Origin of the sequence: Pseudomonas oryzagri, from assembly GCF_020831405.1 — a bacterium.
Lineage (GTDB): Bacteria > Pseudomonadota > Gammaproteobacteria > Pseudomonadales > Pseudomonadaceae > Geopseudomonas > Geopseudomonas oryzagri.
This window is the reverse complement of record NZ_JAJHPU010000025.1, coordinates 55,120-154,088: the sequence shown is the minus strand read 5'-3', so window position 1 is coordinate 154,088 and position 98,969 is coordinate 55,120. Positions and strand designations below refer to the sequence as shown.

The window sequence follows — 98,969 nt, the reverse complement described above, 5'->3', positions numbered from 1 at the left end:
CAGTCTTGCCTCACAAGCACCCACACGAATTGCTTGATTCAACTTGTTAAAGAGCGTTTCGATCAGACCCAGCGGAAGCTTTCGTCTCAACCGAGGCCGCGCATTCTACAGCAGCCTTTCAACCTGTCAAGCGTGTTTCGAAAATTTTCTTTTCGATTCAACCGCTTGCGCTCTCGTCAACCCTGAGGCCGCCGCAGCGAGGAGGCGAATAATACAGCCTTTAAAAACGCTGTCAACACTCTCTTCGCAATCCGTTTGAAAACTATCCCTGCCCTTCGAACCACGCCAACTTCTCACGCAAGCTGACTACCTCTCCGACGATCACCAAGGTAGGTGCATGCACCTCATGCTCGGCCACCAACTGCGGAAGATTGGCGAGCGTCCCTGTGAACACCCGCTGCTGACGGGTCGTTCCCTGCTGTATCAGGGCCGCAGGGGTTTCGGCGGCGCGGCCATGACCGATCAGCTCCTTGCAGATCAGTGGCAATCCGACCAGCCCCATATAGAAGACCAAGGTCTGTCCCGGCGCTACCAAGTCGGCCCATGGTAGATTGCAGCTGTTATCCTTGAGGTGGCCAGTGACGAAACGCACCGACTGGGCGTAGTCGCGATGAGTCAGCGGAATTCCGGCGTACGCGGCACAACCTGCCGCAGCGGTAATCCCGGGCACCACTTGGAAAGGAATACCCTCGGCGGCCAGCTCTTCGATCTCCTCGCCGCCACGCCCGAAGATGAATGGGTCCCCGCCCTTCAGACGCAGCACACGCTTGCCCTGCTTCGCCAGCTCGACCAAACGGTTGTTGATCTGCTCCTGAGGCAGTGCATGCTCGCTGCGCCGCTTGCCGACATAGATACGCTCGGCGTCGCGGCGGCACATATCGATGATCGCTGGGGCGACCAGCCGATCGTAGAGCACCACGTCGGCCTGCTGCATCAGACGCAGGGCACGGAAAGTCAGCAGATCCGGATCACCCGGGCCGGCGCCGACCAGGTAGACCTCGCCCAGTTCGCGCTCAAGGCTACCGGCCAGCTTGTCGGCCAGCAGCCGCTCCGCCTCAACCTCGCGCCCGGCCAGCACCTCGTCGGCGATCGCTCCCTGGAATACCTCTTCCCAGAACACCCGACGCTGCTGCACATCGGCAAAGCGCTGCTTGACCGCGCCACGAAACTTCTGGGCAAGGCCGGCCAGCCGACCATAGGCCGCCGGAATCAGGGTTTCCAGGCGGGCGCGCATCAACCGGGTCAACACTGGGGCATCGCCGCCACTGGATACCGCCACCATCAGCGGCGAACGATCGACGATGGCAGGGAAGACCACGCTGCACAGCCCCGGAGCATCCACTACGTTGACCGGCAGGTTTTGCTCGCCAGCCTCGCGCGACACCCGCGCATTGAGCGGCTCGTCGTCGGTGGCGGCAATCACCAGCACGCAGCCGGCAAGATCGGCGGCTTCATAGCCGCGCGCCCGCAGCTCTCCCCCGCCTTGCTCCACAAGGGTACGCAGCCCCTCTTCGACCAGAGGCGCCACTACCCGCAGCCGGGCCCCGGCCTCGTCAAGCAGTCGCGCCTTGCGCAGGGCGACCTCGCCTCCGCCGACCACCAGCACCAGACGACCGCGCAGATTGTGAAACAGAGGAAGAAAGTCCATGGACAGCCTCACAGCAAATGCCGAGCGAATGAAAAGGGCCGGAGATGAATATCGCCGGCCCGTCACACGCCTTTCAAGCGGGAAAGGCGCATCGGGAGCCTTGAGCTCCCAGAGTTACGACTGCGCTCAGCCGATCACCTCGAGGCCAGCCATGTATGGCTTGAGCACCTCCGGCACGCGAATGCTGCCGTCGGCCTGCTGATAGTTCTCCAGCACGGCGACCAAGGTGCGCCCCACTGCCAGGCCCGAACCGTTGAGGGTGTGCACCAGTTCCGGTTTGCCGGTCGCCGGATTGCGCCAGCGCGCCTGCATGCGGCGGGCCTGGAAATCGCCACAGTTGGAGCAGGAGGAAATCTCGCGGTACTTGTCCTGACTTGGCACCCAGACCTCCAGATCATAGGTCTTGGTGGCGCCGAAGCCCATGTCGCCGGTGCATAGCGCCAGCTTGCGGTACGGCAGCTTGAGCAGCTGAAGGACCCTCTCGGCGTGAGAGGTCAGTTCCTCCAGTGCCGCGAAGGACTTCTCCGGCTCCACCACATGCACCAGCTCGACCTTGTCGAACTGGTGCTGGCGGATCATGCCGCGAGTGTCGCGACCGGAGGCCCCAGCTTCGCTGCGGAAACATGGGGTGTGGGCGACGAACTTCAGCGGCAGCTGCTTGGCGTCGAGGATCTCGCCGGAAACGATATTGGTCAGCGACACTTCGGCGGTGGGAATCAGGTAGAAGTCGGCCTCACCTTCGCGGCTGATCTTGAACAGATCCTCCTCGAACTTGGGCAGCTGACCGGTACCCTGCAGCGCCGGGGCCTGCACCAGGTAAGGGGTATAGGCCTCCTCGTAGCCATGTTCGCCGGTGTGCAGATTGAGCATGAACTGGGCGAGCGCGCGATGCAGGCGAGCGATCGGGCCGCGCATCAGGGCGAAGCGCGCGCCAGACAGCTTGGCGGCGGTTTCGAAATCGAGCCAGCCATGCTGCTCGCCGAGGGCGACGTGATCCTTGACCTCGAAATCGAAGGCACGGGGCGTTCCCCAGCGACTCACCTCGACGTTCTCCTCCTCCCCACCACCGACCGGCACCGATTCGTGCGGCAGGTTGGGGATGGTCAGCAGCAGCGCGTCCAGCTCGGCCTGGATCGCGTCCAGCTCCTGCTTGCCGGCAGCCAGCTCGGCGCCCATGCGTTCGACGTCGGCCATCAACGGGGCGATATCCTCACCGCGCTGCTTGGCCTGGCCGATGCTCTTGGAGCGGCTATTGCGTTCGGCCTGCAGCTGTTCGGTGCGGGTCTGGGTTTCCTTACGGCGGCTTTCCAGCCCCTCGAGGCGCGCCACATCCAGTTGGAAGCCGCGGGTCGCCAGACGCTGGGCCACTTCCTGGGGTTGGCCACGAACCAGTTTGGAGTCGAGCATGCAGAGTTCTCTTCAGTCGAAGCAGTCGAAAAGGGTTTCGCTCGGCGCCCCATACGGGGCGCCGTCATCGGCACTCACCGCGCTGCCTGTCGCGGCGGGAGGCGCATGAACAGGGCAGAGAGTTTAACCGCTGAAGGCGCAATGCGGGCAGCTCGGCGGCGTTTTTGTCAGTGCTCGTCTACAACACCCGCGCCAGCGCCAGTCCGCCCCAGGTAGCGATCAAGCCGCCGAACACACTGAGGCCGGCGTACCCCATGGCGGTTGCCAGTTGTCCGCTCTCCAGCAGGCGCAGGGTATCAAGGGAAAACGAGGAGAAGGTGGTCAGGCCACCGAGAAACCCCACCACCAGACCGGCACGCAGCGCCAGCGGAATCTCCGGGCGGAGCAGGAACAGGCCATACAGATAGCCGATCAGCAGGCAACCAAAGAGGTTCACTGCGATGGTCGCCCAATAGAAGTGCTGTGGCCAATGCGCGCCCACCCAGTTGGCCGTGGCGAAACGCAGCAGGCAACCCGCCGTGCCGCCCAGGGTCACGGCCAGAACGGCAGCGATCATGATTTTCTCCGCCGCCGCGGGCTGTTGCGATCCAGCTCGGCGAGATGCGCCAGCTTCTCGCGGATCTTCAGCTCGAGGCCACGCGGCACCGGCTGGTAGTAGGCTTGCGGCTCCAGCGCCTCGGGAAAATAGTCCTCACCGGCGGCATAAGCCTCGGGCTCGTCGTGGGCATAGCGGTACTCGTCGCCGTAGCCGAGGTTCTTCATCAGCTTGGTCGGCGCATTGCGCAGGTGCAGCGGCACCTCCAGCGAGCCGTGGGCGGCGGCGTCGCGCATCGCCGCCTTGAAGCCCATATACACCGCGTTGCTCTTCGGCGCACAGGCGAGATACACGATGGCCTGGGCGATGGCGAGCTCCCCTTCGGGGCTCCCCAGGCGCTCCTGGACCTCCCAGGCGGCCAGGCACAGGCTCAGCGCGCGCGGGTCGGCGTTGCCGATATCCTCGCTGGCCATGCGCACCACGCGCCGCGCCAGATAAAGCGGATCGCAGCCGCCGTCGAGCATGCGCGCGAACCAGTACAGCGCGGCATCCGGATTGGAGCCACGCACCGACTTGTGCAAGGCACTGATCTGGTCGTAGAAGGCTTCGCCGCCCTTGTCGAAACGGCGGCGGCTGTCGCCGAGCAGGTTCTCCAGCAAGCCGGCGCCGATTTCCTCGCCGTCCTCGACCAGGTCGGCGGCATTTTCCAGCAGATTGAGCAGCCGTCTGCCGTCACCGTCGGCAGCAGCCAGCAGCAGCCCGGTCGCCTCTTCGCTGACTTGCAGCCGGCGCTTGCCCAGCCCGCGCTCCTCGCTGAGCGCGCGCGCCAGCAACTGACGCAAGGCCGTCTCGTCGAGGCTTTTCAACACGTAGACCCGGGCCCGGGAGAGCAGCGCGTTGTTCAGCTCGAACGATGGATTCTCGGTGGTCGCGCCGATGAAGATCAGCGTGCCATCCTCGACGTAGGGCAGAAAGGCATCCTGTTGCGCCTTGTTGAAACGGTGCACCTCGTCGACGAACAGAATGGTGCGTCGCCCGTACTGGGCTGCCTGCTGCTTGGCCACCTCGACGGCCTGGCGGATCTCCTTGACCCCGGCGAGCACCGCGGAAATGGTCTCGAAGTGGGCGTCACCGATCTCTGCCAGCAGACGCGCCAGGGTGGTCTTGCCCACGCCCGGCGGCCCCCAGAAGATCATCGAGTGCAGCGCGCCTTGCTCCAAGGCTTCGCGCAGCGGCTTGCCGTGGCCAAGGATGTGCTCCTGACCCACATAGTCATCTAGGCTGGTCGGGCGCATGCGCGCGGCCAGCGGCTGAGCGACGGAGGGGCGATCGAAAAGGTCCATGGACGGAGCCCTAGCGCTCCTCGACCACATCGGCGCCTTCCGGGACCTGGAAGGTGAACTGGTTGTCCGCCAGCGGCTGGTTCAGCTTCACGCCGAGGAACAGGATGTTGGTGCGCTGGCCGATGCTGTCGATCAGTTGCATATCGTTGATCACGCCATTGCGGAACGACAGGCGCAGGGTATCGAACAGGGTGTCCTTGGCCTTCGGCTTGAGGATGAAGTCGACCACGCTGCCGCCTTCCTTATGGCTGATGGTGAAGTTCTCGCGAATCTTCGATACATCGCCGGAGAGCAGCAGCGCCGGGGTGTGGGTCATGCGCTGATCCAGATCCTGGATGGTGACCTGCTGCAGATCCGGGTCGTACAGCCAGACCTTCTCGCCGTTGGAAACCAGCAACTGCTCCATCGGCGCATCGGTGTGCCAGCGCAGCAGCCCGGGGCGCTTGAGCGCCATCTCGCCGCTGGCCTCCTGCAATTGGGTGCCCGAACCATCCAGGGTCAACTGGGAGAAACGTCCGCTCAGGGTCTGCGCCTGCCCAAGCAGCTCGGTCAATCGCTTGACGGACTGATCGTCCTCCGCCGCCTGGGCACTCAGACCGACCACCGCCAGCGCCGCCAGCAACAACACACGAATCAGATGCATAGAACCTCGCTCAGTCTCGTACCGGCGCCGGCGCGATCACGTCGCGGGAGCCGTTGGTATTCATGGGGGTGACCACGCCAGCCATCTCCATCGCCTCGATCATCCGGGCGGCGCGGTTGTAGCCGATCTTCAGCTTGCGTTGCACGGCCGAGATGGACGCCCGGCGGCTTTCGGTGACGAAGCGCACCGCCTCATCGTACAGCGGATCCTCCTCGCTGCCTTCACCGCCCTCGCCACCGGTCGAGTCGTAGGAGCCACCGCCCCCCTCCTCGACACCGGCAAGGATGTCTTCGATGTAGTCCGGCGCGCCGCGCTGCTTCCAGGCATCGACGGTACGGTGCACCTCGTCGTCGGAGACGAAGGCACCGTGCACGCGGATCGGCAATCCGGTACCGGGCGGCATGTAGAGCATGTCGCCGTGGCCGAGCAGTTGCTCGGCACCACCCTGGTCGAGGATGGTGCGCGAATCGATCTTGCTCGAAACCTGGAAAGCGATCCGGGTGGGGATGTTGGCCTTGATCAGGCCGGTGATCACGTCCACCGACGGACGCTGGGTGGCGAGGATCAGGTGGATGCCGGCCGCGCGGGCCTTTTGCGCGATGCGCGCGATCAGCTCCTCGACCTTCTTGCCAACGATCATCATCATGTCGGCGAACTCGTCGACCACCACGACGATGGTCGGCAATGCCTGCAGCAGCGGCGGCATATCGTCCGGGCTTTCGCGGCGGAACAGCGGATCGGTGAGCGGCGTGCCCGCCTCCTCGGCGTCCTTGATCTTGCGGTTGAAGCCGGCCAGGTTGCGCACGCCCATCGCGGCCATCAGCTTGTAGCGACGGTCCATCTCGGCCACGCTCCAGCGCAGGGCGTTGGCCGCCTCCTTCATGTCGGTGACCACCGGGCAGAGCAGATGCGGAATGCCCTCGTAGATCGACAACTCGAGCATCTTCGGATCGATCATGATCAGGCGCACTTGCTCGGGCGTCGACTTGTAGAGCAGCGACAGCAGCATGGCGTTGACCCCGACCGACTTGCCCGAACCGGTGGTGCCCGCCACCAGCAGGTGCGGCATCTTCGCCAGGTCCGCAGTCACCGGCCGGCCGCCGATGTCGTGGCCGAGGGCGATGGTCACCGGCGACTTGGCCTCCTCGTATTCAGGTGTCGACAGCACCTCGGAGAAGCGCACGATCTGGCGGTTCTCGTTGGGAATTTCGATACCGACGGTGGTCTTGCCGGGAATCACTTCGACTACCCGCACGCTGATCACCGCCAGCGAGCGCGCCAGATCCTTGGCCAGGTTGGTGATGCGACTGACCTTGATACCGGGTGCCGGCTGGATCTCGAAGCGGGTGATCACCGGACCGGGATAGGCCGCCACCACCTGCACCTCGACGCCAAACTCCTTGAGCTTGATCTCCAGCAGGCGCGACGTCGCTTCCAGCGCCTCGGGCGAGAAGCTGTTGGGCTTGGCCTGCGGCGGATCGAGCAAGGACAATGGCGGCAGGGTGCCCGCCAGGGCTTCATCCACCGGCAAGGCATGGGGCTTGGGCGGTTCGGGCGGCCGGCGGATCTCGGCACGGGGCGCCTCTGGCGGCCTCACCTGGAGCCTGGGGGGCTCGTCAAAAGACGCATCATCGTCAGACACTTCCTCCACCTCAGGGCTGCGCGCCGGCTTGACCGCCCCCAGGACACCATTCACCGCAGAGGCGATGGAGGTCATGACCGGCACGATCGGCTTGGGCTCGGCGGGGATGACGCTCTCTTCCAGATCGAATTCATCGTCGTCATCCAGCGCCGTGAGGCCGACGACCGGCTCAATGCGCTCGCTGACTGGGGGCTGGCGCTCGACCAGCGCCGGCGCGACAGGCGCCGGCTCGGGCACGGCAACCGGCACACTCGCCGCCTGCGCCAGCGGAGCCACCGGAGCCGCAGGTGCCGGACGCGGACGTGGGGGAGCCGCGTCGGCAGCATTCGCTTTGGCATCCAGTTCGCGCAACTGCAGCTTGACCTGGCGATGCGCCTGCTGGGTGCTCCACCAGCGACTGGCCGCGCTCTGCAGCAGCTCGAGCAGGTCGAGCGTGATCTTGCCGGTCAGGTCCATCACCCGGAACCACGACAGGTCGGTGAATACCGTCAGACCGAAAAGAAACAGCGCGAGAAATACCAGAGTACTGCCCTGCACATTGAGGGCATCCTCTGCCCAGGCGCCGAGGCTCTGGCCAATGATGCCGCCGGCCGGGATCTGCGGATTCATTTCCAGTGTCTGGAACTGGATGGACGCCAGGGCGGCCCCGGAGGCCAGCAAGAAGAACAGGCCGATGGTCCGCCATGACAGCAGCCAGCCGTTCCAGCGCAGCATCTGGTGACGACTGGCGAACAGCTCGATGACCTTCGCCGCCAGCAGGGCTGGCAACAAATAGGCGGCGTAGCCGAGAACCTCCAGGCTCAGACTAGCTACCCAAGCGCCAACCCGACCGGCGGCGTTCTGTACCTGCCCGGCGCCGGTCGCCATATTGATACCCGGATCGAACGGCGAGTAGCTCAGCAGCGCCATGCATAGATAAGCGCCCAAGGCACAGAGCGCCAGCATGGCGGCTTCCTTGAGCCGGTAATGGAGCTGCTGGCGCCAGGGGCTGACGATCTCGGTGCGCGAGCTGCGCCCTCCCCCGGCACGGGGCCTCGCCTTGGCGGAATTAGCGGAAATCTTCAAAACGTGGCGTTCCTGCGCGCATCTCGCGCCTGAATAATCAGTGAACTGCGAATATTACCCATTGTAAGGCTTTGCCCGATCGTTGCCATGCGCGGACACACCTGGAGTTTTGCCGGCACCCGCAGGGCGGTGTAGCATGAGCCTCAAGATTTCAAGGGCGGCTCAATTGGAGCACGCATTCCCTTTTGTGACAAAGACTTATAGGGTGTTTTATGAGTGAATCGAAGCATTCGCGGCTGGTCATTCTCGGCTCCGGGCCGGCCGGCTACACCGCCGCGGTGTACGCTGCCCGCGCCAATCTCAAGCCGACCCTGATCACCGGCCTGCAGGCCGGCGGCCAACTGACCACGACTACCGAAGTCGACAACTGGCCAGGCGACGTCGAAGGCCTGACCGGTCCGGCCCTGATGGAACGCATGCGCGAACACGCCGCTCGCTTTGCCACCGACATCGTCTATGACCATATCCACACCGCCGAGTTGCAGCAGCGCCCCTTCGTCCTCAAGGGCGACAGCGGCACCTATACCTGCGACGCCCTGATCATCGCTACCGGCGCCTCCGCCCAGTACCTCGGCATGCCTTCCGAAGAAGCCTTCATGGGCAGAGGGGTATCCGCCTGCGCCACCTGTGACGGCTTCTTCTATCGCAACCAAGTGGTCTGCGTGGTCGGCGGTGGCAATACCGCCGTCGAGGAAGCGCTGTATCTGTCCAACATCGCCAAGGAAGTCCACCTGATCCACCGTCGCGACAAACTGCGCGCCGAGAAGATCCTGCAGGACAAGCTGCTGGAGAAGGCCCGCAACGGCAACATCCGCCTGCACTGGAACCACGCGCTGGATGAAGTGCTGGGCGATGCCTCCGGCGTGACCGGTGCCCGCATCAAGGACGTGCACAATGGCGCCACCACCGACCTGCCGCTGACCGGCGTGTTCATCGCCATCGGTCACAAGCCCAACACCGAGCTGTTTGCCGGCCAACTGGAAATGCGCGACGGCTACCTCAAGGTCAAGGGCGGCAGCGAAGGCAATGCCACCGCCACCAGCATCGAAGGCGTGTTCGCGGCCGGTGACGTCGCCGACCACGTTTACCGCCAGGCCATCACCTCGGCCGGCGCCGGCTGCATGGCAGCACTCGACGCCGAACGCTACCTCGACAACTAAGTGGAGGGGGCCTCCGGGCCCTCCCTTCCTCTCGCCATGCTCAGTTGGCTGTCGCGTCGCAACTTCGACTTCCCCCCTCTCGACCAGGCCCTGCGCGAGCCCAACGGTCTGCTCGCGCTTGGCGGCGACCTCAGCCCCGAACGCCTGGTCAGCGCCTACCGACATGGCTGCTTCCCGTGGTTCCAGGAGGGCCAACCGATTCTCTGGTGGTCCCCCGACCCGCGTATGGTGTTGTTTCCCGCCGAGCTGCATGTGTCGCGCAGCCTGCGCAAGACCCAGCGCCAGCACCGCTTCGAGATCAGCTTCGATCGCGACTTCCCCGCCGTGATCGAGGCCTGCGCGGGCCCGCGCCCCTATGCCGACGGCACCTGGATCACTCCAGCCATGCTGGATGCCTACAGAATGCTGCATCGTCGCGGCATCGCCCATTCGGTCGAGGTCTGGCAGGATGGCCAACTGGTCGGTGGGCTATACGGACTGGCCATCGGTCGCCTGTTTTTCGGCGAGTCCATGTTCAGCCGGGTCACCGATGCCTCGAAGATCGGCTTCATCACTCTGGTGGAGCGGTTGCGCGACAGCGGCTTCGTCCTCATCGATTGCCAGATGCACACCAGCCACTTGGCCAGCTTCGGCGCAAGACCAATACCCCGCACCCAGTTCGCCCACTACCTTGCGCACTATCTCGACCGGCCCGGCGCCATCCTCTGGGCGGGGGACGAGGCGTGACGTACACTTATTATGCACCTCTCGCCAAGCCAGCAGTTGCGGGGATCGCGCCATGACCGATTTCGCCGAACTGAAGTTCTACGCCACCCAGGCGCATGACTGCAGCTATCTGCCAGATCGGAAAGCCACCACCCTGTTCCTCGATCCGCGCCAGGCGATCGACCCCCAGATGTACGCCGAACTGTCGGGCATGGGCTTCCGCCGTAGCGGCGAGCACCTCTACCGGCCGCACTGCCAGCACTGCCAGGCCTGCATTCCGGCGCGCATCCCGACCGCCAGCTTCCGCGCGAACCGCGAGCAGAAGCGCATCCTCAAGCGCAATCTCGACCTGCAGGTGCGCGCCGTGCGCCCGTCCTTCAATGAAGAGCACTATCAGCTCTACGCCCGCTACATCGAACAGCGTCACGCCGATGGCGACATGTACCCCCCGAGCCGGGAACAGTTCATCGGCTTCCTGGTGAGCGAGCTGCCCTTCTGCGTGTTCTTCGAATTCCGCCTCGGCCAGCGCCTGATGGCAGTCGCCGTCACCGACGTGCTGCCCAATGGCCTCTCGGCGGTCTATACCTTCTTCGACCCCGACGAAGAAAAGCGCAGTCTCGGTCGCTTGGCTATCCTCTGGCAGGTCGCCGAGGCAGTGCGGCGCGGGTTGCCGGCCGTCTATCTGGGCTACTGGATCCGCAACTGCCGCAAGATGAGCTACAAGAGCGAATACCGCCCGCTGGAACTGTACGTCAACCAGCATTGGGTAATGCTCACCTGAGGCCACTTGGCGTCGGAGTGGAATTTCGGGCACAATGCCCGCCGCTTTCGCTCGCCCCATCGTCCAAATCGGCGAGCCAATCTATAAGTAATCGAGGGCTTTACTGCATGTCGAAAGAAGACAGCTTCGAAATGGAAGGCACTGTCGTCGACACCCTGCCCAACACCATGTTCCGCGTGGAGTTGGAAAACGGGCACGTCGTCACTGCGCACATCTCCGGCAAGATGCGCAAGAACTACATCCGCATCCTGACCGGCGACAAGGTGCGCGTCGAGCTGACGCCCTACGACCTGAGCAAGGGTCGCATCACCTACCGCGCCCGCTGAGCAGCGCAAGGTCATGAACGACAACGCCCGGCCTAGGCCGGGCGTTGTCGTTGGGACGCCAGCAACTCAGGCCGGCAAGGCCAGGGTTTCGTAGTCGAACACCAGCTCGCCGTCACGCACATCGATGTGCACGGTGCCACCATGGTCGGCCAGCTCGCCGAACAGGATCTGCTCGGCCAGCGGACGCTTGACCTTCTCCTGGATCAGCCGCGCCATCGGTCGCGCCCCCATCTGCGCATCGTACCCATGCTCGGCCAGCCAGCCGCGCGCCTCCTCGCTGACATCCAGAAGCACACGCTTGTCCTCGAGCTGGGCCTGCAGCTCGGTGAGGAACTTGTCGACCACACTCTTGATGATCGAGTGATTCAGGCGACCGAATTGGATGATGGCATCCAGGCGGTTGCGGAACTCCGGCGTGAAGCTCTTCTTGATAACTTCCACCGCATCGCTGGCGTGATCCTGATGAGTGAAGCCGATCGACGCCCGCGCGGCGGTCTCCGCCCCCGCGTTGGTGGTCATGATCAGGATTACGCTGCGGAAGTCAGCCTTGCGTCCGTTGTTGTCGGTCAGGGTGCCATGATCCATCACCTGCAGCAGCAGGTTGAACACTTCCGGGTGTGCCTTCTCGATCTCATCCAGCAACAGCACGCAGTGCGGCGTCTTGGTGATCGCCTCGGTCAACAGCCCGCCCTGATCGAAGCCCACGTAGCCGGGCGGTGCGCCGATCAGCCGTGACACGGTGTGCCGCTCCATGTATTCGGACATGTCGAAACGCAGCAGCTCGACCCCCATCGCCTTGGCCAGCTGGCGCGCCACCTCGGTCTTGCCGACCCCGGTGGGGCCGGCGAACAGGAAGGAACCGACCGGCTTGTCAGGTGCCTTCAGGCCGGCACGCGACAGCTTGATGGCGGTGGACAGCGCATCGATGGCCGCATCCTGACCGAACACCGTCAGCTTGAGGTCACGCTCGAGGTTGCGCAGCAGCTCCTTGTCGGAGGTGGTGACATGCTTTGGCGGAATCCGCGCGATCTTGGCGACCACGTCCTCGACCTGGGCGACGTCGATGCAGGCCGCGCGGCGCTCTTCCGGCAACAGGCGCTGGTAGGCACCCGCCTCGTCGATCACGTCGATGGCCTTGTCCGGCATGTGGCGGTCGTTGATGTAACGGGCCGCCAGCTCCGCCGCGGCGCGCAGCGCCTCGTCGGTGTAGCTGATCTTGTGGTGCTGCTCGAAGCGGCTCTTCAGCCCCTTGAGGATACCGAAGGTATCTTCCACCGACGGCTCCAGCACATCGACCTTCTGGAAGCGGCGCGCCAGCGCGCGATCCTTTTCGAAGATGCCGCGGAACTCCTGGAAGGTGGTCGAACCGATGCAGCGCATCTCGCCGGAGGACAGCAGCGGCTTGAGCAGGTTGGAGGCATCCATCACCCCGCCGGACGCCGCGCCGGCGCCGATGATGGTATGGATCTCGTCGATGAACAGGATGGCGTGCGGACGCCGGCGCAGCTCGTTGAGCAGCGCCTTGAAGCGCTTCTCGAAGTCGCCGCGGTACTTGGTGCCGGCCAGCAGGGCGCCAAGGTCCAGCGAGTAGACCACGCTGTTGGCCAGCAGGTCTGGCACCTGACCGTCGACGATGCGCTTGGCCAGACCCTCGGCGATCGCCGTCTTGCCGACGCCGGCCTCGCCGACCAGCAGCGGGTTGTTCTTGCGTCGACGGGCAAGGATCTGCGCCACCCGCTCGACCTCGTCCTCGCGGCCGACCAGCGGATCGATACGCCCCATGCGCGCCAATTCGTTGAGGTTGCCGGCATAGGCATCCAGCGGATTGCCGGAGACCGAGCTTTCGCCGCCCTCCTCCTCCTGGGACTCCTGCTCCTGGTCGTGGCTCTCGCTTTCCCCCGGCACCTTGGAAATGCCGTGGGCGATGTAGTTGACCACGTCGATGCGGGCGACATTCTGCTGCTTGAGGAGGAACACCGCCTGGCTTTCCTGCTCGCTGAAAATCGCCACCAGCACGTTGGCGCCGGTCACTTCGCGCTTGCCGGAGCTTTGCACGTGGAACACCGCCCGCTGCAGCACACGCTGGAAGCCGAGGGTCGGCTGGGTTTCGCGCTCCGCCTCATGGATGGGGATCAACGGCGTGGTCGAGTCGATGAACTCGCGCAGATCCTGGCGCAGCTTGTCCATGTTGGCCCCACAGGCCCGCAACACGGTAGCGGCAGCACCATTGTCAAGAAGGGCCAGCAAGAGGTGCTCGACCGTCATGAATTCATGACGCTTGGCTCGAGCATCCTTGAAGGCGAGATTGAGGGTGACTTCAAGTTCTCGGTTCAACATACGGCACCTCACTTCACCTCATTCTCTGGGGCCCACTTCAATCGTCTTTCTCGATCTCGCAGAGCAGCGGGTGCTGACACTCCCGCGCGTACTGGTTGACCTGCATCGCCTTGGTTTCTGCGATATCCCGGGTATAGACCCCACACACTGCCTTGCCTTGGGTATGCACTGCCAGCATTACCTGGGTGGCCTTTTCGCGATCCATGGCGAAGAAACCTTCCAATATCTCCACCACGAAGTCCATCGGCGTGTAATCGTCGTTGAGCAGGATCACCTTGTACATCGACGGCGCCTTGAGCGCCGGCTTGGCTTCCTGGACCGCGAGCCCCGAACTCTCGTCCGCGTACGGGTCCGGAGAGTCCTGATTGAATGTTAGTCGAATCTGGCGGCTTGCATGCATGCTGGGATGGACAACACTGGCTGTATGGATGGGAGCGGCAAGGTCGAGTTTGAACCATTAGACAACCGATTGTGCCTCGCCTTGACTATCGGCAAAACGGTGTTACAACCACAAAGGCATACCCACACAGGGTACGAGGGCTTGTCTTGAGGGGAGCGAAGCCCCCGGCAAGGCGGCCTGAATGGATGATACTCCAGCATTGGAGTCCTTTGCAGAGGGAAGTCAGCATGCTCAGCGGCAAGGTCAAATGGTTCAACAATGCCAAAGGCTATGGATTCATTCTGGCCGACGGCCGGGATGAAGACCTGTTCGCCCACTACTCCGCCATCCAGGGCGATGGCTACAAGACGCTCAAGGCCGGCCAGCCGGTCAGCTTTGAAATCCTCCAGGGACCGAAGGGACTGCACGCCGTCAACATCCAGCCGCTTGGCAATCCGGCTCGGGTACATACCAGCGAAACCTGATCGCCCGCCGCTCGACAAACGCAAAGGGCCGGTCATCGTGACCGGCCCTTTGGCATGAGCACAGCTTACATATGGGCGATCATGGCATCGCCGAACTGCGAGCAGGACAACAGCTTAGCGTCGTCCATCAACCGCTCGAAGTCGTAGGTCACGGTCTTGGCATCGATCGCCCCATCCATGCCCTTGATGATCAGATCGGCCGCCTCGGTCCATCCCATGTGGCGCAGCATCATCTCGGCAGAAAGGATCACCGACCCCGGGTTGACCTTGTCCTGCCCGGCATACTTGGGCGCCGTGCCGTGGGTGGCCTCGAACATCGCCACGCTGTCGGACAGGTTGGCGCCGGGCGCGATGCCGATGCCGCCGACCTCGGCCGCCAGGGCGTCGGACAGGTAGTCGCCGTTCAAGTTGAGGGTGGCGATCACGTCATACTCGGCCGGACGCAGCAGGATCTGCTGCAGCATGGCGTCGGCGATGGCGTCCTTCACCACGACGTTCCTGCCTGTGCGCGGATTCTTGAACTGCATCCACGGCCCGCCATCCAGCAGCTCGGCACCGAACTCGTCACGCGCCACCTCGTAGCCCCACTCCTTGAAGGCCCCCTCGGTGAACTTCATGATGTTGCCCTTGTGCACGATGGTCAGCGACTCGCGGTCGTTGTCCACCACGTACTGCAGGGCCTTGCGCACCAGGCGCTTGGTGCCCTCCTCGGAGACCGGCTTGATGCCGATACCGCAGTTCTCGATGAAGCGGATCTTGGTGACCCCCATTTCCTCGGTGAGGAACTTGATCACCTTCTCGGCCTCCGGGCTGCCGGCCTTCCACTCGACGCCGGCATAGATGTCTTCCGAGTTCTCGCGGAAGATCACCATGTCCACATCGCTGGGCTTCTTCACCGGGCTCGGCACCCCCTCGAACCAGCGCACCGGCCTCAGGCACACGTAAAGATCCAGTTGCTGGCGCAAGGCAACGTTCAGCGAACGGATCCCACCGCCGACCGGGGTGGTCAATGGCCCCTTGATGGAAACCACGTAGTCGCGCACCGCTTCGAGGGTTTCCTGCGGCAACCAGGTGTCGGGATCATAGACCTTGGTCGCCTTTTCGCCGGCGTAGACTTCCATCCAGGCAATCTTGCGTTCGCCGCCGTAGGCTTTCTGAACAGCAGCATCAACCACCTTGATCATCACCGGGCTGATATCGACGCCGATGCCGTCGCCCTCGATGAACGGAATGATCGGGTTGTTCGGAACATTCAGGGACATGTCGGCATTGACGGTGATCTTGGCACCGTTTGCTGGCACTTGGATCTTTTGGTATCCCATGCTGGACTCCGTTGTTGTCGTGGATTGACTTCTTTCTGCTTGCTGCGCCTGAGCTTAGCCAATTGGATTGCCCCCGCAAAGGGTGGGATTTTTTGGTCAACCGGAAGGCCTCCTCCGGGCCCGATCGCCACGAGCCATGCCGGGTGCACGCGGCCGCCACGCCATGATCCCGCCCGACATCCATGTTATCCTGCGCGCGCGACTGCGGTGGCACAGGGAACCGAGCCCGGCTGGAATGGGGGTTCTGTGCCCGGAATCCGGCACATACCGGTCAGCGCCACATAATAAAAGCCGTCCATGGCCAAAAGCCGATGCGCTCAGAAACCGCCTCAAGAAACATCCTCTTGAGCGCATCTCGACTTTGTATAACCACAGCAAAACTGAGGGTTAGATTAGAAGATGTCCACACGCTCAAAGATCATCTACACCTTTACTGACGAAGCACCCGCCCTGGCGACCTACTCTCTGCTTCCGATCATCAAAGCCTTCACTGCCTCTTCCGGCATCGCCGTCGAAACGCGCGACATCTCTCTCGCAGGCCGCATCCTCGCAAGCTTCCCCGAGTACCTGAGCGAAGATCAAAAGATCGGCGACCACCTCGCCGAACTGGGCCAGTTGGCCACCACTCCCGAAGCCAACATCATCAAGCTCCCCAACATCAGCGCCTCGGTTCCCCAGCTCAAGGCGGCGATCAAGGAACTCCAACAGCAGGGCTACAAACTGCCGGACTACCCCGAAGCCCCGGCCAGCGATACCGAGAAAGACGTCAAGGCCCGCTACGACAAGATCAAGGGCAGCGCTGTAAACCCCGTCCTCCGCGAAGGCAACTCCGACCGTCGCGCTCCGCTCTCCGTCAAGAACTACGCCCGCAAGCACCCCCACAAGATGGGTGCCTGGGCCGCCGACTCCAAGTCGCACATCGCCCACATGAGTGCCGGTGACTTCTACGGCAGCGAGCAGGCCATCACCGTCGAGAACGCCGGCAGCGTGAAGATCGAGCTGTTCGGTGCCGACGGCAGCGTGAAGGCCCTCAAGGAAAAGACCAACCTGCTGGCCGGCGAAATCATCGATTGCTCGGTGATGAGCAAGAAGGCCCTGCGCAGCTTCATCGCCGAGCAGATCGAAGAAACCAAGCAACAAGGCGTGCTGCTCTCCGCCCACCTGAAGGCCACCATGATGAAGGTCTCCGACCCGATCATGTTCGGCCACATCGTCGCCGAGTACTACAAGGACGTCCTCGAGAAGCACGCCGACGTGCTCAAGGAAGTCGGCTTCAACGCCAACAACGGCATCGGCGACCTGTACGCGCGCATCAAGGATCTGCCGGCCGAGCTCCAGGCCACCATCCAGGCCGACATCCAGGCCCTGTATGCCCAGCGCCCGCCGCTGGCCATGGTGAACTCCGACAAGGGCATCACCAACCTGCACGTGCCGAGCGACGTCATCGTCGATGCCTCCATGCCGGCCATGATCCGCGACTCCGGCAAGATGTGGGGCGCCGACGGCCAGCTGCACGACACCAAGGCCCTGATCCCGGATCGCTGCTACGCCGGCGTGTACCAGGTGGTGATCGAGGACTGCAAGCGCAACGGCGCCTTCGACCCGGTCACCATGGGCAGCGTGCCGAACGTCGGCCTGATGGCCCAGCAGGCCGAGGAATACGGCTCGCACGACAAGACCTTCGAAATCCCGGCAGCCGGCGTGGTCCGCGTGACCGACGCGAGTGGCCAGGTGCTGATGGAGCAGAACGTCGAGGCCGGCGACATCTGGCGCATGTGCCAGGTGAAAGACCTGCCGATCCAGGACTGGGTCAAGCTGGCCGTCAACCGCGCCCGCGCCAGCAACACCCCGGCGGTGTTCTGGCTGGACGCCAAGCGCGCCCACGACGCCCAGGTGATCGCCAAGGTCCAGCGCTACCTGAAGGACCACGACACCAGCGGTCTGGAAATCCACATCATGTCGCCGGAAGAAGCCACCCGCTTCTCCCTGGAGCGCATCCGCGCCGGCCTGGACACCATCTCGGTGACCGGCAACGTACTGCGTGACTACCTGACCGACCTGTTCCCGATCATGGAGCTGGGCACCAGCGCCAAGATGCTGTCGATCGTCCCGCTGATGAACGGCGGCGGCCTGTTCGAGACCGGTGCCGGCGGTTCCGCGCCCAAGCACGTCCAGCAGTTCCAGGAAGAAAACCACCTGCGCTGGGATTCGCTCGGCGAGTTCCTGGCCCTGGCTGCTTCCCTGGAGCACCTGGGCGTCGCCAACGACAACGCCAAGGCCAAGGTGCTGGCCAAGACCCTGGACCAGGCCAACGGCCAGTTCCTCGACAGCAACAAGTCGCCGTCGCGCAAGGTCGGCCAGCTCGACAACCGCGGCAGCCACTTCTATCTGGCGCTGTTCTGGGCCCAGGCCCTGGCCGCGCAGACCGAGGACAAGGAACTGCAGGCCCAGTTCAGCGGCCTGGCCAAGGCGCTGACCGACAACGAGGAAAAGATCGTTGCCGAGCTGAACGAAGTGCAGGGCAAGGCGGTGGACATCGGCGGCTACTATCATGCCGATCCGGAACTGGCCAGCCAGGCCATGCGTCCGAGCGCCACCCTCAACGCGGCCATTGCCGCGCTGGTCTGAGCGCAACGGCATGACGGGCGACCCTGAGCGTCCGTAGTCAACAAGAGCCCCGGCCCCGCGCCGGGGTTCTTGCTTTTACCGATCGTGCAACACGCGGCCCCTCTCCTTGCCGCCTTATCCCCCTCACCTGCCCCCAACCGTGCGGGGCGCGCAGTGCTTTCCTTACAGATCGACGCGCCTACCGCCCAGGGCACGGAGTCGCGGCGCGGGTGCCCTTGCTCGCAGAGGCCTTTGCTCCAATGCGTTGTGATTGGACGGCGCCAGCATTGCCTTTATCATCGCGGCACTGCCTGCGGGTTGCCGAGGGCATGCCCGCAAGGGCAAGGAGTGGTTGCCTGCAAGGAAGTATTCCGGCTTTTCCGCTGTCGTTACGGCACGCAGCCTTGTAGCCACAGGGAACCCTGTGACCGACGAGGCGGATACCTTCCTTCCGGCACCGAATGAGTGGCAAGGGATTTGACCCCAGGGAGCAGTGTCGATGACGGAAGCAGTGTATGCAGTTGTGTTCAGCGGGGAGGTGCTGGACGGGTTCAGCAAGGCGCAGGTGCAGGCAAGCTTCGCCCGCCTGTTCGGACTGAACGCCGAGCGCCTGGAGCAGGTGTTCTGCCAGCCTCGTACTGTGCTGAAGAAGGGACTCAGCCATGACGAGGCCACGCGCTACAGCAACGCCCTGCAGCGTTTCGGCGCCGCGGTCAGGGTGGAAAGCACCGCACTTGCCCAGCCTGCGCAGCTCGTGCAGGCCGCCTCACAACCGGCCGTCTCTCCAAATCGTGGCCCGAGCAGCAAGACGGCCGCCGCGGCACCGCTGGCCTCGTCTGCCGCGGCCAGCGGCAGCGAAGCGCGCCCGCAAGGCATGGCGATCCCGCCTTCGCGCATCCAAGCCACCGAGAAGATCGCAAGCGAGGTGCCTGCCCGCGCGGCTGGCACACCGCCGCCGGCAACGCGTGTCCACGGCGAGCCCGCAACCGCGCGCCGGGAGCTGGGCTTCGAGTTTCACGGCGAAGGGTTCGAATTCTTCCGCATCTGGATCGTCAACATCCTGCTCTCCATCGTCACCCTCGGCATCTATTCGGCCTGGGCCAAGGTGCGGACGCAGCGCTACTTCTACGGCAACACCCAGCTCGACGGCAGCAGCTTCGATTACCTCGCCGACCCGCTGAAGATCCTCAAGGGGCGCGTGATCGCCTTCGCCTGCCTGATGATCTATTCCGCCGCCGGCGAAATCTCCGTGTTCCTAGGCATGTTGATGGGCCTGCTGTTCCTCGCCGCGCTGCCGTGGATCCTCGTGCGCGGATTGAGCTTCCGCAACAGCAACAGCGCCTGGCGCGGCGTGCGCTTCGGTTTCGATGCCAGCTACGGCGAGGCGGCGATGACCTTCCTGGTCTGGCCGCTGCTGGGCGTGCTGACGCTGGGCATCCTGATGCCGCTGGCGCTGCACAAGCAGCAGCGCTTCATCGCCGGCAACAGCCGCTATGGCACCTCGCGCTTCGCACTCGACGTCGGCGCACGGCCGTTCTACATGATCTTCCTGGTGATCCTGGCGATCAGCGTTGGCCTGGGTATCGTGGGGGCCGTGCTGCAGGGTCTGATCCCGAGCCTAGTGCCGGTCGTCGCGGCGGTGGGCTATCTGCTGATGTTCGCCTTCTTCAACGTCAGGTTCACCAACCTCGTCTACGGCAACCTGGTGCTGGGCGACAATCGTCTGGCCGCGCGCTACGAACTGGGCAGCTTCGCCGTGCTGATGCTGGTGAACATGCTCGGCCTCGTCCTGACCCTGGGCCTGTTCTATCCGTGGGCGAAGGTGCGTACCGCGCGCTACGCCGCCGAGCACATGGCGCTGCTGGCCTGCGACGATCTCGACGGCTTCATCGCGGCCCGTCGCGAAGAGGTTTCCTCCCTCGGCGGGGAACTCGGCGACCTGTTCGACGTGGAACTGGCCCTGTGAACGCAACGGTCGTGTACGAGCTTGCCGGCAGCTATTTCGGCGGCACGTCGTCACGGCCGGTGCCGGCCAAATTGGTCGTCGCCGACGATCGCCTGCGGGTGATCGCCGGCGACGACCTGCTGGCCGGACCGCTGCCGCTTGCCGAGATCGTCGTCAGCTCGCGGCTCGGCAATACGCCGCGCATGCTGCGCTTTGCCGACGGCGCCAGCTTCGAGACCGCCGGCAACGCCACCGTCGACCGCCTGCTCGCCGGCCAGGGCCGCCGCCATGGCCTGGTCCATCGCCTGGAGTCCAGCCTGCGCTACGTGCTGGTCGGCCTGCTGGTGACCATCGCCTTCGTCTGGGGCGGCGTGCGCTACGGCATTCCGGCACTGGCCGAAGCCACCGCCTTCGCCCTGCCGGAGGCGGCCAGCCGGCAGATCGGCGAGGGCGTGCTCGAGCTGCTCGACGACGATTTGCTGTTCCCTTCCGAGCTGACGGCCGAGGAGCAGGCGCGCTTGCGCCAGCGCTTCGTGCCGATGATCGCCGCCAGCGGCCTGCCGATTCGACTCGAGTTCCGCAAGGCGGCTCGCGAGCTCGGGGCGAACGCGTTTGCGCTGCCTTCGGGCACCGTGGTCTTCACCGACCAGTTGGTGAAGCTGGCCGAGCACGACGAGGAACTGCTGGGGGTGCTGGCCCACGAGATCGGTCACATCGATCGTCGGCACGGCCTGCGCCAGGTGCTGCAGAGTTCGGCGCTCGGCCTTCTGACGATGACGGTGACCGGGGATGTGTCGTCGGTATCCTCCCTCATCGCCGCCATCCCGGCGATCCTCACCCAGCTCGGCTACTCGCGCGACTTCGAGTACGAGGCCGACGACTTTGCCGCCGAGCTGATGGCGAACCACCGCATCGATGCCGCCCAGTTGGGAACGATGTTGATGCGCCTGGAGGATGCCTTGCGCAAGTGCCCCGAAGTCGAGCGCTGCGCGGATCCTGAGCGCGGCTGGACCACCTATCTTTCCACCCATCCGCCCACAACCGAGCGCCTGCAACGGCTCACCAAGCGCTGACGCGGGCGGGGTCGCCTGTTCGGAACCAGAGAAGCCCGCGGCAATACCGGTGACGCCCCGCCCCGCACAAGGGGCCCGGCGACCCGGGACCGGCCAAGCCCGGCCCGCGGGACAACCCCAAGCGTACCACCGCAACTGGAAACGCCCGGAAGACATTAGACTGTACGCACTCCGACCCTACGCCGGGTCCCTCGTCTCTACCGCCTCGCGATCCCTCGCAGCATTTCCGGAGCCCCGAATGAATCGCTTTATTCCCCACGTCACCGTCGCCACCGTGGTCGAGGACCAGGGCCGCTTCCTGCTGGTCGAGGAGCACGCCGAAGGCCGCGTGGTCCTCAACCAGCCCGCCGGCCATCTGGAGGCCGACGAAAGCCTGCTCGCGGCCGCCCTGCGCGAGACCCTCGAGGAAACCGGCTGGGACGTCGAGCTGACCGGCGTGGTCGGCATCTACCTGTACACCGCGCCGGCCAACGGCGTGACCTACCAGCGCGTGTGCTTCGCCGCACGACCGCTACGTCACCACCCGCAGCGGCCGCTGGACGACGACATCATCGGTCCGCGCTGGCTGACCCGCGAAGAGCTGGAAGGCCGCCGCGAGCAGTGGCGCAGCGCCCTGGTGCCGCGCTGCATCGACGACTACCTGGCCGGCGGCCGCTACCCGCTGGAGCTGATCCGCGAACCGGCCTGGCTGCCGAGCGCGGAGTGAGCCGGCGCCTCGCCGCCCGCGGCGCCCGACAGACCTGATAGAATCGCCGCTTTGCCTTTCTGCAACGGTTTTCCGGATGACTATGCGTGACCCAGCCCATACCCGCGTGATCGTCGGCATGTCCGGCGGCGTGGACTCCTCCGTCTCGGCCCTGCTCCTGCAACAGCAGGGCTACCAGGTCGAAGGCCTGTTCATGAAGAACTGGGAAGAGGACGACGGCACCGAGTACTGCACCGCCAAGGAAGACCTGGCCGACGCCCAGGCCGTGTGCGACAGGCTCGGCATCAAGCTGCACACCGCCAACTTCGCCGCCGAGTACTGGGACAACGTGTTCGAGCACTTCCTCGCCGAATACAAGGCCGGCCGCACGCCGAACCCGGACATCCTGTGCAACCGCGAGATCAAGTTCAAGGCGTTCCTCGACTACGCCCTGATGCTCGGCGCCGACCTGATCGCCACCGGCCACTACGTGCGCCGCCGCGATCTCGACGGGCGCAGCGAGCTGCTCAAGGGCCTCGACCCCAACAAGGACCAGAGCTACTTCCTGCACGCCGTCGGCGGCGAGCAGATCGGCAAGACCCTGTTCCCGGTCGGCGAACTGGAGAAGCCGGCGGTACGCGCCATCGCCGAGCAGTATGGTCTGGCCACCGCGAAGAAGAAGGACTCCACCGGCATCTGCTTCATCGGCGAGCGACGCTTCCGCGACTTCCTCAAGCAGTACCTGCCGGCCCAGCCGGGCGACATCCAGACCGTCGACGGTCAGGTGATCGGCCGCCATCACGGCCTGATGTACCACACCATCGGCCAGCGTCAGGGCCTGGGCATCGGCGGCATGAAGGACGCTGGCGATGACGCCTGGTACGTGCTGGCCAAGGACCTCGCGCGCAACGTGCTGGTCGTCGGCCAGGGCAATGAGCATCCCTGGCTGTTCTCGCGCACTCTTGAAGCGTCGCTGATCTACTGGGTCAACCCGGTCGACCTCGACCAGCCGCGCCAGCTCACCGCCAAGGTGCGCTATCGCCAGCAGGACCAGGCCTGCACCCTGGAGCGCACCGCCGCCGGCTACAAGGCGACCTTCGCCGAGCCGCAGCGCGCCGTCACCCCCGGTCAGTCGGTGGTGTTCTACGACGGCGAAGTGTGCCTCGGCGGCGGCGTGATCGAGACCGCCAGTCCATGGGACGCAGGAATCCAGCGCCCATGACCCGCCAACAGGAACGTCTGATCGCCCTCGCCGGGGTGTTCACCGCCGCAGCCCTGGTCGAGCGCCTGGCCAAGACCGGCCAGGTGCAGGAAGGACCGCTGGCCTGCCTGCTCGGCAGCCTGCTGGTGCGCGACCCGAAGGACACCCTCGAGGTCTACGGCGGCGACCACCTCAATCTGCGCGACGGCCTGCGCGCCATGGCCGGCGCCCTGGAGCGCAACCCGCAGAACCTGCCGCGCGACGCGCTGCGCTACGCCCTGGCCCTGCTCGCCCTGCAGCGCCAGCTGGACAGGCGTGGCGACATGCTGCAGGTGATCGGCAACCGCCTGCAGCAGATCGACAGCCAGAGCCAGATGTTCGGCATCACCCATGACAACGTCGTCTCGGCCTGTGCGGCGCTGTACCAGGACACGCTCAGCACCTTCCGCCAGCGCATCCAGGTGCATGGCGAGATGCAGCACCTGCAGAACAGCCGCAATGCCGAGAGGATCCGCGCCCTCCTGCTCGCCGGCATTCGCAGCGCCATGCTCTGGCGCCAGCTCGGCGGTCGCCGCTGGCAACTGCTGTTCAGCCGACGCAAGATGCTGGACGACATCTACCCGCTGCTGCGCGGCTGAACGATGCGCCCCGCCACCCCGCTCCCGGCCCGGCAACACCGCCCCGGCCGGGGCGCCGCCCTCTTGGCGCTGTCCGCGCTGTTCTTCGCCCTGATGGGCGTGTGCATCCGCGAGGCCACCACCCTGGGCGTCGGCAACGAGATGGTGGTGTTCTTCCGCAACGCCGTCGGCGTGCTGTTCTTCCTGCCACTGGCGCTGACCCGCGGCGTGGCGCCGCTGCGCACCAGCCGGCCGTGGGGGCATCTCAAGCGCACCTTCTGCGGCCTGGCGGCGATGTACTGCTACTTCTACGCCCTCGCCCACCTGCCGCTGACCGACGCCATGCTGTTCAGCTACGCCGCGCCGGTGTTCACCCCGCTGATCGCCTGGTGGTGGCTGAAGGAGCCGCTGACCCGACGCATGCTGCTGGCCACCGCCGTCGGCTTCAGTGGCGTGCTGCTGGTGGCCAAGCCCAGCGGCGCGCTGGTTTCCACCATCGCGATGGTCGGGGTCCTCTCCAGCGTGATGGCCGCCTGCGCCTTCGTCTCGATCCGCGAGATGAGCAACACCGAGCCGGCCTTTCGCATCGTCTTCTACTTCGCGCTGTTCAGCACCCTGGTTTCGGCCGTGCCGCTGCTGTGGGCCTGGCAAGCGCTCGATCGCCATCAGCTGCTCCTGCTGCTGGCGGCCGGTCTGGTGGCCAGTTGCGGCCAGCTGACCATGTCGCAGGCCTACTCCTGTGCGCCGCCCGGCCTGATCGGCCCGGTCGCCTACCTGGCCATCGTGTTCGCCGGGATCATCGCCTGGCTGCGCTGGAACGAGGTGCCCAGCGGCGCCTCGCTGCTCGGCGCCGGCCTGGTGTTCGCCGCCAGTCTGATCCCCCTGCTGTGCCGTTCGCCGCGAACTGCGGCCTGACGACCCGTTTCCGTGTATAATTTCGCCCCTTTCTGTAGCCCGACTGCCGAGAACGTCCCCATGCAGCTCTCCTCGCTCACTGCGGTGTCCCCCGTTGATGGCCGCTACGCCAGCAAAACCAGCGCCCTGCGCCCGATCTTCAGCGAATTCGGTCTGATCCGTTGCCGCGTGCAGGTGGAAGTGCGCTGGCTGCAGCGCCTGGCCGCCCATGCCGGCATCCCGGAGGTCGCGCCGTTCTCCGCCGAAGCCAACGCCCTGCTCGACCAGCTGGCGGAAAACTTCCAGCTCGAGCACGCCGAGCGCATCAAGGAAATCGAGCGCACCACCAACCACGACGTCAAGGCCGTGGAGTACCTGCTCAAGGAGCAGGCCGCCAAGCTGCCGGAACTGGCGGCGGTGAGCGAGTTCATCCACTTCGCCTGCACCAGCGAGGACATCAACAACCTGTCCCACGCCCTGATGCTGCGCGAAGGCCGCGACACCGTGCTGCTGCCGCTGATGCGTCAGCTGGCCGACGCCATCCGCGCCCTGGCCGTGCAGTTCGCCGACGTGCCGATGCTGTCGCGCACCCACGGCCAGCCGGCCTCGCCGACCACCATGGGCAAGGAACTGGCCAACGTGGTCTACCGCCTGGAGCGGCAGATCGCCCAGGTCGCCGGCGTGCCGCTGCTCGGCAAGATCAACGGCGCCGTGGGCAACTACAACGCCCACCTGTCCGCCTACCCGGACGTCGACTGGGAAGCCAACGCCCGCGAATTCATCGAGGGCGACCTCGGCCTGACCTGGAACCCCTACACCACCCAGATCGAGCCGCACGACTACATCGCCGAGCTGTACGACGCCATCGCCCGCTTCAACACCATCCTGATCGACTTCGACCGCGACGTGTGGGGCTACATCTCCCTCGGCTACTTCAAGCAGAAGACCGTGGCCGGCGAGATCGGCTCCTCGACCATGCCGCACAAGGTCAACCCGATCGACTTCGAGAACTCCGAGGGCAACCTCGGCATCGCCAACGCGATCATGCAGCACCTGGCCAGCAAGCTGCCGATCTCCCGCTGGCAGCGCGACCTGACCGACTCCACCGTGCTGCGCAACCTGGGCGTCGGCCTGGCCCACAGCCTGATCGCCTACGAGGCCACCCTCAAGGGCATCGGCAAGCTGGAGCTGAACGCCGCCCGCCTGGCCGAAGACCTCGACAACTGCTGGGAAGTACTGGCCGAGCCGGTGCAGACCGTGATGCGTCGCTACGCGGTCGAAAACGCCTACGAGAAGCTCAAGGAGCTGACCCGCGGCAAGGGCATCAGCCCCGAGGCGCTGCGCGAGTTCATCGATGGCCTGGCCATCCCCGAGCAGGCCAAGGCCGAGCTGCGCACCATGACCCCGGCCAGCTACATCGGCAACGCGGTGGCCCAGGCCAAACGCATCTGATCCCAGCCTGAACGGCCCTTCGCCCGACCGTCCAGACTGGCAAGCCACCGCCGGTCTCGAGGTCGGGCGTTTTCATATTTGAAGAGTTGGATATGGCACCCGATACCCCGTTGCAACTGCTGGGCGGCCTGACGCCCCGTGAATTCCTCCGCGACTACTGGCAGCAGAAACCGCTGCTGATCCGCCAGGCCATCCCCGGCTACCAGAGCCCGATCAGCCCGGACGAGCTGGCCGGCCTGTCCCTGGAGGAAGAGGTCGAGTCGCGCATCGTCCTCGAGCACGGCAACAGCCCGTGGGAGCTGCGCCGCGGCCCGTTCGCCGAAGACACCTACCAGCACCTGCCGGAGCGCGACTGGACCCTGCTGGTGCAGGCCGTCGACCAGTTCGTGCCGGACATGCGCGAGCTGCTGGACCAGTTCCTGTTCCTGCCCAGCTGGCGCATCGACGATCTGATGATCAGCTACGCCGCCCCGGGTGGCGGGGTCGGCCCGCACTACGACAACTACGACGTGTTCCTCCTCCAGGCCCACGGTCGCCGCCGCTGGAAGCTCGGGCAGATGTGCGACAGCGACAGCCCGCTGCTCGACCATCCGGACCTGCGCATCCTCGCCGATTTCGAGCAGGGCGACGAATGGGTGCTGGAGCCCGGCGACATGCTCTACCTGCCGCCGCGCCTGGCCCACTACGGCATCGCCGAAGACGAGTGCATGACCTACTCGGTGGGCTTCCGCGCGCCCAGCGCCAGCGAAGTGCTGACCCACTTCACCGACTTCCTCGGCCAGTTCCTCCCCGACGAGGAGCGCTACAGCGACGCCGGCTGCCAGCCCGCCGAGGACCCCAACCAGATCCAGCGCGACGCCCTCGAGCGCCTGCGCGGCCTGATCGACCGCCACATGAACGACGAGAAGCTGCTGCTGACCTGGTTCGGCCAGTTCATGACCGAGCCGCGTTATCCCGAGCTGGTCGCCGGCGAGGAAATCAGTGCCGAGGAGTTCTTCGCCGCCTTGGGCGATGGCGCCCTGCTGGTGCGCAATCCCAGCGCCCGGCTGGCCTGGAGCGAGGTCGACGACTATCTGGTGCTGTTCGCCAGCGGCAACAGCCGCCGCCTGGACAGCTCGCTGCGCGACCTGCTCAAGCTGATCTGCAGCGCCGACGCCCTGCACCTGGAAAACCTGGTGGCCTGGCTGGAGAACGACGAAGCCCTCACCCTGCTCCACGAGCTGGCCAAGCAGGGCAGCCTGGAGTTCGCCGCCGATGAATAAGCTCAGCGTTCGTGTCGCCGACTGGCACGCCGACAATGCCGACCTGCGACGCATCCGCGAGGCGGTGTTCATCGTCGAGCAGGGCGTGCCCCCCGAGCTGGAGTGGGACGCCGAAGACGTCGACGCCGTGCACTTCCTGGCCTTCGAGGACGATTTCGCGGTCGGCGCCAGCCGCCTGCTGCTGGATGGCCAAATCGGTCGCGTTTCGGTGCTCAAGGACTGGCGCGGTCTGCACATCGGCGAGATGCTGATGCAGGCGACCATCGCCGAGGCCGAGCGCCGCGGCCTGCAGCGCCAGATGCTCACCGCCCAGGCCCACGCCATTCGCTTCTATGAACGGCTAGGCTTCCGGGTAGCCAGCGAGGAGTTCCTCGAGGCCGGCATCCCCCACGTCGACATGGTGCGCGACAGCGCCTGAGAGGCCCTCCGATGAGCAACGCCCCGGAAAGCGATAACGACCACGGCAACGAACTGCCCGCCCTCGACTTCCGCTCCCCGGGGCGTTTTGCCATCCACAATCCGGCCCCCGAGGGCGGCGAGAGCGGCCCGCGCCTGGAGCCGGCACCCTTCGTCCTCGGCCAGCACGAGCACATCGAGGAATGCCAGGGGCCGGAGCCGCTGCGCAGCCACGCGCTGGCCCTGATCCAGCAGGCGCGCCGCAGCCTATGCCTGTACACCCCGGATCTCGAGCCCTGGTTGTACGACCAGCGCGCCATAGTCGAGGCCTGCGGCCAGTTCCTGCGCGCCCATCCGCGCAATCGCCTGCGCATCCTGTTGCGCGACAGCCGCCGCGCCGTCGGCGATGGCCACGGCCTGCTCCGCCTGGCCCGCCAGCTCACCAGCAACTGCCTGATCCGCAAGCTGCACCCCGACTATCCGGCCGACGACAGCGCCTTCCTGCTCGCCGACGATTGCGGCCTGCTGCTGCGCCCGGCCCCATCGCTGCCCAGCGGCCAGGCCCACTATCGCAACGCCGTGCGCGTGCGCGCCCTGCAGCGCCAATTCGACCAGGCCTGGGACACCAGCCAGAGCGATCCCGACCTACGGAGCCTCCTCCTGTGACCCGCCGCCGACTGCCGCTGCTCCTCGCCCTGCTCTGCACCAGTGTCGCGCAGGCCGCGCCACGCACCGAGATCCTGCCGCTGCACTACCGCACGGCCGACGAGCTGCTGCCGACGGTGCAGACCGTGCTGGGCGGGGAAGGCCGGGTGAGCGCCTACGGCAACCAGCTGATCGTCAACGCGGAGCCGGAGAAGCTCGCCGAACTGCAGAACTTGCTGCAACAGCTCGACACCCGCCCGCGGCGCCTGTTGATCACCGTCGACAGCCAGCAGGACCGCGACGCCAGCCAGAGCGGCTATCGGGTCGATGGCAGCATCGACGCCGGCAACGTCGAAGTCATCGGCGGGCGCGGCGAGCGCCATGGCCAAGACCAGTTGCGCATCATCCGTCGCAGCAGCCAGGGCAGCAGCGGCTCCCTGCAGCAGGTGCAGACCACCGAGGGCTACCCCGCGCAGATCATGGTCGGCCAGAGTGTGCCGGTCCGCACCCGGATACGCGACGCCTACGGCTATCCGCGCGAAATCACCGAGTACCGCGATGCCAACCGCGGTTTCCAGGTGGTCGCCAGCGTGCAGGGCGAGCACGTCCAACTGAACATCTACAGCCAGCAGGATCGCCTCGCCGGCCGCAGCGGCGCCATCGCCACCCAGCACACCGACACCCAGGTCAGCGGCCGCCTGGGCGACTGGATCGAGCTCGGCGGCATCAGCGAAACCCGCCGGGACAGCCGTTCCGCCCTCCTCTCCCACCAGTCCGGCGCCAGCACTCAGACCCAGGCTCTACGCCTCAAGGTCGAGCTTCTCGAGTGACATAGAACTTTTGTAGTAGCTCCAAAAAAAAACTACAAAATTCGTTGACGCCCTCTTCTTCACCGAGCATCATGGCCTCGCTCCCGCTGACCAGAGGCTCGAAACGGCCCCCGGATCGCACTCCAGACCACCCCTGGAATCGATTCGTGTCAGTACCACCCACACGGCGGTGCGACAAGGTTGCGACTGGAACGAAGTTGTCCTGAGGGACGGGGAAGCAAGGTTTCAACCGGCATGACGGACACGGCCCATCCGGCTGTTGTAGTCACCCCACCGGTCGTCACTACATCCCCTCCTCCGGCCTCCTGCCGAACCGGTCTCCTCCACGACGCTCTGCGGTGAGCTCTTGCAACAATACCTTCAGCACTTCGGTGTTGAATGGGAATGTCGGTGCTCAACGAAACACTCTCTTTGAAGGATTGACCATGTCCGCATACCAGAACGACATCAAGGCCGTTGCCGCCCTGAAAGAACAATTCGGCAGCAGCTGGAGCGCTATCAACCCTGAGTCCGTCGCCCGCATGCGCGCTCAGAACCGCTTCAAGACCGGCCTGGAAATCGCCCAGTACACCGCCGATATCATGCGCAAGGATATGGCCGAGTACGATGCCGACTCGTCCGTCTACACCCAGTCGCTGGGTTGCTGGCACGGCTTCATCGGTCAGCAGAAGCTGATCTCGATCAAGAAGCACCTGAAGACCACCAACAAGCGCTACCTGTACCTGTCCGGCTGGATGGTCGCTGCCCTGCGCTCCGAGTTCGGCCCGCTGCCGGACCAGTCGATGCACGAGAAGACCGCCGTCTCCTCGCTGATCGAAGAGCTGTACACCTTCCTGCGCCAGGCCGATTCCCGCGAACTGGACCTGCTGTTCACCGCCCTGGACGCCGCCCGCGAAGCCGGCGACAACGCCAAGGCCGCTGAAATCCAGTCGCAGATCGACAACTTCGAGACCCACATCGTCCCGATCATCGCCGACATCGACGCTGGCTTCGGTAACCCGGAAGCCACCTACCTGCTGGCCAAGAAAATGATCGAAGCCGGTGCCTGCTGCATCCAGATCGAGAACCAGGTTTCCGACGAGAAGCAGTGCGGCCACCAGGACGGTAAAGTTACCGTTCCGCACGCCGACTTCCTCGCCAAGATCGCTGCCGTTCGCTACGCCTTCCTCGAGCTGGGCATCGACAACGGCGTGATCGTCGCCCGTACCGACTCCCTGGGTGCCGGCCTGACCAAGCAGATCGCCGTGACCAACGAGCCGGGCGACCTGGGCGACCAGTACAACTCCTTCCTGGATTGCGAAGAGATCTCCGAAGCCGAACTGGGCAACGGCGACGTCGTGATCAAGCGCGAAGGCAAGCTGCTGCGTCCGAAGCGTCTGCCGAGCAACCTGTTCCAGTTCCGCAAGGGCACCGGCGAAGCACGCTGCGTCCTGGACAGCATCACCTCGCTGCAGAACGGCGCCGACCTGCTGTGGATCGAAACCGAGAAGCCGCACGTTGGCCAGATCGCCGAGATGATGGACGAAGTCCGCAAGGTCATCCCGAACGCCAAGCTGGTGTACAACAACAGCCCGTCGTTCAACTGGACCCTGAACTTCCGTCAGCAGGTGTTCGATGCCATGGTTGCCGAAGGCAAGGACGTCTCCGCCTACGACCGCGCCAAGCTGATGAGCGTCGAATACGACGAGACCGAGCTGGCTCAGATTGCCGACGAGAAGATCCGTACCTTCCAGCGTGATGGCTCTGCCCGCGCCGGCATCTTCCACCACCTGATCACCCTGCCGACCTACCACACCGCCGCGCTGTCCACCGACAACCTGGCCAAGGGCTACTTCGCCGACCAGGGCATGCTGGCCTACGTGAAGGGCGTGCAGCGTCAGGAAATCCGTCAGGGCATCGCCTGCGTCAAGCACCAGAACATGGCTGGCTCCGACATCGGCGACAACCACAAGGAATACTTCGCTGGTGAAGCTGCCCTGAAGGCAAGCGGTAAAGACAACACCATGAACCAGTTCCACTAAGGAACCGGCTCACTCGCCCCACCCGGGACGAGGCGGCAATAAAAAAACCCCGGTCGCAAGACCGGGGTTTTTCTTTTGCCCACGCCCTTCAGCGCACCAGCGCATCCCGCGCCGCCTGGTTCTGCGCCTCGGCCACCAGGCCTTCGGAAGTCAGCTGGACGTTGAAGACGGCGCCATCGACCATGGACAGGAAGGCGACGCGCGCGCCACGCGCTTCGAACAGGAAAAGACCATTGTTCGTCTCGCGCAGCCAACGCCACAGATCGATGCCATAGGGACTTGCCGCCAGGACGGCACGACTCGACTCCGCCACGGCCTGCTGCTCGGCTGTCCGATAGCTGCTGGTCAGGGCATCCAGCCGATAGCCGGGGCGCAGACCGATCAGCGTCGCCAGCCGGTTCCAGCCGAGCACCCGTGCATCCAGCTGCCACAGGTCGCCATCGAGAATGGTGTTGCGCTCGCGCGCGCCCTCCTGGATGGTCACCCGATACCGCTGGTGGCCTTCCGCGCTGAACTTGAGCGAGGCCAGGGTGCGGCCGGTCGCCGGCAGCTCCGTATAGCTGTGCAGATCGTAGGCGATCACGGCGCCGATCGCGGCCAGGCCGACGACAGCCAGACCACAAGTGCCACGTAGCCAGCCAAGGAACCAGCCGGGCCGTGCCAATATCCGCCAGGCGAACACCAACACCAGCAGCGCCAGCAGGGCAATCGCCCAGGTCAATCCGTTGTATTGCATGATGGGAATTTCCTCCTGCAGAAATCGCCGGCATTATGCGGACAGCCCGCGAATGACGGCCAGTGCGTGCGCCGCACAACCACTAAAAGATCAAGATTTGTATGCCTTTCGAGCTTGCCCTGGACCCCGTTCTCCTGCCGATCCTGGCCGTGGTGGCCTTTACCGCCGGCTTCATCGACGCCATCGCCGGAGGCGGTGGTCTGCTGACCATCCCCGCCCTGCTCACCGCCGGTCTGCCACCCCACCTGGTCCTTGGCACCAACAAGCTGTGCGCCACCTTCGGCTCGGCCACCGCCGCCTGGACCTTCTACCGCCGCCAGCTGTTCGACCCTCGGCAATGGCGGAGCGCGCTGCTCGCCACCGCCATCGGCGCCCTGCTGGGCGCCTGGGGCGCCCACCTGCTGCCGGCCAGTTGGCTGAATCGCATGCTGCCAGCGGTGGTGCTCGCCTGTGGACTGTACCTGCTGTTCAATCCCACACCGGCACCCAGCGGGGAGGCCAAGCCGATTGGCAGAGGCCGGCAGTGGCCACAGGGGCTGTCGCTGGGGTTCTATGACGGCATCGCCGGCCCGGGCACCGGCGCCTTCTGGACGGTGAGCAGCCTGCTGCTCTATCCGCTCGACCTGCTGCGCGCCAGCGGCGTGGCGCGCACCATGAACTTCGTAAGCAACGCGATGGCCCTGACGGTGTTCGCCATCGGCGGCCAGGTGTCCTGGCTGCTGGGCATCTGCATGGGCCTGGCCCTGATGCTCGGCGCCTTCCTCGGCGCGCGCACAGCGATCCGCGGCGGCTCGCGGCTGATCCGCCCGGTATTCATCCTGGTGGTTCTGGCGTTGACCCTGCGCCTAGTCTGGCAACACTGGCTCGGCGGCGCCTGAGCGGCGCGCACGGTACAGCTCGATGAGGTAGCGGGCGATGGAGCCGTGCGGCGGCAACGGCGGCAGGGCGTCGAGGCGGAACCAGCGCGCGTCCTCGATCTCCTCCGGTTGCGGCACTATCTCGCCGGCCAGGTAGTCGGCGTGGAAGCCGAGCATCAGCGAATGGGGAAACGGCCAGTTCTGGCTGGCGATGTAGCGCAGGTTGCCGACTTCCACGGCCACTTCCTCGCGCACCTCGCGGTGCACGCAGGCCTCGATCGACTCGCCCGGTTCGACGAAACCGGCCAGCGTGCTGTAGACGCCGGGCGCGAAGCGCGGCGAGCGCGCCAGCAGGAGCTCCTCACCGCGACCGATCAGGACGATGATACTCGGCGACAGGCGCGGGTACTGGTACAGCTCGCAGTCCGAGCAGACCATCGCCCGCTCGCTGGCCAGCGGTTGCAGCGGACCGCCGCAACTGCCACAGAAACGGTGCTGGCGTGCCCAGGTGCCTACCTGGGCGGCGTAGCCCAGCAGGCGGAAGGTCGGCAGATCTCCCTCCAGCAGGAACTGGCGCAGGCCCTTCCACTCGCAACCAGGGGGAAGGGTTTCGGAAATGTCCGCCAGCTCCAGCACGAACACCGGCTTCCCCTGCAGGTAACCGATGCCATGCTCGGCCAGCAGCCCGGGCAACTGTGCCTTCAGCCATTCACGAGGAAACAGGACACCGCTGGCGTTGCAAAGGAAGCGCTGGCGGCAGTGCGCCAGCGCCCAGCCTCCCGGCTGCGCGGGGTCGACGACCGCCGGCTGCCAGGAGCTGTCGACCATCAGGCGGCGACCTGCATACCCAGAGCGCGCACGCTGTCGGCGGCGAGGTCGAGCACATCCTGCTGCCCTTCGGGCCGCAGGTTGGCACCACCCTCCAGGAAGAACTCGAGGCTGGTCAGCGCATCGGCCAGGGTTTCCAGCATCTGTTCGGACGGAATCTGAGCCGTCTCGATCATGTTGCCCTGGATGTAGTCGGCACAGGCGCCAACCAGTTCCGCCGCACGCTCCAGACCGAGGAACCACAGACCACCGCGCACCGCTTGCAGGCTGGTCGGCACGTTGGCCAGGTTGAGCTTGTCGCCGCTGGACTCGAGGTAGGCGGTGATGGCGCGCTTGGCCAGCGCCAGGCCGGCTTGGGCCTCGTCCATGACCACGATGCGCGCCTCGACCAGCTGATGCGAGGCGTAGGAGGTGTCGCCGGTCGACGCGGCACCCGCCGCTTCGGCGTTGCGCAACTGGCGCTTGCGCTCCTGGGTCTGCTCCAGGTTGGCGACCATGCTCTCCACGTACAGCAGGGCATCGGCCAGGCGCAGCAGCTCGCTCGATGGCGGGTTGTCGTTGCGCTCGCACCAGCTACCGACCAGCGCCACCTGCGCCTGCAGGGTGTTGGCGGCGGAGCTGAGACCGATCATGCCGAGCGTCTTGGCCAGCCTGCCGACCTGGGCATGCAGGTTGCTCTTGCCCTCGGCGGTGGCTGCGCCGCGCTCGAGCAGATCGAGGATATCCTTGACGCCGACGAGCTCCTCGCGGATGGCCACCGACAGCGAGCGCATCACGTCCTCGCCCGGCCCCGACAGCCGCTGCGATTCCTCGCCCAATAGGTGATCGGTGAACGGCAGCGTCGCCAGACCGAACACGCGATGCATCTCGGCAGCCCGCTCGCCGCGGGTCCGGGACAACGCCACCAGATACAGCAGCTCCTTGAGCAGGCTGCGCGGCGCCTCGAACTGCTGGTTGGTCAACAGCTGACGCAGGTCGCGATCGAGACGCGACAACAACTGCTTGCGCGACTTGGTCGGACGCAATTGCCCTTCGGCCATGGCCTCCATCGCGGCGGCGCCGATCCAGCACATCCGCGAACGCTCGCGACCACCGAGCAGATCGTCCAGGCGCCCCAGGGCTCGCGACATCAGCTTCAGCGCGGCAGCCAGGTTCTGCTCGCGCAGCACGTTGGTGAGGCCCAGCTGGTACATCTGGCGCAGGCGCGCAGCGTCCCTGTTCGCCACTCCGGGCTGGATCTCGACGTTGCGGCGCTGCGGGCGCGGCTGGTCGAGGCGAACACTGAAGAAATAGCTTTCCGGCAGGCTCGGCTGGCCGGTCGACTGGCGCAGTTCGTTGATGACCGGCAGGAGCAGCTCGGGGATTTCTTGCCGGTGGCTGTCGATACCTTCCAGGTAGCGACGCAGGACGAACAGCGCCTTGCCCAGTGCCGCCAGTTGTCCATCGCGCTCCTGACCGGCACCAGCGGGGATATCGGTGGCGAGCAGCAGGGCTTCCTGGGCGAGCAGCTCGGCGCCGGCCAGTTCGATCAGTTTGAGGATGCCGCGAATCTGCTGCAGGTATTCGACCGCCGCCTGCAACAGGCTGACATTGAGTCGTTCGGCAATGAACTGTTCCAGGCTATGCTCGGCCTGTTCGATGGTGGCGAACAATTCGTTGCGCACCAGACCAAGGGAAGTGGCTCCGGTTACCATGCGCTCTGTACGCCTCCCGCGCAGTATGAATCCAGCGAGGAGGCTACATCCCGCAGCCCTGCGCTGTGCAAGCAAACATCATCCTGAATGCTGCTGAGATCCATCGCCTCAAGCCATCGCGACACGGGCGCGCCTCCTGGCAGTTATTCTATGGACTACACCTGACCGGTGCAGCTTCTTGGTACGGCACTATATCAAGCCGCGGGCAAAAGGCGAATCCACCCCGAGTGACCCAGATCACGGCCACCGGCAGTTCACGGGCGAACGCAATCGACCGTATAGCGCTCCGGCTCGATCGAAGGCTCCGGCTGCAAGCCATGCACCTCCGAGTCGAAGCCGGGAAAGTCCTTCTCGAAGCGCCGGGTGAAGCGCAGGTAGTCGATGATCGGCCGGCTGGCGGCGGTGAAACGCTCGCCCGGCATGATCAAGGGAATGCCCGGCGGATAGGGCACCAGCATGACCGCGGCGATACGCCCCTCCAACGCGTCCAGCGACACGGCCTCGACCTCGCCGCGCACCAGGCGGTCATAGGCCTCGGCCGGTTTCAGCACCAGCTCCGGCAGATGGCTGTACATCCGGCTCAGCGCACGCGGCACACGGTTGTCTCGGTAGCAGCCGTGCAACTGATCGCAGAGATCGCGTAGTCCCAGTCCGGCATAGCGGCCGATATCGGCGTGAGCGACCGACGGCAACGCCTCGTCCAGCGGGGTATTGGCGTCGTAGAGGCGCTTGAACTCCAGCAGTTCGGTGACCAGGGTGCTCCACTTGCCCTTGGTGATGCTGAGGGAGAACAGTACCAGCAACGAATAGAGGCTGGTCTTCTCCACCACCACGCCTCGCTCCCAGAGGAACTTGCTCACCACTGCCGCCGGAATGCCCCGCCCGGCCAGACTGCCATCGGCGGAAAGCCCCGGCATCACCAGGGTCACCTTGACCGGATCGAGCAGCACGTAGTCGTCGGCCAGGTCGCCGAAGCCATGCCAGTCGGCCTGTGGTCCCAGCAGCCAGTCGCCGGTGTGAATGTGCACAGAGTCTTCCGCGGCATCCGCCGGTTGCCAGATGGCGAACCACCAGTCGTCCGCCGGCAGGTTGCGGCGCAGATTGGCCATGGCACGGCGGAAGGCCAGGGCCTCGTCAAAGGTCTCCTGGACCAGCGAGCGCCCGGCCGGCCCCTCCATCATCGCCGAGGCCACGTCGAGCGAGGCGAGGATGCCGTACTGCGGCGATGTGGAGGTGTGCATCATGAACGCCTCGTTGAAGCGCGCCACGTCCAGTCGGCGCTGGCCGCCATCGCGCACGTGGATCATCGAGGCCTGGCTGAAGGCGGCCAGCAACTTGTGGGTCGAATGGGTACTGAACACCAGCGGCTCCCGCCCACCCGCCACCCGTGAGGTATCCATGCCGTAGCGGCCGGCGTAGAACTCGTGAAAGGCGGCATAGGCGTACCAGGCCTCGTCGAAGTGCAGCACCTCGACGCTGTCGGCCAGCTCACGCTTGATCAGCTCGGCGTTGTAGCACAGCCCGTCGTAGGTCGAGTTGGTCACCACCGCCAGCTTGACCCTGGGCTCCGGGCCAAGGGGCAGAGGGCAGGCGGCGATCTTAGCGGCGATCGCCTGCGGGCTGAACTCGCTCAGCGGGATCGGCCCGATGATGCCCAGTTCGTTGCGCGTCGGGTTGAGGTAGAGAGGGATGGCGCCGGTCATGATCAACGCATGCACCACCGATTTGTGACAGTTGCGGTCGACCAGCACCAGGTCGTCGCGGCCGACCATCGCCTGCCAGACGATCTTGTTCGCCGTCGAGGTGCCGTTGATCACGAAGAAGGTATGGTCGGCGCCGAAGTTGCGTGCCGCGCGGCGTTCGGCCTCGGCCAGCGGGCCGGTGTGATCGAGCAGCGAGCCCAGTTCGGGCACCGACACCGACAGGTCGGAGCGCAGGGTGTTCTCGCCGAAGAACTGGTGGAAGGCCTGCCCCACCGGGCTCTTGCGATAGGCCACACCCCCTCCGTGGCCCGGCGTATGCCAGGAGTAGTGGGACTCGGCGGTGTGCTGCACCAGGGCGCGGAAGAACGGCGGCAGCAGGCCGTCGAGGTAGCCGCGCGCAGCCCGCGCCACCTGGCGGGCGAGGAAGGGCACGGTATCCTCGAACAGATACAGGATGCCGCGCAGCTGGTTGAGTTCGGCCATCGCCTCGGGGGGCGCATTCTCGATGGTGACCTGCTCGCCGAGGGCGAAGATCGGCAACCGCGGGGCCCGCACGCGAGCGGCACGAATCAGCTCGACCACATCCTGCAGCAGGCGCGGATTGTCGCCGGCCCCCTCGGCGGCGACCAGGATGCAGGCCAGACCGTGCTGCGAGGAGGCGACTATCCGCCCTTCGCGCGCGCTGGCGGTGGATAGGATGGTGAAGCCGTCCTGCGCCAGCTCGGCGGCGATGCCACGCACCCGCTCGCCGGCTACGCTGTCGGCCTTGATGTCGCGATGGACGATGAGAACGGGAAACTTCAGATCCTTGTACATGAGCCTTCCCTCGCAGCCACATGGGCGCATGGGGCAACGCCCCTACCCTCAGGGTAGTTGCTGGCGCCGGGCGAGGGAACCCGTCCCCGTCAATGCAGGGTCGGCACCTCATCCTCGGCCGACTGCTCGAGCTGCTGCCAAAGTGCCGGTCCACCGGTGGACTTGGCCACGGCCGCCAGGCGGGCCGCATGCTGCTCCAACTCGGCTGCGGTGGCGCGGATCACCCGGGTGCGCGAGCGGTCGGCCGGCAGACGGCGGATCTCCGACACCTGCGGCCCGCTGCTGCCCTCGCCCTCGGCGTTGTGCCCGGCCAGCGAAAGGCTGGTCTGCCCGCCAGTCATCGCCAGATAAACATCGGCGAGGATCTCGGCATCGAGCAGAGCGCCGTGCAGGTCGCGCCCCGAGTTGTCGACCCCGTAGCGCTTGCACAGCGCATCCAGATTGTTGCGCTGGCCCGGATGGCGCTCGCGGGCCATCAGCAGGGTATCGAGCACGCTGCAGTGGTCGAGCACTGCGCCCAGCTCCGGGCGGTCGCTCAGCCGGGCGAATTCGTGGTTGATGAAGCCGATATCGAAGGCCGCGTTGTGGATGATCAGCTCGGCGCCCTTGATGAATTCGAAGAACTCGTCGACCACCTCGCGAAAGCGCGGCTTGTCGGCGAGAAACTCGTTGGTGATGCCGTGCACCGCGATGGCGCCCTCGTCGACCTCGCGCTCGGGATTGATGTAGACGTGGAAATGGCGCCCGGTCAGACGCCGGCCGATCAACTCGACGCAGCCGATCTCGATGATGCGGTGCCCTTCACGAGGCTCAAGACCCGTGGTTTCGGTATCCAGCACGACATAGCGCATGGGAGACGACCTGCCTGCAAATGAATGAAGAGAGAAAAAACGGCGCCTCAGCCAGCCCGGCGGGAACCGTTGAGTTCACTGACCCCGCGATTGGCCAACTGGTCGGCCCGCTCGTTGCCGGGATGACCGTTGTGGCCGCGCACCCAATGCCAGTGCACTTCATGGCGGTTGACCTGGGCATCCAGCGCCTGCCACAGGTCGGCATTCTTCACCGGCTGACGCGCGGCGGTCTTCCAACCGCGCTTCTTCCAGTTCGGTAGCCACTCCTTGATGCCCTTCATCACGTACTCGGAGTCGGTGGTCAGCTGGACCCGGCAGGGACGGTTGAGTAGTTCCAGCGCACGGATCGCCGCGGTCAACTCCATGCGGTTGTTGGTGGTGTCGGGCTCGCCGCCCCACAACTCGCGCTCGACGCCCTTGTAGACCAGCAAGGCGCCCCAGCCGCCAGGGCCGGGATTGCCCTTGCAGGCGCCATCGGTATAGATCTCGACATTGTCAGTCATGGTTCTTTCTTGTTGCCTGGATGACGGCCGACCTTCGCCACGGGAATCGGACGCAACTGGGCGAGCGGTTCCACTCTGGACAGGGGGAGGGGCCGCAGACCAGCGACCAGCTTGCGGGCCGCCAGCAGATAGAAGCCGCCGCCAGGCAGCTGCAGGCTCTCGGCCCAGGGTTCGACGACTCGCAGGCGGGCCTGCCAGCGCGGCGAGGAAAGCGGCGGACAATAGCATCCGAAGCGGCGTTTCTCCAGCGCGAAGCCCAGCAGGTGCAGCCAGTCGCCCAGGCGCACCGGAGAAATGCAGCGTGCCTGGGCGAGCACGTCGCCGGCCATGTAGCGACGCACCCCCCACAGACTCCAGGGATGGATGCCGACCACCAGCAGATGGCCGCCGGGCCGCACGCAGCGCGCCGCCTCGCGCAGCAACTGGTGCGGCGAAAGCGCGAAATCCAGGGCATGCTGCAGCAACACCACGTCGGCGGCATGCTCAAGCACCGGCCAGGCGCTCTCCTCACAGGCGATCTCCACCCCCGGCAACGGTGGCCCCAGGCGGATGCAGTGGCTGATTTGCTGCATGGGCGGCGACTGGGGGGCGGCGAAACCGTAATGGAGCAGGAAACTGCCGAACAGCCTGTCGAGCTGCTCGGCGATGAACTCCTGCTGGCAATCCAACAGCAGACTGCCCAGCGGTCCGGCAAACCAGTCCCGGGCATCGCGCTGCAGCGCCAGCCAGGCAGCAGAGACGGCCTGCAATGACTGCTCGCTCATGACTCCTCCTTCATCTGGCGCCCCTGCCAGCCGGCGCCCTAATATGGCGGATCGAATCAGCATAACGGCTCGTCCGCCCATGATACAGATCACCGCCCTGCCCGCTTTCACCGACAACTATATCTGGCTGTTGCAGGATGCCCCCAGCCGCCGCTGCGCCGTGGTCGATCCCGGCGACAGCGCGCCGGTGCTGGCCTGGCTGGAGGCCAATCCCGATTGGCAGCTCAGCGACATCCTGGTCACCCATCATCACCACGATCACACCGGTGGCGTCGCCGACCTCAAGCAGCGGACCGGCGCCCGGGTGCTCGGCCCTGCCCTGGAGAACATTCCCGCCTGCGACGTCGCGCTCGATGACGGCCAGTCGATCGCCATCCTCGGCCACGACTGGCAGGTGCTGCACGTTCCCGGGCACACCGCGGGTCATATCGCCCTGTTCGGCGAACCGGATGGCGGCGCCCCCGTGCTGTTTTGCGGCGACACCCTGTTCGCCGCCGGCTGCGGCCGGCTGTTCGAAGGTACCGCCGAGCAGATGCACAACTCGCTGCAACGTCTGGCCAGTCTGCCGGCACGGACCCGTGTGTACTGCACGCACGAGTACACGCTGAGCAATCTGCACTTCGCCCTGGCGGTCGAGTCGGACAATGTCGCCCTGCAGCAGCGCCAGGTCGAAGCCCTCGCCCTGCGCGAGCGCAACCTGCCGACCCTGCCTTCCACCCTGGGCCTGGAGCTGGCGACCAACCCCTTCCTGCGGGTGAACGAAGCGACCATCCGCGCCCAATGCGCCGAGCGCGCGGAAAAAACGCTGGCCAGCCCCAGTGCCGTGTTTGCCGTATTGCGCAGCTGGAAGGACAATTTTCGGTAACAAATGCCGCTGGCGAAAACTTGACCATGCCGGGGCACGATTTCTAGAATCCCCCGACTTTTTATCCGAGAAAGTCACCAGACGATGCCCCAGCCGACGCCGCCGAGCACCGCTTCAGACGCTATGACTCGCGCGCTCCGGCTCGCCCTGGTGACCTTGCTACTGATCGCCGCCGGCTGTCAGACCCAGGGCGGCGGCGACGCCGAGCGCGACACCGACCGCGCCGTCAGCGTCGCCAAGCCGATCGTCTGGAGCCCGGAGCTGCGCGAACCCAAGGAGGAGCGCCACAGCGACATCTGGGAGCGCATCCGCGCCGGCTACAAGCTGCAGGACCAGATCGGTACCAACCCACGAGTCGAACGCCAGCGCTTCAGCTTCGCCAGCCGCCCCGCCTCCCTCCAGCAGATCGCCGAGCGCAGCAACCCGTACATCCACTACATCGTCGAGCGCCTGGAAGAGCAAGGCATGCCGCTGGAGCTGGCCCTGCTGCCGATGATCGAAAGCTCCTACGACCCGCTGGCCTACTCGCCCGCGCACGCCGCGGGACTCTGGCAGTTCATCCCCTCCACCGGCCGCCTGTACAACCTGCGCCAGACCAACTGGTACGACGGCCGACGCGACATCACCGCTTCAACAACTGCGGCGATCACCTATCTGCGTCGCCTGCACGACATGTTCAACGGCGACTGGCTGCTCGCCCTGGCCGCCTACAATGCCGGCGAAGGCACGGTCAGCCGGGCCATCGAGCGCAACCAGCGCCAAGGCCTACCGACCGACTACTGGAACCTGCCGCTGCCGCGCGAGACCCAGGAGTACGTGCCCAAGCTGCTGGCGGTCTCGCAGATCGTGCAGAGCCCGACCGCCTACGGCGTGACCTTGGCACCGATTGCCAACGAACCCTACTTCGAGAAGGTTACCATCCGCCAACAGCTCGACCTGGCGCGGGTGGCCGACATGGCCGACGTCGACAAGGACGAACTCTACCAACTCAACCCCGCCTTCAAGCGCGGCATCACCCTCGACGGCCCCCGCCATCTGCTGGTACCGGTCGACAAGGCCGACGAACTGAACGAAAGCCTGGCCCGTTTGGATCCGACCAGCCTGGTGCAGTGGCAGAACTACCAAGTGCGCAGTGGCGACAGCCTGCATGGCATCGCCAATCGCCATCACGTCACGGTCAATACCCTGCGCGACATCAACCGCCTGCCCGGTTACCACGTGCGGGTCGGCCAGACCCTGCTGATTCCCCAGACTTCCGCCAGCCTGCCGAGCGGACCGTTGTTCGAGCGCAACCAGCCGGTCCTCGCCGAGGCCGCTCCCCAGCCTCGCGCCGAAACGCCCGCGCCCGTACGCAACTACCGCGTGCGACGCGGCGATACCCTGTGGGACGTCGCCAAACGCCAAGGCGTGACCGTCGCCGACCTGCAGCGCTGGAACAAGCTCAAGGGGAAGGCATTGCACGCCGGCCAGGTGCTGACCATCCGCGGCAACAGTCAGGCTCCCGCCCAAGGGGACAAGGAGCGCGAGGCGATCACCTACTACAAGGTGCGCCGCGGCGACTCGCTGTCCACCATCGCCCAGCGCTTCTCGATCGGCACCCACCACCTCAAGAAGTGGAACCCCAGCCTGGGCAAGACGCTCAAGGCAGGCCAGACGCTTACCCTCTACCTCGGTCGTCGCTGAGCTGCGAAGCAGCTCCCAGGCCGCCCTTTTTCCAGCGGATACAAGCTGTTACTGTAGGTTTCCCAACCGCCAAGATCGCCACGGACCGGACCCTCGCCCGATGAGTCGTCTCCTCGCCCTGCTGCTCGGCCTGGCTACCTGCCTGCCGGCCGCTGCCGCCGTCATGGAACGGCATGGCTACGCCCAGTTCGGCTCCCTCAAGTATCCGGCCAACTTCAGCCATTTCGACTGGGTCAACCCGGACGCCCCCAAGGGCGGCACCGTACAACTGATGGCCTCCGGGACCTTCGACACCCTCAACCCCTACACGCTCAAGGGCACCAGCCCCATCGGCACGGCCAACTTCCTGCAGTACGGCATCACCGAGCTGAATGCCCCGCTGATGGTCGGCACTGGCGTATACGATCCATCCGGCGACGAGCCCACCTCCAGCTATGGACTGATCGCTGCTTCGGTGGAATACAGCAAGGATCGCAGCTGGGTGGTGTTCAATCTGCGCCCCGAGGCGCGCTTCCATGATGGCCACCCGATCAGCGCCACGGACGTGGCGTTTTCCTACCGCGTGCTCAGCCGCGAGGGTCACCCCCAGTATCGTACCGCCCTGCAGGAAGTGCGCCGCGTCGACATCCTCGACCCGCAGCGGGTGCGCTTCGTGTTCAAGCGCAGCGGCAATCCGCTGTTGATCCTGCGCCTCGGCGAGCTGCCGGTGCTGCCCGAGCACTACTGGCGCGGTCGAGACTTCAAGGCCACCACCTACGAACCGCCTTTGGGCAGCGGCCCCTACCGGATCACGAGCGTCGTCCCCGGGCGTCGCCTGGTATTCGAACGGGTCCGGGACTGGTGGGGCAAGGATCTGCCGGTCAACCGCGGCAAGTACAACTTCGATCGCGTCGAGGTGGAGTTCTACCGCGACAACCACGTCGCCTTCGAGGCGTTCAAGGCCGGCGAATTCGACTTTTTCATCGAGAACCAGGCGAAGAACTGGGCCAACGGCTACGCCACCCCGGCCGTGGCCCGCGGCGACATCGTCAAGGCGGAGATTCCCCACCGCATCCCGACGCAGACCCAGGCGCTGTTCATGAACAGCCGTCGCGCCCACTTCAGCGACGTGCGGGTGCGCGAAGCCATGGGCCTGCTGTTCGACTTCGAGTGGAGCAACCGTACGCTCTTCAACGACGCCTACACCCGCGCAGCCAGCTACTATCCCAACAGTGAGTTCGCCGCCAGCGGCCTGCCCGAAGGTGAGGAGTGGCTGCTGCTGTCGCCGTACCGCAAGGACCTGCCAACCGAGCTGTTCACTCGCGCACCGCAGATGCCCGCCACCGACGGTCACGGCATTCCCCGCCGCACGCTGCGCCGCGCCCTCGACCTGCTCGCCGCGGCCGGTTGGAAACTCTCCGCCAACGGTCTGGTCAATGGCAGAGGTCAGCCATTGCGCTTCGAGATCCTGCTGGTCAACCCAAGCCTGGAGCGCATCCTGCAGCCCTATCGCGACAACCTGGCGCGCATCGGCGTACAGGCCAGCCTGCGCACGGTCGACCGCGCCCAGTACAAGCAGCGCATCGACAACTATGACTACGACATGATCCTGATGACCCTGCCGCAGACACTCAGCCCGGGCCTCGAGCAGTGGCAGTATTTCCATTCCAGCCAGGCCGACGTGCGCGGCGGCAAGAACTACGCCGGCGTTCGCAGCCCCGTGATCGACGCCCTGCTGGACAAGCTGCTGGCCGCGCAGACGCGCAATCAGCAGGTGGCTGCCACCCGCGCCATCGACCGGGTACTGCTCTCCCAGCACTACAGCATTCCCAACTGGTACATCGACCGCCATCGCCTGGCCTGGCGCAACCGCTTCGAGCACACCGCCACGCCGCCCTACACCCTCGGCCTGCGGGCCTGGTGGCTGAAGACTCCGGAGACGTCCCGATGACCGCTTTCCTGCACGGCGCTCGCCGACTCGCCATCGGCGCCCTGCTGCTCGGCCTCGCCGGCCAGGCAACGGCCGCCCCCCGCCACGCCGTGACGTTGTACGACGAGCCGCCGAAATACCCGGCGAACTTCCAGCACTTCGCCTACGTCAATCCGGAGGCGCCCAAGGGCGGCACCCTGCGCCAGGCCGGCTTCGGTGGCTTCGACAGTCTCAACCCGTTCATCAACAAGGGCGTCCCCGCCGACGAAATCAACCTGGTCTACGACACCCTGACCCGCCGAAGCCTGGACGAGCCCTTCACCGAGTACGGCCTGCTCGCCGAGAAGGTCGAGAAGGCCCCGGATAACAGCTGGGTGCGCTTCACCCTGCGTCCCCAGGCACGTTTCCATGATGGACATCCGGTGACTGCCGAAGATGTGGTGTTCACCTTCGAGACCCTGATGAAGGACGGTGCCCCCCTATACCGTGCCTACTACGCCGATGTGGAAAAGGCGGTGGCCGAGGGCGAGCGCACGGTGCGCTTCGTGTTCCGCCATAACGGCAACCGCGAGCTGCCGCTGATCGTCGGCCAGTTGCCGGTGCTGCCCAAGCACGCCTGGGCAGGCCACGAGTTCAATCGCACCAGCCTCGAGCCGCCGCTGGGCAGCGGCCCCTATCGGGTCGCTGAAGTGCAGGCCGGGCGCAGCATCCGCTACGAGCGGGTCAAGGACTGGTGGGCCAAGGACCTGCCGCTCAACCGCGGCCAGTACAACTTCGACAACCTGGTCATCGACTACTACCGCGACAATACCGTGGCGCTCGAAGCGCTCAAGGCCGGGCAGTTCGACTTCTGGGTGGAAAGCAGCGCGAAGAGCTGGGCCACCGCTTATGACAGCCCGGCGGTCAAGGACGGTCGGCTGATCAAGGAAGAAATCACCAATCACAACCCGGCGGGCATGCAGGGCTTCATCTTCAACCTGCGCCGCCCGCTGTTCCAGGACGCCCGCGTGCGCGAGGCCCTGGGCCTGTTGTTCGACTTCGAGTGGACCAACCGGCAGCTGTTCTACAGCGCCTACACCCGCACCCACAGCTACTTCGAGAACTCCGAACTGGCCGCCAGCGGGCTGCCTTCGCCTGCCGAACTCAAGCTGCTCGAGCCCTGGCACGCCAAGCTGCCGCCGCAGGTGTTCACCAGCGAGTATCAGCCGCCGCAGAGCGACGGCAGCGGGGTGATCCGCGAGCAGCGCCGCCGCGCCTTCGAACTGCTCCAGCAAGCCGGCTGGCGCCTCGACAAGGACCGCATGCTGGACGCCAGCGGCAAACCGGTGACCATCGAGTTCCTCCTCGCACAGGTCGAGTTCGAACGCGTGCTGCTGCCCTACAAGCGCAACCTGGCGAGCCTCGGCATCGAGCTGCAGATCCGCCGTGCCGATGTATCGCAGTACATCAATCGCCTGCGCTCGCGCGACTTCGACCTGATCGTCGGCGGCTTCAGCCAGTCCAACTCGCCGGGTAACGAACAACGCGAATACTGGCACTCCAGCAGCGCCGACGACCCGGGCAGTCGCAACTTCATCGGCCTTAAGGACCCGGCCATCGACGCCCTGGTCGAAGGGCTGATCAACGCCGACAGTCGGCAGAGCCTGATCGACCACACCCGCGCGCTGGACCGCGTGCTGCAGTGGGGGCACTACGTGATCCCCAACTGGCATATCAAGACCTGGCGAGTCGCCCACTGGAACCACTTCGAGCGACCGGCCGTGGCCCCCCTCTACGATGTCGGCCTGTACACCTGGTGGGCGAGACCGGACGGCCAAACCCTGCCGCCCACCACGGCGGAGTCGCGCTGAATGCTGGCCTACATCCTGCGCCGCCTGCTGCTGATCGTGCCGACCCTGTTCGGCATCCTGCTGATCAACTTCATCATCATCCAGGCCGCCCCTGGCGGCCCGGTCGAGCAGATGATCGCCAAGCTCGAAGGCTTCGATGCCGCCGCCGGCGGCGCCACCGGACGCATCGCCGGCGGCGGCGCCGAAGTGGCTGCGGCCGGCAACGCCTACCGGGGCGCCCAGGGCCTCGACCCGGAGCTGGTCAAGGAGATCGAGCGCATGTACGGCTTCGACAAGCCGGCCGCCGAGCGCTTCTGGATCATGATCCAGAACTACCTGCACCTCGACTTCGGGCAGAGTTTCTTCCGCGACGCCACGGTGATCGAACTGATCGCCGAGAAGATGCCGGTGTCGATCTCGCTGGGGCTGTGGAGCACCCTGATCATGTATCTGGTGTCCATCCCGCTGGGCATCGCCAAGGCCATGCGCCACGGCAGCCATTTCGACGTGTGGACCAGCACGGCGATCATCGTCGGCTATGCCATCCCCGCCTTTCTGTTCGCCATCCTGCTCATCGTGCTGTTCGCCGGCGGCAGCTACTTCGACTGGTTCCCGCTGCGCGGCCTGACCTCGAACAACTTCGATGAGCTCAGCCTGTGGGGCAAGCTCGTCGACTACTTCTGGCACCTGGCGCTGCCGGTGACCGCGCTGGTGATCGGCAACTTCGCCACCCTCACCCTGCTGACCAAGAACAGCTTCCTCGACGAGATCGGCAAGCAGTACGTGGTCACCGCACGCGCCAAGGGGCTCTCGGAGAACCGCGTGCTCTACGGCCATGTATTCCGCAACGCCATGCTGATCATCATCGCCGGCTTCCCCTCGGCGTTCATCGGCATCTTCTTCACCGGCTCCCTGCTGATCGAGGTGATCTTCTCCCTAGACGGCCTGGGCCTGCTCAGCTTCGAGTCGGCGATCAACCGCGATTATCCGGTGGTATTCGGCACCCTGTTCATCTTCACCTTGCTGGGACTGATCGTGAAACTGATCGGCGACCTGACCTACACCCTCGTCGATCCGCGCATCGACTTTGAAAGCCGGGAGGGCTAACCGATGGCGCTCTCCCCCATCAACCAGCGGCGTTTCGCCCTGTTCAAGGCGCACAAGCGCGGCTGGTACAGCCTGTGGCTCTTCCTCGGCCTGTTCGTATTCAGCCTGGGCGCCGAGCTGATCGCCAACGACAAACCGCTGCTGATCAAGTACGACGGCAACTGGTACGTGCCGGTGCTCACCCGCTATCCGGAAACCGCCTTCGGCGGCGAGTTTCCCCTCGAGGCCGACTACAAGAGCCCGTACATGCGCGAGCTGATCGCAGCCAAGGGCGGCTGGATGCTCTGGCCCCCGATCCCCTACAGCTACGAGAGCATCAACTTCGACCTCAAGGTACCGGCGCCTGCGCCCCCCTCCCCCGACAACTGGCTGGGCACCGACGATCAAGGCCGCGATGTGCTCGCGCGAGTGATCTACGGCTTTCGCATTTCGGTGCTGTTCGCCCTGACCCTGACCCTGTTCAGCTCGATCATCGGCGTCGCCGCCGGCGCGCTGCAGGGCTTCTATGGCGGCTGGGTCGACCTGATCGGTCAACGCTTCCTGGAGATCTGGTCGGGGTTGCCGGTGCTCTATCTGCTGATCATCCTCGCCAGCTTCGTCGAGCCGAACTTCTGGTGGCTGCTGGGCATCATGCTGCTGTTCTCCTGGATGAGCCTGGTCGACGTGGTGCGAGCCGAGTTCCTGCGCGGTCGCAATCTCGAGTACGTGCGCGCCGCCCGCGCGCTGGGCATGGGCAACGCCGCCATCATGTACCGCCACATCCTGCCCAACGCCATGGTCTCGACCATGACCTTCATGCCGTTCATCCTTACCGGCGCCATCGGCACCCTCACCGCGCTGGACTTCCTCGGCTTCGGCCTGCCGCCCGGAGCACCGTCGCTGGGCGAGCTGGTCGCCCAGGGCAAGTCCAACCTGCAGGCCCCCTGGCTGGGCATCAGCGCCTTCGTCGTTCTGGCGCTGATGCTGACCCTGCTGGTGTTCATCGGCGAAGCCGCGCGCGATGCCTTCGATCCGAGGAAATGAGGCGATGAGCGAACCCCTGATCGAAATCCGCGACCTGCAGGTGGCCTTCAGCAATGGCGGCGCTGCGCAAACCGTGGTGCACGGCGTCAGCTTCGACATCCACCCCGGCGAAACCCTGGCTCTGGTCGGCGAGAGCGGCTCCGGCAAGTCGGTGACCGCCCACTCCGTGCTGCGCCTGCTGCCGCGCAGCAGCAGCCACCCTGGCGGCAGTATCCGCTATGGCGGCGAGGACCTGCTCAAGCTCCCGGAGCGGCGCCTGCGCGCCATCCGCGGCAACCGTATCGCCATGGTGTTCCAGGAGCCGATGACCTCGCTCAATCCGCTGCATACCGTGGAGAAGCAGATCACCGAAGTGCTCGCCCTGCACAAGGGACTCACCGGCGAAGCGGCGCGGGCGCGGGTGCTGGAGCTACTCGAACTGGTCGGCATCCCGGAACCGGCCAAGCGTCTGAAGGCTTATCCGCACGAGCTGTCCGGCGGCCAGCGCCAGCGGGTGATGATCGCCATGGCGCTGGCCAACGAGCCGCAACTGCTGATCGCCGACGAGCCGACCACCGCACTGGACGTCACCGTGCAGCTGAAGATCCTCGAGCTGCTCAAGGACCTGCAGGCGCGCCTGGGCATGGCCTTGCTGCTGATCACCCACGACCTCAACCTGGTACGGCGCATCGCCCACCGGGTATGCGTCATGCAGCGCGGTTGCGTCGTCGAACAGGCCGAGTGCGAACAACTGTTCCGCGCCCCGCAGCACCCCTACACGCGCGAACTGCTCGGCGCCGATCCCAGCGGCGCACCGGCGAACAATCCACCTGGCAAGCCGCTGATCGAGGTCGACGACCTGCGCGTATGGTTCCCGATCCGCAAGGGGCTATTGCGCCGCACCGTCGATCACGTCAAGGCGGTCGACGGGGTCAACTTCAGCCTACCGCAGGGGCAGACCCTGGGCATCGTTGGCGAGAGCGGCTCGGGCAAGTCGACCCTGGGTCTGGCCATCCTGCGCCTGATCGGCAGCCGCGGCGCGATCCGTTTCGCCGACCAGGCCATCGACGGCCTCGACCAGCATGCGGTTCGACCGTTGCGCCGCCAAATGCAGGTGGTGTTTCAGGACCCGTTCGGCAGCCTGAGTCCGCGGATGTCGGTCGGCCAGATCATCGGCGAAGGCCTGGAGATCCACGGCATCGGCACTCCGCTGGAGCGCGAACAGGCAATCATCGAGGTTTTGCGCGAGGTGGGGCTGGATCCGGCGAGCCGGCACCGCTACCCTCACGAGTTTTCCGGCGGACAGCGGCAGCGCATCGCCATCGCCCGCGCGTTGGTGCTCAAGCCGCAGCTGATTCTGCTCGACGAACCGACCTCGGCGCTCGACCGTACGGTGCAGCGACAGGTGGTGGAGCTGCTGCGCAGCCTGCAGCACAAGTACAATCTGACCTACCTGTTCATCAGCCACGACCTGGCGGTGGTCCGGGCCCTGAGCCACCAGTTGATGGTAGTGCGGCACGGCAAGGTGGTCGAACAAGGTGAGGCCAGCGCGATTTTCCATGCGCCGCAACACCCCTACACACAGCAGCTGCTCGAAGCCGCCTTCATGGCGCCGGGCGCTGCCGATTAACCAGCAAGAGGAAGTACACAATGGGTTTCATGACCGGCAAGCGCGTGCTGATCGTCGGCGTTGCCAGCAAGCTGTCCATCGCCTCCGGCATCGCCGCCGCGATGCACCGCGAAGGTGCCGAACTGGCCTTCACCTACCAGAACGACAAGCTCAAGGGCCGCGTCGAAGAGTTCGCCGCCGGCTGGGGCTCCAGCGCCGACCTGTGCTTCCCCTGCGACGTCGCCAATGACGAGGACATCACCCGCGTGTTCGAGGAACTGGGCAAGAAGTGGGACGGGCTGGACTGCATCGTCCACTCGGTCGGCTTCGCGCCGGGCGACCAGCTCAACGGCGACTTCACCGAAGTGACCACCCGCGAGGGCTTCAAGATCGCCCACGACATCAGCGCCTACAGCTTCGTCGCGCTGGCCAAGGCCGGTCGCGAGATGATGAAGGGCCGCAACGGCAGCCTGCTCACCCTCTCCTACCTGGGTGCCGAGCGCACCATGCCCAACTACAACGTGATGGGCATGGCCAAGGCCAGCCTGGAAGCCGGCGTGCGCTACCTGGCCGGCAGCCTCGGCCCGGAAGGCACCCGCGTCAACTGCGTTTCCGCCGGCCCGATCCGCACCCTGGCGGCAAGCGGCATCGCCAGCTTCCGCAAGATGCTGGCCGCCAACGAGCGCCAGACCCCGCTGCGTCGCAACGTGACCATCGAGGAAGTCGGCAACGCCGCCGCCTTCCTGTGCTCTGACCTGGCCTCGGGCATCAGTGGTGAAGTGATGTACGTCGATGGTGGTTTCAACACCACCGCCATGGGTTCGCTGGAAGACTAAGCGCGCTCACCGACCCGCCATCCGCGCGGGTCGGTTTTCCTCCCGGCCCTCTAGCCTGCTCCCTGCTCCCTGCTCCCTGCTCCCTGCTCCCTGCTCCCTGCTCCCTGCTCCCTGCTCCCTGCTCCCTGCTCCCTGCTCCCTGCTCCCTGCTCCCTGCTCCCTGCTCCCAACAGGGTGCGCCGCTCCCTGGCCGAGGCCAATCCCCGGCACCAGAAAGCACAACGCCCCCTTGCGGAGGCGTTGCGGTTGCACCGTTCAGGCTTGACGATCAGAAGTGCTCGATCTTCGCCTCGGCCTGCAGCTGGCGCATGAAGGACTGGAAGTCCTGCTGGCCGGCTCGCGACGCCAGGAAGCGCCGGTACATGGCCAGTTGCTCGGCAGGGAGTTCAGTCTCAGGCTCGCTGACGCCATTCAGGCGCAGGACCTGATAGTCGCCATTGGCCAGCGACAGCCCCGCGAAGGTCGGCTTGTCGGCAGCGCTCGGCTTGGGCATGCGGAACAGCGCCTGCAGCACCTGGGGATCGACATTGTCCTGGTTGCGCGTGGCGGCCTCGACCACCTGCCAGGACTCGCCCGACTTGGCCTGGACCACCGGGGTCTTGCCCTGGCGCAGCTCGGCCAGCAACGCCTCGCCACGGGCTTTCGCCGCCTCGGCGGCCTTCTCCTTGCGGATCCGCTCGCGCAGACTGTCGGCCAGTTGCTCCAGCGTCTGCTGCTGCGGCTTGCGATGCTCCTTGACGCGCAATACCACCACGGTGTCGGGATCCAGCTCCAGCGCACTGCTGTTGGCCCCCTCGGTCAGCACTTCCGGACTGAAAGCCGCCTGGGTGAACTGACGATTGGCCGCGACACCCTCGCCACCCTCGCGACCGAAGGCGGCAGTCTGCTTGACCTCAAGCCCCAGTTCCTGGGCCGGCTGGCTCAGGTCCGCTGCTTCGAAAGCAGCATCCTCCAGCTGCTTGCTGACCTCGACGAAGCGTTGCTCGACCTGCTGGGCCTTGAGATCGCGCTCCAACTGCGGGCGCATGCTGGCCAGCGGCGGAATCTCGGCAGGCTGGACGTCGTCCAGGCGAATCAGGTGCCAGCCGAACTGGCTCTTCACCGGCGCAGATACTTCGCCGACCTTGAGGGCAAACAGCGCCTCCTCGAAGGCCGGGTCGTAGACGCCCTTGCCGGCGAAGCCGAGGTCGCCACCGTTGCTCGCCGAGCCGGGGTCCCTGGAGAACTCCTTGGCGAGCGCGGCGAAGTTCTCGCCCTTGGCGATGCGCCCAGCCAGCTCGGTCAGCTTGGCCTTGGCCTGCTCGTCATTCAGCTTGTCGCCGGTTTCCAGCAGGATGTGCGAGGCTTTGCGCTGCTCGCCGAGGTTGGCGATCTGCTTTTCGTACTCGGCCTGGATATCCTCGTCGGATACCTTGACCTGATCGAAGAAGGCTTCTTTCTTCAGCTCGATGTACTCAACCACCACCTGCTCGGGCGTCATGAATTCGCTGGCATGCTGATCGTAAAAGGCCTTGAGCTGCTCGGCGCTGACTTCGATCTGCTCGGGACGAGCCTTGATGGCCAGGATGGCAAAGTCACGGGTCTGCCGCTCGAGGGCAGCAAAGGCGCGCACTTCGGCGTCGGTGACGAAACCGCTGCCGGACAGACCGGCGCGCAGTTGACCGATGAGCATCTCCTGCTGCAGCAGTTCGCGGAACTGCATGCGGTTGTAGCCCATCTGGCGGATGACCTGGTCGAAGCGGTCGGCATTGAACTTGCCATCCTGCTGGAACTCGGGAGTGAGCAGGATCAACTGGTCAACCGCCTGCTCGGAGAAGCCGAAACCCGCGTCCGCCGCACTCTGCAGCAGCAGCTTGCGATCGATCAGCGCCTTCAGGGCGCCTTCGCGCAGGCGCTTGTCGTCGAGCAGCGAGGCATCGAACTGGCCGCCCAGCTGTTGCACCAGCTGCCGACGCTGCATATCCACAGCACGCTCCAACTCGGCCTTGCTGACGCTCTCGCCATTGACCTCGGCCGCCTCCTGCTTGTGGCTGGTGGCATTCATGATGGCGTCGAAACCGGTCAGCGCCATGAGTACGATGATCACGCCGATGATGGTCTTGGCGATCCATCCCTGCGAGTTGTCCCTGATAGTTTGAAGCATGCAGCCCCCCAACGCGGCCGGCACCCTACCCAGGCAAGTACCGGCGGGGTTTGTGGCAGAGAATAAAAGAAAGGCGCATCCAAGGATGCGCCTTCTTGATAACTGGCGGAGGGAACGGGAAACCAGCCCCATCCCTTCGGTAGCATGATCGGCGCATTGCCGACCGCGTTGCCTCCTCCGCTACCCGATCGCCATGGCGACCCGGGAACACAAGCCAGAAAGACGCTTAGTTGACAGCATCCTTGAGGGCTTTGCCGGCCTTGAAGCCGGGGATCTTGGCCGCTTCGATCTCGATCGGCTTGCCGGTCTGCGGGTTGCGACCGGTGCGGGCAGCGCGCTCCTTCACGGCGAAGGTGCCGAAACCAACCAGCACAACCGAGTCGCCGTCCTTGAGGGCACCGGTGATGGAATCGATCACAGCATCCAGCGCTCGGCCGGCAACAGCTTTCGGGATATCAGCAGATGCGGCGATGGCATCGATCAGTTCCGACTTGTTCACTCTAAGTCCCCTTGATTCCTGTTGAGTTCGTATTTCGTATCTGGATTCGCTACAGCAAATTCTGTGTGCGTCTGGTTTGCCGACACGTGAGGAGCCGCTTTATATCAAGCGCTCGAAAAGAGTGTCAAGGAAGCATATTAGCTAGTGCGTGCTGATTCGCTCCTTGCCCTCGGCATCGCGCTTGTCGTCTGCACCGACCCGCTCGGGAGCCGCGTCAGACAAGGGCTCTGGCTTGTATTGCAGCGCAATCTGCAGGACTTCGTCAATCCATTTGACCGGTTTGATCTGCAAATCCTGCTTGATGTTCTCCGGGATTTCCTTGAGATCTCGAACATTCTCTTCCGGGATGATCACCGTGGTAATACCGCCGCGGTGTGCCGCCAGGAGTTTCTCCTTCAGACCCCCGATGGCCAGTACCTGGCCCCGCAGAGTGATCTCGCCGGTCATGGCTACGTCGGCGCGCACTGGAATGCCGGTCACCGCGGAGACCAACGCCGTGCACATGCCGATGCCCGCGCTCGGACCGTCCTTGGGCGTGGCGCCCTCCGGGACGTGAATGTGGATATCGCGCTTTTCATGGAAGTCCGGAGCGATGCCCAGGCTCTTGGCACGACTGCGCACTACGGTCAGCGCGGCGGTGATCGACTCGCCCATTACGTCACCGAGCGAACCGGTCTTGATCAGTTGCCCCTTGCCCGAGACCACGGCCGCCTCGATGGTCAGCAGCTCACCACCGACCTGGGTCCAGGCCAGGCCGGTCACCTGCCCCACCTGATCCTGCAGTTCGGCCTTACCGTAGCGGAACTTCTTGACGCCCAGATAGTGCTCCAGGTCGTCAGCACTGACGGTAATACGGAAGCTCTTGTCGCGGGCATGCTCCTTGACCACCTTGCGGCAGATCTTGGCGATCTCCCGCTCCAGGTTACGCACACCGGCCTCGCGGGTATAGAAGCGAATGATGTCGCGCAGGGCGCTTTCCTCGACGCTCAGCTCGCTCTTCTTCAGGCCGTTGGCCGCCGCCTGCTTCGGCACCAGGTACTTGGTGGCGATACTGATCTTCTCCGCCTCGGTGTAGCCGGGCAGACGGATGACTTCCATCCGATCGAGCAGCGGCGCCGGAATGTTCATCGAGTTCGCAGTGCAGAGGAACATCACGTTGGACAAGTCATAGTCGACTTCCAGGTAATGGTCGTTGAAGTTGTGGTTCTGCTCCGGATCGAGCACCTCGAGCAGTGCCGAGGCAGGGTCGCCACGCATGTCGCTGCCCAGCTTGTCGATCTCGTCGAGCAGGAACAGCGGGTTGCGCACGCCGACCTTGGTCATCTTCTGGATCAGGCGACCGGGCATGGAGCCTATGTAGGTGCGCCGATGGCCGCGAATCTCCGCCTCGTCGCGCACGCCGCCGAGCGCCATGCGCACGTACTTGCGATTGGTCGCACGAGCGATCGATTCGGCCAGCGAGGTCTTGCCCACGCCGGGCGGGCCAACCAGGCAAAGCACCGGCCCCTTGAGCTTCTTCACCCGCTTCTGCACGGCGAGGAACTCGAGGATGCGTTCCTTCACCTCGTCCAGACCATAGTGGTCGGCATCGAGAATCTCCTCGGCACGCTTGAGATCCAGACGCACCTTGCTCTCGGTCTGCCACGGCACGTTGGTCAACCACTCGATGTAGGAGCGCACCACCGTGGCTTCGGCAGACATTGGCGACATCTGCTTGAGCTTGTTCAGCTCGGTATTGGCCTTCTGCAGGGCTTCCTTGCTCATGCCGGCGTTGTCGATGCGCCTCTTCAGCTCGTCGACCTCGCTGTGCCCCTCCTCGCCCTCTCCCAGCTCCTTCTGGATGGCCTTCATCTGTTCGTTCAGGTAGTACTCGCGCTGGCTGCGCTCCATCTGCTTTTTGACCCGCCCGCGGATGCGCTTTTCCACCTGCAGCAGGTCGATCTCGGCATCCAGCAGACCGAGCACATGCTCGATACGTGCCGACAGTTCGGTGATCTCGAGGATCTCCTGTTTCTGCTCGATGCGCAGCGCCATGTGCGCTGCCATGGTATCCACCAGGCGCGCCGGCTCATCAATGCCACTCAGCGAACCGAGCACTTCGGCCGGCACCTTCTTACCCAGCTGCACATACTGCTCGAACTGGGTGAGCAGACTGCGGCAGAACACTTCGGACTCGCGCTCGGGAACCAGGCTCTCCTCGATCAGCTCGACCTCGGCACGGGCATGGCTGTCGGCCTCGATGAACCTCGCCACCACGCCACGCTGCCCTCCCTCCACCAGCACCTTGACCGTCCCATCCGGCAACTTGAGCAGCTGCAGGACGCTGGCCACGGTACCCATGCGGTACAGGGCATCCTCGCCCGGATCGTCGTCGCCCGGGTTCTTCTGGGCCAGCAGCAGGATCCGCTTGTCCGAGGCCATGGCCTTCTCGAGAGCCTCGATAGACTTTTCGCGCCCGACGAACAGCGGGATGACCATGTGCGGATAGACCACCACATCGCGCAGCGGCAAAAGGGGCAACTCGATGATCGTCTTCATGCTATCAACTCTTGCAGGGCCCGCCTTAGAGCTCGCGGGCGTGGGACATGACTCCAAGATGGGGGGCGCGCCTGGAAAAAACAAGCTCTTGCGGCCCCCAGAAAGAACAAGGGGGCCATCAGGCCCCTTTGTGGATGCTTACGCGTCTGGCGCAGCCTTGGCGGGTTGCTCGCTCCGCTTGTAGATGAGCAACGGCTTGGAGGCACCCTCGATGACGTTCTCGTCGATGACCACCTTGCTGACGTCGGCGGCCGAGGGAATTTCGTACATGGTGTCGAGCAGAATCCCCTCCAGGATCGAACGCAGGCCGCGCGCACCGGTCTTGCGCTCCAGAGCCCGGCGTGCCACCGCGTGCAAGGCGTCGCTGCGAAACTCCAGCTCAACCCCCTCCATCTCGAACAAGCGCGCATATTGCTTGGTCAGCGCGTTCTTCGGCTCGGTGAGGATTTGCATCAGCGCCGTCTCGTCCAGCTCCTCGAGGGTGGCGATCACCGGCAGGCGACCGACAAACTCGGGGATCAGGCCGAACTTGACCAGGTCATCCGGCTCGACTTCACGCAGGGACTCGCCGACCTTCTTGCCGGAATCCTTGCTGCGCACCTCGGCGCTGAAGCCGATGCCGCCCTTGGTCGAACGGTTCTGGATGACCTTTTCCAGACCGGCGAAGGCCCCACCGCAGATGAACAGGATATTGCGGGTGTCGACCTGCAGGAATTCCTGTTGCGGATGCTTGCGCCCTCCCTGCGGCGGAACCGAGGCGATGGTGCCCTCGATCAGCTTGAGCAGCGCCTGCTGCACGCCTTCACCCGAGACGTCGCGAGTGATGGAGGGGTTGTCCGACTTGCGGGAAATCTTGTCGATCTCATCGATGTAGACGATGCCCATCTGGGCCTTCTCCACATCGTAGTCGCACTTCTGCAGGAGCTTCTGGATGATGTTCTCCACGTCCTCGCCGACATAGCCTGCCTCGGTGAGTGTGGTGGCATCGGCGATGGTGAAGGGCACGTTGAGCAGGCGCGCCAAGGTTTCGGCGAGCAGGGTCTTGCCCGAGCCGGTCGGCCCGATCAGCAGGATGTTGCTCTTGCCCAGCTCGACGTCATCCTTCTTCTCACGCTGACTGAGACGCTTGTAGTGGTTGTACACCGCAACCGCCAGCACCTTCTTCGCACGCTCCTGACCAATCACGTACTGATCGAGGATCGCGCTGATTTCCTTGGGTGCCGGCAACTTGTTGGCATTACTCTCGGCCTGCGCCTCCTGCACCTCCTCGCGGATGATGTCGTTGCACAGGTCGACGCACTCGTCGCAGATGAAGACCGAGGGGCCGGCAATAAGCTTGCGTACTTCGTGCTGGCTCTTGCCGCAGAAGGAACAGTAGAGCAGTTTGCCGGTGTCCTCGCCGTTGCGGGTGTCAGTCATTCGATCAATCCAATCCGGTAGGCATGAACACAAGATGAAGACTATCGCGGGGTTTTTCAACCCCGCGACGGGCCGGCGGTGCCGGCCGGGGCATGGAGTAGTTAGACGGGCAACTGGCGCCGGGTCAGCACTTGGTCGATGAGACGGTAGTTGACCGCCTCCTCGCCACTCATGAAGTTGTCGCGATCGGTGTCGCGGGCGATCACGTCGATCGGCTGACCGGTATGGCCTGCCAGGATACGATTCAGGCGCTCGCGGATGGTGAGGATCTCGCGGGCATGGATCTCGATATCCGAGGCCTGGCCCTGAAAGCCGCCCAGCGGCTGGTGGATCATCATCCGCGAATGCGGCAGGCAGTAGCGCTTGCCGGCAGCACCGCCCGCCAACAGCAGGGCACCCATACTGCAGGCCTGACCGATGCAGATGGTCGACACATCAGGCTTGATGAACTGCATGGTGTCGTAGATCGACATACCAGCCGTGACCGAGCCACCCGGCGAGTTGATATACAGGTGAATATCCTTGTCCGGATTCTCCGCCTCGAGGAACAGCAACTGGGCCACTACCAGGTTGGCCATGTAGTCCTCGACCGGACCGACCAGGAAAATCACCCGCTCCTTGAGCAGGCGCGAGTAGATGTCGAATGCGCGCTCGCCGCGCGCCGACTGCTCGATCACCATGGGCACCAGGCCGCCAGCGGCCTGCACGTCGAGCTGCGAGTCAAACGAATTGCGGAACATTCCTGGTCACTCCCTAAAAATTATTATGTCCTTAGACACATAAGCCAGCACGAGGCTGGCTTATGTAGGACTCTAACAAGTAGGAAGTCTTTACTCGGCTTTGGGTGCTTCTGCCGGCTTGACCGCTTCCTCGTAGGAGACCTGCTTGTCCGTGACAATAGCCTTTTGCAGGACAGTATCCACGACTTGTTCTTCCAGAACAACCGAGCGAACCTCATCCAGCTGCTGCGGGTTCTTGTAGTACCAGGCGACGACCTGCTCCGGCTCCTGGTAGGCGGAAGCCATCTCCTCGATCATGGCGCGGACGCGGGCTTCGTCCGGCTTGATTTCGAATTGCTTGACCACCTCAGCGACAATCAGACCCAGCAGCACGCGGCGCTTGGCCTGCTCTTCGAACAGCTCGGCCGGCAGTTGCTCGGGCTTGATGTTGCCACCGAACTGCTGGACAGCCTGCACGCGCAGACGGTTGACTTCGTTACCGAGCAGGGCCTTGGGCGCCTCGATCGGATTGCTGGCCAGCAGGCCTTCCATCACCTGGTTCTTGACCTTGGACTTGACGGCCTGACGCAGCTCGCGCTCCATGTTCTTGCGCACTTCTGCGCGGAAGCCCTCGACGCCACCTTCCTTGACACCGAACAGGGCGAAGAATTCCTCGCTCAGCTCAGGCAGCTTGGCTTCGGCAACGGCGTTGACGGTCACGGCGAACTCGGCAGCCTTGCCGGCCAGATCGAGGTTCTGGTAGTCCTCGGGGAAGGTCACGTTCAGCACGCGCTCTTCACCGGCCTTGGCACCCACCAGGCCGTCCTCGAACCCCGGGATCATGCGGCCGGAACCCAGCACCAGCAGGGTGCCCTTGGCGCTACCACCAGCGAAGACTTCGCCATCGATCTTGCCAACGAAATCGATGTTGAGCTGATCACCGTTCTGGGCCTCGCGCTCGACCGCCTCGAAACGGGTGTTCTGCTTGCGCAGGATTTCCAGCATGTTGTCGACGTCGGCGTCGCCCACCTGAGCCTGCAGACGCTCAACCGCGACGGATTCGAAGCCGGCTACCTGGAACTCCGGGAACACCTCGAAGGTAGCGACATACTCCAGGGCCTGGCCCTTCTCGAACACTTTCGGCTCGACGGACGGCGCGCCGGCCGGATTCAGCTTCTCCTGCACCACGGCTTCGTAGAAGGTGGCCTGGATCAGCTCGCCCAGCGCTTCCTGGCGAGCGGAATCCTCGTAGCGCTGACGGATGATGCTCATCGGCACCTTGCCGGGACGGAAGCCGGGGACCTTGGCACGACGGGCAGTCTGCTGCAGACGCTTGTTGACTTCGGTCTCGATGCGCTCGGCAGGCACGCCAACGGTCATGCGACGCTCAAGAGCGGAGGTGGTTTCAACAGAAACTTGCATGGGTAATCCTCGTTGCACAGACAAAGCCGGCCCTACCGGCCCATAAATAGGGCATGCATTCTAGTAGGGGATTTCAGAGAAGTCACCCGCCCGGCGACAGAAAAGGAAATGGCGGAGAAAGTGCGAGCACGACATGCTCGCTAACCGCAGCAGCGCGGAAAAACCCGGAAGCTGATCTATCCAGGCGAGGAATGGTGCGGACGGAGAGACTCGAACTCTCACACCTTGCGGCACTGGAACCTAAATCCAGCGTGTCTACCAATTTCACCACGTCCGCGCGACCGGTGCAGAAACGAAAACGCCAGGCTAGGCCTGGCGATTCGGAATATGGGGTGGACGATGGGAATCGAACCCACGACACCAGGAGCCACAATCCTGTGCTCTACCAACTGAGCTACGCCCACCATATTTTTGCTTGAAACCAAGCGCCTTACTGGCGCGCCCGGCAGGACTCGAACCTGCGACCATCCGCTTAGAAGGCGGATGCTCTATCCAGCTGAGCTACGGGCGCGTTTGTGGCTGCAACCCTCTAGCCGGATTACATGACAATCTTTCGATTGTCAGCAAGTTGGCCAACCACCGAACCAACCTTGCTCAGCTCTCGCTGCCTGGGCTGTGCCGGTCAAGCGGGGCACATGTTAGCCACACCCGAACTACCCGTCAACATTTTTTCTGAAAATTTTCAAACACATAGGGCGCTCGACCGGTTTTGCCAGCGAGCTGCCTTTGCCCCACTGTCGCCCCGTGCGAGAATAGCCCACCTTCTTAACTGACTCTTATGGTTCTCCAAGCGTCATGACCGCACAACTGATCGACGGCAAAGCCATCGCCGCCCGCCTCCGCCAACAGATTGCCCAGCGCGTGACCGAACGCGGCCAGCAAGGGCAACGCATCCCCGGCCTGGCCGTCATTCTGGTCGGCAGCGACCCCGCCTCGCAGGTTTACGTGGCCCACAAACGCAAGGACTGCGAAGAGGTCGGTTTCATCTCCCGCGCCTACGATCTGGACAGCAACACCTCGCAGAGCGCCCTCCTGAAGCTGATCGACGACCTCAATGAGGATCCGAGCGTCGACGGCATCCTGGTCCAACTCCCCCTACCCGCCCACCTGGACGCGTCCCAGCTGCTGGAGCGCATCCATCCCGACAAGGACGTGGATGGTTTCCATCCGTTCAATATCGGCCGCCTCGCCCAGCGCATGCCGGTGCTCCAGCCCTGCACCCCGAAAGGCATCATGACCCTGCTGCACAGCACCGGTAAGGACCTGCATGGCCTGCATGCGGTCGTGGTCGGCGCCTCCAACATCGTCGGCAGACCGATGGCCCTGGAACTGCTGCTGGCCGGCTGCACCACAACGGTGACCCACCGCTTCACCCACGACCTGCCCACCCACGTGCGCCAGGCCGACATCGTGGTGGTCGCCGTCGGCAAACCCGGCCTGGTCAAGGGCGAATGGATCAAGGAAGGCGCCATCGTCATCGATGTCGGCATCAACCGCTTGGCAGACGGCCGCCTGGTTGGCGACGTCGAATTCGAGCCGGCCGCCGCGCGCGCCAGCTGGATCACTCCCGTCCCGGGCGGTGTCGGCCCGATGACCCGTGCCTGCCTGCTGGAAAACACCCTCTACGCCGCGGAGAAGCTTCACGACTAAAGCCCGCGGAACACGCGCCTCGACAAGCAGCTCGAATCGCAAGACGCAGAAAAAGAAAAACCCGGCCTAGGCCGGGTTTTTCTTTGCCAGATCGAGCAGATTACTGCTGAACCTGGGCTTCCACTTCGGCTTCCACGCGACGGTTCACGGCGCGACCGGCGTCGGTGGCATTGTCAGCGACCGGACGGGATTCGCCGTAACCGACGGAATCCACGCGACCGGCGTCAACACCGTACTGGTTCACCAGCACGTCGCGCACGGCGGCTGCGCGGCGCTCGGACAGCTTCTGGTTGTAGGCGTCGGTGCCGACGGAGTCGGTGTGACCCTCAACAGTGGTGGAGGTCTGCGGGTACTGGTTCATGAAGTCAGCCAGGTTCTTGATGTCACCGTAGCTTTCGGACTTCACCTTGGCCTTGTCGAAGTCGAACTTCACGTCCAGCTCGACGCGCACGACTTCCGGCACCGGCTCAGCAACCGGAGCAGGCTCGGCAACCGGAGCCACTTCGGCAACCGGAGCCGGTGCCGGGGCACCGCCGCCACCGAAGTTCACGCCGACGCCCACGCCAGCCATCCACTCGGAGTCGCCCTCGTCGAGGTTGTGCATGCCATCAACACCGGCCTTGGCGAAGAAGTTGTCGGTGAAGTAGTACTTCAGGCCAGCACCCAGGTTGGCGAAGGTGCTGTGGTTACGACCGCCGCGATCGGCCTGACCAATGCTCTGGTGAGCGGCACCAGCGGAAACGTAGGGACGCAGACCGATGCCCGGCTCGCCGAAGTGGTAGACGGCATCGAGGGAGCTCAGCTCACCCTCGATATTGCGCTTGGCGGCAGCATGCCCATCGACATCCACACCGTCGTAGACACCATGCGACAGATTGAGCGACACATCGTCGGTCAGGAAGTAACCGATACCGGCACCGTAGAGCGCACCTTCGTCCAGACCGGTTTGAGTGTCAGGCTCGTAGTACTTGGCAAAGCCCTCTGCCTCCACTGCGCCCTGGCCCTGAGCCATTGCAGTGATGGAAGAAGCGGCGATCAGCGAACCGATAACTACGCTCAAGGTGTTTTTCAGTTTCATCCGTTAAATCCCCAGCAAGGTAAATTTAAAGCTGCCCCTTTACGATATGCAGCCAAGCACAAAGTTTAACACAGCACCAGTGAGACAAGCATTTTTCTCAGAAATTCACTCTGCGGCAGAGTCCGCAAATTTCTCGCGCAAGCGATCCAGCGCGCGCTTGTAGCGCATCTTAGTGGCACTCAGACCCATGCGCATGATATCGGCGATCTCCTGGAACTCCAGCTCTGCGACAAAACGCAGCACCAGGATTTCCCGATCGATCGGATTGACATGTACCAGCCAGCGATCCAGTCCACCTCGCTCTTCGACCTTCGGCGCCCGCTCCTCGGAAGCCTCTTCCTGCGGATCGAGACTCAACGCATCGAGCAGGCGCCGCTTGCGCCGGTCCTTGCGATACTGGGTGATGCATTCGTTGTAGGTGATGCTATAAAGCCAGGTCTTGAACTTCGACTTGCCTTCGAAGTTCTTCAGGCCATAAAGCACCTTGAGCATGACTTCCTGGCAGACATCGTCCGCATCCCGTTCATTGCCCAGATAGCGTGCGCAAACGTTGAATAGCGTGCGCTGGTAGCGGCGCATCAACTCTTCGTAGGCGCGCGTGACATGAAACAGCTCGACGTGCGCGCGCTGCACCAACTCCTCGTCGGTGAGCTCGTGGGGATCGTAGCGCTGAGGCAGTGAGTGCGGCTTGTTCAAACGAGGCAGACCGATCGCGATCGGATAGATGATCGCCAGCCACACATCAGCGCGCAGCTGGCAAAGAATGACCGGCTAATTTAGCAGAAAGCGCGCCGGGAAATCCCACCTCAGCGACTGCTGACACGCCGTGCCAGCAGCAGACGGTTGCACAGCGTGACCAACTCGCCCTCATCGGTGAGCAGGATGGTCTTGACGGTGCCAATTTCCTCGATCACCCCCTCGACCTCGCCGACGCGGATCTGCTGGCCGACCTCATAGAGCTCACGCAAGTAGATGCCGGCGATGATCTGTCCGACCACCTCGCGACTGCCCAGCCCCAGCGCCAGCGCCAGCGCCAGGCCGACCGAGGCAAGCACAATGGCGATCACGGTGTTGAGCAGATCGGTCTTCACTTCGAGCTGACCGATGGCCACCGAAATGCTGATGATGATCACCAGCCCCTGGGCAATCCGCCCCAGGCTGCTGCCATACTCGAGGCCGACCCCATCGGCAGCGCCTCGCACCAGACCGCTGGCCAGTTGCGCCAGCAGCACACCCGCCAGCAGCACCAGGGCCGCGCCGAACACCTTGGGCAGGTACAGCGCCAACAGATCGAGCGTCGCCGAGACACGCTGCAGGCCCAGCGACTCGGCTGCCGAAACCAGGAACACCAGCAGGACGAACCAGTACACGACCTTACCCACCAAGGTCGACACCGGCGCATGGATGCCACCGCGCTCCAGCAGACGGGTCAGGCCCGCCCCCGTCATCAGGCGGTCCAGACCAAGCTTGGCCAGCAGCTTGGATAGCAGCGTGTCGAGCAGCTTGGCGACGACGAAGCCGAGCAGCACCACCACCAGCGCCCCCACCAGATTGGGGATGAAACCGGCGAGCTTGCCCCACAGGGTGCTCATGGCGGTCAGCAGGCTCTGCGTCCAGATATCGAATTCCATGATTAGTCAGCCTTATGCGCGCGCCGCGCAGTGGGATGCAATCGACGAGTGGCGGGCACCTTGCGGGCGGTACCGCTATCGAGACCGATCATCAAGGCCTCGAACCAGTGTCCGAGCAGGTTGAACAGATCGCCAGCGCCCACTTGGCGATTAGCGGCCTTGAGCACGCGATTCAGGCGGGCGCTGTCGGCCGACTCGGTCGGGGCGCCCCTGAGCAGATCGCGCAGGGATTCTTCGAAGGGATCGTGCATAGCGACCTCCACGGTGTCTCTGTTCGAGACGCGCCAGCATTCCGGCGGGTCACATCACAACCAGCGCAGCCGGCGAAACAGCCACCACTGAAACGCGGCCATGACGCCTATCACCAGGCAGGCGAAGAAGAAGCCGTGGGGATGCTCGGCGCCGGGAATCCCGCCGACGTTGGCACCCAGCAGACCGGTGACGAAACTCATCGGCATGAAGAATCCGGTGATGATCGCCAACATATACATGGTGCGGTTCATCCGCTCGGTGATGCGACGATGCTCGGCCTCCTGCAGCAGGCTGACTCGCTCGCGCGCCAACTCCAGCTCCTCGAGATTGCGCGTCAGACGGTTGAACAGCTCGCTCCAGTAGTCGGTATCGTCGGACAGGAACCAAGGCGGCGGATTGCGCCCCAATTGCGCGTAGATGTCCCGCTGTGGCGCCAGGTAACGGCGCAGGCCGGCCGCCCGTCGGCGCAAGGCCAACAGCAAGGGGCGACTGGGCACCCGTTTCTCGCTCAGGTCGAGGTTCTCTTCCTGCTCGTCGATCTGCTCGGCCAGACCGGCCACCAACCGGTCGACGCCGTCGGTCAGCGCATCGGCCAGAAACAGCATGACCTCGGAGGGAGATTTCGGCCCCTCGTTGCGCGCGAAGGCGTCGCACAACGCGGCAGTGGCCTTGAGCGGGCGCAGGCGCAGGGAAATGACTCGCCGCTCATCGGCGTAGATGCGCAGCGAAACCATGTCCTCAGGCGCCGCGCCGGGGTTGAGGTTGACCCCGCGCAGGAACAGCAGCAGCCGCTCCCGCCCCAACGGCACCAGCCGCGGCCGGGTCGCCTCCTCGAGCAACAGGTCGCAGGCGAAGTCGCTCACCCCGCCGGCTTCACGGAGCCAGCGCTGCGCCTGGGGCACGCTGCGATCCCAGTGCAGCCAGAGGCTCTCCTGGGGGCGTAGATCGAGGACATCCAGCTCGTTGCGCCGGACCTGACGAGCGCCGCCCTCGCCATCCAGCACATAGCCATGGACCAGGCCGCGCTCGTTGTCGCCTTCATACGACTGCATCCCGCCTCCCGCAGAACGACGCACCTCGGAACACCCGCCGGCGACCCGATGAGCCGTCCGGCTGGCGCATCCGCCCGTCACTCGGGCATTTTCAACTCGTCACGGGAGACGATGATGCCGTTGTTGTCGGCATAGACATATTCGCCCGGCACAAAGGTCACGCCACCGAAGGTGACCGGAATGTTCAGGTCACCGATGCCGCGCTTCTCGGTCTTCATGGGATGGGTCGCCAGCGCCTGCACGCCCAGATCAGTCTGGGCGATCACGTCGACGTCGCGGATGCAGCCATACACCACGATGCCTTCCCAGCCGTTCTTGGCGGCCTTCTCGGCCAGCATGTCGCCGAGCAGGGCACGACGCAGCGAGCCGCCACCGTCGACCACCAGCACCTTGCCCTTGCCATCCAGATCGACCTGATCCTTGACCAGCGAGTTGTCCTCGAAGCACTTGATGGTCACGATCCGGCCGCCGAAGGAGTCGCGGCCGCCGAAGTTGCTGAACATCGGCTCGACAACGGCCACATCCGGATAGGCATCGCACAGATCGGGGGTAACGTATTGCATGTCAGATTCCTTGCAGTTAGAGATCGACGGCCGTGCGCTTGTCGCCTGAGCCGGCAACAGCCGCAGCAGCGGCGAACGGACAGCATTGACGGCTCGGCCACCAGCCCGCTCGCAGGTGACAACCGAGCCCGGCTGCCGAGGGCAGTTTGCCGGGAGCGGTACCTGTCGGTCACCGCCCGAGCAGCGAACGCCCGTTGACCGGGCAGGCCTTGCGGTAGCCCTTACGTACGGATGGAGCAAGCGCCCAGAGAACCGAACAACCCGCTCCCGTGCACGCGCTCGCTTCATCCCGCTGGTGATCCTAGCCGCAAGCTCGCCGGCGGGAAACTAGGCAAACGTAGGGGAAATCTCCGTCGCAGGCAGCGGCAGGCGGCCGAACCGCAGCCAGCTCTCCAGCAGCGGCCAGACCTCGCGCTGGGCATTCTTGCCCTGCAGCAGCTCGACGTGTCCGTAGTCCTCGGCAAAGCCGTCGGCCCGCCCGCAGCGAACGAATTCGCGCTGTGCCGAACCGAAACACTCGAGCAGTTGCCGGCAGGCGCCGGCCGGATCGGTGCGATCATCCGTTCCCGCCAAGGCCAGCACCGGCACCTCGACGTCCGCCAGCTGGGCAGCCCAGTCCTGCTTGCCCTGCCCGAAGCGGCCGAACAGGCTGAACCAGCGCAACACTTCCCTCACTACGCCAGCCGGCTCCTCCTCCGGACCGCGCCCCAGCCAATCGGCAGCGACCGCCTCCCGGCCCCGCAGCCTCAGGCGCGCCACCCAGTTCAGCGGCGGCAGCTTGAGCGACCAGTGCAGACGACGAATCTGGCAGCCCGCCAGGATCAGCGAAGCGACCCGCTCCCCGGCCAGGTCGCCACCGGCCAGCGCCGCCGCCAGGGTCAGGCCGCCCAGCGAGTGACCCAGCCAGTGCGCCGGCTGACCACACTGCTCGTCGACGAACGCGGCGATCGCCGGCAGGTCGTAGCGCGCGTAGTCGACCACACAATTGTCTCGATAGCGCTGGTTGCGCGGGGAAAGGCCGTGGCCGCGCATCTCCGCCAGCCACACGTCGAAGCCGGCACGCGCCAGCCAGGCGCCCAGGCCGTTGCCATTGGCCGTATACCAGAACCGCCGGTTGGCGAAGCCGCCGTGCAAGAGAACCACCGGCACCGCGCGCGCGGCCCCATCGGCGCGCCCCAGACGGGTCAGCGCCAGCTCCACCGAGCTGTCCGGGCTGTTGTTGGGCTTGAGGAGGTAGACGTCCTCGGTGAGGTCGCCGCGCAACTCGGCGCTGACCAAGGCGACGGGGAAGAGTTTGCTGCTGCTTTGCATGCCGTTCTTTTTCTGGACGCACAAAAAGGGCGGGATTGCCCCGCCCTCTCGCTTCACCGCATCAGGACTGCGGTCAGGCCTGACCTTCGGCGAGGAAGAACCAGGTGTCGAGCACCGAATCCGGGTTCAGCGACACGCTGTCGATGCCCTGCTCCATCAGCCACTTGGCCAGGTCCGGGTGGTCCGACGGGCCCTGACCGCAGATGCCGATGTACTTGTCGGCCTTGCGGCACGCCTGGATGGCGCTGGACAGCAGCTTCTTGACCGCCGGGTTACGCTCGTCGAACAGGTGGGCGATGATCCCCGAGTCGCGATCCAGGCCCAGGGTCAGCTGGGTCAGGTCGTTGGAGCCGATGGAGAAGCCGTCGAAGAACTCGAGGAACTCCTCGGCCAGCAGCGCATTGGACGGCAGCTCGCACATCATGATCACGCGCAGGCCGTTTTCGCCGCGCTTGAGGCCGTGGCTGGCGAGCAGGTCGATGACCTGCGAGGCCTCGCCCAGGGTGCGCACGAACGGGATCATGATCTCGACGTTGCTCAGCCCCATCTCGTTGCGGACTTTCTTGATCGCCCGGCACTCGAGCTCGAAGCAGTCGCGGAAGCTCTCGCTGATGTAGCGCGAGGCACCGCGGAAGCCGAGCATCGGGTTCTCTTCCTCGGGCTCGTAGAGCTTGCCGCCGATCAGGTTGGCATACTCGTTGGACTTGAAGTCGGACATGCGCACGATGACCTTCTTCGGCCAGAAGGCGGCGGCCAGGGTGCTGATGCCCTCGACCAGCTTCTCGACGTAGAAGTCGACCGGATCGCCGTAGCCGGCGATGCGCTTGGTCACACTGTCCTTGATCTCCACCGGCAGGCTGGCGAAGTTGAGCAGCGCCTTGGGGTGCACGCCAATCATGCGGTTGATGATGAATTCCAGGCGGGCCAGGCCGACGCCGGCGTTGGGCAGCTGGGCGAAGTCGAAGGCGCGATCCGGGTTGCCGACGTTCATCATGATCTTGAACGGCAGATCGGGCATGGCATCCACCGAGTTCTGGCGGATGTCGAAGCCCAGGGCACCTTCGTAGATCAGGCCGGTATCGCCCTCGGCGCAGGACACGGTGACCTGCTGGCCGTCCTTCAGCACGCTGGTGGCGTTGCCGCAACCGACCACTGCCGGGATACCCAGCTCACGGGCGATGATCGCCGCGTGGCAGGTACGCCCGCCGCGGTTGGTGACGATGGCGCTGGCGCGCTTCATGATCGGTTCCCAGTCCGGGTCGGTCATGTCGGAGACCAGCACGTCGCCCGGCTGCACCTTGTCCATCTCGGCGATGTCGTGGATCACCACCACCTTGCCGGCGCCGATGCGCTGGCCGATGGCGCGGCCTTCCACCAGCACCTTGCCCTTTTCCTTGAGCAGGTAGCGCTCCATGACGTTGGCGCTGGAGCGGCTCTTCACGGTTTCCGGACGGGCCTGGACGATGTACAGCTTGCCGTCGTCGCCATCCTTCGCCCACTCGATGTCCATCGGGCGGCCGTAGTGCTTCTCGATGATCAGCGCCTGCTTGGCCAGCTCGGTGACCTCGGCGTCGCTCAGGGCGAAACGGGCCCGATCGGCGAGGTCGACGTCGACCACCTTGACCGAGCGACCGGCCTTGGCCTCGTCGCCGTAGACCATCTTGATCGCCTTGCTGCCCAGATTGCGGCGCAGGATGGCGGGACGGCCGGCCTCCAGGGTCGGCTTGTGCACGTAGAACTCGTCGGGGTTCACCGCGCCCTGCACCACGGTCTCGCCGAGGCCGTAGGCGCCGGTGATGAACACCACGTCGCGGAAGCCGGACTCGGTATCCAGGGTGAACATCACGCCGGCGGTGCCGGTTTCCGATCGCACCATGCGCTGCACGCCGGCGGACAGGGCGACCAGCTTGTGGTCGAAGCCCTGGTGCACGCGATAGGCGATGGCGCGGTCGTTGAACAGGGAGGCGAACACTTCCTTGGCCGCGCGGATCACGTTGTCCACGCCACGGATGTTCAGGAAGGTTTCCTGCTGGCCGGCGAAGGAGGCGTCCGGCAGGTCCTCGGCGGTAGCGGAGGAACGCACGGCCACGGCCATGTTGTCGTTGCCATTGGCCATGGCGGCGAAGGCGGTGCGGATCTCGGCATCCAGACGGGCCGGGAATTCGGCGTCCATGACCCACTGGCGGATCTGCGCGCCGGTCTTGGCCAGGGCGGTCACATCGTCGACATCGAGGGCGTCCAGGGCGGCATGGATGCGATCGTTCAGACCGCTCTGCTCGAGGAAGTCGCGGTAGGCCTGGGCGGTGGTGGCAAAGCCGCCAGGTACGGAAACGCCCGCTCCAGCGAGATTGCTGATCATCTCGCCCAGCGAGGCATTCTTGCCCCCTACGTGCTCTACATCGTGGACGCCGAGCTTATCGAGGGAAACTACGTACTCTACCAAGGTGACCTCTCCCCTAAGTGTGTGCGGATACAGCTTCTCGGTCGGACCCAGGCTTGTGGCCGGGCCCGGCAAAATAAGTAACAATGCCGGCGTACGGCAACGGGTGCGCCACGGCTCTCCCAAGATAGCCGAGAATCAGTCCTCCACGGCCAGGGCGCTCATGAAACGCACCGCTTTCTTCATTTCCGACGGTACCGGCATCACTGCCGAAACTCTGGGTCAGAGCCTGCTCGCTCAGTTCGAGAACATCAACTTCCACAAACTGACCCGGCCGTACATCGATACCGTGGAAAAAGCTCGCGCAATGGTACAGCAAATCAACGCTGCTGCCGAGGCGGACGGGGTACGCCCGATCATCTTCGATACCATCGTCAACGGCGAAATCCGTGACGTGCTCGCCGGCTGCAACGGCTTCATGGTCGACATCTTCTCCACCTTCCTGTCGCCGCTGGAGCAGGAACTGAGCGCCCACTCCTCCTACACGGTGGGCAAGTCGCACTCCATCGCGCACAACCCCAACTACATGGAGCGCATCGACTCGGTGCACTTCGCCCTCGACAACGACGACGGCGCCCGCACCCACTACTACGACAAGGCCGACCTGATCTTGGTCGGCGTGTCGCGCTGCGGCAAGACGCCGACCTGCCTGTACATGGCCCTGCAATTCGGCATCCGCGCCGCCAACTACCCGCTCACCGAGGACGACATGGAGCGCCTGCAATTGCCCGCGGCGCTCAAGGCACACAAGAGCAAGCTGTTCGGCCTGACCATCGATCCCGACCGCCTGGCGGCGATCCGCAACGAGCGCAAGCCCAACAGCCGCTACGCCAGCTACGCCCAGTGCGAGTTCGAGGTGCGCGAGGTGGAGAGTCTGTTCCGACGCGAGAACATCCCCTTCATCAACTCCACGCACTTTTCCGTGGAGGAGATCGCCGCCAAGATCCTGGTGGAGAAAGGCGTCGAACGCCGCCTGAAATAGCCCCTTTTCGATAGCACTCGTGGCCGACTGGCCGAGGTGGTTGCCATGACCCTGATGGATGCCGTGCTGTTCGCACCGATCGCCGCCCTGATCGCCCTCGGGCCGGGGCCGAACAACTTCTGCGCGCTGAACAACGGCATCAACTACGGGGTACGCGCCGCGCTGCTGGCGACCTTCGGGCGCCTGGTGTCCTACGCCATCTTCCTGTTCATTTCGGCCGTCGGCCTGGGCGCCATGCTGCTGGCCTCGGAGCGCGCCTTCACCGCCATCAAGTGGGCCGGCGCGCTCTATCTCGTCTACCTGGGCATCAAGACCTGGCGCAGCAGCGAGTTCGGCGGCCTGGACGCGTCGCCGGCCGCAGCCGAGGACGCCGACCGCCGCGAGGCGCCGATCCTGCGCCTGATGCTCAACGAGTTCCTGGTCGGCATGAGCAATCCCAAGGCCATCCTGCTGTTCGCCGCGATCTTTCCGCAGTTCATCAAGCCGGAGCTGCCCACTGCGGAGCAATTCCTCTACCTGGGCAGCACCTACCTGCTGATGGAGCTGTGCGTCGGCTCGCTGGCCTACTCGCTGTTCGGCCGCCAGATCCGCCGCGTGGTGCGCAGCGCCAAGGGCGTCAGCCGCCTGAACAAGACCACCGGCACCTTCTTCATCGGCGCGGGCGGCGCGCTGATCGGCGTCAGCAACCACTGACGACGGCAAAGCAAGCCCGGCCGCCGCCTCGCGCCCTCCTCAGTTCACCAGCAACTCCACGAAGCGGTCGACCGCGGTGGCTTCCAGGCGCGCCTGATCCTGGCACAGGGCGAGGATCCGCGCGCAGCGCAGCGCCGGGAAACGGGTCGCCAGGTTGGCGCGGAACTTCTCCTCCAGCAAGGGAATGCCTTCCGCGCGGCGCCGCCGGTGGCCGAGCGGGTATTCGACCGCCACCTGCTCGGTACTGCTGCCGTCCTTGAAGAACACCTGCACGGCATTGGCGATCGAGCGCTTGTCGGCGTCCAGGTATTCGCGGCTGTAGCGCGCATCCTCGACCACCGCCATCTTGCCGCGCAGCTCGTCGATGATCGGATGAGCGGCATGGAAATCGTCCTCGTAGGACTCGGCCCCCAGCTCGCCGAAGGCCAGCGGTACCGCGACCATGTACTGCAGGCAGTGGTCGCGGTCGGCCGGATTGGCCAGCGGGCCGACCTTGGAGATGATGCGGATCGCCGACTCGTGGGTGGTGATGACGATGCGGTCGATCTCGTGCAGACGATCCCTGACCTGCGGATGCAGCCTGAGCGCCGCCTCGCAGGCGGTCTGCGCATGAAACTCGGCCGGAAAGCTGATCTTGAACAGGATGTTCTCCATCACGCAGCAGCCAAAGCCCTGCGGCAGGTGGAAGCGGCGCCGGTCGGCCGGCTTGGCCGCCAGATCCTTGTTGGTGTGGCTGAACAGCACGTCGTAGAAGCCCCACTGCGGCGCGGTGAGCACGCCGGGAATGCCCATCTCGCCGCGCAGGGCAATGTCGGCCAGACGCACGCCGCGGCTGGTGGCATCCCCCGCCGCCCAGGACTTGCGGCTGCCGGCGTTGGGCGCATGGCGATAGGTGCGCAGGGCCTGGCCGTCGACGAAGGCATGCGACAGCGCCGAAAGCAGTTGCTCGCGGTCGGCGCCCATCAGCCGGGCACAAACCACCGTGGAGGCGACCTTGACGAGGATCACGTGGTCGAGGCCGACGCGGTTGAAGGAATTCTCCAGCGCCAGCACGCCCTGGATCTCGTGGGCCATGATCATGGCTTGCAGCACCGCGCGCATGCTCAGCGGCGCCTCGCCCTGCGCCCGGCGCCGCTGCGACAGGTGATCGGCGACGGCGAGAATGCCGCCGAGGTTGTCCGACGGATGGCCCCATTCGGCGGCCAGCCAGGTGTCGTTGTAGTCCAGCCAGCGCACCATGGCGCCGATGTCCCAGGCGGCCTTGACCGGATCGAGGCGAAAGCTGGTGCCCGGCACGCGCGCGCCGTGCGGCACCACGGTGCCCTCCACCAGAGGACCGAGGTGCTTGGTGCACTCGGGGAAGCGCAGCGCCAGCAGGCCGCAGCCGAGGGTGTCCATCAGGCAGAGCCGGGCGGTATCCAGCGCCTCGGTGGAGAAGGCCCCATAGTCCAGCACATAGTCGGCGATGTCCTGCAGGACCCGGTCATAGTCGGGGCGGACGTTGAGATCGAAGGTGGCGGACATCGGGGCTTCCTCCGGCGAACGGTGGGAGAAAGCTTAGCCGCCCGAAACGAAACGCCCCCGCTGCCGGTCGGCAACGGGGGCGCGGGCTCATTCGGCGCTGGCGAGCGTCAGAAGACGTCGCCCGGCACGCGAACGAAACCTTCCATCAGCACGCGCGCGCTGCGGCTCATCACCGCCTTGGTGGCGGTCCACTCGCCATTGACGATCTCGGCGGCGGCGCCGACCCGCAGGGTGCCCGACGGATGACCGAAGGTCACCGCGTCGCGCTGACCGCCACCGGCCGCCAGGTTGACCAGAGTGCCCGGCACCGCGGCGGCGGTGGCGATGGCGACCGAGGCGGTGCCCATCATGGCGTGGTGCAGCTTGCCCATCGACAGCGCGCGCACGCAGACGTCGATCTCGCCGGCCGCAACGGTCTTGCCGCTGGAGGCCAGGTACTCGGTGGCCGGCGCGACGAAGGCGATCTTCGGCGTGTGCTGGCGCGCCGCAGCTTCGGCGATATCGGCGATCAGCCCCATCTTCAGCGCGCCGTAGGCACGCATGGTCTCGAAGCGCGCCAGCGCCGCAGCGTCGGAGTTGATGTCCTTCTGCAGCTCGGTGCCGGTGTAGCCGATGTCGGCGGCATTGACGAAGATGGTCGGAATGCCGGAGTTGATCATGGTCGCCTTGAAGGTGCCGATGCCCGGCACTTCCAGATCGTCGACCAGATTGCCGGTGGGGAACATCGAGCCTTCGCCGTCGGCCGGGTCCATGAACTCGATGACCACCTCGGCGGCCGGGAAGGTCACGCCGTCCAGCTCGAAGTCGCCGGTTTCCTGCACCTCGCCGTTGGTGATCGGCACATGGGCGATGATGGTCTTGCCGATGTTCTTCTGCCAGATGCGCACGGTGCAGATGCCGTTGTGCGGGATGCGCGAGGCATCGACCAGACCGCCGCTGATGGCGAAGGCGCCCACCGCCGCGGTCAGGTTGCCGCAGTTGCCCGACCAGTCGACGAACGCCTTGTTGATCGCCACCTGACCGAACAGGTAGTCCACATCGTGATCCGGCTGCTCGCTCTTGGCGACGATCACGGTCTTGGAGGTACTGGAGGTGGCGCCGCCCATGCCGTCGATCTGCTGGCCGTACGGATCGGGACTGCCGATCACGCGCAGCAGCAGCTTGTCGCGGGCTTCGCCGGGCACCTGGCAGGCGGCCGGCAGATCCTGCAGACGGAAGAACACGCCCTTGCTGGTACCGCCACGGATATAGGTGGCGGGGACACGAATCTGGGGTACATGCGCCATGGGAATTTCGTCCTCATGAGACTGTGCCGCCACGGGGCCGCACAGGAAGGAAAAATGCTTGAGGCAGGCACCGCCCCACCCGCCTGGCGGGCGGCTGGGGCGGTGCTGCGGATGCCAATCAGGCCTGGCCGAGGAAGTCCTTGGCGAAGCGCTGCAGCACCCCGCCGGCCTTGTACACGTTCACTTCGGCAGCGGTGTCGAGACGGCAGGTGACCGGGACGCGGCTTTCTTCACCGTTCCGGTGGTGAATGACCAGGGTCAGGTCGCAGCGCGGCGACAGCTCGCCTTCGATGTCGTAGCTCTCGGTGCCGTCGAGGCCGAGGGTCAGGCGGGTGGTGCCCGGCTTGAACTCGACCGGCAGCACGCCCATGCCGACCAGGTTGGTACGGTGGATGCGCTCGAAGCCTTCGGCGACGATCACTTCCACGCCGGCCAGGCGCACGCCCTTGGCCGCCCAGTCGCGCGAGGAGCCCTGACCGTAGTCGGCACCGGCGACGATGATCAGGTTCTGCTTGCGGTTCATGTAGGTTTCGATGGCCTCCCACATGCGCATGACCTTGCCTTCCGGCTCGACGCGGGCCAGCGAACCCTTCTTCACCTGGCCGTCGACCACGGCCATCTCGTTGATCAGCTGCGGGTTGGCGAAGGTGGCGCGCTGGGCGGTCAGGTGGTCGCCGCGGTGGGTGGCGTAGGAGTTGAAGTCCTCTTCCGGCAGACCCATCTTGGCCAGGTACTCGCCGGCCGCCGAGTCCAGCAGGATGGCGTTGGACGGCGACAGGTGGTCGGTGGTGATGTTGTCCGGCAGGATCGCCAGCGGCAGCATGCCCTTGAGGGTACGCTCGCCGGCCAGCGCGCCTTCCCAGTACGGCGGACGGCGAATGTAGGTGGACATCGGACGCCAGTCGTACAGCGGGCTCTTGGCTTCCTCGATGGTGCCCAGATCGAACATCGGGATGTAGATCTGCTTGAACTGCTCCGGCTTCACCGAGGCGGCGACGATGGCGTCGATTTCCTCGTCGGACGGCCACAGATCCTTCAGGGTGATGGGGTTGCCCTGACTGTCAGTGCCCAGCACGTCCTGCTCGATATCGAAGCGCACGGTACCGGCGATGGCGTAGGCGACCACCAGCGGCGGCGAGGCCAGGAAGGCCTGCTTGGCGTACGGATGGATACGGCCGTCGAAGTTGCGGTTACCGGACAGCACGGCGGTGGCGTACAGGTCACGGTCGATGATTTCCTGCTGGATCACCGGATCCAGGGCACCGGACATGCCGTTGCAGGTGGTGCAGGCGTAGGCGACGATGCCGAAGCCGAGCTTTTCCAGCTCGCTCAGCAGGCCGGCCTCTTCCAGGTACAGCTTGGCGACCTTGGAGCCCGGGGCGAAGGAGGTCTTGACCCACGGCTTGCGCAGCAGGCCCAGCTCGTTGGCCTTCTTGGCCAGCAGGCCGGCGGCCACCACGTTGCGCGGGTTGGAGGTGTTGGTGCAGCTGGTGATGGCGGCGATGATCACCGCGCCGTCCGGCAGCAGGCCTTCGGCTTCCTCAGCCTTGGCAGCAGCCAGCTTGGCCTCGTCGGCGATGCCGCGCTCGTGCAGGGCGGAAGTCGGCAGACGCTTGTGCGGGTTGGACGGGCCCGCCATGTTGCGTACCACGGTGGACAGGTCGAATTCGAGCACGCGCTCGTACTCGGCGCCGATCAGCGCGCTGGCCCACAGGCCGGTTTCCTTGGCGTACTGCTCGACCAGGGCGACCTGCTCCGGCTCGCGGCCGGTCAGCTTGAGGTAGTCGATGGTCTGCTGGTCGATGTAGAACATCGCCGCGGTGGCGCCGTACTCCGGGCACATGTTGGAGATGGTGGCACGGTCGCCGATCGACAGGCTGTCGGCGCCCTCGCCGAAGAACTCGACGTAGGCCCCCACCACGCGCTCCTTGCGCAGGAACTCGGTGATGGCCAGGACGATGTCGGTAGCGGTGATGCCCGGCTGGCGCTTGCCAACCAGCTTGACGCCGACGATGTCGGGCAGGCGCATCATCGACGGATGGCCCAGCATCACGGTCTCGGCTTCCAGGCCGCCGACGCCGATGGCGATCACGCCCAGCGCGTCGACGTGCGGGGTGTGCGAGTCGGTGCCCACGCAGGTATCCGGGAAGGCCACGCCGCCGCGGGCCTGGATCACCGGCGACATCTTCTCCAGGTTGATCTGGTGCATGATGCCGTTGCCGGCCGGGATCACGTCGACGTTTTTAAAGGCCGTTTTCGTCCACTCGATAAAGTGGAAGCGGTCCTCGTTGCGACGGTCCTCGATGGCGCGGTTCTTCTCGAAGGCTTCCGGATCGAAGCCCGGAGCTTCCACGGCCAGCGAGTGGTCGACGATCAGCTGGGTCGGCACCACCGGGTTGACCTTGGACGGGTCGCCGCCCTGCTCGGCAATCGCATCGCGCAGACCGGCCAGGTCGACCAGCGCGGTCTGACCGAGGATGTCGTGGCAGACGACGCGCGCCGGATACCACGGGAAGTCCAGGTCACGCTTGCGCTCGATGATCTGCTTCAGCGAGTCGGTAAGCATTTCCGGCTCGCAGCGGCGCACCAGTTGCTCGGCCAGCACGCGGGAGGTGTACGGCAGCTTGTCGTAGGCACCGGGCTGGATGGCTTCGACGGCCGCGCGGGTGTCGAAGTAGTCCAGTTGGGTACCGGCCAGGGCTTTGCGATATTCAGTATTCATGGGGCGGAGACTCAGGCGATATCGATCGGTAAAGGAACCGGCAGGAGAGCCCCTCGTAAGGGCTCTCCCGTTCCAGATCAGCGCTGCGCCAGCGGCGGCACGGCGCGCGGCTCGACGCCGATGTACTCGGCGCTCGGGCGGATGATGCGGTTGTTGGCGCGCTGCTCGAACACGTGGGACGCCCAGCCGGTGACCCGCGAGCAGACGAAGATCGGGGTGAACAGCTTGGTCGGGATGCCCATGAAGTTGTAGGCGGACGCATGGTAGAAGTCGGCGTTGGGGAACAGCTTCTTCTGCTCCCACATCACCTTGTCGATGGCCTCGGACACCGGGAACAGCACGGTGTCGCCCACTTCCTCGGCGAGCTGCTTGGACCAGCCCTTGATCACCTCGTTGCGCGGATCGGAGACGCTGTAGATCGCGTGGCCGAAGCCCATGATCTTGTCCTTGCGCGCCAGCATGGCCAGGGTGCCTGCGGTGGCTTCCTCGGGCGAGGCGAACTTCTCGATCATCTCCATGGCCGCCTCGTTGGCGCCGCCGTGCAGCGGGCCGCGCAGCGAGCCGATGGCGCCGGTGATGCAGGAGTACAGGTCCGACAGGGTCGAGGCACACACGCGCGCGGTGAAGGTCGAGGCGTTGAACTCGTGCTCGGCGTAGAGGATCAGCGACACGTTCATCACCTTGCGGTGCAGTTCGCTGGGCTTCTTGTCGTGCAGCAGGGCGAGGAAGTGACCGCCGAGGTCGGCTTCGTCGGTGACGCAGTTGATGCGCACACCCTGGTGGGAGAAGCGGTACCAGTAGCACATGATCGCCGGGAAGGCGGCGAGCAGACGGTCGGCGATGTCGCGCTGCGCATCGAAGCTGGCTTCGGGCTCCAGGTTGCCGAGCATCGAGCAACCGGTGCGCATCACATCCATCGGATGGGCGTCGGCCGGGATGCGCTCGAGCACTTCCTTCAGTGCCTGGGGCAGGTCGCGCAGGCCCTTGAGGCGGGTCTGGTAGGCGTCGAGCTGGGCCACGGTGGGCAGCTCGCCGTAGAGCAGCAGGTAGGCGACTTCCTCGAACAGGCAGTCCTTGGCCAGCTCGCGCACATCGTAGCCGCGGTAGGTCAGGCCGGCGCCTTCCTTGCCAACGGTGGACAGAGAGGTCTGCCCGGCGATCTGACCACGCAGACCGGCGCCACTCAGTACTTTTGCTTCAGCCATTGCGTTGTTCCTCTTATTGAATTTTTAGGCGGATACAGCAACCAACATCGAGAGTCTCAATCGGGAGACTCCAATCCTTCCATGCGGCTTTAGTTAGCATTCCCGCGGCTGGATCTTTTCCTGCTTCTTCTGCGCGAACAGCTCGTCGAGCTTGTCCTCGTAGGCGTGGTAGCCGAGGTATTTGTACAGATCGGCACGGGTCTGCATGAGCTCCACCACGTTCTTCTGGGTGCCCTGCTCGCGGATCGCCTGGTAGACCTTCAGCGCCGCGGCGTTCATCGCCCGGTAGGCGCCGCAGCAGTACAGCACCATGTCGACATCGACCGAGGCCAGCTCGTCGCAGGTGAACAGCGGGGTGTGGCCGAACTCGGTGATGTTGGCGAGGATCGGCACGTTCACCGCGGCGCGGAACTGCTTGTACATCGGCAGTTCGGTCATCGCCTCGGGGAAGATCATGTCGGCGCCGGCCTCGACGTAGGCGCAGGCGCGGTCGATGGCGGCCTGCAGGCCCTCGCCGGCCAGCGCGTCGGTGCGCGCCATGATCACGAAGCTGTCGTCCTGGCGGGCGTCGACGGCGGCCTTGATGCGGTCGACCATCTCCTCGGTGCTCACCACTTCCTTGCCCGGACGGTGGCCGCAGCGCTTGGTGCCGACCTGGTCCTCGATGTGCACGGCGGCCACGCCGACCTTCTCGAACGAGCGGATGGTGCGGGCGATGTTGAAGGCGCCGCCCCAGCCGGTGTCGATGTCCACCAGCACCGGCAGGGTGGTGGCGTCGGTCAGGCGACGGGCATCGGTCAGCACGTCTTCCATGGTGCTGATGCCCAGATCCGGGATGCCCAGCGAGTTGGCGGCCACGCCGCCGCCGGAGATGTACAGCGCCTTGAAGCCGGTGGCCTCGGCCATGCGCCCCGCGTAGGCGGTGATGGCACCGACGATCTGCAGCGGATTCTCGTTGGCGACGGCGTCGCGGAACTTCTGGCCGGGAGTCTTCTGGGTCATGGCAAACCTCGTTACTTGGCGTTCTTGTTGGAAGCGTCGCGGTAGTGACGCTCGACATTGCGCTTGGATGCCGCGATATGGCGGCGCATCAGCAGCTCGGCCAGTTCGCCGTCACGGTCGGCGATGGCATCGAGAATGCGGTGGTGCTCGGCGAAGGCCTGGCGCGGCCGGTTCGGCGTGGCGGAAAACTGGATGCGGTACATGCGCACCAGCTGGTACAGCTCGTTGCACAGCAGGTTGCTGAGGGTGCGATTGCCGCTGCCTTGGATGATCCGGTAGTGGAAGTCGAAGTCGCCTTCCTGCTGGTAGTAGCCGCGACCGGCCTTGAACGCCTCGTCGCGCTCGTGGGTTTCCAGCACCCGACGCAGCTCGTCGATCTCCGCCTCGGTCATGCGCTCGGCGGCCAGCCGGCAGGCCATGCCTTCCAGCGATTCGCGGATCTCGTACAGCTCGAGCAGCTCCACGGGGCTGAGCGATACCACCCGCGCACCGGCGTGGGGCACGCGCACCAGCAGGCGCTGGCCCTCCAGACGGCGGATCGCCTCGCGCAGCGGACCACGGCTGATGCCGTAGGCGCGGGCCAGCTCCGGTTCGGAAATCTTGCTGCCGGGGGCGATCTCGCCGCGCACGATGGCAGCCTGGATACGCCGGAACACATGATCGGAGAGGGTGGCGGATTCGTCGTCTGCGACCAAGGGTTCTTCCAGCATTTGAGTCATGATTGTCGACACTTGGATGACACCGATGGGGAAAAGCTAGGGCAAAGCCACTTACGTGTCAAACACCCTTAGACGATTGTCGACAATCGGAGGAACTGCGGACACCCGTCACAGTTCTGCCCATCCAGCCCGCCAGACCCCGCCGGGAGGCCGGCGCAGAGGCCTCCGTTGTCGCCGGCCCACCACCTGCGTGCTAGAATGCCGGCCGCCCGAGCGGCAGTGGCCTCGATTCCTGCGCCTCCGCCGCCTCCTTCAAGCTCCACTACGCCTCATCACCCAGGACCCATGAGACTCAAGCCCACCGTCTTGCTACTCAGCCTGCTGATGCCGTGCGGCCACGGCTTTGCCGCCGAAAAGACCGTCTACGGCCTCCATGAATACGTGCGCCTGCAGGAGCTCGATACCGTTCTGCCGGCCAAGCTCGACACCGGCGCCAAGACCGCCTCGCTGAGCGCGCGCAACATCAAGCGCTTCAAGCGCGAAGGGGAAACCTGGGTGCGCTTCAACCTGGGCACCGACGCCGAGGGCGCCGAGCCGATCGAGAAGCCGCTGGCGCGGATCAGCAAGATCAAGCGCCGCCATGGCGACTTCGATCCCGACGAGGGCAAGACCTACACTGCAAGGCCTGTGATCGAACTGGATGTCTGCATGGGCAACACGCGACGCACCATCGAAGTGAACCTTACCGACCGCAGCGCTTTCCAATACCCGCTACTGATCGGCTCCGACGCGCTCAAGCGCCTTGGCGCCCTGGTAGATCCAAGCCTCAAGTACGCAGCCGGCAAGCCCGCCTGCACCAACGTTGCACATTCGAACGAGTAAACTCGATGCGCTCTCTGACACTGCACCTGAAAGTCCTCATCGCCATATTGGTGAGCCTGGGCGTGGCGATCACCGCCTACCAGATTTTCGTTCTCGGCATCCCGGTCACCGAGGCGGAAACGGACAACGTCTGGAACATCGACGCCAAGGTCGAGTTCCAGGCCAATCCGCGCAACCCGGTCAAGGTGCAGATGTTCGTGCCGCCGCTGGGCCAGGACTTCGTCAGCCTCAACGAGAGCTTCATCTCCAACAACTACGGCGTGAGCGTCAACAACGTCGACGGCAACCGCCGGGTGACCTGGTCGGCGCGCCGCGCCGAAGGCCCGCAGACCCTCTACTACCGCATGGCCTTGACCCAGCGCTACACCAAGGACAAGCCCAAGGAAGAAGGCCCGATCTACCGCGAGAGCCTGCCGCTGGCCGGTCCCGAGCAGATCGCCGCCGAAGCCCTGCTGGCGCCCATCCGCCAGCACTCGGCCGACGTCGAGACCTTCATCAGCGAGACCATCAAGCGCGTCAACAACCTGGGTGACGACAACGTCAAGCTGCTGCTCGCCGGCGACACCTCGATCACCAACCGCGCCCGCATCATCGACCTGCTGCTGTCCATCGCCCACGTGCCGCTGGAGAAGGTCCACACCATCCGCCTGCTCGAAAACCAGGCGCAGAGCCCGGAACTCTGGCTGCGCAGCTTCAACGGCGAGAACTGGCTGTACTTCAACCCCGACAACGGCCAGCAGGGCCTGCCGCGCGACCGCCTGATCTGGTGGCTGGGCGACGGCGAGCTGATCAACGTCGACGGCGGCAAGCAGGCCCAGGTCAACTTCACCCTCAACACCAGCGAGCTGAACGCCATCCGCCTGGCCAAGCAGTCCGACGAATCGGCCGACGCCGGCTTCCTCGAGTACTCGCTGTACGGCCTGCCGCTGCAGACCCAGCAGACCTACCAGATCATGATCATGATCCCGATCGGCGTGCTGGTGATCCTGATCCTGCGCAACCTCGGCGGCCTGCAGACCCTCGGCACCTTCACCCCGGTGCTGATCGCCCTGGCCTTCCGCGAGACCCAGCTGGGCTTCGGCATCGTGCTGTTCACCCTCATCACCGCGCTGGGCCTGTCGCTGCGCTCCTACCTCGAGCACCTCAAGCTGCAGATGCTGCCGCGCCTGTCGGTGGTGCTGACCTTCGTGGTGGTGCTGATCGCGGTGATCAGCCTGTTCAGCCACAAGCTCGGCCTCGAGCGCGGCCTGTCGGTGGCGCTGTTCCCGATGGTGATCCTGACCATGACCATCGAGCGCCTGTCGATCACCTGGGAAGAGCGCGGCGGCGGCCATGCCTTCAAGGTCGCCGTCGGCACCCTGGTCGCCGCCACCCTGGCGCACCTGCTGATGAGCATTCCGCAGCTGACCTACTTCATCTTCACCTTCCCGGCGGTGCTGCTGATCCTGGTGGGCTTCATGCTGGCGATGGGTCGCTACCGCGGCTACCGCCTGACCGAGCTGTTCCGTTTCAAAGCCTTCCTGAAGGATTGAGCCCATGTTCGGTCTGATCAAGACGTGGAAAGCCCTGGAAGCCAAGGGCATCATGGGCATCAACCGGCGCAACGCGGACTACGTGCTGAAGTACAACAAGCGCAGTCTGTACCCGGTGGTGGACGACAAGATCCTCACCAAGGAACGCGCCATCAAGGCCGGCATCCACGTGCCGGAGATGTACGGCATCATCTCCACCGAGAAGGAGATCGAGAACCTCGACCAGATCATCGGCGAGCACAACGACTTCGTGATCAAGCCGGCGCAGGGCGCCGGCGGCGACGGCATCCTGGTGATCGCCGACCGCTTCGAGGGCCGCTTCAAGACCGTCTCGGGCAAGATCGTCAGCCGCGACGAGATCGAGCAGCAGCTGTCCAGCATCCTCTCCGGCCTCTACTCGCTGGGCGGCGGCCGCGACCGGGCGCTGATCGAGTACCGGGTGACCCCGGACCCGATCTTCAAGAGCATCAGCTACGAGGGCGTGCCGGACATCCGCATCATCGTGCTGATGGGCTATCCGGTGATGGCCATGCTGCGCCTGCCGACCCGCCAGTCCAACGGCAAGGCCAACCTGCACCAGGGCGCCATCGGCGTCGGCGTCGACCTGGCCACCGGCCTCACCCTGCGCGGCACCTGGCTGAACAACCGGATCACCAAGCATCCGGACACCGCCAACGCGGTGGACGGCGTGCAGCTGCCCAACTGGGACGGTTTCATGAAGCTGGCCGCCGGTTGCTACGAGCTGTGCGGGCTGGGCTACATCGGCGTGGACATGGTGCTCGACGTCGACAAGGGCCCCTTGATCCTCGAACTCAACGCACGTCCCGGCCTGAACATCCAGATCGCCAACGACTGCGGCCTGACCCACCGCGCCCACGCCGTGGAAGCGCGCCTGGAGGAGCTCAAGGCCAAGGGCATCCAGGAAACCCCCGAGCAGCGCGTGCGCTTCTCCCAGGAGCTGTTCGGCCACGTCAAGCCGGTCGAGCTGTGACACCGCGGCGGGCGCCCGCCGGCGCCCGCTTTCTCCTCGCCGACAAGCCGCATCCGTGCCTCTAGGCTCGGACTTTGCAGCGCACTAGAATTCCTGCTTGCACTTGTCCGAGCTTCGCCATGCCCACCTGCTGCATCCATCCCCTGCCCTACCATCCCGATCCGCGCGCGCGCTTCGCCCTGCTGCACCAGGCGCCGGGCGCCTGCCTGCTGGACGGCGGCCGGCCGCATGCCGAGCGCAGCCGCTTCGACCTGTTCAGCGCCTGGCCCGAGCAGTGCCTGCAGCCCGAGGCCGGCGAGGACGGCCGCACCTTCTTCGCCCGCTGCCAGGCAGCGCTCGCGCAGCTGGGCCGCGCCGAGGCCCCGGCGGGCGTCGAGCTGCCCTTCACCGGCGGTCTGCTCGGCTACCTCGGCTACGACTTCGGCCGCCGCCTGGAACGCCTGCCGGAGCAGGCCGCCGACGACCTCGCCCTGCCGGACGCCGCCCTCGGCGTCTACGCCTGGGCGCTGGTCAGCGACCACCACAGGCAAACCTCGCAGCTGGTCTTCCATCCCAGCCTGGCCGCGGAACGCCGCGCCGCGCTGATCGCCCTGTTCGACGAAGCCGCCGCCCCGCCCGTCGAGCCGTTCCGCCTCACCCGGCGCTTCGCCGCCGACCTCGAGGCCGCGCAGTACCGCGCCGCCATCGAACAGATCCAGCGCTACATCCTCGCCGGCGACTGCTACCAGGTGAACTACGCCCAGCGCTTCCAGGCGCCCTGCGCCGGCGATCCGTGGGGTGCCTACCAGACGCTGCGCACGGCCTGCCCGACGCCCTTCGCCGGCTATCTGGCGGTCGACGGCGGCGCCATTCTCAGCCTGTCGCCGGAACGCTTCATCCGTGTGCACGGCGGCCAGGTGGAGACCCGGCCGATCAAGGGCACCCGCCCGCGCGGAGCGACGCCCGACGAGGATCGCGCGCTGGCCGAGGAGCTGCTGGCCAGTCGCAAGGACCGCGCCGAGAACCTGATGATCGTCGACCTGCTGCGCAACGACCTGGGGCGCAGCTGCCGCACCGGTACGGTGCGCGTGCCGGAACTCTTCGCCCTGGAAAGCTATCCCAATGTCCACCACCTGGTGAGCAGCGTGACCGGCGAGCTGGCCGACGGCCTCGACGCCTTCGACCTGCTGGTCGGCAGTTTCCCCGGCGGTTCGATCACCGGCGCGCCGAAGATCCGCGCCATGCAGATCATCGACGAGCTGGAGCCGACGCGCCGTTCGATCTACTGCGGCTCGCTGCTCTACCTCGACTGCCGCGGCGAGATGGACAGCTCGATCTGCATCCGCACCCTGCTGGTCCGGGACGGCCGCGCCAGCTGCTGGGGCGGTGGCGGCATCGTCATGGACTCCGACTGGCAGGCCGAGTACCAGGAGTCGCTGACCAAGGTGCGCGTGCTCCTGGAAACCCTGAACGCCACCTGCGCCTGAGCCGCACGAAACGCTGACCTGGCGCCGGACAGTCCGCGGCGCCTCACCTACACTGCGCGCCTGCCACACGCGCCTGTTACCCGCGTCTGCCGCATCTTTTCGCAATCCAGAGGATCTACATGCCCAGCCTCAATCGCCTCATCCTGATCAACACCCACCTCGCGGGCGTGGTCGAGCTGGTCGTGGACGACCACACCAACATCTGCGGCACCAACGCCTCCGGCAAGACCACCCTGCAGCGCCTGGTGCCGGTGTTCTACGGCGAATACCCGAGCCGCGTGGTGCCGGCCACCCGCGACAGCTTCGAGCGCTGGTATCTGCCCACCGAGCAGAGCTTCATCGTTTACGAATACCGGCGCATGGACGGCGAAGCCTGCCAGGCGATCCTCGCCGCCAGCAGCGACGGCCGCGGCGTCGACTACCGCCTGGCGCACAAGGCCTTCGAGCTGGACGACTACATCAGGAGCCGCCAGGGCGATGTCGTGGTCTGCCGGAGCATGGCCGAGCTGGGCCGCCACTTCCGCCAGAGCGGGGTGGCGGTCAGCAACCAGCTGAACACCCGCCAGTACCGCGCGATCATCCAGAACGACCGCAGCCTGCTCGCCGCCGACAGCCAGCGCGGCGAACTGCGCCAGCTGGCCCGGCAGTTCTCGCTGTGCGGCGGCGAGCACAGCCTGCGCCACATCGAGAAGCTGGTGCGCGCCGTGCACTCGCGCGAGGGCAAGATGGAGACGGTCAAGTCGATGGTCGCCGCCATTCTCGAGGAGGATGGCGTGGCGCCGCCGACCACCGGCCTCAGCCCGCAGAAGGTCGAGGACTGGATCCGCGACAGCCAGCTGATCCAGGGCTTCGCCGCGCTGCGTCCGCAGTTCGCCCGCCTGGAGCACGACTTCGCCGAACTGCAGGCCGGCGAGACGCGCCTGGCCGGCCTGCTGCAGGCCTTCCAGACCGACCAGCCGCTGCTGTTTGCCCGCCAGGAGCAGCTGCGCCTCGCCCTCGAGCAGAGCGGCTTCGAACTCAAGCTGCTGGAGGACGACTGGAAGGACCAGCGCGACGAGCTGAGCCTCGAGCTGTCGCAGGTCCAGGCGCGCATCGAGAGTGCGGAAACCCAGCTCGAGCACATCGAGGAGCAGTACCAGCAGTACCTCGACGCCGACATCGACCAGGCCAAGGCCGACCTCGAGAAGCTCGACGGCTGGCGCCTGGAGCTGGACAACCACAAGGAACGCCTGCGCCTGCTCACCGAGCAGCACGCCGACGTGCAGAACGCCTACCTGGAGCGCAAGCAGATCGTCCAGGAGCGCCAGCAGGAGGCCCTCGACCGCCTGCACGAGCAGGAGAGCCGGGTGCGCGACGAACTGGCCGAGCGCAACCAGCAGAAACACGAGGCCCTCGCCCAGCTCGACCGCGCCTTCGCCAATCGCCGTCAGGAGGCGGAAAGCGCCAGCCGCGAGCGCCGCCACGCCCTCGAACTGGAGAAGAGCCGCCAGGAACAGCTGATCGCCAGCCTCGCCTACAGCGAGGAGGAGGCGCTGAGCCTGGAGATCCTCGACCGCCGCCTGGAGGAGGCCGACGAGCAGCGCGACGCAGCCGCCCAGCAGCTGGAGAGCCTGTCCCAGCAGGAGCGCCTGCGGCTGCGCCAGCGCGAGGAGGCCGCCCAGCAGCTCGCCCAGGCCAGCCGTCGGGTCGGCGAACGCCAGCGCGAGCTGGACGACGCCGAGCGCCTGCTCTACCCCGGCCAGCACAGCCTGCTGGAATTCCTGCGCCGCGAGCAGCCGGGCTGGGAGCAGAGCCTCGGCAAGGTCATCGAGCCCAGCCTGCTGCAGCGCAGCGACCTCAAGCCGGCCCTCAGCGCGGCGCCGGCCGACAGCCTGTACGGCGTGCAGCTCGACCTCGCCGCGCTGGCCACCCCTGAGCACGCCGCCGGCGAGGCGGAACTGCGCCACCGCGTGCAGCTGGCCGGCGACAACCTGCAGGACGCCCGCAACCAGCAGGAGCAGGTGGAGCACCAGCTGGGCGAGCACGGCGCCGCGCTGGAGGAGCTGAACACCCGCCTGGTGGTGGCGCGCACCGCTCTGCAGACCGCCAAGGACAACCGCCAGCGCCTCAAGGAGGAACGCGCCGCGCTCAAGGAACGCCTCGACGCCGCGCTCGCCGAGCGCCGCCAGGCCGCGCGCCAGCAGCTCGCCGGCCTCGATGCCGCCCTCGCCCAGCTCAAGCTGGAGCACGCCGGCCTGCTGGAGGAGCTGGACAGCCAGCACCGCGAGGCGCGCCTGGACACCAGCGCGCACTGGCAGCAGGTGATCGGTGATCTGGAACAGCGTCTGGCCCAGCTGCGCGGCCAGCTGGAGGAGCAGCGCGCCCGGGGCAAGGCCGAGCTGGCCGCCTGCGAAAGCTGGTACCGCAACGAACTGAAGTCGCGTGGCGTCGACGAGGCGCAGCTGATCCAGCTGAAGAGCGGCATCCGCGAGCGCGAGCAGCGCATCCGCGAGACCGAGGCGCGCCGCGCCGAGGTGCACCGCTTTGATGAGTGGTACGCGGTCACCTGGCTCAAGCGCAAGCCGCAGCTGCAAGAGGACCTGATCGAGCGCAAGCGCGAGGCCACCGACCTCAGGCTGCGCCTGGACACCGCCACCCAGGCCTTCAAGAGCCGCCGCGACGCGCTCGAGCAGCAGCGCCGCCAGGCCCTGCAGGCCCAGGGCCAGGTATCCGAGCAGCTCGACAGCCTCAAGGCCCTGCTCAAGCGTCTCGGCGAGCTCAAGCTGCCGCGCGACGGCCAGACGCCGGCCGGCGAGCTGGACGAGCGCCTGCGCCTGGCCCAGGAGCTGCTGCACGGCCGCGAGAACCTGCTCGCCGCCATCAAGCAGCACGTCGAGCGCTTCGACAGCCTGATCGCCGGCAAGGCCGGCTCCAGCCTGACCGAGACCTGGGAGCGCAGCCGCGAGGAGTGCAGCCTGGTCAGCGAACGCGGCGTGCCGACCCTCGACTACCGCCGCCTGGTGCCGGCGCTGGCCCAGCTGCTCAACGTGCTGGTGCCGCAGAGCATCACCGCACTGCGCGAGCAGGGGCGGATCTTCGGCAAGGACCTGTTCGACTACTTCGCCGTGCTCGCCGACATCGACCAGCGCATCGCCAGCCAGAGCGCGCGGATCACCCGCGAGGTCGGCGAGGAGCTGTTCCTCGACGGCGTGTCCAACTCGGCGGTGACCATCCGCTCGAAGATCACCGAACTGGAGTTCTGGCCCGAGCTGCGCGCCTTCGTCGCCGCCTACCGCGAATGGGAGGACAGCGGCTTCGGCGAGCTGCCCGGCGAGGACTACACCGGCAGCATGCGCCGCGCCCTCGAAGTGCTCGGCCGCTCGGCGCTGACCAGCGGCATCGCCGGCCTCCTGGAGATCGAGCTGCGCCTGCGCGAGGGCAACAGCGACCTGGTGATCCGCACCGACCGCCAGCTCAACGAGTCGTCCAGCCACGGCATGGCCTACCTGATCCTCTGCAAGTTCCTGCTCGCCTTCACCCGCCTGCTGCGCGGCCGCGCCCCGGCGACCATCCACTGGCCGATCGACGAGCTGGGCACCCTGCACCACAGCAACGTGAAGAAGATCTTCGACGCCTGCGCCAGCAACGCCATCCGCATCCTCGGCGCCTTCCCCAACCCGGATTCCGAGGTGCTGGCGCTGTTCAAGAACCGCTACATCGTCGACAAGCAGAGCCGCCGGCTGCAGGTGGTCAAGCCGCGCCTGGACGTGATCGGCGAACGCCTGAAAGCCCGCCTGAGCGAGGAGACCGTCTGATGCTGTCGAACAAGGGCAAGGTCATCGAGCGCCTGCTGCAGGGCGCCTTCATCTGCCGCACCAGCGACGAGGAAGGCTGGCGCTTTTTGAAGAATCCGGCCAACCGCGAGCAGGTCGACGACTACCTGGCCACCCTCAACCGCAGCGTGGCCACGGTCGGCGCCGGCAGCGAGGCCGAGGTGTTCTACTGCGCCTATCGCCAGCTCGGCGAAGCCGAGCGGCGGGTGGTCGCCCAGCAGTTCCGCGACGTATGCAACGCCCTCACCCCGCTGGTCGAGTGGCTGCTGCTGGTCCAGCAGGCCGGCGCCCAGGATGCGCCGCTCACCGAGGGCAGTCCGATCCGCCTCAACGAGCTGCAGAGCATCGTCGAGGACACCCCGGCATTCCGCGAGCAGCTGGCGCGCATCAGCCACTACCGGCTGTTCGGCTCGACCAGCGCCAGCGTCGACGCGCAGATCAAGCAGGTGTTCAAGCGCCTGTGCGAGCTCGGCTACCTGCTGCGCCCCAACCCGGAGAAGCAGATCTACCTCGGCACCGGCAAGCTGGACTACCTGTACGAGGTGATCCGCTTCATCGACGAGGCCGAAGGCCTGTCGCTCGAGGAGCGCGCCGAGCTGGCCAGCCAGGGGAGCCTGCTGTGAGCGGCAACCTGCACCAGGCCGGCGTGCGCTTCCTGCGCCAGCTGGGCCGCCACGCCGAGACCATCATGGACGCCTACCTGGCCGGTGCGGTCGGCGACGACGCCCTCGAGCCCGGCGTGCAGGAGCGCCTGGTCAAGGACGGCGTGCTCTACCGCCCGGAGCCGGGCGCCGACCTGCACCTGCGCCGGGTGGTGCGCGCGCTGCTCGAGGAGGCGCTCAGGGACGACCGCAACCGGCAGATCGACGCCAACACCGGCACTACCCTGGCCACCTTCAAGACCCTCGCCGCCCACTACAAGGAGGCGCGCCACCAGGGCGACTTCGCCGCCGCCGACGCCTACCTGGCCGACCTGCGCGAGCACGTCTACAGCTTCTGCGAGGGCCTCGGCCACAGCGTGCGGGTGCTGTGGGGGCGGATCAACAACGAGTTCGGCTACGTCGGCAGCCTCGGCGCCAAGATCCGCGAGAACGAGCTGGCCCAGGCCCAGGTCAGCGAGCTGCTGGCCGGCCTCGAACTGATCGACTTCAGCGAACTGGCGGAAACCGCCGGCGAACTGCGCGAACTGCGCCGCCTGCTGGTCACCCGCCTGCAACGCCAGGTCAGCGGCTGCTGCCAGGAGCTGGGCGTGGTGCAGGGCCGCCTGCTCGAACTGCTCGGCCGCTTCCGCAAGATCCAGGGCCGCACCCGCCTGCTGCGCGGCTGGCTGCTGCACGCCGAACAGCAGCCCGACTACCGCCCGGGCAGCCACACCGCGCGGCCCGAAATGCCGCAGCTGCTCAACCTCGCCGAGGCGCTGATCGCCCCGGCGGCGGCGAACCTCCACGACAGCGGCCAGGAAGCCGAGCTGCTCGCCCTCGCCGCGCAGATCCGCGCCCAGCGCGAGGAACGCCCGGCGACGGCGCCGGCCGAGGCCGGCGAGCTGACCCTCGGCGCGGTGGAAAGCTTCGAGGTGCAGCCCAGTCCGATCCAGCTCGCCGTGCAGGAGTACCTGTGCGCGGTGATCGAGAGCGGCCGGCCGGTGTCGGCGCTGACCTGGTGGCGCGAGCGCGAGCTGCCCTGGGATCCGGAGACCTGGCTGTACCAGGTGATCGGCGGCTACGAGGCGCTGCCCGACGAACAGCGCGCCTGCTTCCAGCTCGACCCCGACGGCGAGCCGCACCCGGTGTTTTCCGGCAACTTCATCGTGCAGGATCTATCGCTGTGGCTGGCCTAGGCAAGGATGGCTTCACCGCCGGCGCTGGGCGCGGCGCCCGTCTGGAGTTCAACGCTACTGACTGACGCGATCCAGTTGGCCTGAGCAGGGAGGCGAAGAGGAAATACCACTGAACCTGAGGCTCGCCCGAAAACGCCGAGGCCCGCACATGGCGGGCCTCGGTCGCTACAACGACAGCGCAGCGCTTACAGGCTCAGCTCGCGGTTGGACGCCTTGATGAACTCGCGCTTGAGGTCTTCGTAGGTGTGCACCGCCGGGAATTGCGGGAACTCGCGGATCACGTTGTCCGGCGCGTGGAACAGGATGCCGGCGTGTGCCTCGGAGAGCATGGTGGTGTCGTTGTACGAGTCGCCGGCGGCGATCACGCGGTAGTACAGGCTCTTCAGGGCGATCACCGACTGGCGCTTGGGATCCTTCTGGCGCAGCTGGTAGTCCACCACGCGGTCGGTGTCGTCGGTGATCAGGCGGTGGCACAGCAGGGTCGGGAAGCCGAGCTGACGCATCAGCGGCTGGGAGAACTCGTAGAAGGTGTCGGAGAGGATCACCACCTGGAAGCGCTCGCGCAGCCAGTCGACGAACTCCACCGCGCCGTCCAGCGGCTTGAGGGTGGCGATCACTTCCTGGATGTCGCGCAGCTTGAGGCCGTGCTCGTCGAGGATGCGCATGCGCTGCTTCATCAGCACGTCGTAGTCGGGAATGTCGCGGGTGGTCGCCTTGAGCGCGTCGATTCCGGTTTTTTCGGCGAAGGCGATCCAGATTTCCGGGACCAGTACGCCCTCGAGATCAAGGCAGGCGATTTCCACAGGGCACTCCTCAATTATTCGGCCAAGAAAGGAGGCGGCACTCTAGCGACTTGGCCGCCGGGGCGCAACGCGGCACTCGTCGACGCGCCGCCGCGCGTGGGGCCGGCAGTGCGCCGAGCGCGGGCTCCATATTCCATTCTTGCGGCTGAATATCGTAATTTGGTTATTTCTACGCATAAACGCCGAGCTGTTACCATCGCGCCACGCAATACGCCCACGAATCTACCGGACACCCCGATGAGCCAGACCTTCGATGTTGCCGCCCTGGCGGCCGCCTATGCCGACAAATCCCCGCAGGAGGTGCTCAAGCTCGCCTTCGAACACTTTGGCGACGATCTGTGGATCTCCTTCAGCGGCGCCGAGGACGTGGTGCTGGTGGACATGGCCTGGAAGCTGAACAAGAACGTCAAGGTGTTCAGCCTCGACACCGGCCGCCTGCACGCGCAGACCTATCGCTTCATCGAGCAGGTACGCGAGCACTACGGCATCGCCATCGAGGTGCTCTCTCCCGATCCGCGCCTGCTCGAGCCGCTGGTGCGCGAGAAGGGCCTGTTCAGCTTCTACAAGGACGGCCACGGCGAATGCTGCGGCATCCGCAAGATCGAGCCGCTCAAGCGCAAGCTGGCCGGCGTGAACGCCTGGGCCACCGGCCAGCGCCGCGACCAGAGCCCCGGCACCCGCGGCAAGGTCGCCGTGCTGGAACTGGACGGCGCCTTCTCCACCGCCGAGAAGCCGCTGTACAAGTTCAATCCGCTGGCCAACATGACCAGCGAGGAGGTGTGGGGCTACATCCGCATGCTGGAGATTCCCTACAACCCGCTGCACGAGCAGGGCTACATCAGCATCGGCTGCGAACCCTGCACCCGTCCGGTGCTGCCCAACCAGCACGAGCGCGAGGGCCGCTGGTGGTGGGAAGAGGCGACTCACAAGGAGTGCGGCCTGCACGCCGGCAACCTGATCGCCAAGAACTGATCCGCTCCAGCCAAGGCCCGACCGCCCCCGGCGACCGGGCCTTGTCACGTCTGGCGACTGTCATCCGCGCTTAACCCGGCGCGCCTAGACTGCCTGCAACAGGCAGATCAGGAGCGACCGCCATGCACCCGCAACAACCCACCGAACTCCGCCGCGAGCGCACCGTGCAGCAGCTGCGCCATGCCCATCTGGGCGCGATCATCGACGCGCAGGGCCGGGAAGTCCCCATCACCGAACGGATGATCCTGCAGGCCTGCCGCCAGCTCGAGAAGCAGGCGCGCCAGCGCCGCTTCTGCTGAGTCAGTCCAGCTTCACCCCCAGCGCCGCCAGCAGGCGGCGCAGGTCCGGCGCAGCCGCCGGCACCCGTACCGTCAGCCCCGGCAGCTCGCGGCGCGGCGGGTAGTGCTTGCGCAGGGCGTCGAAGCCGGCGCGGCGCGCCTCGGCATCGCCCAGCAGGCTGCGCCGGAAGGCGGCATCGTCGCCGCGCGGGTCGTAGACCGCGCGGCACACGGTGGCCAGCGCCCAGGCCGGATCGGTCTGCTCGTGCAGGCTCAGTTCGCCCAGCCAGGCCGGCGGCAGCAGTTGGTCCAGGCCGACCGTGGGAGCGATGCCCTGCCACGCGCAGAACGCCCGGTAGATCTGCTCGGTGCCGCGCAGCTTGCCATCCAGGCTGTAGCCGGCGATATGCGGGGTGGCCAGCAGGCACAGCGCGGCCAGGTCGGGATCGACCTGCGGCTCGCCCTCCCAGACGTCCAGCACCACCTCGAGATCAACGCCGGCCAGCAGGTGCGCCTTGAGCGCCGCGTTGTCGATCACCGCGCCGCGGCTGGCGTTGATCAGCCAGCAGCCGGGTTTCAGGCGCGCCAGGCGCTCGCCATCCAGCAGGTGCCAGGTGGCGTCGTCGCCCTCGCGGGTCAGCGGCGTGTGCAGGCTGATCACGTCGCAGCGTTGCAGGATTTCCTCGAGGTCGACGAAATCGCCGCCCTCGCGCGCCTGGCGCGGCGGATCGCAGACCAGCACCTGCCAGCCCAGGCCGCGCAGCACCTCGACCAGCCGTCCGCCGACCTGGCCGGCGCCGACCACCCCGTAGGTCCGCTGGGTCAGCTCGGCGCCGCGCCGCTCGGCGAGCGCGAACAGCGCGCCCAGCACGTAGTCGACCACTCCGCGGGCGTTGCAGCCCGGCGCGCTGGACCAGGCGATGCCGGCCTCGGCGAACCAGTCGAGGTCCAGGTGGTCGGTGCCGATGGTGCAGGTGCCGACGAATTTCACCGCGCTGCCCTCCAGCAGCGCGCGGTCGACCCGGGTCACCGAGCGCACCAGCAGCGCGTCGGCGTCCATCACCGCGGCGCGGTCGATGGCGCGGCCGGCCTGGCGGCGGATCGTGCCGAAGGAGGCGAAGAAGGGGTCGAGCAGCGGAATGTTTTCGTCGGCCAGCAGGCGCATGGGGAGGTCCAAGGAAGATCGTCGAGTGGCGCCACTTTACCCGATCAGCGGATTCGACGCGGCCCCTAACTGGCACCATTTCGGTGCACAGCGTAGACTGGCGCGCTGTTTGTCGAGGTCCACGATGTCCTTCCCGCCTGCTCTCGCCGCCCCCTCCCGCTTCCAGCGCAGTCTCGATGAAGTCAAGGCCCTGCTCGCCCTGGCCGGGCCGATCATCGTCGCCCAGCTGGCCAATACCGCCATGGGCTTCGTCGACGCCCTGATGGCCGGCCGGGTCGGCCCGCGCGACCTGGCCGCGGTGGCGCTGGGCAACTCGATCTGGATCCCGGTGCTGTTGCTGATGAACGGCATCCTGATGGCCACCACCGCCAAGGTGGCGCGCAAGGTCGGCGCCGGCACCTACGCGCTGATCGGCCCGCTGGTCCGCCAGGCGCTGTGGCTGGGCCTGGCCATCGGCCTGCTGGCCACCGCCCTGCTGATGAGCGCCGAGCCGGTGCTGGTGCTGATGCAGGTCGAAGATTCGCTGCGCACCACCACCATGGGTTATCTGCAGGCGATAGCGCTGGGCTTCCCGGCGCTGGCGCTGTACCAGGTGCTGCGCGGCTTCAGCGATGGCCTGGGCAGTACCCGGCCGAGCATGGTGATCGGCATCGTCGGCCTGCTGCTGAACATCCCGGCCAACTACGTGCTGATCTACGGCAAGTTCGGCCTGCCGGCGCTGGGCGGGGTCGGCTGCGGCTGGGCCACCGCCCTGGTGATGTACTTCATGTTCGCCGCCATGCTGTGGTGGGTGCACTGGGCGCCGGCCTACCGCTCCAGCCGGTTGTTCGAACACCTGGAGCTGCCGCACTGGCCGGCGATCCGCGAGCTGCTGGCCATCGGCCTGCCGATCGGCGTGGCCATCTTCGCCGAGGCGAGCATCTTTTCGGTGATCGCTCTGCTGATCGGCAGCCTGGGCGCCAGCGTGGTGGCCGGCCACCAGGTCGCCCTGAACTTCTCGTCGATGGTGTTCATGATTCCCTACTCCCTGGCGATGGCCGCCACGGTGCGGGTCGGCCAGGCGCTGGGCCGCGGCGCACCGCGCGATGCGCGCTTTTCCGCCGGGGTGGCGATGGCCACCGCACTGGCCTACGCGTGCTGCTCGGCCAGCCTGATCGTGCTGCTGCGCGGCGATATCGCCCGCCTGTACACCCCGGACGCCGAGGTGGTGGCGGTGGCCGGCGCGCTGCTGGTGTATTCGGCGCTGTTCCAGTTCTCCGACGCCATCCAGGTCACCGCCGCCGGCGCGCTGCGTGGCTACCAGGACACCCGGGCGACCATGCTGATCACCCTGCTGGCCTACTGGGGCATCGGCCTGCCGATCGGCTACGGCCTCGGTCTCAGCGGCCTGTTCGGCTCGCCGAGCGGCCCGGCCGGGCTCTGGCAGGGGCTGGTGGTGGGGCTGAGCTGCGCCGCGCTGCTGCTCGGTGTGCGCCTGCAGCGCAGCGCGCGGCGGCACATCCACCTGGTGCGTCTGACAACTCCCTGAAACACCGGTACTGCCGGCTGTCAGATCGGCATGACAGCGCAACATCAGCATTACGAACACCCCAGTGGCCTCACCTAACCTGAAGGCGTCCCCCGCTCGCGTGGCGGACGCCTTGCCGCGTTCCATGCCGTCGTAACGGGCCCGACCATCCCACCCCACGGGAGGGCGTTTCGTGAACCCCCTACGGACACTGTCGATCGTCCTGGCGCTGCTGCTGGGCGCCAGCAACCTCTTCGCCGCGCCGCCGGCCCCCGCCCAGCTCGACCTCCCCCGCTACGCGCCCGACCGCGTGCTGGTCAAGTTCAAGCCCGGCACCGCCGCCAGCGAAATCGCCGCCGATCATCGCAACGCCCGGGCGACCCTGCTGCGCGAGCTGCCGGAGATCGGCGTGCAGGTCATGCAGGTGCCGACCGGCACGGTCGAGGCGAGCATCGCAGCCTATCGGGGCAACCCCAACGTGCTGTACGCCGAGCCCGACTATTACCGCCTGCTGCGGATACCGCGCGAAGAGCCCGGGCCCACCCTGGCAGGCGGTGCCGACTACTTCGCCGAGCAGTGGTATCTGCACAACAGCGGGCAGAACCACATGTTCGTCAACCAGACGATCCTCGGCGCGAGCCTCGAGGTCACCAGCGGCACGCCCAACGCCGACATCAACGCCCCGGAGGCCTGGGACCTGAGCATCGGCAAGAGCGGTGACCTGACCGCCTACGACAAGCCGAAGGTCGCTGTGCTCGACAGCGGCGCCGACTGCAGCATCCCCGACCTGCTCGGCAAGTGCCTGGAGCAAGTCAACCTGGTGGGCGCCGCCCCTGGCTCCGGTCTGGACACCTGTGCGGCCAACGCGCCGGCCTGCGACAACTATGGCCACGGCACCTTCGTCGCCGGCGAGGCGGTCGCCAACACCAACAACAGCGAAGGCGTCGCCGGGGTCGGCTGGAACACCGGCGCCGGCATATTCAAGGTTTGCTATCTGGAGTTGGTGACCGACGGGTTTTTCCTCTACGAAGTCGGCCTGTGCCCGGTCTCCGGATCGAGCACCGCGATCCTCCAGGCCTCCGCCGACCAATACGCCAACGGCAACTTGGTTCGCAGCCAATACCAGGTCATCACCATGAGCTACGCCAGCGACCTGATCGACCCGGTCAGCGGCGAGATCACCCAGACCGACGCCTCCAGCGCCGAGTGCGAAGCCATCGCGGTCGCCCGCGACCGCGGCGTGCTGGTGATCGCCGCCGCCGGCAACAACGGCGATACGACGCGCACCTACCCGGCGGCCTGCACCGACGCACAGGGCAAGTCGACCGTGCTGTCGGTCGCCGCCTCCAACCATGAGGACGATCGGGCCAGCTTCTCGACCTACAGCCGCGCCACCGACCACTGGGTGTCGCTGGCGGCGCCGGGGCAGGACATCATCGGCATCCTGCCCAGTGCCAACTGCGGCCTGCCCGACGCCAGCGACAGTTGCGTGGACTGGTGGAGCGGCACCTCGATGGCCGCACCTCTGGTTGCCGGCGCTGCCGCACTGGTGTGGGACGACCTGTACACGCGCCTGCCGAGCGGCGCGTCACGTGCCGCGGCCAGCTGCCGCTACGCCGACATGCCTTGCAACCACGCGGTGCGCCTGCGTCTGGAGCAGAACGCCGCCAAGGTCGGCGCCAACGCCCAGAACCTTTTGAGCTGGACGGCCAACGGCCGGCTCGACCTGGCCGCCGCACTGCGCAACGACATCAGCACGACGGGCGGCGGGGGAACGCCGCCGGTAGCTGCCTTCAGCTATAGCTGCATGGGTCTGGTCTGCGCCTTCACCGCCGCGGGCAGCGGCGAAGGCACCCTGAGCTATCGCTGGCAGTGGGGCGACAGTTCGGCCGACGGCGCGGGGACCGCTCCCGGCCACACCTATGCGGCCACGGGGATCTACACGGTGACCCAGACAATCACGACCGCCAACGGTAGCGCCGCTGTCAGCGCCAGCCTGAATCTCAAGGCCGGCAAGCGGACGGTCAGCGGCAGCGTCAGCAGTGCCACCGGCGGTTCGGGTGGAGGCGGCGGGTGCAGCCATCCCAAGGGCAAGTGCTGAATTCCCGCGAAAAGAAAAGGCGCCAACGGCGCCTTTTCTTTTGCTTCTTACTGCACGGTCAGTCCGCCTTCTTGCGGATCCAGTACAGGTAGGTGCCGGCCTCTTCCTGCTGCTCGAGCAGCTCATGGCCGAGAAAGATGCAGAACTTGGGGATGTCGCGGCGGGTCGAGGGGTCGGTGGCGATCACCTTGAGCAGCCCCCCGGCCGGCAGGTCGCGCACCTTGTTGTGCAGCATCATCACCGGCTCGGGGCAATTGAGACCGGTGGCGTCGAGAATGGCATCGGGTTGCTGGGACATGAGGGGACTCCGCGAGACAGGCCGGCATTGTCGCGCAAAGCGCCGCGACGGCCAACCGAGCGGCCCGGCTCGGCCAGCGATTCCCGCGTAGACCTTCCGCCACCCCGGCTGGTGGATCCGCCCAACCACCTACACCTGGCGAATCAACCGAGAAAATCGGCGATCGCGCTGGCGGCGCTGCGCAGGTGCTGGGCATGGGTGAACCCCGAGGCCTTGAGCGGCTTGAGGTCGTGGTCGGCGGCCGCCAGCCAGAGCAGACGGATCGCCGGCGACAGTAGATATCCGGCCACCTCTTCGCGATTGCCCAGCGCGTCCCGCTCTCCCTGCACGATCAGGGTCGGAGTGCTCAGCGCAGCCAGATGCGCCACCCGCGGCTGCTCCGGCTTGCCGGCGGCATGAAAGGGATAGCCGAGGCAGACCAGCGCCTGCGCGCCCAATTCATCGGCCAGCATGCTGGCCATGCGTCCGCCCATCGACTTGCCGCCCACCGCCCAGGCGCCCGGCTCGCGTTCGTTCACCTCGCGCCACACCGCGCGCCAGCAGTCGAGCAGTTGGGCCTGCGGATTGGGCGGACGCTTGCCGCCCTCGCGACGACGGACTGCCATATACGGGAACTCGAAGCGCACCACGCGTATCCCCGACTCGCCCAGCAGCGCCGCCATTTCGCTCATGAACGGACTGTCCATCGGCGCCCCGGCTCCGTGAGCAAGAATCAGGCCGCAGCGCGCCTCACCGACCGGCCCTGACCACAAAAGCTCGGAAAAACTCACAGGAATACCCCCACTCCCCTTAGGGTGTTGATTTGTATCAACATCTGTCCAAGACGCTTTATCCATGCTGACGCTGATCTTTTTCCGATCAAGCCCATTAGTCGTGGAACCTCGAAAATGAGCACAGAAAACCTCAGGACTGCTTATAACTATAAGGTGGTCCGCCAGTTCGCCGTCATGACGGTGATCTGGGGGATCGTCGGTATGGCGGCGGGCGTATTCATCGCCGCGCAACTGGTATGGCCGGGGCTCAACCTCGACCTGCCATGGACCAGCTTCGGTCGCCTGCGACCGTTGCACACCAACGCGGTGATCTTCGCCTTCGGCGGTTGCGCGCTGTTCGCCACTTCGTTCTACTCGGTGCAACGCACCTGCCAGACCCGCCTGTTCGGCGGTCCGCTGGCCAGCTTCGTGTTCTGGGGCTGGCAACTGGTGATCCTGCTCGCCGCCATCACCCTGCCGCTGGGCTACACCTCCTCCAAGGAGTACGCCGAGCTGGAGTGGCCGATCGATATCCTGATCGCCGTGGTGTGGGTGGCTTACGCCGTGGTGTTCTTCGGCACCGTGATGCAGCGCAAGACCAAGCACATCTACGTGGGCAACTGGTTCTTCGGCGCCTTCATCCTGGTGACGGCGATGCTGCACATCGTCAATAACATGGAACTGCCGATCGGCCTGCTCAAATCCTACTCACTGTATTCCGGCGCCACCGACGCCATGGTGCAGTGGTGGTACGGCCACAACGCCGTGGGCTTCTTCCTGACCAC

General features: G+C 65.6%; 82 protein-coding genes and 3 tRNA genes (1 of these 85 running past the window's edge). 42 read left to right on the top strand and 43 right to left on the bottom strand.

The genetic code is table 11. The annotated features are described in order from the left end of the window. Positions 1-262 precede the first annotated feature (262 nt). From cysG to LMJ29_RS10490, 6 genes are all read right to left on the bottom strand, one after another. Positions 263-1,648, bottom strand: coding sequence for a siroheme synthase CysG (gene cysG, locus LMJ29_RS10515; protein ID WP_229605469.1), 1,386 nt, complete (start codon positions 1,646-1,648; stop codon positions 263-265). Positions 1,649-1,774: 126 nt separating this feature from the next. Further along, positions 1,775-3,055, bottom strand: a complete 1,281-nt coding sequence (gene serS, locus LMJ29_RS10510; RefSeq protein WP_229605468.1) for a serine--tRNA ligase — start codon at positions 3,053-3,055, stop codon at positions 1,775-1,777. A 178-nt stretch (positions 3,056-3,233) separates the two neighbouring features. Next, complete coding sequence (crcB, locus tag LMJ29_RS10505) at positions 3,234-3,611, bottom strand: fluoride efflux transporter CrcB (protein ID WP_229605467.1); 378 nt, start codon at positions 3,609-3,611, stop codon at positions 3,234-3,236. After that, complete coding sequence (locus LMJ29_RS10500) at positions 3,608-4,933, bottom strand: replication-associated recombination protein A (protein WP_229605466.1); 1,326 nt, start codon at positions 4,931-4,933, stop codon at positions 3,608-3,610. Before LMJ29_RS10500 ends, crcB begins: the two co-directional genes overlap by 4 nt. A gap of 10 nt (positions 4,934-4,943) precedes the next feature. Further along, complete coding sequence (gene lolA, locus LMJ29_RS10495) at positions 4,944-5,576, bottom strand: outer membrane lipoprotein chaperone LolA (RefSeq protein ID WP_229605465.1); 633 nt, start codon at positions 5,574-5,576, stop codon at positions 4,944-4,946. Between the two features lie 10 nt (positions 5,577-5,586). Beyond that, positions 5,587-8,283, bottom strand: coding sequence for a DNA translocase FtsK (locus tag LMJ29_RS10490; protein ID WP_264758842.1), 2,697 nt, complete (start codon positions 8,281-8,283; stop codon positions 5,587-5,589). A gap of 212 nt (positions 8,284-8,495) precedes the next feature. On the opposite strand from LMJ29_RS10490, the gene trxB reads away from it, so the two are divergent. From trxB to infA, 4 genes are all read left to right on the top strand, one after another. Then, complete coding sequence (trxB, locus tag LMJ29_RS10485; protein ID WP_229605464.1) at positions 8,496-9,443, top strand: thioredoxin-disulfide reductase; 948 nt, start codon at positions 8,496-8,498, stop codon at positions 9,441-9,443. 36 nt (positions 9,444-9,479) lie between these two features. Then, complete coding sequence (aat, locus tag LMJ29_RS10480) at positions 9,480-10,169, top strand: leucyl/phenylalanyl-tRNA--protein transferase (RefSeq protein ID WP_229605463.1); 690 nt, start codon at positions 9,480-9,482, stop codon at positions 10,167-10,169. 52 nt (positions 10,170-10,221) lie between these two features. After that, positions 10,222-10,929 (top strand): arginyltransferase, encoded by a 708-nt coding sequence (locus tag LMJ29_RS10475; RefSeq protein ID WP_229605462.1) that lies wholly within the window; start codon positions 10,222-10,224, stop codon positions 10,927-10,929. 107 nt (positions 10,930-11,036) lie between these two features. Next, positions 11,037-11,255: a translation initiation factor IF-1 gene (infA, locus tag LMJ29_RS10470; protein ID WP_002553999.1), complete on the top strand. Its 219-nt coding sequence runs from the start codon at positions 11,037-11,039 to the stop codon at positions 11,253-11,255. Between the two features lie 66 nt (positions 11,256-11,321). Here the strand turns inward: infA and clpA are convergent, their stop codons facing one another. Then, the gene (clpA, locus tag LMJ29_RS10465; RefSeq protein WP_229605461.1) at positions 11,322-13,592 is read right to left on the bottom strand and encodes an ATP-dependent Clp protease ATP-binding subunit ClpA; all 2,271 of its coding nucleotides are present in this window, start codon (positions 13,590-13,592) and stop codon (positions 11,322-11,324) included. Positions 13,593-13,629: 37 nt separating this feature from the next. Beyond that, positions 13,630-13,992, bottom strand: coding sequence for an ATP-dependent Clp protease adapter ClpS (gene clpS / locus LMJ29_RS10460; protein WP_229605460.1), 363 nt, complete (start codon positions 13,990-13,992; stop codon positions 13,630-13,632). A 227-nt stretch (positions 13,993-14,219) separates the two neighbouring features. Between clpS and cspD the strand changes: the two genes are divergently transcribed. Then, positions 14,220-14,456: a cold shock domain-containing protein CspD gene (gene cspD / locus LMJ29_RS10455; RefSeq protein ID WP_229605459.1), complete on the top strand. Its 237-nt coding sequence runs from the start codon at positions 14,220-14,222 to the stop codon at positions 14,454-14,456. Positions 14,457-14,521: 65 nt separating this feature from the next. Here cspD and icd read toward each other — a convergent pair whose 3' ends face one another. Then, on the bottom strand, positions 14,522-15,778 hold the full coding sequence (gene icd, locus LMJ29_RS10450) for an NADP-dependent isocitrate dehydrogenase (RefSeq protein WP_229605458.1): 1,257 nt from the start codon (positions 15,776-15,778) through the stop codon (positions 14,522-14,524). Positions 15,779-16,177: 399 nt separating this feature from the next. On the opposite strand from icd, the gene LMJ29_RS10445 reads away from it, so the two are divergent. The 13 genes from LMJ29_RS10445 (at position 16,178) to LMJ29_RS10385 (ending at position 31,406) form a co-directional block, all read left to right on the top strand. Continuing rightward, on the top strand, positions 16,178-18,406 hold the full coding sequence (locus LMJ29_RS10445; protein ID WP_229605457.1) for an NADP-dependent isocitrate dehydrogenase: 2,229 nt from the start codon (positions 16,178-16,180) through the stop codon (positions 18,404-18,406). Positions 18,407-18,884: 478 nt separating this feature from the next. Beyond that, entirely contained in the window at positions 18,885-20,351 is a 1,467-nt protein-coding gene (locus LMJ29_RS10440) for a YjgN family protein (protein WP_229605456.1), read from the top strand. Next, positions 20,348-21,403, top strand: a complete 1,056-nt coding sequence (locus tag LMJ29_RS10435; protein ID WP_229605455.1) for a M48 family metallopeptidase — start codon at positions 20,348-20,350, stop codon at positions 21,401-21,403. Before LMJ29_RS10440 ends, LMJ29_RS10435 begins: the two co-directional genes overlap by 4 nt. 238 nt (positions 21,404-21,641) lie before the next feature. Then, the gene (locus LMJ29_RS10430) at positions 21,642-22,109 is read left to right on the top strand and encodes an NUDIX hydrolase (RefSeq protein WP_229605454.1); all 468 of its coding nucleotides are present in this window, start codon (positions 21,642-21,644) and stop codon (positions 22,107-22,109) included. A 76-nt stretch (positions 22,110-22,185) separates the two neighbouring features. Continuing rightward, positions 22,186-23,310, top strand: coding sequence for a tRNA 2-thiouridine(34) synthase MnmA (gene mnmA, locus LMJ29_RS10425; protein ID WP_377656856.1), 1,125 nt, complete (start codon positions 22,186-22,188; stop codon positions 23,308-23,310). Next, complete coding sequence (hflD, locus tag LMJ29_RS10420; protein WP_229605453.1) at positions 23,307-23,927, top strand: high frequency lysogenization protein HflD; 621 nt, start codon at positions 23,307-23,309, stop codon at positions 23,925-23,927. The genes mnmA and hflD overlap by 4 nt, the downstream gene beginning before the upstream one ends. Positions 23,928-23,930: 3 nt before the next feature. Then, complete coding sequence (locus tag LMJ29_RS10415; protein ID WP_229605452.1) at positions 23,931-24,821, top strand: DMT family transporter; 891 nt, start codon at positions 23,931-23,933, stop codon at positions 24,819-24,821. Between the two features lie 60 nt (positions 24,822-24,881). Continuing rightward, positions 24,882-26,252 (top strand): adenylosuccinate lyase, encoded by a 1,371-nt coding sequence (gene purB / locus LMJ29_RS10410; RefSeq protein ID WP_229605451.1) that lies wholly within the window; start codon positions 24,882-24,884, stop codon positions 26,250-26,252. A 92-nt stretch (positions 26,253-26,344) separates the two neighbouring features. Beyond that, the gene (locus tag LMJ29_RS10405) at positions 26,345-27,514 is read left to right on the top strand and encodes a ribosomal protein uL16 3-hydroxylase (protein ID WP_229605450.1); all 1,170 of its coding nucleotides are present in this window, start codon (positions 26,345-26,347) and stop codon (positions 27,512-27,514) included. Continuing rightward, the gene (locus tag LMJ29_RS10400) at positions 27,507-27,932 is read left to right on the top strand and encodes a GNAT family N-acetyltransferase (RefSeq protein WP_229605449.1); all 426 of its coding nucleotides are present in this window, start codon (positions 27,507-27,509) and stop codon (positions 27,930-27,932) included. Before LMJ29_RS10405 ends, LMJ29_RS10400 begins: the two co-directional genes overlap by 8 nt. A gap of 11 nt (positions 27,933-27,943) precedes the next feature. After that, on the top strand, positions 27,944-28,576 hold the full coding sequence (locus LMJ29_RS10395) for a DUF7931 domain-containing protein (RefSeq protein WP_229605448.1): 633 nt from the start codon (positions 27,944-27,946) through the stop codon (positions 28,574-28,576). Next, positions 28,573-29,385 (top strand): secretin N-terminal domain-containing protein, encoded by an 813-nt coding sequence (locus LMJ29_RS10390; protein WP_229605447.1) that lies wholly within the window; start codon positions 28,573-28,575, stop codon positions 29,383-29,385. Before LMJ29_RS10395 ends, LMJ29_RS10390 begins: the two co-directional genes overlap by 4 nt. Before the next feature lie 425 nt (positions 29,386-29,810). Further along, positions 29,811-31,406: an isocitrate lyase gene (locus LMJ29_RS10385; protein WP_229605446.1), complete on the top strand. Its 1,596-nt coding sequence runs from the start codon at positions 29,811-29,813 to the stop codon at positions 31,404-31,406. An 88-nt stretch (positions 31,407-31,494) separates the two neighbouring features. Here LMJ29_RS10385 and LMJ29_RS10380 read toward each other — a convergent pair whose 3' ends face one another. After that, on the bottom strand, positions 31,495-32,142 hold the full coding sequence (locus tag LMJ29_RS10380) for a hypothetical protein (RefSeq protein WP_229605445.1): 648 nt from the start codon (positions 32,140-32,142) through the stop codon (positions 31,495-31,497). A 101-nt stretch (positions 32,143-32,243) separates the two neighbouring features. On the opposite strand from LMJ29_RS10380, the gene LMJ29_RS10375 reads away from it, so the two are divergent. Beyond that, positions 32,244-33,020 (top strand): TSUP family transporter, encoded by a 777-nt coding sequence (locus LMJ29_RS10375; RefSeq protein ID WP_229605444.1) that lies wholly within the window; start codon positions 32,244-32,246, stop codon positions 33,018-33,020. On the opposite strand, the gene nudC is transcribed toward LMJ29_RS10375, so the two are convergent. The 6 genes from nudC to LMJ29_RS10345 all read right to left on the bottom strand — a co-directional run bounded on the left by nudC (position 32,988) and on the right by LMJ29_RS10345 (position 40,158). Continuing rightward, positions 32,988-33,827, bottom strand: a complete 840-nt coding sequence (gene nudC / locus LMJ29_RS10370) for an NAD(+) diphosphatase (RefSeq protein WP_229605443.1) — start codon at positions 33,825-33,827, stop codon at positions 32,988-32,990. The genes LMJ29_RS10375 and nudC overlap by 33 nt on opposite strands. Beyond that, positions 33,827-35,521 carry a ferrous iron transporter B gene (locus LMJ29_RS10365; RefSeq protein WP_229605442.1) on the bottom strand — a complete coding sequence of 565 codons (1,695 nt, stop codon included), beginning with the start codon at positions 35,519-35,521 and terminating at the stop codon, positions 33,827-33,829. Before LMJ29_RS10365 ends, nudC begins: the two co-directional genes overlap by 1 nt. A 254-nt stretch (positions 35,522-35,775) precedes the next feature. Beyond that, positions 35,776-38,040, bottom strand: a complete 2,265-nt coding sequence (locus LMJ29_RS10360) for an Orn/Lys/Arg family decarboxylase (protein ID WP_229605441.1) — start codon at positions 38,038-38,040, stop codon at positions 35,776-35,778. Between the two features lie 89 nt (positions 38,041-38,129). Beyond that, on the bottom strand, positions 38,130-38,891 hold the full coding sequence (gene dnaQ, locus LMJ29_RS10355; RefSeq protein ID WP_229605440.1) for a DNA polymerase III subunit epsilon: 762 nt from the start codon (positions 38,889-38,891) through the stop codon (positions 38,130-38,132). A gap of 47 nt (positions 38,892-38,938) precedes the next feature. Further along, positions 38,939-39,394 (bottom strand): ribonuclease HI, encoded by a 456-nt coding sequence (gene rnhA / locus LMJ29_RS10350; protein ID WP_229605439.1) that lies wholly within the window; start codon positions 39,392-39,394, stop codon positions 38,939-38,941. Beyond that, positions 39,391-40,158 (bottom strand): methyltransferase domain-containing protein, encoded by a 768-nt coding sequence (locus LMJ29_RS10345; RefSeq protein WP_229605438.1) that lies wholly within the window; start codon positions 40,156-40,158, stop codon positions 39,391-39,393. Before LMJ29_RS10345 ends, rnhA begins: the two co-directional genes overlap by 4 nt. Positions 40,159-40,237: 79 nt before the next feature. Between LMJ29_RS10345 and gloB the strand changes: the two genes are divergently transcribed. The 8 genes from gloB (at position 40,238) to fabI (ending at position 50,998) form a co-directional block, all read left to right on the top strand. Next, positions 40,238-41,023: a hydroxyacylglutathione hydrolase gene (gene gloB, locus LMJ29_RS10340; protein ID WP_229605437.1), complete on the top strand. Its 786-nt coding sequence runs from the start codon at positions 40,238-40,240 to the stop codon at positions 41,021-41,023. An 84-nt stretch (positions 41,024-41,107) separates the two neighbouring features. Further along, entirely contained in the window at positions 41,108-42,706 is a 1,599-nt protein-coding gene (locus LMJ29_RS10335) for a lytic transglycosylase (protein ID WP_229605436.1), read from the top strand. Between the two features lie 100 nt (positions 42,707-42,806). Beyond that, positions 42,807-44,636: an extracellular solute-binding protein gene (locus tag LMJ29_RS10330; RefSeq protein ID WP_229605435.1), complete on the top strand. Its 1,830-nt coding sequence runs from the start codon at positions 42,807-42,809 to the stop codon at positions 44,634-44,636. After that, positions 44,633-46,465, top strand: coding sequence for an extracellular solute-binding protein (locus LMJ29_RS10325; RefSeq protein ID WP_229605434.1), 1,833 nt, complete (start codon positions 44,633-44,635; stop codon positions 46,463-46,465). The genes LMJ29_RS10330 and LMJ29_RS10325 overlap by 4 nt, the downstream gene beginning before the upstream one ends. After that, complete coding sequence (locus tag LMJ29_RS10320) at positions 46,466-47,551, top strand: microcin C ABC transporter permease YejB (protein WP_229605433.1); 1,086 nt, start codon at positions 46,466-46,468, stop codon at positions 47,549-47,551. A gap of 3 nt (positions 47,552-47,554) precedes the next feature. Then, entirely contained in the window at positions 47,555-48,574 is a 1,020-nt protein-coding gene (locus tag LMJ29_RS10315) for an ABC transporter permease (protein ID WP_229605432.1), read from the top strand. A gap of 4 nt (positions 48,575-48,578) precedes the next feature. Next, on the top strand, positions 48,579-50,183 hold the full coding sequence (locus LMJ29_RS10310) for an ABC transporter ATP-binding protein (protein ID WP_229605431.1): 1,605 nt from the start codon (positions 48,579-48,581) through the stop codon (positions 50,181-50,183). 20 nt (positions 50,184-50,203) lie between these two features. After that, complete coding sequence (gene fabI / locus LMJ29_RS10305) at positions 50,204-50,998, top strand: enoyl-ACP reductase FabI (RefSeq protein WP_229605430.1); 795 nt, start codon at positions 50,204-50,206, stop codon at positions 50,996-50,998. A gap of 268 nt (positions 50,999-51,266) precedes the next feature. Here fabI and LMJ29_RS10300 read toward each other — a convergent pair whose 3' ends face one another. The 9 genes from LMJ29_RS10300 to LMJ29_RS10260 all read right to left on the bottom strand — a co-directional run bounded on the left by LMJ29_RS10300 (position 51,267) and on the right by LMJ29_RS10260 (position 60,249). Continuing rightward, positions 51,267-53,141 (bottom strand): SurA N-terminal domain-containing protein, encoded by a 1,875-nt coding sequence (locus LMJ29_RS10300; protein ID WP_229605429.1) that lies wholly within the window; start codon positions 53,139-53,141, stop codon positions 51,267-51,269. A gap of 226 nt (positions 53,142-53,367) precedes the next feature. Then, positions 53,368-53,640: an HU family DNA-binding protein gene (locus LMJ29_RS10295; RefSeq protein WP_090347470.1), complete on the bottom strand. Its 273-nt coding sequence runs from the start codon at positions 53,638-53,640 to the stop codon at positions 53,368-53,370. A gap of 141 nt (positions 53,641-53,781) precedes the next feature. Continuing rightward, on the bottom strand, positions 53,782-56,178 hold the full coding sequence (gene lon, locus LMJ29_RS10290; RefSeq protein ID WP_229605428.1) for an endopeptidase La: 2,397 nt from the start codon (positions 56,176-56,178) through the stop codon (positions 53,782-53,784). A gap of 138 nt (positions 56,179-56,316) precedes the next feature. Beyond that, positions 56,317-57,597, bottom strand: coding sequence for an ATP-dependent Clp protease ATP-binding subunit ClpX (gene clpX, locus LMJ29_RS10285; RefSeq protein ID WP_229605427.1), 1,281 nt, complete (start codon positions 57,595-57,597; stop codon positions 56,317-56,319). 101 nt (positions 57,598-57,698) lie between these two features. Further along, positions 57,699-58,337, bottom strand: coding sequence for an ATP-dependent Clp endopeptidase proteolytic subunit ClpP (gene clpP / locus LMJ29_RS10280; RefSeq protein ID WP_229605426.1), 639 nt, complete (start codon positions 58,335-58,337; stop codon positions 57,699-57,701). Positions 58,338-58,427: 90 nt separating this feature from the next. After that, positions 58,428-59,738 (bottom strand): trigger factor, encoded by a 1,311-nt coding sequence (tig, locus tag LMJ29_RS10275; RefSeq protein ID WP_229605425.1) that lies wholly within the window; start codon positions 59,736-59,738, stop codon positions 58,428-58,430. A 192-nt stretch (positions 59,739-59,930) separates the two neighbouring features. Further along, positions 59,931-60,015 (bottom strand) — tRNA-Leu (locus tag LMJ29_RS10270). A 51-nt stretch (positions 60,016-60,066) separates the two neighbouring features. Further along, positions 60,067-60,142: transfer RNA gene (locus LMJ29_RS10265), tRNA-His, on the bottom strand. 30 nt (positions 60,143-60,172) lie between these two features. Beyond that, a tRNA-Arg gene (locus tag LMJ29_RS10260) sits at positions 60,173-60,249 on the bottom strand. Between the two features lie 284 nt (positions 60,250-60,533). Between LMJ29_RS10260 and folD the strand changes: the two genes are divergently transcribed. Continuing rightward, positions 60,534-61,388, top strand: coding sequence for a bifunctional methylenetetrahydrofolate dehydrogenase/methenyltetrahydrofolate cyclohydrolase FolD (folD, locus tag LMJ29_RS10255; RefSeq protein ID WP_229605424.1), 855 nt, complete (start codon positions 60,534-60,536; stop codon positions 61,386-61,388). 100 nt (positions 61,389-61,488) lie between these two features. On the opposite strand, the gene LMJ29_RS10250 is transcribed toward folD, so the two are convergent. From LMJ29_RS10250 to ppsA, 8 genes are all read right to left on the bottom strand, one after another. Next, on the bottom strand, positions 61,489-62,466 hold the full coding sequence (locus LMJ29_RS10250) for an OmpA family protein (protein WP_229605423.1): 978 nt from the start codon (positions 62,464-62,466) through the stop codon (positions 61,489-61,491). Between the two features lie 105 nt (positions 62,467-62,571). Further along, positions 62,572-63,162: an RNA polymerase sigma factor SigX gene (sigX, locus tag LMJ29_RS10245; protein ID WP_229605471.1), complete on the bottom strand. Its 591-nt coding sequence runs from the start codon at positions 63,160-63,162 to the stop codon at positions 62,572-62,574. Positions 63,163-63,272: 110 nt separating this feature from the next. Beyond that, the gene (locus tag LMJ29_RS10240; RefSeq protein WP_229605422.1) at positions 63,273-64,097 is read right to left on the bottom strand and encodes a mechanosensitive ion channel family protein; all 825 of its coding nucleotides are present in this window, start codon (positions 64,095-64,097) and stop codon (positions 63,273-63,275) included. Between the two features lie 2 nt (positions 64,098-64,099). Next, positions 64,100-64,348, bottom strand: coding sequence for a CrfX protein (locus tag LMJ29_RS10235; RefSeq protein ID WP_229605421.1), 249 nt, complete (start codon positions 64,346-64,348; stop codon positions 64,100-64,102). A 54-nt stretch (positions 64,349-64,402) separates the two neighbouring features. Then, positions 64,403-65,401, bottom strand: coding sequence for a zinc transporter ZntB (locus LMJ29_RS10230; RefSeq protein WP_229605420.1), 999 nt, complete (start codon positions 65,399-65,401; stop codon positions 64,403-64,405). A 77-nt stretch (positions 65,402-65,478) separates the two neighbouring features. Then, positions 65,479-65,964 carry a ribonuclease E activity regulator RraA gene (gene rraA / locus LMJ29_RS10225; RefSeq protein WP_229605419.1) on the bottom strand — a complete coding sequence of 162 codons (486 nt, stop codon included), beginning with the start codon at positions 65,962-65,964 and terminating at the stop codon, positions 65,479-65,481. Positions 65,965-66,291: 327 nt separating this feature from the next. Then, positions 66,292-67,275: an alpha/beta fold hydrolase gene (locus tag LMJ29_RS10220; protein ID WP_229605418.1), complete on the bottom strand. Its 984-nt coding sequence runs from the start codon at positions 67,273-67,275 to the stop codon at positions 66,292-66,294. A gap of 73 nt (positions 67,276-67,348) precedes the next feature. Continuing rightward, positions 67,349-69,718, bottom strand: coding sequence for a phosphoenolpyruvate synthase (ppsA, locus tag LMJ29_RS10215; RefSeq protein WP_229605417.1), 2,370 nt, complete (start codon positions 69,716-69,718; stop codon positions 67,349-67,351). Between the two features lie 160 nt (positions 69,719-69,878). Here ppsA and ppsR point away from each other — a divergent pair, with 160 nt between their 5' ends. Together ppsR and LMJ29_RS10205 are read left to right on the top strand one after the other, a co-directional pair. Then, positions 69,879-70,697, top strand: coding sequence for a posphoenolpyruvate synthetase regulatory kinase/phosphorylase PpsR (gene ppsR / locus LMJ29_RS10210; RefSeq protein ID WP_229605416.1), 819 nt, complete (start codon positions 69,879-69,881; stop codon positions 70,695-70,697). A 45-nt stretch (positions 70,698-70,742) separates the two neighbouring features. Next, positions 70,743-71,390: a LysE family translocator gene (locus LMJ29_RS10205; protein ID WP_229605415.1), complete on the top strand. Its 648-nt coding sequence runs from the start codon at positions 70,743-70,745 to the stop codon at positions 71,388-71,390. Positions 71,391-71,429: 39 nt separating this feature from the next. Here the strand turns inward: LMJ29_RS10205 and prpD are convergent, their stop codons facing one another. The 6 genes from prpD to LMJ29_RS10175 all read right to left on the bottom strand — a co-directional run bounded on the left by prpD (position 71,430) and on the right by LMJ29_RS10175 (position 79,848). Further along, positions 71,430-72,914, bottom strand: coding sequence for a 2-methylcitrate dehydratase (prpD, locus tag LMJ29_RS10200; protein WP_229605414.1), 1,485 nt, complete (start codon positions 72,912-72,914; stop codon positions 71,430-71,432). A 107-nt stretch (positions 72,915-73,021) separates the two neighbouring features. Continuing rightward, positions 73,022-74,200: a 2-methylaconitate cis-trans isomerase PrpF gene (gene prpF / locus LMJ29_RS10195; RefSeq protein ID WP_229605413.1), complete on the bottom strand. Its 1,179-nt coding sequence runs from the start codon at positions 74,198-74,200 to the stop codon at positions 73,022-73,024. Positions 74,201-74,318: 118 nt separating this feature from the next. Beyond that, the gene (gene acnD, locus LMJ29_RS10190) at positions 74,319-76,922 is read right to left on the bottom strand and encodes a Fe/S-dependent 2-methylisocitrate dehydratase AcnD (RefSeq protein ID WP_229605412.1); all 2,604 of its coding nucleotides are present in this window, start codon (positions 76,920-76,922) and stop codon (positions 74,319-74,321) included. 77 nt (positions 76,923-76,999) lie between these two features. Further along, the gene (gene prpC, locus LMJ29_RS10185; protein WP_229605411.1) at positions 77,000-78,127 is read right to left on the bottom strand and encodes a bifunctional 2-methylcitrate synthase/citrate synthase; all 1,128 of its coding nucleotides are present in this window, start codon (positions 78,125-78,127) and stop codon (positions 77,000-77,002) included. A gap of 93 nt (positions 78,128-78,220) precedes the next feature. Continuing rightward, positions 78,221-79,129 (bottom strand): methylisocitrate lyase, encoded by a 909-nt coding sequence (gene prpB, locus LMJ29_RS10180; RefSeq protein ID WP_229605410.1) that lies wholly within the window; start codon positions 79,127-79,129, stop codon positions 78,221-78,223. An 11-nt stretch (positions 79,130-79,140) separates the two neighbouring features. Beyond that, a complete protein-coding gene (locus LMJ29_RS10175; protein WP_229605409.1) occupies positions 79,141-79,848 on the bottom strand; it encodes a GntR family transcriptional regulator in 708 nt (235 codons plus the stop codon). Between the two features lie 285 nt (positions 79,849-80,133). Between LMJ29_RS10175 and rloA the strand changes: the two genes are divergently transcribed. The 7 genes from rloA to LMJ29_RS10140 all read left to right on the top strand — a co-directional run bounded on the left by rloA (position 80,134) and on the right by LMJ29_RS10140 (position 90,308). Further along, positions 80,134-80,670 (top strand): retropepsin-like aspartic peptidase RloA, encoded by a 537-nt coding sequence (gene rloA / locus LMJ29_RS10170; protein ID WP_229605408.1) that lies wholly within the window; start codon positions 80,134-80,136, stop codon positions 80,668-80,670. Between the two features lie 5 nt (positions 80,671-80,675). After that, positions 80,676-82,202, top strand: a complete 1,527-nt coding sequence (gene rloB, locus LMJ29_RS10165; RefSeq protein WP_229605407.1) for an osmotic stress tolerance membrane protein RloB — start codon at positions 80,676-80,678, stop codon at positions 82,200-82,202. A gap of 4 nt (positions 82,203-82,206) precedes the next feature. Next, entirely contained in the window at positions 82,207-83,193 is a 987-nt protein-coding gene (locus tag LMJ29_RS10160) for an alpha-L-glutamate ligase-like protein (RefSeq protein WP_229605406.1), read from the top strand. A gap of 119 nt (positions 83,194-83,312) precedes the next feature. Further along, on the top strand, positions 83,313-84,659 hold the full coding sequence (pabB, locus tag LMJ29_RS10155) for an aminodeoxychorismate synthase component I (RefSeq protein ID WP_229605405.1): 1,347 nt from the start codon (positions 83,313-83,315) through the stop codon (positions 84,657-84,659). Between the two features lie 119 nt (positions 84,660-84,778). Then, a complete protein-coding gene (locus tag LMJ29_RS10150; RefSeq protein WP_229605404.1) occupies positions 84,779-88,453 on the top strand; it encodes an ATP-binding protein in 3,675 nt (1,224 codons plus the stop codon). Beyond that, a complete protein-coding gene (locus tag LMJ29_RS10145; RefSeq protein WP_229605403.1) occupies positions 88,453-89,094 on the top strand; it encodes a hypothetical protein in 642 nt (213 codons plus the stop codon). Before LMJ29_RS10150 ends, LMJ29_RS10145 begins: the two co-directional genes overlap by 1 nt. Then, positions 89,091-90,308: a phosphoenolpyruvate carboxylase gene (locus LMJ29_RS10140; protein WP_229605402.1), complete on the top strand. Its 1,218-nt coding sequence runs from the start codon at positions 89,091-89,093 to the stop codon at positions 90,306-90,308. Before LMJ29_RS10145 ends, LMJ29_RS10140 begins: the two co-directional genes overlap by 4 nt. A 185-nt stretch (positions 90,309-90,493) precedes the next feature. Here the strand turns inward: LMJ29_RS10140 and thrH are convergent, their stop codons facing one another. Continuing rightward, positions 90,494-91,111, bottom strand: a complete 618-nt coding sequence (thrH, locus tag LMJ29_RS10135; RefSeq protein ID WP_229605401.1) for a bifunctional phosphoserine phosphatase/homoserine phosphotransferase ThrH — start codon at positions 91,109-91,111, stop codon at positions 90,494-90,496. A gap of 237 nt (positions 91,112-91,348) precedes the next feature. Here thrH and LMJ29_RS10130 point away from each other — a divergent pair, with 237 nt between their 5' ends. After that, complete coding sequence (locus LMJ29_RS10130; protein ID WP_229605400.1) at positions 91,349-92,083, top strand: phosphoadenylyl-sulfate reductase; 735 nt, start codon at positions 91,349-91,351, stop codon at positions 92,081-92,083. A gap of 122 nt (positions 92,084-92,205) precedes the next feature. Next, entirely contained in the window at positions 92,206-92,382 is a 177-nt protein-coding gene (locus LMJ29_RS10125) for a PA1571 family protein (protein ID WP_229605399.1), read from the top strand. Position 92,383: 1 nt separating this feature from the next. Here LMJ29_RS10125 and pdxB read toward each other — a convergent pair whose 3' ends face one another. Next, positions 92,384-93,526: a 4-phosphoerythronate dehydrogenase PdxB gene (gene pdxB, locus LMJ29_RS10120; protein WP_229605398.1), complete on the bottom strand. Its 1,143-nt coding sequence runs from the start codon at positions 93,524-93,526 to the stop codon at positions 92,384-92,386. A gap of 124 nt (positions 93,527-93,650) precedes the next feature. Here pdxB and LMJ29_RS10115 point away from each other — a divergent pair, with 124 nt between their 5' ends. Together LMJ29_RS10115 and LMJ29_RS10110 are read left to right on the top strand one after the other, a co-directional pair. Further along, the gene (locus LMJ29_RS10115; protein WP_229605397.1) at positions 93,651-95,054 is read left to right on the top strand and encodes an MATE family efflux transporter; all 1,404 of its coding nucleotides are present in this window, start codon (positions 93,651-93,653) and stop codon (positions 95,052-95,054) included. Between the two features lie 172 nt (positions 95,055-95,226). After that, positions 95,227-97,134 (top strand): S8 family serine peptidase, encoded by a 1,908-nt coding sequence (locus LMJ29_RS10110; RefSeq protein WP_229605396.1) that lies wholly within the window; start codon positions 95,227-95,229, stop codon positions 97,132-97,134. A 58-nt stretch (positions 97,135-97,192) separates the two neighbouring features. Here LMJ29_RS10110 and tusA read toward each other — a convergent pair whose 3' ends face one another. Next, entirely contained in the window at positions 97,193-97,432 is a 240-nt protein-coding gene (tusA, locus tag LMJ29_RS10105; RefSeq protein WP_229605395.1) for a sulfurtransferase TusA, read from the bottom strand. A 143-nt stretch (positions 97,433-97,575) separates the two neighbouring features. Next, a complete protein-coding gene (locus LMJ29_RS10100; RefSeq protein ID WP_229605394.1) occupies positions 97,576-98,268 on the bottom strand; it encodes an alpha/beta family hydrolase in 693 nt (230 codons plus the stop codon). 51 nt (positions 98,269-98,319) lie between these two features. Here LMJ29_RS10100 and ccoN point away from each other — a divergent pair, with 51 nt between their 5' ends. Beyond that, positions 98,320-98,969, top strand: partial view of a cytochrome-c oxidase, cbb3-type subunit I gene (gene ccoN / locus LMJ29_RS10095; RefSeq protein WP_229605393.1) — the start only. Its footprint extends 793 nt past the window's final position; only the first 650 of its 1,443 coding nucleotides appear in the window; it begins with the start codon at positions 98,320-98,322; its stop codon lies beyond the right edge, outside the window.

Bases quoted from the DNA above. Each gene is read 5' to 3' on its own strand.
- LMJ29_RS10360 (WP_229605441.1), bottom strand. From the start codon at position 38,040: ATGTACAAGGATCTGAAGTTTCCCGTTCTCATCGTCCATCGCGACATC.
- nudC (WP_229605443.1), bottom strand. From the start codon at position 33,827: ATGGTCGACAGCTCCTGGCAGCCGGCGGTCGTCGACCCCGCGCAGCCG.
- lon (WP_229605428.1), bottom strand. From the start codon at position 56,178: ATGAAGACGATCATCGAGTTGCCCCTTTTGCCGCTGCGCGATGTGGTG.
- acnD (WP_229605412.1), bottom strand. From the start codon at position 76,922: ATGAATACTGAATATCGCAAAGCCCTGGCCGGTACCCAACTGGACTAC.
- LMJ29_RS10375 (WP_229605444.1), top strand. From the start codon at position 32,244: ATGCCTTTCGAGCTTGCCCTGGACCCCGTTCTCCTGCCGATCCTGGCC.
- crcB (WP_229605467.1), bottom strand. From the start codon at position 3,611: ATGATCGCTGCCGTTCTGGCCGTGACCCTGGGCGGCACGGCGGGTTGC.
- lolA (WP_229605465.1), bottom strand. From the start codon at position 5,576: ATGCATCTGATTCGTGTGTTGTTGCTGGCGGCGCTGGCGGTGGTCGGT.
- trxB (WP_229605464.1), top strand. From the start codon at position 8,496: ATGAGTGAATCGAAGCATTCGCGGCTGGTCATTCTCGGCTCCGGGCCG.
- LMJ29_RS10430 (WP_229605454.1), top strand. From the start codon at position 21,642: ATGAATCGCTTTATTCCCCACGTCACCGTCGCCACCGTGGTCGAGGAC.
- fabI (WP_229605430.1), top strand. From the start codon at position 50,204: ATGGGTTTCATGACCGGCAAGCGCGTGCTGATCGTCGGCGTTGCCAGC.
- aat (WP_229605463.1), top strand. From the start codon at position 9,480: ATGCTCAGTTGGCTGTCGCGTCGCAACTTCGACTTCCCCCCTCTCGAC.
- rloB (WP_229605407.1), top strand. From the start codon at position 80,676: ATGCGCTCTCTGACACTGCACCTGAAAGTCCTCATCGCCATATTGGTG.
- LMJ29_RS10440 (WP_229605456.1), top strand. From the start codon at position 18,885: ATGACGGAAGCAGTGTATGCAGTTGTGTTCAGCGGGGAGGTGCTGGAC.
- purB (WP_229605451.1), top strand. From the start codon at position 24,882: ATGCAGCTCTCCTCGCTCACTGCGGTGTCCCCCGTTGATGGCCGCTAC.
- LMJ29_RS10330 (WP_229605435.1), top strand. From the start codon at position 42,807: ATGAGTCGTCTCCTCGCCCTGCTGCTCGGCCTGGCTACCTGCCTGCCG.
- LMJ29_RS10300 (WP_229605429.1), bottom strand. From the start codon at position 53,141: ATGCTTCAAACTATCAGGGACAACTCGCAGGGATGGATCGCCAAGACC.
- prpB (WP_229605410.1), bottom strand. From the start codon at position 79,129: ATGACCCAGAAGACTCCCGGCCAGAAGTTCCGCGACGCCGTCGCCAAC.
- tig (WP_229605425.1), bottom strand. From the start codon at position 59,738: ATGCAAGTTTCTGTTGAAACCACCTCCGCTCTTGAGCGTCGCATGACC.
- prpD (WP_229605414.1), bottom strand. From the start codon at position 72,914: ATGTCCGCCACCTTCGATCTCAACGTCCGCCCCGACTATGACCGGGTC.
- tusA (WP_229605395.1), bottom strand. From the start codon at position 97,432: ATGTCCCAGCAACCCGATGCCATTCTCGACGCCACCGGTCTCAATTGC.
- serS (WP_229605468.1), bottom strand. From the start codon at position 3,055: ATGCTCGACTCCAAACTGGTTCGTGGCCAACCCCAGGAAGTGGCCCAG.
- pabB (WP_229605405.1), top strand. From the start codon at position 83,313: ATGCCCACCTGCTGCATCCATCCCCTGCCCTACCATCCCGATCCGCGC.
- folD (WP_229605424.1), top strand. From the start codon at position 60,534: ATGACCGCACAACTGATCGACGGCAAAGCCATCGCCGCCCGCCTCCGC.
- LMJ29_RS10385 (WP_229605446.1), top strand. From the start codon at position 29,811: ATGTCCGCATACCAGAACGACATCAAGGCCGTTGCCGCCCTGAAAGAA.
- gloB (WP_229605437.1), top strand. From the start codon at position 40,238: ATGATACAGATCACCGCCCTGCCCGCTTTCACCGACAACTATATCTGG.
- LMJ29_RS10315 (WP_229605432.1), top strand. From the start codon at position 47,555: ATGGCGCTCTCCCCCATCAACCAGCGGCGTTTCGCCCTGTTCAAGGCG.
- LMJ29_RS10475 (WP_229605462.1), top strand. From the start codon at position 10,222: ATGACCGATTTCGCCGAACTGAAGTTCTACGCCACCCAGGCGCATGAC.
- rloA (WP_229605408.1), top strand. From the start codon at position 80,134: ATGAGACTCAAGCCCACCGTCTTGCTACTCAGCCTGCTGATGCCGTGC.
- rnhA (WP_229605439.1), bottom strand. From the start codon at position 39,394: ATGACTGACAATGTCGAGATCTATACCGATGGCGCCTGCAAGGGCAAT.
- LMJ29_RS10150 (WP_229605404.1), top strand. From the start codon at position 84,779: ATGCCCAGCCTCAATCGCCTCATCCTGATCAACACCCACCTCGCGGGC.
- LMJ29_RS10500 (WP_229605466.1), bottom strand. From the start codon at position 4,933: ATGGACCTTTTCGATCGCCCCTCCGTCGCTCAGCCGCTGGCCGCGCGC.
- clpA (WP_229605461.1), bottom strand. From the start codon at position 13,592: ATGTTGAACCGAGAACTTGAAGTCACCCTCAATCTCGCCTTCAAGGAT.
- clpX (WP_229605427.1), bottom strand. From the start codon at position 57,597: ATGACTGACACCCGCAACGGCGAGGACACCGGCAAACTGCTCTACTGT.
- LMJ29_RS10325 (WP_229605434.1), top strand. From the start codon at position 44,633: ATGACCGCTTTCCTGCACGGCGCTCGCCGACTCGCCATCGGCGCCCTG.
- LMJ29_RS10345 (WP_229605438.1), bottom strand. From the start codon at position 40,158: ATGAGCGAGCAGTCATTGCAGGCCGTCTCTGCTGCCTGGCTGGCGCTG.
- pdxB (WP_229605398.1), bottom strand. From the start codon at position 93,526: ATGCGCCTGCTGGCCGACGAAAACATTCCGCTGCTCGACCCCTTCTTC.
- LMJ29_RS10160 (WP_229605406.1), top strand. From the start codon at position 82,207: ATGTTCGGTCTGATCAAGACGTGGAAAGCCCTGGAAGCCAAGGGCATC.
- LMJ29_RS10115 (WP_229605397.1), top strand. From the start codon at position 93,651: ATGTCCTTCCCGCCTGCTCTCGCCGCCCCCTCCCGCTTCCAGCGCAGT.
- LMJ29_RS10125 (WP_229605399.1), top strand. From the start codon at position 92,206: ATGCACCCGCAACAACCCACCGAACTCCGCCGCGAGCGCACCGTGCAG.
- LMJ29_RS10100 (WP_229605394.1), bottom strand. From the start codon at position 98,268: ATGGATAAAGCGTCTTGGACAGATGTTGATACAAATCAACACCCTAAG.
- ppsR (WP_229605416.1), top strand. From the start codon at position 69,879: ATGAAACGCACCGCTTTCTTCATTTCCGACGGTACCGGCATCACTGCC.
- LMJ29_RS10235 (WP_229605421.1), bottom strand. From the start codon at position 64,348: ATGCACGATCCCTTCGAAGAATCCCTGCGCGATCTGCTCAGGGGCGCC.
- LMJ29_RS10145 (WP_229605403.1), top strand. From the start codon at position 88,453: ATGCTGTCGAACAAGGGCAAGGTCATCGAGCGCCTGCTGCAGGGCGCC.
- LMJ29_RS10220 (WP_229605418.1), bottom strand. From the start codon at position 67,275: ATGCAAAGCAGCAGCAAACTCTTCCCCGTCGCCTTGGTCAGCGCCGAG.
- mnmA (WP_377656856.1), top strand. From the start codon at position 22,186: ATGACTATGCGTGACCCAGCCCATACCCGCGTGATCGTCGGCATGTCC.
- prpF (WP_229605413.1), bottom strand. From the start codon at position 74,200: ATGGCGCATGTACCCCAGATTCGTGTCCCCGCCACCTATATCCGTGGC.
- infA (WP_002553999.1), top strand. From the start codon at position 11,037: ATGTCGAAAGAAGACAGCTTCGAAATGGAAGGCACTGTCGTCGACACC.
- LMJ29_RS10230 (WP_229605420.1), bottom strand. From the start codon at position 65,401: ATGCAGTCGTATGAAGGCGACAACGAGCGCGGCCTGGTCCATGGCTAT.
- LMJ29_RS10320 (WP_229605433.1), top strand. From the start codon at position 46,466: ATGCTGGCCTACATCCTGCGCCGCCTGCTGCTGATCGTGCCGACCCTG.
- LMJ29_RS10205 (WP_229605415.1), top strand. From the start codon at position 70,743: ATGACCCTGATGGATGCCGTGCTGTTCGCACCGATCGCCGCCCTGATC.
- cspD (WP_229605459.1), top strand. From the start codon at position 14,220: ATGCTCAGCGGCAAGGTCAAATGGTTCAACAATGCCAAAGGCTATGGA.
- icd (WP_229605458.1), bottom strand. From the start codon at position 15,778: ATGGGATACCAAAAGATCCAAGTGCCAGCAAACGGTGCCAAGATCACC.
- LMJ29_RS10310 (WP_229605431.1), top strand. From the start codon at position 48,579: ATGAGCGAACCCCTGATCGAAATCCGCGACCTGCAGGTGGCCTTCAGC.
- LMJ29_RS10405 (WP_229605450.1), top strand. From the start codon at position 26,345: ATGGCACCCGATACCCCGTTGCAACTGCTGGGCGGCCTGACGCCCCGT.
- LMJ29_RS10365 (WP_229605442.1), bottom strand. From the start codon at position 35,521: ATGGTAACCGGAGCCACTTCCCTTGGTCTGGTGCGCAACGAATTGTTC.
- LMJ29_RS10240 (WP_229605422.1), bottom strand. From the start codon at position 64,097: ATGGAATTCGATATCTGGACGCAGAGCCTGCTGACCGCCATGAGCACC.
- rraA (WP_229605419.1), bottom strand. From the start codon at position 65,964: ATGCAATACGTTACCCCCGATCTGTGCGATGCCTATCCGGATGTGGCC.
- LMJ29_RS10395 (WP_229605448.1), top strand. From the start codon at position 27,944: ATGAGCAACGCCCCGGAAAGCGATAACGACCACGGCAACGAACTGCCC.
- LMJ29_RS10335 (WP_229605436.1), top strand. From the start codon at position 41,108: ATGCCCCAGCCGACGCCGCCGAGCACCGCTTCAGACGCTATGACTCGC.
- LMJ29_RS10445 (WP_229605457.1), top strand. From the start codon at position 16,178: ATGTCCACACGCTCAAAGATCATCTACACCTTTACTGACGAAGCACCC.
- LMJ29_RS10250 (WP_229605423.1), bottom strand. From the start codon at position 62,466: ATGAAACTGAAAAACACCTTGAGCGTAGTTATCGGTTCGCTGATCGCC.
- dnaQ (WP_229605440.1), bottom strand. From the start codon at position 38,891: ATGCGCTATGTCGTGCTGGATACCGAAACCACGGGTCTTGAGCCTCGT.
- prpC (WP_229605411.1), bottom strand. From the start codon at position 78,127: ATGGCTGAAGCAAAAGTACTGAGTGGCGCCGGTCTGCGTGGTCAGATC.
- LMJ29_RS10400 (WP_229605449.1), top strand. From the start codon at position 27,507: ATGAATAAGCTCAGCGTTCGTGTCGCCGACTGGCACGCCGACAATGCC.
- clpS (WP_229605460.1), bottom strand. From the start codon at position 13,992: ATGCATGCAAGCCGCCAGATTCGACTAACATTCAATCAGGACTCTCCG.
- LMJ29_RS10175 (WP_229605409.1), bottom strand. From the start codon at position 79,848: ATGACTCAAATGCTGGAAGAACCCTTGGTCGCAGACGACGAATCCGCC.
- cysG (WP_229605469.1), bottom strand. From the start codon at position 1,648: ATGGACTTTCTTCCTCTGTTTCACAATCTGCGCGGTCGTCTGGTGCTG.
- LMJ29_RS10380 (WP_229605445.1), bottom strand. From the start codon at position 32,142: ATGCAATACAACGGATTGACCTGGGCGATTGCCCTGCTGGCGCTGCTG.
- clpP (WP_229605426.1), bottom strand. From the start codon at position 58,337: ATGTTCCGCAATTCGTTTGACTCGCAGCTCGACGTGCAGGCCGCTGGC.
- LMJ29_RS10130 (WP_229605400.1), top strand. From the start codon at position 91,349: ATGAGCCAGACCTTCGATGTTGCCGCCCTGGCGGCCGCCTATGCCGAC.
- hflD (WP_229605453.1), top strand. From the start codon at position 23,307: ATGACCCGCCAACAGGAACGTCTGATCGCCCTCGCCGGGGTGTTCACC.
- LMJ29_RS10415 (WP_229605452.1), top strand. From the start codon at position 23,931: ATGCGCCCCGCCACCCCGCTCCCGGCCCGGCAACACCGCCCCGGCCGG.